Raw genomic sequence first — 115,343 nt, forward strand, 5'->3', positions numbered from 1 at the left:
CCCGCCGAACCACTGTAGAGCACGCCATACTGCTGCACCGTGCTGGCAGAAAAGAGCACCACGCCGCAGATGACGCTGACCGCCACGGGGCTGGCGGTCCATTTCGGCAGATCCATGACCTTGCCGTCCCCGAGCTCAAGAACCGGCCGTTCGCCTGCATCATATGCCGTTCGAGATCCGGCCGTGGCCTTGCCGCGCCGTCTGAACCATAACAACGGCAGCAACGAAAGGGCCCCCAGCGTGAATCGCGTGGCGTTGAAGAACAGGGGCGTCATGGAAGCCATGCCCTGCACCTGCGACACGAACGCGAATCCCCAAATCATGGCCGTCAATATCAGGCAGGCCATGCCTCCGATCTCTTTGCTCTTCATGAGGAACAACCGTAAAGCAGGCCGTTTACCAACAAAAAGGCCTGACCATATTCTGGTCAGGCCAACAAGCGACGCGAACGTCGTTACTCGATGTGCCTCAGTTACGGCTGCCGAACAGACGCAGGATGTACAGGAACATGTTCACGAAGTCGAGATAGAGATTCAACGCGCACAGAATCGAGATCTTCTTGATCATGTCCGGGCCTTCGCCCGCGTACTGGGCGAACAGGGCGCGGGTGGCCTGGGCGTCGTAGACGGTCATACCGGCGAACAGCACCAGCCCGATGGCGGAGATGAGCATCAGGGCGGTGTCGCCCGGTGCGAAGATCGCCAGCAGCACTTCGGCGATGATGAGCACGATAAGGCCTGCAAGCAGGACCGGTCCCGCCTTGAGCATGTTGAACTTGGTGGTGCGGCCGAGCATGGTCAGCGCGAAGAAGAACCCAGCGCACAAGGCCAGTGAAATGCCGATGGTGCCGAGGTCATAGACGGCGAAGATGATGCTCAGGGTAAAGCCCATGAGCGCGGCGTACACATAGAACATGACGCGCGCCGAGGAAGGCGTCATCCTGGTGATGCAGGCACCGAGATAGACGGCCAGCACGATCTGGACGATGGCCGGTGCGAATACGCCGAAGATGCCGGTGTATTGGAGGAACGTGATGTACAGGCCGGTCATCTGCGTGACGATGGCGACCACGGCGGTGACGAGCAGACCAATGGTCATCTCGCCGTAGGCCCGGGTCACGGAAACGCGCTGTGCCTCCTCATAGGCATAGGCCGCCTGGGTGTTGATGGCCGCGGTGCCGTTCTGCGCGTAGCCGTACTGCTGGTACTGGGACTGGCCATACTGCGGCTGCTGGGCATTGTATTGGTACTGATATTGCGGCTGCTGGCCGTTGAGATTGTTGTTGGGGGTGTTGCCGCCCTGGGGCTGCTGACCGAATGTCATAATTGCTCCTTACCTCGATTACGCATAACAGTACGGGATTTTTCTGACTATTTCATGAATATCCCGTACCAATATGACGGAATCGGCACAAACCCGGACTTTATTCATCAACGCACATTGCGACGCCGGTTTTTGCGAATCCCATGCCGACACGCCACGGCTTCCCCCCTTCATCACATACGGAACAACGCCCACATCTAGACTGGTAGGAAACGGTCCCGACGGGAAGGTCAGCATGTCAATCAGCGCCACGGAAAAGCCTTTGGGCAAAGTGTTCACCTCCGACTATCAGTTCACCATCCCTTCCTTCCAACGCGCCTACACATGGCAGGCGGACAACGTCTCGCAGCTGGTGAGCGACCTGCAGGACGCGTGCGCGAATCCGGACAGCCCCTACTTTCTGGGCTCCCTGATTCTCGTCAAGGACGGTTCGGCCAGATACCAGGTCATCGACGGACAACAGCGCCTCATCTCGCTGTCCATCATCATCTCCGTACTGCGCGAGTTGGAAACCGACCCGGACCTTATCGGCAGTCTCAACGAGCTTATTCTCGAGCCAGGCGACAAACTGCGCGGCATCAAGGCGCAACCGCGTCTGAAACTGCGCGAACGCGACACCGACTTCTTCCGCATGTATGTGCAGGAAGGCGATTTGGAGGGATTGTTCGACCTGCGCGACGGCGACATCGAATCCAACGCGCAACGCAACATCGCCGTCAATACACGACAGGTCTTCGATGAGCTTGCGAAGATGGAAGACCACGACCGACGCCGTTTCGCCTCGTATCTGGTCAACGAGGTCACGCTGGTGATCGTGACCACCGACGATCTGGCCGGGGCGCATCGCATCTTCGACGTGATGAACATGCGAGGCGTTCCCCTGACCGCATCTGACGTATTCAAAGCGAAATCGGTCGCCGCCATCTCGCCGGTCGCACGTACCGTCTACGCGACCCGTTGGGATGACATCATGGATCCGCTTGGCGACGATTCGCAACTTCTGGAGGAATTCTTCTCGGACCTGCACCTGATCGTCTCGCACAAGGCCGTCTGCACGCAACTGCTCGAGGAGTTCCGCAACGACGTACTCAAACCGTATGTCAGGGATCAGAACGTCATCTCGTTCATCGACGACGTGCTGGCGCCCTATGCCAACGCATGGCTTATCATCAGCAGACCGACCGACGCGAACCTGCCGGACGACGTGGTAGGCCAGCTCGTGGCACTCAACGATTATCAGACCACCGACTGGAAACCGGTCGCCATGTGGGCGCTGGTCAATTCCATCCGCAATCTCGGCAGCGACGCCGCCCGCGTGTTCTCCAAACCCGGAGCGCATACGAGGAAAACCACCACGAACGGGAAGAACGACGAAGACCTGCAACTGCACGACATGGCACGCCTGCGCGACGTTCTGTCCGCACTGGAACGCGTCACCGGCGTGGACAGCCTGAACAGACAAAGCCCGCTGTACCGACGTACGCGTTCGGCGAGCGCCATCCGCGACCTCGAACGAGGCCACACCTTGCAGCAGATCCGCGGATTCCTCATCACCGACGATGACCGCCGGAGCGCGCTGGCCCACCTGCGTGGCGAGCTACAGACCGGTCCCGCGCTGAAGCGTCTGCTGCTCATTCGCGCGAACGAGCAGCAGGCGGGATTGCGCATCACCCGACCGCGTAGTCTCAACGCCGTTGCGATCATGCCCGAACAGGTCGTGTCGGGTTCGTCGTTCGCCGATTGGCCGGAAGCCGTACGTGACCATTGGGCCAACCGTATCGGCAATCTTGCGCTTAGCCAGGCCAATGAACGCCAGCTCGCGCCGCTCGCATCCTTTGAGGAACGCCGCGACCGCATGCTCCTGTCGGCGAGCTCCAAACGATTCCCCCTGACCGCGCAGCTTGCCGATATCGCCCAATGCACTCCTCAGACCCTGCAATTCCGACAGGATGAAACCATCCGGCTTATCGCCGATCATTGGAACATTCGCTACGATGCGGAACGTACCGACCTGTCCACGTTAAGCGAGGAATTCCTCACCAGAAAAACCGAGGCCAAGACGCCGACCTCGAAACGCGTGACCATCATGCAGATTCTGGAGGCCGGGTTGCTCATTCCGGGCGAAACGCTGGTCTGGGACCGACCGCGCAAGGGCGAACGCTGGGTGGTGACCGTCACCGCCGAAGGCAAGCTACGCATGGATGACGGGCAGGAATACGCCTCCCCCACCGCTGCCGCCCGGGCCGTCGGCGGCGGCAGTGCGGGACTGACCGTATGGAAACGCACCTCGAACGGCCAAAAGCTCAGCGACATCTGGAAAGCCTACCGACTCAAGAAACGCTGACCCCCTTCAGCCGACTCCTCCGACGGCCTCAATGGCCGGCAAGCCATTCGACGGCGAGCTTCGTACGGTTCGAAATATTGGTTTTGGCGAGAATGTCGCTGATGCGGTTACGTACCGTGCCCTCGCTTAAGAACAGTTTCGCCGCGATCTCACGGTTGTCAAGGCCCTCGGCGACCAACTCCACCACGTCACGTTCACGGTCGGTGAGATGCGCGAAACGGTCGGGAGCATCCATCCACCCTGAGTCCTGCGGCTCGTTCGGTCGCGCTGCCGTTGGCGCCGCACCATTGGCGAACCGCAACTTCGCGAGGACCTCCGCGCCCATGACGATCTGCCCCGCCATGACGGCCTGCACCGCCGGGATGACGGAAGAGACGTCCTGCTTGATGAGATAGCCTTTCGTGCCGATCTCCATGGCTTTGGCGATATACGCCTCATCCGCGAACGTGGTCAGTACAAGGATGCGGGCGTCCGGATGAGCATGAAGGATGCGCTCGGACGCGGTCAATCCGTCCATGCCGGGCATCTGTACGTCGATGAGCAGCATGTCGGGAACGTTCTCGTCATATTTGGACATGGCGGCTTCGCCGCTGTTTGCGGTCCAAGGCACCTCCGCGGCACCGGTCGCCGCAAGAATCGTCGCCAGCGACGAGCAGACGATCGGATCATCATCAGCGATGGCGACTTTCATGATGAGGCCTCCTTCGACTTGGGAATCGATACGAACACCCGCCATCCTCCATGATACGGCCCGCAGACGGCGCTACCGCCCAAGGCCCGGGCGCGCTCCTCGATATCGGCCAGGCCGATGCCCCCATCGTCACGGGGTTTCGCCGGCATGGCATGGCCGTCGTCCTGCACGACCAGCTGCCACAATGCCGGCATATCACGCAACGTGATATGCACGGTTTCGGCGTCACTGTGCCTGACGGTATTGTTCAACGCCTCACGAATCGTGGTGGCGAAGCAACGCGCGATCGGGGAGGGTGCATCATCAATGGCGTTGTCGAGCATCACCTCAAGACCCACCGCCTGCGAGGCGGCATCAATCTGCGCGGTGAAATCGGCACCTTCCTCTTTCAGGTCATGCACCGATCTGCGCACCATGGTCATCGCCTCGTTCACCGTCGCATGAATATCCTCGAACCCCCGTGCGTCGGCATCCCGACCGGAGATTTGCGCCACCACTTGAGATGCTTCGGACTGCATGATGGCACGGGTCAGCAGATGCCCGACATTGTCATGAATCTCCCGGGCGATACGGGTACGTTCCGACAGGATGGCCGAACGCACCGAGGCCGCACGGTCCTCCTCGGATTCGGAGAGCCGATTGCGCAACTGGCGAATCTGGTTTCGCCGCGTGTCCTGCAGGCGCTTGGTCTGCAAGAGCAGATCGTCAAGCCGCATAAGCTGCAGTCCGACGCCGAATCCCAGCATGGTCAACATGGACAATACCGCAATCCACGCCCAATCCCATGGAAGATTCGCAATGTTCCTACGAACCGCAAGACCTGCGAGAGGTATCGTCCAGACCCATCGCGCACACAGGGCCGCGCACTTGCCCATATCCGGCCATGCTTCGCCTTGGCGGAGCGGCCCGCATCCACGAACCGCCGCCGCATCCACCGCAATCACCGGCAACAGCCAGCACATTTCCGGGCACCATACCGCATTGAGCGAGAACGCACAGACCACGGCAGACGTGACGATGCCGAATCGTGTATATTCGCCGACGGCGGCACAGCAGATGGCGAGCACCATCGCATAGATCAGTTGCAGGGAGGCATCGCCGATCACGGCGATGCCGAGAAGCACGCCCATGATCATGAGCAGACCTTGGAATGTCAGTCGCCGCATGCCTTACCTGTTTCGCCTCGCCGTCATACCACTGCTTCAAGCGTAATGCACGTGCTTCGATGTTCGGCGACGACGGCGTCCGAACGTGACAATTGTCATGATGAACCGTCATGGGCGTCATGAACGACGTGATTTCATGCACCATGTCGGAGAATTCCCGCGAACGACAATGGAACCAACGGAGCAAGGAGCATTCCATGAACGAAGACCATTCCACCGTGAGCGCGGTACAGGTGACGCATCTCGTCAAACGTTACGGCGATATGCTGGCGCTCGACTATTTTGACCTCGACGTACGTCAGGGCGAAATCTTCGGCCTGCTCGGGCCGAACGGTTCGGGCAAGACCACGGCGATCAACTGCATACTCGCGCTGCTCACGTTCGACGCGGGTACGGTACGCGTGTTCGGGGAACCGATCGGCCCGACCAGTTACGCGCTGAAACGTCGCATCGGCATCGTTCCTCAGAACATCGCCGTGTTCAATGAGCTCACCGTCGAGGAGAACATCGATTATTTCTGCTCGCTCTATGTCGGTGACAAGGCCCGCCGACGCGAGCTGGTGAACGAAGCGCTGGATTTCGTGGGATTGCAGGACTACCGCAGATTCCGACCGGCGAAACTGTCCGGCGGACTGCTGCGCCGCCTCAACATCGCATGCGGCATCGCGCATAAGCCCGACCTGATCTTCTTCGACGAACCGACCGTGGCCGTGGACCCGCAGAGCCGCAATGCGATTCTCGAAGGCATCCAGAAGCTCAGCCGCGAGGGCGCGACCGTAATCTACACCAGCCATTACATGGAAGAGGTGGAACAGATCTGCGACCGTATCCTCATCATGGATCACGGCCGGCACCTCGCGCTCGGCACCGCCGACGAGCTCAAAGCCATGATTGACGCCGGCGAACGGATCAGTGTGGAAACCGCCGACCTAGGAGGGACCGCGGACGGCTCGAACACCGCAATCATGCTCAAACGACTGCGCGCGCTCCCCTTCGTGTTGGAGGCGGCCTATGACGGCCGCGAACTGACCGTGCGCTGCCGCCGGGGCGAACACAACCTCATCGACGTATTGAACGTACTCGAGGCGAACGGCACGAACATCGGGCATCTGACCTCGCATCAGCCGACGCTCAATGACGTGTTCCTTGAGCTGACCGGCACGGCGTTGCGCGACTGAAAGGCGTGTGATCACCATGTTGCAGACGTTACTGATCACGTTGAAACTGCATTTTCGTCAGAAAATACAGTTATTCTGGCTGTTCGCCTTCCCCATCATCCTGGCCACCATGTTCAACGGGATGTTCGGCAACATCTCCGAAAACTACGCATTGCACACCTTCGACATGGCGGTGGTCGAAGACGCGGACTGGAAGGCGAATCCGGGCCTGCAGACGCTGATTGCCGGCATCTCGACCGATGGGGGCTCTTCGGACTCCGATACGACGGGCAAGGTCGTCGACGACGACGGCGATATGCCGAAACTCATCAACGCCATCCCGACGACATCGAGAGCCTCCGCCGACAGGCTACTCGCCGACGGCAAGGCGCAAGGCTACCTGTATGCCGACTCCAGCGGCCGGTTGCATATGGCGGTCAGCGAATCCACGCAGGGCAGCGTCACGGATGTGATGGCCAACAGCAGCGGTCTGGGCATCTCGCTGACCATGCTGAACAACATCGTCAACCTGTACAACCGTACCGGCATGGTCATTACCGACATTCTCGCCACCAACCCGACGGCCATGATGGACGGACGACTGACCTCAAGCATCGGCGCGATATCCGGATACACGAAGGAAGTGAAGCTCACGAACTTCAAACCGGACGGAACCGCCCGTTACTATTACGCATTGCTGGGCATGACCGCACTGATGGCGATGACCTTCGCCGTGAGCACGGTGACGATGGCGCAGGCGAATCTGTCGACGCTGGGCGTCCGCCGTTCCGTGGCACCATTGGCCAAATGGAAACAGCTCGCAGCCGGATTCCTGGCCAGCTGGTTCTGCTCGTTCCTAAGCCTGACGGTCGCGATGCTGTACATCCGCTTCGGATGCGGCATATCGCTCGGCGGGCGCGAATGGGCCGCGATCGGCTCCTGCGCGGCGGCATCCTTCTCCGCGAGTGCATTCGGCATGTTCATCGGAGCCCTGCCGAAGATGCCGACCGGCGCCAAACATGGATTGTGCACGGCAATCTCGTGCATACTGTCGCTCTTTTCCGGACTGTACGGTTCGTTCGCCATGGGCCTGAGCGATATGATCGCCCGGCATGCGCCATTGCTCAGCCTCATAAACCCGGCCCAGCAGATCACGAACCTGTTCTATGACATTCTCTACTACGACAGCTTCACACCGCTGTTCAAAACCATAGGCATACTGCTTACCATGAGTGCGATCTGCCTGGTAGCAGCGGTCGCTTTCCTGAGGAGGCAACGCTATGAATACCTGTAAAGCCGCATTGCGGATCCTCCATGCCCGCAAACTTTACGTCATCATCTATCTTGTATGGATCGGCGCGATGATGTTGGGCATCAGTTGGCAGATCATGCATGCCTCACGAAACGCGGACAGCACCACCTATCAGCCGAGCGCCGCCCAAGTGGCCATAATCGATCGCGACGCAGACGCCGACGGCCTGGCATCCTCGCTGCGTTCCTATCTGTCGACGGACAGCGAAATCGTCGACATTGCGGACGACGACGAATCGTTACAACAGGCCGTCGCCTCGAACTACGTCGATCTGATCGCCATCATCCCGAAAGGATTCGCCGAACGGTACCAGCGGTATCTGAATGAGGCCGACGGTTCCGCCGCTCAGCCCGCCATCGAGACGGTGGTGAGCTACACCTCCGGTTCCGGTTCGCTCGCACAGTTGAAGGTCAACGAGTTTCTTTCGCTGACACGCACCTCGTATCTGGGACTTCCCTCCGGCGCACGTAACGTGTCCGATGCGGCACGGACAGTATTGGACATCGCGAAGAAAGACATCAAGGAATCATCCGTCGCCGTCATCCAGGCGCCATCCAACGATACCGATACCGTCAAGCCGGCCGCCTCGGCATTCGCAAGCACCATCAAAACCGGCCTGTATCCGCTCTTGCTGGTCATGCCGATATGCACGTTCCTGGTGATCGGCACATTCAACGAAAGCGAGATCCGCCGCCGACTCTATGCCTCGCCGAAACGTTCGGTATCGCTGGAACTGCAGCAGGTGGCCACATGCTGCATGTTCGGCCTGCTGGTATGCATCGGCTACACCGCCGCGATCTTCCTGCTGATGACGATGGCGGGAGTGCCGTTCGAAGGACTGACGATTGCCAACGTCGGACTGTCGTTCGTCTCGCTGCTGGTCTATACGTTAATGGCCATCGCCTGCGGTTTCCTGCTGGGATCGGTCGTTCTTTCCGAAATGGCCGTGAATGGGTTCGTCAACGTATTCGGCCTGCTCACCATGTTCACGTCGGGCATGTCGTTCGCAGTGGACATGATGCCAGCCCCGATGATCATGATCGGCAAGCTGCTGCCGGGATGGTGGCTGTGCGTGTCCATCGACAACGTGTTCGGACTCGGCACGGCTTCGAACACCGGCGTGGACTATGGCGCATGGGCGTCGTCGATCGGTCTGGTGGCGTTGTTCGGCGTAGCGTTCGTCTGCCTCGGTCTGGCCCTGGGCCGTATCCGTCGCACCCGTCCGACCTTGGCCTCCCCTGCGACCACGCAGCTGGCGAAGTAAGGATGCCGATCGAATTCGCGATATCGGAGTACTCGACCGCAATCGGCAGCCAGTCCCACGCCGTTGGCCTATCGCAACGTCAGGAACGGAGCATGCCGTTGCGATAGGCCAACGGCGTGATGTGCATGAGCCTACGGAACGTGCGTGTGAAAAAACTGGCCGAGGAGAATCCCGTCTGGGCGGCGATCGTGGCGATCGGCAGTTGCGTGGTCGTCAGCAGTTCCGCGGCGGCGCGGACGCGCACATCATTGACGAACTCGATCGGCGTCTGACCGAGCAACTCGCGAAAGATCGCGGTACACGTGGTGCGTCCCACCAATCCGGCCGCCGCTATCTGCGCCAACGTGATCTGATGCACGTAATGCTGCTGCACGAAATCGACCATCATGGCGAGTGTGGCGACATGCGGATGCCGTCCGGCATGGTCGTGCATGCCGTCATCGCCGCGCTCGCGTGCGATCACGGTCAGTTCACGCAGTATCGCATAGAAGCAGCTGAGTACGGTCAATGGCGCAGTGTCATCCGCCAATGTCATATCGCCTACCGCCGAAGACCTCATACCATCCGGTCGTCCGAATTTCGCATCGTGCAGTTGCACGATGCGGCCGATCAACTCGCTTCCGTGCACATCATCGGGGTTCAGGACGACGTAGGGCGTCGACTCATCCGTCACCAACGGCATCACGAATCGCTCATACACTGCGGTGGGAGCGCTCATACGTGCGGGATTGAGCAGCGTACAAGAGAATTCGCAGTCGGTGCCGTCTTCGGTGAACCCATAATGCAATTGGCGTGAGTTGACGAAAATCGCCTGTCCTTCCTCAAGACGAATGACCTCGCTATTCACGAAATACCACATGTGACCGTGGATGATATGCGTGAATTCAAGGTCGATATGCCAATGGCATTCCGCACGCATGTTCGGATATTGGTGCAATAAGGAGTGTTCGGTGAATGAAAAGAACATCGGCGCGTCGTATTGCACCATTTCCGCGCCGTTGGGCAGGCGCCCCCAGCCGGTGATCGGCATGAATTCATAAGGTAGACGCTCTGCCCGTTCAGATTGGTTCATCCAACGCTCCGCCAACTCGATTCGGTAAATAGTGCAAAATCTAGGAACGATAGTACAACGAAATGCGGTGTCGCCGAACGACAAGGGCATTGAATGGTACTCAGCATCCATCAATCGATTGACGTACGACGCAGGAGGAGCATCATCATGGCGGACACCATCAGCCAGCCGGCAAAGGACGAATGGGAACGTATGCTTTCCGGTGAACTGTATGTTGCCGACAGTCCGCAGCAGCAGGACGCGAACATGCGCAAACGCCGCCTCGTGCAGGCCATCAACACGTCGAAGTACGACGCGTTCAAGGAACGCGAGGAGTTGTTCCGCGAGCTGTTCGGCTCGCTCGGCAAAGGTGGTTTCCTGGAACCGCCGTTCAATTGCGACTACGGCTGCAACACGTACATCGGAGACAACTTCTATGCCAATATGGACTGCATCTTCCTCGACGTCGCGAAGATCACCATCGGCGACCGCGTGTTCTTCGGACCAAGAGTAGGCCTATACACGCCATATCATCCGATCGACGCCGCCGTACGTTCCTCCGGTCCGGAAGGAGCCCGACCCATCACCATCGGCAGCGACGTTTGGTTCGGCGGCAACGTAGTCGTCGGTCCCGGCGTCACCATCGGCGACGATGTGGTGATTGGTGCCGGCTCCGTGGTGGTCAAGGACATCCCCTCACATTCGGTGGCCGTAGGCAATCCATGTCATGTCATTCGCAGGATCACGGATGCCGACCGTGAATACTGGGAAGGCAAAGCCGCCGAATACCGTGCGTGGAAGGATTCGCTCAAAAGCTGATGTGAGTGGACGGCGGACAGCTGCCGCCATCCCGTGAATCACGACCGCGCATGGTACGGCGCCGGAATATGGCTGACTTGCCACGGCCTCATGTTCCGGCGCCGTTTTTCGTACCCGCCGCACCCACATTCCGACTTATGGAGGCCATCTTGAGAGCCGTTGCAACTTGGCATGATTTTTTGCGTCAGACCATGACGCTGGCCCTGCCCATTGCGTTTCAGCAGCTTATGCTGGCGCTCTCGTCCTGTGCCGACACGTTGATGCTGGCGGGGGTCGGGCAGGATGAGCTGTCCGCGGTATCACTCGCCACGCAGTTCCAGTTCATCTTCAGCCTGTGCCTTGCCGCATTGACGCTCGGCATGAGCATTCTCGTCGCACAGTATTGGGGCGCCGGCAACAAGGAGGCGGTGGAAAAGGTGCTGGCGTTCATCATGCTGTACGCCGGTGGATTGTCGTTGCTGTTCTTCGCCGCGACCTTGCTGCTACCGGATTCGCTGATGTCGATCATGACGAACGACGCCACACTGGTCGCTCTCGGTGCACAGTATCTGAGGATTTCGTCGGTCTCCTACCTGTTCATCGGCCTGTCGCAGATCTACCTGTGTCTGATGAAGAACGTCGGCGCCGCGACCATTGGCATGACGGTGAGCACGGTTGGCGTGATCGTGCATGTTGCGTTGAATGCCATGCTGATTTACGGTTGGCTGGGTCTGCCGGAACTGGGGATTTTCGGAGCCGCGATCTCCACGGTGATTTCGCGCGCGATCGAGCTGATATGGTCGGCTGCGGTGGCTTCACGAAACGACAGGCCACGATTGCGGTTGCGCATGATGTTGCATCCGGACGTAATGCTTCAGCGGGATTTCTGGCATTACAGTCTGCCGGTACTCGGCAACGAGCTGGTGTGGGGCTGCGGATTCACCATGTACACCGTGATCATGGGCCATCTTGGCGCGGATGCGGTGGCGGCCAATTCCATCGCCAATATCGTCAAGGATCTGCTGGTCTGTTTAAGTCTTGGTCTCGGCAATGCCGGTGGCATCCTGGTCGGCAATCTGCTCGGTCGCAATGCGTTCGAAGAGGCGAGGATCATGGGCGATCGACTATGCAGACTGGTGGCGCTGGTCGGCGTCGGCACGGGACTGCTGATCGTCGCCGTACGTCCTCTGGCATTGCGGTGGGCTGGATTGACGCCACAAGCCACGCACTATCTGTCGGTCATGCTGCTCATCTGCGCATACTATGCGGCCTGCGGATGCCTGACCAACCTGACCATCGCAGGTATTTTTCCAGCCGGCGGCGACGCGAAATTCGGTCTTGTCTGCGACGCGATCGTCATGTGGGCCATCGTCGTGCCGATTGGTCTGCTATCCGCCTTCGTAATCAAGTTGCCGGTGCTGGCGGTCTACGCACTGCTCAATACCGATGAATGCATCAAGATGATTCCCGCCCTGATCCACTATCGCAAATACCGCTGGATCAACAACGTGACCCGCCAATAACCCAACTTTCCGCAGCAATCATGGAGCGAACCGGCCACGATTGGGCCGAGCATACGAAAAAGGGGGATGGAATCCGATGATCTCATCCCCCTGGTAGGTTCCCACCTACTTCATCAAATTACGCAGGACGTACTGGAGAATGCCTCCATTGCGGTAATAGTCCGCTTCACCCGGAGTGTCGATGCGCACGATCGCATCGAACTCGGTCTTGGAACCATCCTCATGGGTGGCGGTAACGTGAACCGTCTTCGGGGTGAAGCCGCTGTTGAGTTCCTCGACGCCGGCAATGTCATATGTTTCCGTACCGTCGAGACCGAGGCTTTCATAGGACTCACCCGCCGGGAACTGCAACGGCAGCACACCCATACCGATTAGGTTGGAACGGTGGATGCGTTCGAAGCTTTCGGTAATGACGGCCTTGACGCCCAGCATGACGGTGCCCTTCGCGGCCCAGTCACGCGAGGAACCGGTGCCGTATTCCTTGCCGGCAAGCACAACCAGCGGCACGTCGTTGCTGATGTAGTCGCGGGATGCCTCGAAGATCGTAGTCGGCTTCTTGGCCAGGAAATCATAGGTAAAACCACCGGGGGTGACTTCTTCGCCTACGGAGGCGAGCAGCTGGTTCCTCAGGCGGATGTTGCCGAAGGTGCCGCGCACCATGACCTCATGGTTGCCTCGGCGGGAACCATAGGAGTTGAAGTTCTTCGGTTCGACACCGCGGTCGGTCAGATACTTGCCGGCCGGGCTGGTGGCCTTGAACGCACCTGCCGGAGAGATGTGGTCGGTGGTCACGGAGTCGCCGAGCAACGCGAGCACGCGGGCACCATGAATGTCACTGACCGGATCCGGGGTGGCCTTCATGCCGTCGAAGAAGGTCTGCTTACGCACGTAGGTGGAATTCTCATCCCATGCAAACAGCTCGCCTTCCGGCACATCAAGGCCCTTCCAGCGATGATCGCCATCGAATACGGAAGCGTAATCCTTGAGGAACATCTCACGGCTGACGGTACCGTCGACCACGGCTGCGACCTCTTCGTTGGTCGGCCAGATGTCCTTGAGATATACGTCGTTGCCGGCTGTATCCTCGCCGAGTGGCTGGGTCTCGAAATCGAAGTCCATGGTACCGGCGAGCGCGTAGGCAATGACCAACGGAGGAGATGCCAGATAGTTCATCTTGACATCCGGGCTGATGCGGCCTTCGAAGTTACGGTTGCCCGACAGTACGGAAGTGACGGTCAGGTCGTTGGCATTGATGGCTTCGGAGATTTCCGGCAGTAGCGGACCGGAGTTGCCGATGCAGGTGGCGCAGCCGAAACCGACCAGCTGGTAGCCAAGCGCGTCGAGATCGTCCTGCAGGCCGGCGGCCTTCAGATAGTCGGCCACCACTTGGGAGCCCGGGGCGAGCGAGGTCTTGACCCACGGCTTCGGCTTGAGTCCCTTGGCATGTGCATTGCGGGCGATCAGACCGGCGGCGATCATGACGGACGGATTGGAGGTGTTGGTGCAGGAGGTGATGGATGCAATGGCCACGTCACCGTTCTTGATGTCGAAGTCGCCACGGAAGTCGGTGGAGACGGCAACCGGCTCCTGCACGGTCTTGTCGGTCTCGTAATCCGGCAGGGTCTCGGCGAACCTGGCCTTGGACTCGGTCAGCACGATGCGGTCCTGAGGTCGCTTCGGCCCGGCGATGGACGGCACGACCGTACCGAGGTCGAGTTCGAGGTATTCGGAATATTGCGGTTCCACGTAGTTCGGATCGGTGGTGTCTCCCCACAGCTTGTTGGCCTTGGCGTACGCTTCGACAAGTGCGATCTGCTCTTCGGAACGGCCGGTCAGGCGCAAATAATCAAGTGTGACGCCGTCGATCGGGAAGATGCCGCAGGTGGAGCCGAACTCCGGACCCATGTTGCCGATGGTGGCGCGGTTGGCCAACGGCACGGAAGCGATGCCTTCGCCATAGAACTCCACGAACTTGCCGACCACGCCATGCTTGCGGAGCATGTCGGTGATGGTCAGAACCACGTCGGTGGCGGTGACGCCCTCCGGAATGGAGCCGGTGAGCTTGAATCCGACGACACGCGGCACGAGCATGGAAATCGGCTGGCCGAGCATGGCCGCTTCGGCCTCGATGCCGCCAACGCCCCAGCCGAGCACGCCCAGGCCGTTGACGGTGGTGGTGTGCGAATCCGTACCCACACAGGAATCGAGATAGGCGAGTTCACGACCGTCTGCGGCGGCCGCGGTCATGATGACCTTGGCAAGGTATTCGATGTTGACCTGATGGATGATGCCGGTTCCCGGCGGTACCACGCGGAAGTTCTTGAACGCCTGCTGCCCCCAGCGCAGGAACTGGTAGCGTTCGCCGTTGCGCTGATATTCGATGTCCATGTTCTGTTCGACCGCATCGGCCACGCCGTATTTGTCGATCTGCACGGAGTGGTCGATGACCATGTCGGACTGCACCTGCGGGTTGATGACCTCCGGATCGCCTCCCAGCTCCTTGACCGCATCGCGCATGGTGGCGAGGTCGACGATGCACGGCACGCCGGTGAAGTCCTGCATGACCACACGGGACGGGGTGAATTGGATCTCATGACTCGGCTGTGCGGCCGGATCCCAATCCAACAGGGCCTTGACATGATCATCCGTAATGTTGGCGCCGTCGATGTTGCGCACGAGGTTCTCGACGAGGACCTTCAACGAATACGGCAGATGATCGATGCCCGGCAGATCCGCAATGCGGTAATAGTCGTAATCCTTGCCGTCCACCTTCAGGGTGTCCAGCTGGTCGTCGCGCACAGACATGCTACCTCCGAGCTTTCTTGGATGTATAACAACAGCTGATTATCCGTTGTCAACGATACAGGGAGGTTAATTCAGCTCTGGCGTGTCTTCTTGAAGTATGGGATAATACGCAACTTTTTTCGCTCTCGCCGCTCTCTGGCGTCATTCCGCCGTTTTCCGCATAGGGCCTCCCCTAACCCCGCCGAAAACGGAAGCAGAAAACGCCCGTTTCCACGCGAAAACAAGCATCGCGTGGCTACCGATAGGCTACCCCGCTTTCGCACGGAAACAGCAAAAGTCCACGCCTAATGCTAGGAGGCCAAGAATGGCGAAAACAAGCCAAACACGACGACCACGCGGAAGCGGCTCCGTCTATCAACTCGATGATGGCCGAACATGGATAGCGGTTGCGGAACTGCCCCCCGACCCCGCGACCGGCGCTCGCCGCCGTCTGACAGCAAAAAGCGTCCAAGGCAAAGCGGCCGCCGTCAAGAAACTCAAAGCGAAGGTCGCCCAGGCCCAACTGTGCGGACAGATGCCCGCCGCCCAGGTCCCGACCCTCGAGGCATGGCTTGGGCATTGGCTGGAAGTGAAGACAAAACGGCTCCGCCCTGCCAGCCAAATCTCCTACCGGAACGCGACGGGCCGCATCGTCCGCTCGATAGGCCAGACCCGCCTGGACAAAATCACGCCGGCGCTTCTCGCCCAATGGCAGGACCAGGCCGAAGAAAAGTACGCACATCGCACCGTGCTCAACGACTGGCAAATGCTGAAGGAGGCGCTGACGGCCGCCGTCGTGAACGGCCTGCTCGCCCACTCGCCTGCCACCGGGGTCGAACCGCCGGTCGGCGTCAGCGAACGACGCCCCGCACCGACGCCGGCGGAGGCGGCCGCCATCATCGCCGCCGAAACCGACCCCACGTGGCGCCTCCAGTGGACGCTCGCATTCCTCGGCATGAGGCAAAGCGAACGGCACGGGGTATGTCTGGACGAGCTTGAGGTACGGGACGGCGTGCCGGGCATCGCCGTAAGGCACCAGCTCGCCCACCCCGCGCCCGGCCACCAGTGGCCCGCCAAGGACCGTCCGCTGATTACGCCGGTTCCGGGACAGGCCGGCTGGGTGTACGCGCCGGCGAAAACCCGGGCGGGCGAACGATGGATACCACTGCTGGGCACGGCGCTCGAAGCATGGAACGAGGTTGCCGGCCTGCACCCGAACGCGGCGGAAGATGCCCTGCTCTGCCTTCGCCCCAACGGAGCGCCGCTGTCGCAGGGCGTGGAGCGCACCGCATGGGCGAAAGCGTGCGGACAGGCGGGCATTACGCGTCACCTCGTACCCCACTCGGCGCGGCACACCGCCGATTCCATTCTTGCCATGCTTGGCGTGCCGGACGCGACGAGAATCGGCATCATCGGCCATGCCAGCACGGCCATGGACGGCGTGTACGTGCACGCCCAGACGGAGGCGGTCGTCACCGCCGCACGGCAACTCGCCGGCCAGCTGGAAGGCGTAAAAACGGCCATCTGACGGCCTTACAGGGCGTCCCGGCCCTCTCATGCGCTTATGGCAAAAAGCCGCCCCGGAAGGCCCATAAAACGGCTTTCCGGGGCGGCTTTTTGCGTTCTAGTCGTCCACAATCCAGTCGGCCCAAAGCGGGGCCATGACCACCATCACCTGCGCGCCGGCATGAGAAAAGGCCCCGCCTTTCGGCGGAGCCTTGAATCTCAGGAGAGGATACTTTCTCCGGGCTTTGGAACCCTGATGTGGATCTCACCGTCCTCATCCACACGGACAGCGCTGCGCGGAAGGCCCAAGACGGAGGCAACATGGTCGAGGGTATTCTGGCGAAGCTGCTTCCTCATGGTGAGGGTATCCCGGTAACTCTGCCGCCGCTCTTCTTCGGTCAGTCCGTCATCTCCCGCCGTTCCGGGCTGCATGGCGTTGAGAATCATGAGCAAATACACCCGGAGGCCTTCGGCTGAGGGCTCGGAAGTGCGGCGCTTCACCATGGCTTTGGCCCGGTCGAAGCACTCCCCGAGCTCTTTCTCACTCAGCTTGCGCCCCGACTTGACGGTGTATTCATTGGCCGCCTCCGCGACGATGTTACGAATGTCATTGTTGTTCATAGGATTTTCCTTTCCTTTGTGTGGTTTCTATGCGGCCGGCCAACCTTTGACCGGCCCTATTAGCTCAGGCTCCGAGCCCGAGCGTACGGTGGACACTGTGGATGATGGAACGGGCCTCGTCCTCCGGCAGGCCGGACGCTTGGGCGCGCTGCATGGTCTCCCGGTCGATGCGCGCGCATTCGTCTGCATGGTTGACGTGCCGTCCGTAGCATTGCGCATGGATGGTGTCGTTGCGGCTGCCTTCGGCGACCGGGCTCAGGTCGGGCTGGCCGTTGCCGGTCTTCAACAGACCCATGAAGGGGTCGCGGCGCTTGGGGGCGAAGTCCGCCAGAATCGCGGCCGCGCGGTCCTCGTGCCGGACGAACCCGAGGCGGTCGAGCAGGTCGACCAGGCTTGGCGGCATCGGGTGCGGCTCGAGCGGGCTGGATGTCACGGAGTCGATGCTCCACGCGCGTCCCGCCGCTTCGGAGCCGGCCATCACGACATAACCTCTGGAGGTACGAAGGTCAATCGGCACGCCGTTCGCGTACGTCGGGCCGTCCTTGTACACTGGCCGGCCGGCCAGCGGATGGGCGCGGTTGACGAACTCGAGGCCCGCCGGGGCGTCGAAAATCAGATGCCGGCCGCCCGAGCCGGTGGTGATGACGGCGCGAGCCGCGTCGAAGGCTTCGGGCACAAGACGGGCAAGGAGGGCTTCACCTTCCGGCAGTTCGCTATCCTCACCCTTCGGGATGTCCAAGTCGACCGCAATCTGCTTGGGGCTGAGGACGATGGCGGCGACGCTCGAGGTTACGGGAGCGAACCGCTCCAACTTGTCGGGGTGCGCCTCGGCCTTGGTCTCGGCGGCCTTCCAGCTGACCAGCGGCCGCTTGGCCTCGGCGTAGTCCGCACCGCCCACGCAGGGAATGATTTGACCATGAACACCGGCGGCGCGAAGGCGCGCCTCGGCTTCGGCCAGCCTGGTCGGCGTAAGCGATTCGGCCGGCTCGGCCGGCGCGTCATCGAGAAGGCTCAGCAGTAGGTCGTCAATCGGAGCACCCTCTTCGTCGTCGGACTCTGCGGGAGCCGATGCCGGCACTTCGTCGAGAAGGCTCGACAGTAGGTCGTCAATCGGAGCGCCGAGCTCGTCGTCCGGCTCTGTCGGGGCCGGCGTCGGGGATGGCGTGACCGGCTCGGGGGATGGCATCGGCGTCAGGGGCGGCAGGGGCGGTTCCTCCTCGCCGTCGTCTGCGGTCGTGCTCTTGACCGCCGCCACAGTGGCGAGCCAAAGCGCGCGGTTAGGCTCGCCTTCGGCGGCTGGGAGCCAACAGGCTACGGGGTAGTCCTTGCTACCCTCGCCCTTCTGCCTCATCTGTTTACGGACAAGACCGAGAGCCCTGCACTGCACGCCATGCGGAATATCCGAAGCGCGCACGTAACCTTCGGGGGCGGCCTTGCGCGGCTCGGACTCGAGTATGGCCTGCACGACCGCGACGGCCTGGGCGGAAAGGCCTTCCGCGTCCACCCATACGCTTGATGCTGCGTGCTGGCCTCGGAAGAGCACCCACTCGAGTGCGCCGGCGAGGGCGAGCGCCCACAGGCGGCCGGCGTCGCGGAGCTCACGGAAGACCGGCCAGCCGCGGCCGGTCATGGCGATGATGCAAGCCCGGCGCTGGTCCGCGCTGGACTGACCCAAGGGTGGCAGTACGTTCGCAGTGAAAATCGGCGTCACGCGGCAGCCCAGATCAGCGCTCGCATCCTCGCCACGACGGCGAGGGGAAAACGGCAGGAGGCCGGTGCAGAGCGTCTTGACGGCCGGCCAGTAATCGTCGAAGTGCTTGACGCCGACCTCATCAAAGAGTCCCACGTTGGCCTTCTGCAGGTTGTACATGAGATTCTCTGCGCTCATGCTGCCGGGCTTGGCGAGCAGTTCGACGCTGGCGGTCGTCCCGCCGTACAGGCGGACAAGTGCGGCGCTCATCTGGGACTTGCCCGTGCCGCCCTGGCCGGAAAGCCAATAGAGCTTCTCAGGGTGCGAGCTCATGATCGGCGCGCCCCAGCACAGCATAAGATTGCGCATGGCGTCGGCGCTGCCGTCCGTCCAGAGCCCCGCCAGCTTGGCGGCTTCGAGCTGAACGGCTATTACCTCTTCGAGCGAAAGGCTCACGCTCTCGGTGAGAGTGAGCGGGCAGGAGAGGAACTCCAGCTCGGCGGCGTCCTCCACCTTGGTGACGGCCGCGCGGCCCGTGATTCCTTCGGCGCCGCCGTCGATGCCCTGGCCTTCGCCTTCGGTGCGATACCAGATACCATCCCGGCACTGCCAGAGGCGATACGCCCTGGCGGCGGGGTAATAGGCGGCGGCGACAACGCCGTCCGTCGCCGTGATGCGTACCCCTCGGTGGATTTCCTGGCCGGCCGCCAACAGCCCGCGAACCAGCGGCGTCTTCAAATTATGGGCGCGGGGGCCGCCAGTCGGCGCGCAATTGTAAAAAGCCTCCGGCGAGCCGAGCGGCACCCAGCTTGCCGGAATGGAGGTCGTCGTGTAGCCATCGGCGTCATAAGCGCGGCGAAAAAGGAATGCGCGGCCGTCCTCCTGGGCGGGCAGGACACGCAGGTCGCCGACGAGCGCTTCGGCGAGCGCGTCGATTTCGCCGGGCGAGAGCGTCTTTGGGTCGCCGGGCATGTCGACACCGGCCGCATCCTCGCGCTCGCCTTGCAGGACGGAGTGCAAGAAGCCAGGGTTGGCCGCGAGGTCGTTGGTCGGCCGGGCATTACGCACGGCGTTTTCGAGGGCGTTGCGATGGGCTGTGGTCTTGCAATGCGGCAGGACTGTCAGAAGTGCATCTCGGACACGCTCGAAAACGGCCGTGTCGATGGTGGTGGCTTGTAGTGGTATAGTGTTAGTAATGTTCATCGGAGTTCTTTCTATACGGTTCCGGTGGATAGCTCAGGCAGCTGGTAACTGACCTGAGCTTTTTATTTTCGTTGTGGTTCTATGCGTCGCGCACGAGCTCCATTTTCCCCCTTCCGTGAAGGGGTATCGGCACCCCTGTCTTATCGGTGATGTCATCATACCCCCGAAAACTTCGGTCAGAAGCCGGAAAAAGCGGATTTTTTGGCTCGACGGCATGGGATACAGCGGCAAAAAACGACGGCTACGCGGGGATTTAGGGGGTTTCAGGCAGAGTTCCGAAGGGCACAGACGGGACGAGAAAAAATATTTTTTTCTTTTCCCCTTCGGCGTGTCGCGTCCATAAAATGACCCCATCGGCACGCAAATGCAAGAAAAGCGATGCGAATGCACGAAAGCGATGCGACCGTATCAGAGACAGACACGGGGCAGGAAACGGCGGAAAATGACGGTTTTTTGCCCCATGTCGGCCTTGATGCGGTCACGGATGCCCGACCTGCATCACATTTTCGGGCCGATGTCAAGCGGAACTAGAAGGACGGGCACGGGCTTCATATGCGGCATCGTGTAGCCGCTACCTTATATATATACATAGCGTCCATTTAACGTCTACATACATCAAAAGTCTTTTACAAAAGCCCTTCCATAATCTTCCCGTACCAGGTGTTCGTCTTTGGCCCATGCGGCTACACGGGCTTTTACGGGTCTGCGGACGGAGTACGGCGCCCCGTCCGCAGGTGCCTAGATTCGCGCCTTTTCGCCGATTTTCCGAACACGATTACAGCCCGTCGTCACGCCTTAAAAACGACGTCTGCACGGGCTTTTACGGGGTCTCGGACGAAGTGACGCCACCCGTCGGCAGGGCTGTAAAACACCGTTTTTCGCAGATGTCGGCAACGGCGCGCAACAGCACGAATCAGTAGACGTTTTTGCAGGCGTGCGGGTCGGCGCGGCCTACCGCCATGCCGGCGGTCGGCGCCAGTAACTCAAGCCCTCTGACGTGCCCCGAGTTGATGCGGACTACGACGGCTCCCGGCTCGCCGTACTCCCCTTGTGCGCGCTCCACCCAGGCGGAACCGGCCTCGAGGCTCGGGCATCCGACGATAAGGCGACCCCTGCTCTGCTCGATGGCGAGGTGGTGGAAATGGCCGTGAAGTACGACCTGCGCCCGTTTGAAGCAGGAACCGGCACCATCGCCGTATCCGCCTGCCTGCTGTGCGAGCCATGCCGGGATGTTGCGCTCGCTCTTCGCGTAGTGCCCATGGAAGGCCGCGACGGAGACGCCTTCCACGCGGACCCCGACACCGGTCTCGAGGGCGTTCTGTGTCACGACATGCACGCGGGAGGCCCATTCGGCTCCGGCCAGTTCGAGCGCCAACCCGATGACGCGACCGACAAGGACGCCGAAGTCGCCACGACCGACCGTCTGGCCTCCTCGCCGTTCCTCGCCGTGATTACTCCGTACGCACACGAGGGTGAGGGAAGGGACGAGCGGGGCGAGCGCAACGACGGCCTCCAGCAGAAGGCGGGCGCACACCTCGAGCTGTTCGGCCAGGCTCAGGTCGTTCGCCGCCAGCTGGCTCTGGCTGGTATGGTTCGCGTTGTTCTCGCACACGTCGCCAAGCTCGAAGATGAAGACCTCGGAGGGCTTCTCGGCGGCGACCTCCTGCCGAGCCTGCTCGACGATCGAGCGGACGCGCTGGACAAGTTCAGTGGTTCCGCCACGAGCCTCCCCCGCCTTGCCGGTCTGGAAATCGGCGAGACACAGGCAGTACGCCCCACCGGACGATTGCGGAGGGCGCGTCGGCCCCCACGCTGGCATGGCGCTCGCAAGCAGACGGGCGACGGCTTGCGGTTCGGGGCTGGCCTCGCGGGCCATAAGCCCGACCCTGCGGCGCTTTCCATCCGCGTCGGTCACATACCCCGATTGGCGCGGGGCGAGAGCCCAGTGCTCGGAGTCGAAGCCGGTCTGCTCCACGAGTGTCGGCGAAGCCTCCTGGGCGGCGAGCCATTCGGACAGCGGCACGACATGCCCGCGGGACGCGGATACGCCGAAGCGATGCAGGCGCGAGGCAAGCTCTCGGGCACGGGCAGGTGAGATGTCAACACCGAGCTCTGCGAGATGGGCGAGACGGGCGGACCATGGCTCATCGTTCGAGACAAGCAGTTGGACAAGGTCGGCGGTGGCAATGGCGGGCGACGAAAGGCCCCGGAGTGAGGCTAGGGAAACCGGGCGAGGATTGGGCTTTGTCTTGCACATGCTGCCTTCTATGCGGCATTGTGAAGGAATTGTGTGCGGACAGGGAAAAAATGTAGTCAATGTAGTCATTTGTAGTTGGAAGGGGTAACTACAAAATGAGGGCCTGAAAACGGCGGAAAATAGCCATTCTTGAGACCAAAAAGAGGGATGTAGTTGATGTAGTAGCCTTTTTGAGGGGTTGCTCTCTTTTACGGCCTTCTTCTTAAAAAAAGGCTACTACATTAACTACATTTCTGAAAACGGGCCTAGAAATGGCGGTATTCCGCCATTCTGCTTGTCGGCATTTGTAGTCACCCTTCCAACTACAGATGACTACATTTTTCCACTTGCTTGTCGGCATAGTTCTCGGGCATGAGAACTGTAATCGTATCGACCTTGGCGACCGCATTCACCGTCGCCGCCATCGTCCTAGCTCCGCTCGCCATGGACAATCCCACGGCCCGCCTCCCTCTGCTCGCCCTGATGGGACTCGCCGCCGTCGCCACCTTCGCCGATGCCATCGTCTGCCATGCGCGCCACTGCCGCCGCCACCATAGGCTGTACGGAATGGAGCCCCGCCATGCTTCATGAAGAGACCTCGTGTTCCACTCCGCCCGCGCTGTACGCGGCGAGGCATCTCGGCGGTCCCGGCTTCGGCTTCAGTCTTACGCCGATTCATCGCTGTATCTGCGGCTTCGAGGCGCAGGGAGCGGAGACCATGCGCCGACATATCAAGGACGAAAACTGGCTGATGGAAGCCATGGAGGACCCAACGCTTCCGCTCATTACCCTCGAGGAGGACGAACGATGAAGACATCCGTCTGCCACGTCTGCGAATCGCCATCCACCCCCGGCTACGCACTCTGCGCGTGCTGTACGTCCCGACTCAGGGCTGCGGTCCTGTATTGCTACGAGGTGCGCTCGCCGCTGGCTGACGTCACGGCACGGAAGGCCAGCGCCACGCCGCGCGAGGCTGCCCCCCATGCCCGCGCCGCCTTTGCGCCACTGCCGCTCGACGACCGCGCCTTCGCCGCCCTGCGAACCATCGAAGACACGGCGTTCGCCTCCGCCCTCGCCCTCGGAGCCCGTCCGAGCACGCCTACCGCCGCCCTGCTCTACGTACGCGGCGAGTATATCCGACTCGCCCATATGAGCGGGGAGGACGGCGACGCCTCCTACTGGCTTGAGCTTTGGACGGCCGCGCGTCGGCAGGCCGCCGCCGTCCTCGACCCGCCGACGGAGCGTGCCGTCATCGGCGGCGTGTGCGAGGCGTGTGGGGGTGCCCTCGTCTCCGACGGCGGTTCCCATGCGCTCACCTGCCGCCGGTGTGGCCGACGCTCCACGTCGGCCAAGGTCCGCGCCCGTGCGGTCGAAGCGATGACCGCGCCGCAAGGCAAGGCGACGCCGGCCGAGGCAAGCCGCATCTTCGCCCGCGCCGGTGTACGCCTTCCTTCCGCCACGGTCCGCAGTTGGATTCATCGCGGCAAGCTCGAGCCGGACGCCGACGGACGCGTCGAACTGTCCGCCATATACTCGCTCGTCGCCGACACCGCCAAGGTGTAGAATCGACGCCCTGTCAACGCCCCTCCATTCGCCATGGACGGGGCGTTGTTTTTTTCTGCCTTTTTTCGCGGTTCACGGCGGCGCGCGGTACGGCGCGGTGCCGCGCGGTGCGCGATGCCACGCCTGAGCCGCGCGAACTGGCTTTGGGGGCGCAACGGCCGCATGATGGTATTGTGCCCCGAAAAGGGGCAAGGGAGGCGTAGAGCATGGCTCCGCCACCCATTGCCGCTCCCCGCCGCCGGTCCTTCCCTTTCCTTCCCCGCCGGCGGGTCGAAGCGGCCATTTGTCGCATATATATAAAGGAGTGCCATATGGACGAATCGCATATCGCCGAGGGAAAGCGCTACTGGACAAGGCACCTCATCGAAGCTCAGGATGGACTCGTTACGTCCATCGGTACGCTCGATTACTTCATGTATGACAGCGCCATCCGCCAGGCCCGTCGCGAACTGCGCCGACTGGAGAAAGAAGGCAAGCGATGAGCGTATACGCCCGTCCCTCCCTGCCCGATACGGCGGTGCAGGAGTATGAGTCCGCCCGGGGCTTCCGTGTAGACCGTAAAGGCCGTCTCATTATATGGGGCGACCGGAGCGAGACGCTGGCGACATGGGCTCCCGGCCATTGGGCCGCCGCCTGGCGTGGCGAATGACCAGCCCCCGCCCCAACCCACGCCGGCAGAACGGCGCGGCCCGGGCCCGTATCAAGGCCCGGCTTATAGCCGAGGCCGGCGGCCACCCCGTCTGCCATTTGTGAGGCCAGCCCATCGACATACGACTGCCCGCACGACATCCGTACGCGTTCGAGATAGACGAACTGCGCCCGGTCAGCAAGGGCGGCGACCCGCACGACTACGCCAACTGCGCGCCGTCGCACCGCCTGTGCAACGAGCGTCGCGGCAACCGCGACATGCGCTCACTCGCCGCCCGCTCGCCGTCGGCACAGCAGAGCGCCATGCCCATCAAACGTTCAAGGGCGTGGTGAGCCGACACACACGACATAAATGACAAAACCTGAGTCAAGGCGACTCAAGTCTTCGGCTTCGTCTCCGACCCAGGGGACGGGACCCAAGCCCGGATGCCAGCCCACCCCCGTGTCAAAGGGCTACGTATCCCCCCGAGTTTTTCTGGAGGTTTTCATGGAACAGCCGGAACTCCCCCACGAGGTCGCCTGGGGCGAGCAGACGCGCGCATGGTGGGCCTCTCTGGGCTCCGTCCCCGGCGTTGACGGCTGGACCGCGGCAGACTGGCAGTTCGCGCTCGATACCGCCCTTCTGCATGACGCGGTTTGGAACGGCGGCGAGCTGAAGTACCTACAGGAGCTCCGGCAGCGCGAACAGGCGCTTGGCATCACCCCTGCGGCACGGCCGGAGAAGAACACGGTCGAAGTCGCCGTCGAGAAGGTGACGGAAACGCCATTGCAAAGGATTACGGAAAGGCGGGTGGAGCGTCGTGGCATTGAAAGCAAACCAGCAGCCGACGTTCCGGCTCGTCCCTCCGGGAAACGAAACGGCAAGGCATGACGACGCCGATGACTGCGTGGCGTTGGCGGCCGCCTACGGCATGGAATGCGACCCGTGGCAGCGAATCGTCCTGAAGGACTGGCTCGCCACCGACACCCAAGGCCATCTGCTCGCCACCGATGCGGTCGTGGTCCTACCCCGACAGAATGGCAAGAACGGCCTGGTCGAAGAGGCCGAGCTGTACAAGGCGGCCGTGCAGGGGCGTAGGATTCTCCACACGGCCCACGAGGTCAAAACGGCCCGACGGCATTTCCTGCGCATGCAGGAATACTTCGACAACGCCGACTACCCCGAGCTGAAAGCTCTGGTTCGATATATCCGCCAGACGAACGGCCAGGAAGCCATCGTCCTGAAAAACGGCGGTTCGATTGAGTTCATCGCCCGAAGCAAGAGCTCCGGGCGCGGCTTCACCTGCGACGATCTCACTCTGGACGAGGCGCAGGAGTTGACCGACGAACAGCTGGAGGCGCTTCGGCCGGTGATTTCGGCCGCGCCGTCCGGCGACCCGCAGACCTTGTTCATGGGTACGCCGACGCCGCCGACGAGTCCCGGCACGGTACTTGTCCGCATGTATAAGGCCGCGCATTCCGACGCGCCGCCGGCACGTCTCGCATGGCTCGAATGGGCCGTGGATGCCGTGGGCGACCCGCTGGACCGCAGACGGTGGCGGAGGGTGAACCCGGCGTTGGGTATCCGGCTGAAAGAGGAGGTCATCGAAGCCGAGGCCGCCTCGTTCAGCCCCGAGAGTTTTGCACGCGAACGGCTCGGCTGGTGGGACGTCCACACGGACAGCGACAGCGACTATCCGATAACCGACTGGGCGGAATGCTCGACCAATACGCCACCATCCGACGGGTACGCGGCCTACGCGGTGAAATTCGGCTTCGACGGCTCGCATGTCTCGCTCGCCGCCTGCCTACGCCCCGAAGCCGAGGGTACGCCCCCGCATGTGGAGCTGGTCGACTATCGGAGTATGAAGGCCGGCGTGGGTTGGCTTGTGGACTTCCTCACCGGCGAAGACCCCGCGCATGGAGGCCCCCGCTGGAAGAGCAGTCTTGGCGTCACCGTCGACGGGCGCTCCGGTTCGGCCACGCTGACCCAGGCACTGCTGGACGCCGGCGTATATCAGCGCCTTCTCCGCACGCCGAACGCGGGAACGGTCGGCGAGAGCATCGTTGGATTCGAGCAGGCCGTCCAGCAGCATGCTCTGACGCAGTTCAGCCAGCCGATCATCGACACGGCCGCATCCTACGCGAAGCACCGCCCCATCGGCCGTTCCGGCCTGTTCGGGTATGAGCCGAGTCGGGAAAACATCGACACCGACCCTTTGGAGGCGTTGGCGTTGGCCTATGGACTGGCCCGCACCTCCAAACGGCATCCAGGAAGGAAGCAGCGGGCATGGCATTAATCACAAGGAGTCCGCATGACTCAGACCATTTTTGATACCGCACGCTCCACGCCGATCAATACGGGCAGTCTTGCCGTACCTGCGAACGTGGAGGGAGTCTACCGCGAGGACGTGGACGCCATCGCACGGCTGATTACCGTATGGAAGGACCACTACCCCAAGAATCTCATTCGAATGGGATTTTACACGGCCCACAACAGCCTGAAGGATTTCGGCATCAGCGTGCCGCGCGTCATCGCCACGAACGTCCGCAGTTGCGTGGGCTGGCCGGCGAAGGCCGTTCGTTCGCTCGCCGACCTGTCCGTCTTCGACGGCGTGGACACGGGGCTTGACGACCCGTACGACGTTGGCGGCCTGAGCCGCCAACTGGCCGACACGCTCGCCGTGGACGAGGCTATCGTGTCGGCCTACATTTACGGCTGCTCGTTCCTGACCATTACGGCCGGCAATCGACCCGGCAGCGTGCTGTTCACGCCGCGTTCGGCGGAACTCTCCGCCGCGACGTGGGACGGCGCCACCAGCCGCCTATCTGGCGCGTTGACGATTACGGACGCGACCGACAAGGGCGAAGTCACCTCCTACAATGTCTTTCTTCCCTACCGCAGCTATGAATTCGTCAAAATCGCCGGCATCTGGAAAGCAGTTCGGATGGATACGAATTGGCCGACACCGACCGTGGTGCCGTTCGTCAGCGACCCGCAGCTAAGCCGCCCGTTGGGTGTGAGCCGGATTACACCGGTCGTCATGAGCGCCACCGATATGGCGTTCCGCACGATGGTTCGCATGGAAGCCACGGCCGAGTTCTACTCGGTTCCGAAGCTGTGGTTTCTGGGTGCCAATCGTGATGCATTCGACGCCGATACATGGTCGAATCTTATCAGCGCCATCAACGGCATCGGCGTGGACGAGGAAACGGGCGAAAAGCCCACCATGCAGCAGGTGCAGCAGGCGAGCATGACACCGCATGCCGACATGCTGAAAACCATCGCCCTGCTACTCGCCTCCGACACCGATCTGCCTGTGGATTCGCTCGGCATCACGTTGACGAATCCGACGAGCGCCGAAGCCATGGCGGCCGCCGAACGGCGGCTTACGCGACGCGCCGACCGTCAGAACCGGCTGTTTGGCGCGCGTATCGAAGAGCTGCTACGTATGGCCGTCTGCCTGCGTGATGGACTAGGCGAGCCACCGGCTGACCTTACCGTCAGAGCGCAGTGGATGCCGACGCGCGAAATCAGCGACGCGGCCCGCGCCGACGCGTATGTGAAAATCGCCGGCGTCAATGCGGCCTACGCGACCAGCAACGTCGGATTGCGCCGTCTCGGACTGACCGGACCGGAAATCGAAACACTCAAGGCCGACATGAACCGGCAGCAGGGTGCCGCCCTTCTGGAAGCGCTCGTAGCGAAGGGAAACGTGGATGACGGAGCCAACGATAAACAGGGCTGACGTCAATGTCCTGGCGGAAGCCCAGCAGACGGTCATATCCGCCGCCAAGCGCGAACTAGGCAAGGCATGGGCGGAAACGGACGGCATGGAGCCCGCAATGCGCCGTGACGCGCTGATCGACCTCGTACAGGCCATCGTGCACAAGTACGGGCTCGGCGACAGCCAGGCCGCCGCCGAATGGTACAACACGGTTCGCCTGAGGTGGTTCGATGACGATTTCGAGGTCAACCCGTTCGAGCAGGACCCCAACGACGACTATCGGCTTCGGCAGGCGATTCGGGCGAAGGCGAACATGCTGTTTCCCGAAGACGAAGCCTACGACCCCGAAAACTATCTGCGGTATCTGAACGGGCTGGTCGACCGGAACGTTCACGCCCACGGCCAGCTCACCGTCGCCCGCGCCGTCAAACGCGACCACAATGGCGTCCGTTACGGCCGCGTTCCCAACGGAGGCGAAACCTGCCAGTTCTGCTTCATGCTCTGTTCCAGGGGGTTCGTCTACCGCTCCGCCGACAGCGCCTCCTTCCACGCCCACGCCAACGACCGGTGTGAGATTGTCCCCGAGTTCAAACGCGGGGGCACCGCCATCGAGGAGTATGACCCCGAAGCCATGGCCGACATGTGGGCCGAAGCGGCCAATGCGACCGGCGACTATGAGGGCGACGCCCAAGGCAAAATGCAGAAGACGTTCGCCATCCTACGCGCCCAACATCCCGAACTGTTCACGGGCACGGATGGACGCATTCATTAGATTTTTCACGCCCCACAACGCCCGAAACGGGCTACGTGAGGCGCTTTATGCCCCGCACGGGGCGAAACCCCAATATGCCCGAAACGGGCGAAGGAGGACCCATTATGGCCGAAAACGCCGATTCTCAGACCGAGCCGGACACGCCGCCGGAGACCGACTGGCAGGCGAAGTACGAGGAGGCCATCTCCCACTCCCGTACGTGGGAGGAACGCTCGAAGGCGAATTACGCCGACGTGCAGAAGCTCTCCGAAGAACTCGCCGCACTCAAGGCCGCCAAGCCCGACGCAAAGCTCGCCGCCGCGACCAAACGTGCCGACGAAGCCGAGGCCGCGCTCGCGTCCTACAGGCACGACGCGGAAATCGCAGGCTGGAAGGCGGCCACCGAGAAAGAGACCGGCATTCCCGCCGACCTGCTGACCGGCGACACCGAGGACGCCATCAAGGCGTCCGCCGTCAAACTGGCCGAGTTCCTTAAGTCCCGCCCAACCGCGCCGCATTTCGCCAATCCGGCCGGAACCCCCAACAATCACAACACCACGCCCGACCCGGCCACGGAGGCAATCTGTACGGCCCTGTTCGGACCTCGCCACTAGCCCAAGGAGGCATATCCCATGGCAACCCTTGATACCACCAAGGTCACTCTCCCCACCACCGTCACGACGGCCGTAGCGAGCCGACTGCACGACAACTCCGTCGTCGCCTCGTTCTCCCCGGCCGACGCGCTGACCGGCTACCACAACGACGCGTACAACTATTTCACCGGCGGCGCCCGGTCCGAGGTCGTGGCCGAGGGTGCGCAGAAGTCCGCGCATGACGTGGCGATCACCCCGGTTCAAGGCAAGCTGTTCAAGGTCCAGACCACGACCCGCGTTTCCAGCGAACTGTCCTGGGCTGACGCCGATGACCAGCTCGCAATCATCGAAGCCATTCAGGCCGACCAGGTGGGCGCGACCGCCGAAGCGCTCGATTACGTCATCCTGCATGCCGTCAACCCGCTCGGCGGGGCGACCCTGACGGGCTACACCGCCCTGAACAAGTCCGCGACCTCGGTCACTTCCACGGGCAAGGCCGTGGACGACATCGACGCGCTCGTCGACGCGCTGGCCGACTCCGACACGACCGGCATCGCGCTGAGCCGCACCTTCGCGGGCGACCTGCGCAAGACCCGCACCTCCGACGGTGGCCGTCTCTACCCGGAGATTCCGCTGAGCCTCAACGCCGGCACCCTCGAGGGCGTCCCGGCCGTCACGTCCAACAACGTCGCCGGCAAGCTCGCCAAGACCGACCCAAAGGTTCTGGCAATCGCGGGCGACTGGGCTACTATCAAGTGGCGTATCGCTCGCCCGCTTGAAGCGTCCATCATCCCGTTCGGCGACCCCGACGGCGCGGGCGACCTTCAGCGTTTCGGACAGGTCGCCTACCGTACGGAGTGCGTCTTCTCCTACGCAATCCTCGACCCGAAGCGCCTGGCCGTCCTGAAGCCGGCCACGGCCTGATAAGGAGGCCAATCGTGGCCGACCAGGTTTTCGCTTCGCTTGCCGACTTGGAGAACCGGTGGCATGTCGTGGACGCATCCATGACGACGAAGGCCCAAACCGCGTTGGATGACGCCTCGAGCATCATCGTCGACGAGTGCGCCTTGGCCGGGGTTGACGTCGGTTCAATCCCGGCCGGTACGCTTCGCGCCATCGTGTGCGCGATGGTCATTCGCAAGCTGACCACGGACGACGACCATCTGGGCGTCACGAACAGTTCGCAAACGGCCGGTTCGTTCTCCGAATCGTTCACCTATTCCAATCCCATGGGCGACCTGTATCTGACGTCCGCTGAACGCAAACGGCTCGGCCTTCGTCGTCAGAAGGCGTTCGCCGTCGACGCGTCCGCCAATGCCCAGCCGCGCATGTATGGAGGTTGGGGCGTATGAAAGGCGAATCCGTCACTGTTCTGCGCCGGGTTAAAAACGGCGTGGATGCGGGCAATAACCCGGTGTATGGGACGGTTGAGGAAACCGTTGAGAATGTGCTCGTATCGCCGCCCACGACGGCCGACGCGGGCGGCGAGCGCCCCGACGGAATCACCGTCGACCTGAACCTTGCCTTCCCGCGCACCTACACGGGCGAAGCCCTTCGTGGCTGTTCCGTCATGGTGCGCGGCGACAGGTACAAGGTCGTCGGCGACCCTCAGCGGGTGGATGGCGGGCTGACGCCGACCGCATGGAACATGCTTGTGGAGGTGTTTAGAAGCGATGGCTAATGGCATCAAAATCAAGGTTGACTCCAAGGCCGTCATGGCGATTCTCAATTCACCCGAGGTCCAGGCTGAAATACAGCGGAGGGTGGATCGCGTGACCAACGCCGCGAACTCCATGTATGGAGCTTCGGGCTATAAGGGCGACGTAATCAAGACCGACCGTCCTCATGGCGCCGTGTATCCCGCCGACATTTACTCCAAGCGTTCCAACGCCAAACACAACACGCTACTCAAGGCGCTCAGCGCCGGAAGGGGGTGAGTATGGCTATCCCTTTCGAGTGCGAGCTTGTCCAATGGCTCTCCGCTCAGCCTGAGCTTGCTGAGATTCCCGTGTCTACCGACGTTCCCGCCGACCGTCCCGACAGGTTCGTGTCGGTCGAGCGTACCGGTGGCGAACGGACGAAGATTCTCGACCGTCCCGAGCTGGCCATCCAATGCTGGGCGCAGTCCAGCGTCGAAGCCGCCGAACTGGCCGACATGCTCGTCGACGTGGTTCTCCCCCGCGTTTACGAACTGGCCGACTTGGGTGCGTTCTCTATTAATTCCATATATAACTACCCACTCGACGAAACCCAGCCGCGTTATCAAATAACCGCCGACGCGGTGGTTCATACGGCTGTGCGTCGAAGTAAATGAAAGAAGATAAGACATGACTGCACCTAATGCCAATAACGTCTCTGTAGGTAAACCGCATGGCGAAGACGACCGCTATGCGGGCGGCTTCTGGTATGGCATCAAATCCAAGGTCACGGTGCCGACCGATGCCGTGACCGCCCTTGACGAGAATTTCGTGGACGGCGGCTACCTGGGCGACGACGGCGTGACGAACAGCGTCGACCGCGATACGACCACCGTGACCGCGTTCGGCGGCGACACCGTGCTGAACGTGACCGCATCGAAGACCGAAACGTTCCAGTTCGGCATGCTCGAAACCTCGAGGGACGTGATGGCGTTCGTGTACGGTGCCGACAACGTGTCCGGCACCGATGACGCCTTCGTGGTCAAGCATAACGCCAAGGACAATCCGCATCTTGTCGACGTGTTCGAGTTCGCCATGACCGGCGACCGCGTGAAGCGTATCGTAATCCCGGACGGCCAGGTGTCCGACCTTGATGACGTGTCCTACGCCGACGGCGATGCCATCGTGTACACGCCGACCATCACCGCCTACCCGGATTCGGCCGGCAACACCGCCTACGAGTACATTGCGAAGGTGGCGACCGGCACGTCCGCCCAGGCCGAAGCCGCCGGGCTCGCCGTGTACGATGACGAGTCCGCGCCGTCTCTCGAAAAGGCCGCTGTATCCGACTCCTCCACCGAAGCCGCCGATTCCGGCGAGGCCTCCACCGAAGCCACCGCCTGAGTCCGCTGACCAGTCAATCTTCCCCAACCTCGCCTTTCGTGTCCGGCGTGGTTGGGGATTTTTCATATAGGGCACGAGATTCAAGGACACGATAATGACTGTTGTACTCAAAGACTTCCGACCGGCCGACGGACGCGTGGCCATCGTTTTCCCCGACGGGTTCAGAACCTCGCTTCCGAACGCTCAGGTGCTGACCCTCGGCCAACTGCGGCGTCTGGTCAACAATGACTTTCAGGTACTGTACGACCTGTTCCCCAAGAAGGCGCACCCGCATCTGGACGCCCTATATAACAAGCAGCTCGGCGACCTCGTGCAGGGATGGCTTGAAGAGTCGGGTACTGACCCAAAAGGGCAGCAGCAGTAGTCTATCTGACCGCCACATACGGCGACCAGCTCGAATATGAACTGTTGAGCCACGGCTTGCGGCTGGCGGATATGGGACATTCGCTCTCGTTTGATGACGTGTACGTCCTCGCCGTCAACTGTAAGCCGGGGTCGCCTCTTGCGGTCGCCCTCAACCCACAGGCATCCTGGACCGCTCTTGATTACTGGTTGTGCAGCATCGAGTATTCGCTCCGATGGCTTGTGTGGTCGAAGACAAAGGATGGCGAAAAGGGCCGCAAGCGCCCGAAGCCCATCAAGCCGCCCCAAGCTGAAAACAAGAACAAGAAAACGTTCGTAGGCATGGACAAGAAGGCCATCAAAGCCTTCCTGTCCGCGCCGCGTATGCCCATGCCCGGCAGTCAGCCGGTGATTCATTCACTGCCCGACGATACTGAGTCGCAGACGAACAAGGATTAAGTAATGGCTACGACTCTAGCGACCGCATGGCTGAACATCGTTCCATCCATGAAAGGCGTGTCCGCCGCCGTCAACGCGGGCTTCGGCAAGGTCAACGGCACCTCAATCGGCAACAGAATCGGCTCTCAGCTCAAGCTGGGCGTTGCGTCCGGCTCCGCCGGCACGGGCAGTAAGGTCGAAGGCGAGATTGGGGCCGTTGATGGTTCCGCCGCCGGTGCCGCCGTAGGCGGTCGGTTTGGCGCAATGTTCACCAAAGTTGCCGCCGCCGAATTCGGCGCCATCTCCGGCATCGTCCAATCCGTATTCTCCAAGGCCGGCGACGTCATCAGTTCCAACATAACCGGGGCGATCAGCCGCGCGGACCAAATGAACAACTTTCCGAAGGTCATGCAGAACCTCGGGTTCAGCGCGGACGACGCAGCCGCATCCATCAAGAAGATTTCGGGCGCCCTGGACGGGCTCCCGACTTCGACCGCCGCCATGACGGGCATGGTGCAGAAGATCGCGCCAATGTGCGACTCACTCGACGACGCGACCAACATTTCACTCGCATTCAATGACGCGTTACTCGCCGGCGGCAAAAGCACGCAGGACCAGGAGAACGCCCTCGAGCAGTACAGCCAGATGCTCGCCGCCGGAAAGGTGGACAGCCAGGCATGGCTGTCCGTACAGAACGCAATGCCAGGCCAGCTCGACCAGCTGGCGAAAGCCCTGCTCGGCCCGGAGGCCAAGGCCAACGACCTGAAGGACGCCATGCAGGACGGCAAGGTGTCCTTCGACGACTTCAACAAGGCCCTCGTCGATTTGGATAAGAACGGAAAGAACGGCTTCGCCAGTTTCGAGAAGCAGGCCCGAGATTCGACCAACGGCATCGGCACGGCCATGTCCAACATGTCCAGCCGCGTTCAGAAGGCCATCCAGAAGGTCATCGAGGCCGTCGGCGTGGACAACATCGGCTCCGCGATCAACGACTTCTCCAGCCAATTCGGCAAAGTAGGCGACGCCGCCGCCTCGGCCGTCAAGACCGTCAAGGACTGGTTCGGGAAGCTGGGAACCGACCTACAGCAACTAAACGTGTTCGGCGGACTACAGGACGCCTGGAACGACGCCGTGGGCCGAATCCAATCCATTGACTGGACGACGATTATTCCATCCGGCACCATAGACTCGCTCACCAAGAACGTCGCCGGCGTCCTTAAGGACATATCCTCTCCCGTATCCGACGTGATCAACTGGGTTGGACAGGGCGTGCAGGCCGTCGGACAGTTCGTCGGTGCCTTCGCCAACACAGGCGCGCTCAAGTCGTTCGGCGACCTCGTGCAAAGCGTGAGCGGCTTCATTGAAAGCGTCTGGAACGCATGCAAGAACGCCCTGGAGAAATTGGGTGAGCTGACCGGTTTCGACGCCTCCTCATGGGGCGAGACGGCGGGCAACGCCTTCAAAAAGGTCGCCGACTGGGCCAAGGGCATCGTGGACAACGTGACGAAAATCAGCGACTGGTGCTCCCAGCATTCCGGCGCCGTCGCCACCGCGCTCGTCACCATAGGCACGGGACTGGCCGTATTCAAAATCGGCTCCGCCATATCGGCCGTCGCGTCCGGCCTACAGGGTTTCTCCGTCGCCGCACAGGCGGCCGCCGTCGCCCAAGGCGTGCTGGATGCCGTCATGGCCCTCAACCCATTCGTATTGATAGCGGCCGCCATCGCGGCCGTTGTCGCCGGCCTGGTCTACTTCTTCACCCAAACCGAAACAGGCAAGCAGATGTGGGCGAACTTCTGTTCGGCCATGAGCTCCGCATGGTCCGCCGTGTGCTCGTTCTTCAGCTCGGCGTTGAATAACATCAAGACATGGTTCTCCAATACGGGCAATGCGATTTCCAACGTTTGGAACTCCGTCATCTCGTTCGTGTCGGGCGTGCCGGGACGTATCGTCAACTTCTTCTCCTCACTGCCCGGTCGCGTGATCGGCTTCTTCCAGAGCATCCCGTCTCGCGTGACGAGCATCGACTGGGGAGGCGTAGGACGAAACGTCGTTCACGGTATCGCCAACGGCATCAGCAAGTTCGGTAGCGTTATCGTGACGAATATTCTGGGAGCCGCGAAGAACGCGCTGAACGCCGTCAAGAACTTCTTCGGCATTCACTCACCGTCGCGTGTCATGCGAGACCAGGTGGGCAAGTATGTCGCCCTTGGCATGGCCGAGGGTATCGACGGCTACGCGTCGTCCGGCGTGGACGCCATGCGGGGCGCGGCCGGCAGTATCGTCGGTGCCGGGCAGGATGTCCTCTCCGGCTTTGACCCGTCCGCCCAGTTGCAGTCCGACCTGTCGAAGACCGGCCGGGCGAACATGACCTCCGCCATCGACTCCCAGCTGACGATTCCAAGCAAGAGCGACCCGAACGCCATGACCTACGAGCAAATGGTAGAGGCGCTGAAGACTGCGCTCGACGCCCAGGATACGACCATCGTATTGGACACCGGCGTCGTGGCGGGCAGCGTGAACCGCCGCCTCGGTACGAACATGAACAGGGGGCTGTAAATGACCTGCACCACACTGGAGCACGCGCTCGCCGCCGACAAGTCCGACCTGCGCGTCCAGCTATGGGACGGCTATGGCTGGACCGGGAGAAACGCCGGCGAAAGCAGCACGCCGCTCCACGCCCTCGGCCTTATCGTCACCTCCGACGGCTGGACGCTCGGCAAAGCCGAGCCGGCCACCACCCTGACCACCATCCCCGGCGTGGCGGGCTCAATCGACCAGACCGAGGAGGACCCGGCATTACACGCCTATCCGGGACGGCGAACCGTGGAAATCAACATCGCCGCGCTCGGCGACCCCGGGCAGGTACAGGAGGGCATGGCGAACGCGGGCGCGCTTCACGGCGCGCTCGTACGCATCCAAGGCCTCCTGCCCGACCCGTTTCTGGCCCTCGAAGGCCGCGCCTCGCTGGGCGAGTGGACGCTCAATCGGCGCGTCGATGGGCGGCTCGTCGCAGCTGTCGGCACACTGTCCATCGACGCGATGCCCTACGCCCACGGCCAAACCGAACGCGTCAGCCTCGCCGCCGGGACGAACAACGTCACCCTCAAGGGGAACGCGCCCATCCAACCGTTCGTAAGCCTCGACAGCCCCTCGGGCAGCACGGCGCCCGCCTCCCTCACCTACTACGGGACAAAACGGACGCAGGTGCTGAAAAGCTACCGGAACAGCGGCGTGGGCTGGAGCTTCTGGTGCGCCGACCGCTACAGCAAGGCGCGTGCCAAAGGCGGCGACACCACGGACCCGAAAATCGGCCTCGCCCTGTCCGCCGATTGGATGGAGCTGCCTCCGGGTGCCATCCAGCTCACCTGCTCGACCACCGGCTACCTCGAATACGAGCCCGGCTATCTCTTCTAAGGAGCGACCATGGTTCACTTCTTCCGCACGGACGGCCAGGGCAGTCCGGCCTTCTTCGAGCCGCGGCTGACCAAGGCGGAACAGACCGAGGGACTGGACGCTACGTTCACATTGGAGCTGACGGCCGTCGGAGCGGTCGACATCAGCAAAGGCGACCACCTTATATACAAGGACGACACCGGCGCTGTCCGCGACGTGGTTGTCGTCTCCCCCGCCGTCACCCATGATTCCGGCGGGCTTGTCACGAGCATCGTCTGCAAGGACCGCATCGCGGTCGACGCGGCGGACATGTTCATCGAGGACCAGCGCAACACCCAGCCGACGGCCGTGTACGCCATCCTCGACAAGCTACTCGCCAACACCCCCTACCAGCGCCTCGACAAGAGCACGCAGACCGCGACCATCAGCTTCTATCACGAAGACCTCTGGACGGCGCTGTGCGCCCTATCCACGGCTACGGGATTGGAAATCGAACGCACCTACACGGTCGACGACTCCGCCTACACCGACGGCACGCTGATAGCGACCGCCAAAATCGGGTTCGTCAAGCAGCTCGGCGACTCGTCGGCCGAACCGCGCCGCTTCGACTACGGTGCCGACCTGACCGGCGTGACGCGCACCATCAATGCCGACCCCGTATACACCTGCATGTACGGCTTCGGCAAGGGGCTTGAAACGGACAACGGCGGCTACAGCAGGAAGCTGACGTTCGGTTCCGTGAACGGCGGCAAAAACTACGTGACCATCGATGACGCGGCCTACGCGCGGAAATGGGGCATCCCCGACCAGCTCCACGGCAAGAACCTGTACCGAATCGGCACATACGAGAACCAGGACTGCGAGGACGCCCAGCAACTGCTCACCGAGACCAAGGCCGCGCTCGCTACGGCAAGCCAGCCATCCGTCACCTACGAACTCGACACGATCGTGCTGGAGGACGGCGCAGCCACAAGCACCGGCACCGCTCGCGGTCCGGTCCATCTCGGCGATTCGGTCGCCGTCGTGGACAGCGAGCTGGGCATCCGCCTTTCGGCACGGGTAAGCAAGCGCGTAACAAATCTACTGACCGGACAGACAACCATAACCCTCGGCGCGCAGGGCGAGAGCTTCACCGCGCAGACGCAAAGCGCGGCGTCCTCGGCGACCGCTTCCGCGACCGCCGCCATCGCCACGGCGCAGAGCGCGGTCGCAACGCAGGCGGACATCACGCCGACCGTGACACGCGTGGTCCAGTCCGGCGACGGATGGGACACGGCCGCCACCTTGGCAAGCGTGATTCTTCTCGAGGACGGGTTGCCGAAGATAGTTTACGGCGACAAGGAATACATATTCGACCCGGAGACGGGCATATTCAAGGAGGCCTAAATGGGCGCATCCCTATATGACAGCTACAGGCTTATCGACATCGCCATCCCGGACGCCAACGCGCCGGTTCCAACCATCCGACTGGCGGGCGGGGACATCGCCGGTCGCGTGCTCCGCGTCACCGGCTGGCCGAAGGCCTACACGCCGCGCCTCGCCTATAACCCGAACCCGGACGGGAACGTGTCCGGCGGCTACATCAACGCGGCTCAGACCGGCGTGGGCGCTGACGGCACCGGCTATGCCTGCTTCGAACTGCCGCGTGCTATCTTCAAGGTCGCCCACGCCGTGCTCGCCTTTGAATTGCTCGACGGCGACGGCACGACCGTCATCAGCTCCCGTCGTATCCCGGTAACTGTCGAGGAACCGGTGGTCAACACCGACGGCGGCGAAGCCTATGACGGGCTGAGTGACCTACATAATGCCGTTGCGATTGCGAAGGCTTCCGCAAGTGATATTGCCGATGCCGAAGCCGCATTCTCGGCTACGGCCGATAAGGTGAACAAGCTCGTAGAGGATACGACCTTCACGTTCGACTGCACGCCAATCGCACCGTCGGAACCGCCGACCGTCTCCGCTGACACCGAAGACAATAAGACCACTGACGGCACCGTGACCATCGGTAACGATATTCGAGTTCACGTCAAGACACCGCGTGCCTATCAGTTCGATTCCGACGGCGATGTCGAGTTCGTGGACCCCAACGGCGACGCTGGCGTCGAACTGACGACCAAGACCGATTCTTCGGATTCTTCGATTCAGTCGGAGCATTTCAAATTCACGCTACCGAGGTCGCCGTACATCAAGGAAGTGGTGGCTACTCGCGGCGAGAACGCTTCCGCCACTCTTTCGACCATTGACGGCGGATACCGTAGGCTTATCCTGACTCTGCCAAAGGGCGATAAAGGCGACAAGGGAGAAAAAGGAGAAAAAGGCGACGGTGGAAATGTCGCAACCGCAACTGTCGCTGGCGTAGTCAAGCCCGACGGAACCACCATTACGGTGACGTCTGACGGCACTATCACCGCGAAGGCTACGACCCCCATCGCCACCACATCAAAAGTTGGCACGGTGAAGCCCGACGGTGAAACCATCACCGTCGCTACCGATGGCACCATTACCGCGAAGCCGACGGTTGCTACGACCTCGGCTACTGGCGTGGTCAAACCTGACGGTACGACTATCGCCGTTACTTCGGACGGCTCCATCTCCGCAAAAACGGCTACGACCGGTGCCGTTGGTGTGGTGAAGCCCGACGGTGAAACCATCACTGTCGCCTCGGACGGAAGCATTTCATCCAAAACCGCCACGGCTACAACCTCAACGGCTGGCGTCGTTAAGCCCGATGGCTCTACTATCACGGTGGCTTCTGATGGCACTATCACAGCGAAGACCGACGAAGCCCTGCAAAAGTCCGTCAGTGAAAACACGACGGCCATCCTTCAGAACTCTCGTGATAATACGAGTAATGTGACGGCCATCCGGCGTCTTGGTGGCTTCTGTGAGAACGTCGTGTTCATCGGCGACAGCTGGATGGATGGCTATTATTCCTCTGCCAAACACGTTGCCAATTCTCCTGCATGGCCATGTGTGTCGGCGTTGGGCGCACCCTCGTACTCCCGCTTGGGCACTTCGGGTGGCGGCTATTACAAGAGCGGTGATGATGGCACGTTCCTAGACCGTTGGAATACCGTGTCCGATAAGTCCTCGGTTGATATGGTGATTGTCGTCGGCGGACAAAATGACGCCACCTTGCTTGCCGGCAATCGCAGTGTCCAGGGCAGTGTCCAGACGGCCATGTTCACACTGTTTGAGACCATCCATAAGGATGCGCCGAACGCGACGATCCACGTTTTCTACCCGCTGGCGGTTGGTGAGACCCTTAACAGGCGGGATAGCCGCTGGGCTGTAACCACCGACCCGCGAATGTTGGTTCAATCGCAATTGAACTGGGTTGCCGCGAACACGCCATACGTCAGATTCCATAAGGGAGCCTACAGGTTCGGCAATCTCGTCGGCACGAACGGCGACGCCGGCGACAGCGCTCACCTGAACGCAAACGGCTACGATGTCTTCGGTAAATACATGGCGAACTGCATTCTTGCGGATGACGACGGCTTCCCGTCCGTGAACGGTGCGCCCGATAAGTCCGGCATTAATGGCAATTGGAACAAGTGTACGATAGCCGAGATTAACGGCGTTATCACCATCGATTTCAACGTAAGCGCCACCGGCACCAACAATGCCGGCACCACCTTGTTCAAGGTGCCAAAAGGCTTCCGCGTGCAGAGCGGACGATTCTTCCCGACTTGGAACTCGGGATGCTTTATCGCGTGGGATGGCGACACCTTGTCCATTCAAGGCTCCAGCCAGGGCTCCGGCTCGACTATTGCCGGAACCATTACGATGCTCGCAGGATGCTAGGGGATGCCATGGCCTCGACTGCAACCATCATAGTCACCCTCGTTTCGTCCGTCGTCGGCTCAAGCGCCCTAACGTCGTTCGTCCAATGGCTGTTAGGGCGGCTGGATAGGCGCAACGGGCTTGAGAAAGCCATAGCCGACTCCCCCACCATCAAGTCCATTGAACTCGAACTGTACCGTCAGACCCTGTTCGCCAAACCGAAAAGCCGCGCCGAGCATGAGCACCAGCTTGATGTCGGCGACGCCTATCTGAAGCTGGGCGGCAACGGTGCGGGCCATGCCCGACTCGACCAACTGAAGGCCGACTACCAACGTCGGCTGACGGCTGACGACTGGGCTTACTAGTTTTCAAAGTAAACAATCGACCCCACCGGCCTTGCGCTTGGTGGGGCCTTTTCGTCTGAGAGGGTACTTTATGAAACCTCTTCTCAAAAGATTGCGAAAGGCCATCTGCGCCACAATCGCCACCCTTTGCGTCGGCGGCATGACCGCCGGTGTAGCCTTGGCTGACATGAACGGTATCGACGTGAGCGGCTGGCAAGCGCCCGACATTACTTCGGTCGTAGACGCTGACTTCGCCATCGTGAAAGTCAATCAGGGCACGTGGTTGAACAGTTCGTGGCGGACTCAGGCCGCGAACGCCGTCAACACCGGCAAGGAGCTCGGCCTGTACGACTACGCGAGCGGCATGAACGCGACCGCCGAGGCCGACGCGTTCGTTGACCGAATCGGCGGATACGTCGGCAAGGCCATGCTTGTTCTCGACTGGGAGTCCTACCAGAACTCCGCGTTCGGCAACTCGAGCTGGATTCGCGAGTGGGTGAACCGTGTTCACGAGCGCACGGGCGTTTGGCCGGTGGTCTACTGCTCGAAGTCCGTAGTCTCGCAGATTCCGTCCGACGTTCGCGCTCACTGTATGCTGTGGGCGGCTCAGTACGCCAATAACAACGCAACCGGCTATCAGTCTTCGCCTTGGAACGCTGGTAGCTCCGGCGAGGGAATGCTACAGTATTCCTCTTCCGGCTACCTGAACGGACGCGGACCGCTCGACCTGAACAAGTTCTTCGGCGACCGTACCGCATGGCGCAAAATCGCTTGCGGCGAGCGCCAAGGCTGCTCGACTTCCGGTTCTGGTTCGACCGGTACGACAAGCAAGCCGACGACCACGACCAAGACCGAGACGACCACGGACACGACCGATCTGAATGCCCTGGCGTCCGCCGTGATTCGCGGCGAGTACGGCAACGGGCAGGATAGGCGTAATCGTCTTGGCTCTAACTATGACAAGGTGATGGCGATTGTCAACAGCCGTCTCACCGGCTCTACGTATACCGGCTCGACCACGGTTACTACGACCGTGACCCGCACTTACGTGGTGCGTTCCGGCGACACCGTGTCCGCCGTGGCGAACCGTCTCGGACTACTCCCGGTGTCCGCTTGGCGTGCGCCTTCGGGCAACCTGAACCGTATCTACGTCGGCCAGACGATTACCTACACAGGCTCGACCACGACCGCTACGACCACTTCTACGTCCAGCACACATGTCGTGCGTTCCGGCGAGTCGCTGTGGTCCATCTACGGCACAGGTTGGCCTGCCGCCGCCTCTCGCAACGGCCTGCGCTACCCGTACACCATCTACCCCGGACAGCGACTGATTTAGCCAACACCCCGCCTACCGGCGACATTCCGGCAGGCGGGGTGTTTTTTGTTTTCTGCTCTCTCCAGGTAGGCTTGATGGGCATGATGATTACACACGCCCAAAAGGAAGAAATTGCGCGACAGACGATTGCCGACTACCAGGAGAAACGTGTTGAAAGCTATCGTAAAATGCGGTTGGAAAACCTTCTAGGCAAGGATGTACTGCTTTTTGCCGCGCGTGGCGTCGACACCGCCACCGGGTTTGTAAAGGAAGCGTTCAAGGCCGCTGAAAGCTCTAGCGAGGAAACCGTAATGGGTAGCTCCCGTCAAGCACTCGCTATTCGTTTGAGTAACAGCGCCGATAGCGGCGACATGACAATAGTGCGCGATGGAGTTAAGTACTATTGCGAGATGAAAAGTCAGACAAACACGACAAACTTCGGCTCACTGGCTGCCGTCCTGCAAGAGTTGAAGTTCGCAGTCGATCACGACCAGTCATCGGCCCATCGCATGGTTACTAAACAGGGAATAGGGGCCGCAATTCTCATTAGTCGGTCAACGAAAACGTTGGACGAAGAGAGAGTGTTCCACTGCGACAGCACCGCCAAACAACCTTACTCGGCGTTAGAGGGCTTCACATACCGGTACATTTCCGGTCGTGCGATGTGGCGCTGGGTTGCTGACGTGGATGATCCCATTGAACTTCTCCAGCCTTTAGTCAGATTGGACACTGGCAGAATATCGGAAGCGCGCGCACGCGCGCTTGAGCGGATTGAAAACGAACTACGGCAACAGTTAACGACAAACAACCTGCCTGACACCATCGACTCCGTGTACAAGCTGGTGCAGCTCACTTGGCGTTAATTGACCATGTTACGTCCGATGTGTTCCGGTAACGACTGTAAGGGAAATCGGTAAATTTATCATCTTCCGGTTCGTTTGCCATGTCCGCAAGAATCGTACGGCCGATGGCAGTTCCTAGCTGGACGGGGACCGCGTTCCCAATCTGCCGATACACGTCAGCCGTTTTACCCGCAATGAACCACGATTGGGGGAATCCTTGCACGGCGCGGTATTCTTCAATCGACAGCACACGATCTTCGGAAGGATGCCCTAACAGTGTTGCAGGCATGGTGGGAGCTGTAACCAGTGTTGGGCATGGTTTATCCCATGCGATACGCCTGTGAAATCCGGTCTTGCCTCCGCCGAGACGATACGCCTTCCCCATGGCCTGTTCCTGCATGTTTTTGGGTAGGCTTGTCCAGCATCCGCCTTCGGGCACCATGTGGAGCCATTTGACTCGGTCGGCTCTTAACGGCGTATAGTGATGCGGCCCGGCTTCGATAGGCGCGACAGCTTCACGGAATGTGCGCCATGCGGGTAGGGCCCATTTAGGGTCGTCTGCGTTTGTTGGCGTGAGGTAACGGCATTCCGTACCGTCACGTTTGGCGATAAGCACAACGCGTTCACGATGTTGGAACGCACCATAATTGGCCGCGTCGTAAAGCTGGAAGCTAACCCCATAGCCCATCGCCTCCAGCTTATCCAAGATAATTCGCATGGCACCGCCATGCACCGGCGCACCATCAGGTTTAAGCGGATACGCCGTGGAAAGCAGGCCACGCACATTCTCAATGATTAGATAACGTGGCCGAAGTTGAGAGGCCAAATCAAGGTATGCCAAGAAGCAGTTGCCGCGAGGGTCATCAAATGCGCGGCGGGCTCCGGCTGTGGAAAACGCTTGGCATGGAGGGCCGCCGAACATGACATCGATTTCCGTGTCTTCATCTAAGCCCGCCATGCGACGAACGGTTACGGCGTCAAGTTCTGTAATATCACCGACGAGTGCTTTATCCGGCCAGTTGACCCCGATTGACATGCGTGCCTCTCGCATATTCTCGCAGAGGAGGCGAGCGCTAATGCCGGCCTGTTCCATGCCGAGGTCGAGTCCGCCAGCTCCAGTGAAGAATGACAGTGCGACCAAGCCTGTTGTCACCCCTTTGAATGGATGGTCGGCAGGGGCAGGGGCCAGATTACTCTCTTTCATCCAAGATTCCACGACAGAGCTGTGAAAAACCCTCCGCGCCCCGCATTGCTCGCTGGGAATGGATGAGGTGCGGAGCATACGCGAGACGGTCGCGGTGGACACGTCGAGCATGGCTGCTACTTCGGATGCGGTAAGAAGTCTGGTCATGCGGACCGATTCTAGCGACGGGTCTATAAAATGCAAAATTTTCTGCGTTGCGCGTTTCGCGCATAGAGCATACGCGAACGTCCACGTAAGGAGTATGCTCATGGAAATTTCAACCGCAACGGCTCTCGCAACGGCCATCGTAGCATTGGTGGCGCCCGTCCTGACCCAAGTCTGCAAGAAATACATTCCGAGCGAATGGGTAGGCTCGTTCGCCGTCGCCGTCGCCGTACTGCTCGGTGTCATTGCCATCGGCGCGACCGGCGGCTTCGACTCCGCCGCCTGGGGCGTGGCGCTCGCCGCCGTCGTGGGCGTGAGCAACGCGGCGTATCAGGCCGTCAACCGCGCCTGTGGCGGCAAAGGGTCGAAGGATGCGATAGACGCGGCTTCCATCGCCGCCGGCGAGTGAACCCGTTCGCCTTCCAGCCCCGCCGTCCGGCGGGGCCTTTCTTTTTGCCCGCATAGAGGCATGTCGAAGCCTGTTTTAAGGAAGGATTGACGATGAAGACTACGACTACCACGACGACTTCCGGTGTCGGCCTGGCCGACCGGCTGCTGCTGACGGTGCCGGAGGCGGCCGAATTGAGCGGCATTCCGCTGAGGAACCTGAAGGCGGCAATCAGCCTGGGCGAGCTGCCGACCTGCACGACCGGCTCCTCCCGCCTGTATGTCCGCCGCACCGACCTGGACGAATACATCCTGACACTGCCCAACGCATAACGTTAACCGCGTTAAGGCTACTTTTTGGCTGCCCCTCCGCCTACACTGATTGTGGTTGGAGGGGCTTTTCATGCCCGGAAAACGGCGATATGGTAACAGTCGCGGCTTGGGCTGATAGGGCGCGTATCATGACCGTCTCTTAAAGTATGGGACAATACGCGGCAGTTTCGGCACGAGCCAGATGCATAGCGCGAACATGATGGCCGACAGCGCCAGCGCGACCATGGTGGCACGCAGCATCTCCCCCGTCGGTATGACGAGCGCAAAGAAACGCGCGGTGAAAGGCACGAACATGCCGGCCACGCCAGCCATGGCGAACGTCAGCACCAGCACGCCCCTCCACGAGTTCAAGGGGCTCGCCACCCGTGCCAGCACGAAAATGCCCATCATGAGCAGAATGATGGCATTGACGCCACGCAACATGGCCAATTGGACGCTCGAACGCTCGACATCCCATCCCATGAACATCGGCAGCAGCCATGACGTGCACAGAATCGACAGGCCCGTAGCGACGCCTCCTGGCAATGCAAAGCTCACCACACGCTTCAAAAAGCCAGGAATATACCGACGTGTGTTCGGCGCCAGCGCCAGAATGAACGCCGGCATGCCGATGGTGAGCCCTCCGATATAGGTGATGTGACGCGGTAGATACGGAAATGGGATCTGCGTCAGTACCACACCAAGTGAAATCAGCGCGGAATACACGGTTTTGACAAGAAACAGGCTGGCTACGCGTTCCATGTTGGCCATGACCTGGCGTCCTCGGGCCACCACGTCAGGCAGATGCGAGAATTTCGAATCGACGAGCACCACCTGCGCCACGGCTTTGGTGGCCGGCGCCGCATTGCCCATGGCGATGCCGAGGTCGGCCTCCTTGATGGCCAGCGCATCATTCACGCCGTCGCCGGTCATGGCCACTACGTGGTCGGTCAGGTGCAATGCCTGGACGATGGCTTTCTTCTGGTCCGGCAGCACGCGGCCGAGCACATCCACATCATCGAGCACGCGAGCCAGTTCCTCACTGTTGGCCGGCAGTTCACGCGCATCCATGAACACCGGCTCCCGTTCGCCGGTCAATCGTACTTTTCTGGCGATCGCACCGACGGTGACAGGATTGTCGCCGGAAATGATGCGACAGCGCACGCCCTGCTCACGGAACCAGGCGAGCGTCGCCTCCGCGTCGCCTCTGATGTGTTCGGAACACAGCACCAACGCAACCGGCTGCGATGTGGAATCAAGCTTCGGATCGGTCTCGTAGTCGGACGAGGCGGCCCCGTCGAAACGTACGATCAGCAACACTCGATTGCCGTCGTCGGCGAAATCATTGACCTGACACAATATGCCGGAATAATCGCCGTCGAGATGGGAGATGATGACCTCCGGCGCGCCCATCGTCCATACGGCATCGCCATCGTAGATCGAGCTCCATTTGCGGGCCGACGAAAACGGCACGCGTGCCGTAACCACACCCGGGGCAAAGCCCTGCTCCCCCAGCCCCGCAAGAACCGCCTGTCCGGTGCCGTTCGGCTGGCCTTCGTTCGACAGATCGAACAGTGCCTGCTTGATCCGATGCTCATCCGCATCATCCGCCAATGGGACGATACGGTTGAGCATGATGCCGCCGTCGGTGATGGTACCGGTCTTATCAAGGTTCAGGCAGTCCACACGGGCAAGCGTCTCCACGGACTCGAGTTCCTGCACCAGCGTGTTCCGTCGTGCCAGTCGGATTGCGGCAAGCGCGAAATTCAGCGAGGTGAGCAACACCAGGCCTTCGGGAATCATGCCCACCACACCGGCCACGGCGGAGACGACCGCGGAACGCCATTGGCCGGTCGTCACGGCAGTGTCCCAGCCTCCCACGGCGTGAATCTGCGACCAGATGAGCAGCACGCATAACGGTACGACCAGAAAGGTCATGAACTTCAGAATCGTGTTGATGCCCTTGTTCAGGTCGGAGACGGTTTTCTTGTAGACCTTCGCCTGTGCGGTCAACGTAGCGGCATAACTGTGTTCGCCGACCGCCTCGACCTTCACCAACGCCATGCCGGAGATGGCAGTGGAACCGGAATAGATTCGTTCCCCATCGCCCTTGCGTACGGTACGCGATTCACCGGTAAGCATGGATTCGTCCAACTCCAGGCCCCATGTACGCACGATCCGAGCATCGGCGGGCACCTGTTCTCCCGAACGGATCCACATGAGATCGCCAAGCACGATTTCGTTATACGGCACCTCGACGTCCACCCCGTCGCGACGCACCAGATAATCCGAAGCGACGAGAATCGACAGTCTGTCAAGCGTACGCTTCGCCTTAAGCTCGGTGATGATGCCGATGCCGGTGTTGATGATGATCACAAAACCGAAAACGGCATCCTTCCAGGACCCGGTAATGAGCACCATGAGCATGGCCGCGAGAATGATGCCGTTGAACAACGTGAACACATTCGCACGGATGATGTCGACCAAGGAGCGCGAGGTCGACGACTTGACGGCATTGGCCTGCCCGCCGTCTTTCAGGGTCTTGACTTCGGCGGCCGTCAGACCCGACTCGCCGATCGGGGGCATGGAAGGACTTGCACTCATGCTTGTCAGCCTACCGTCCCCGACTTATCCATGCCGGACTTTCCTGTGAAAGCACGGTGAAATAACCACCATATGCCGTGACGCGGCAAACGCCATGTTCGTTATTTCGTGGTGACGACCATGTCACGCTCATGCGGATCGTTGTTGCCGATGGTCATTACGGCATCGGCGATGGGAACCGCATCGGCCATGCGATCGTTGATGGTCAGCACAGCCGCATACAGCTTCCCGTCCTTGGGTGCATGCACCGGATTGAGCAGTGCCACCGCGATTCCCTCCTCGCGGGCCCCTTGCAATGCCGCATGCCAGTCGTCGCGATTGGCATCGGTCACATCCATGCCGCCGATGACGATGATGCCAACCTTGCTCTGCGTCATGTCGCGTACGCCTTGAATGGCCGTTTGCTGGGCGTCGATGGTGCCGGTGACGGGAACATACGTCGGCTTGAGTTTGCCCTGCTCCATGGCATCCAGTACCAAGCCGTCAGCGTCGATGTCCTGCGAACCGATGAACGCCACTTTGGTGTCGGCACGGTCAGGGCCGACGTGGGCGACGGCGGAATCCTGCGATTGCGTATCCCCCACGGCCCCGTTCGGCGGCGTGCAGGCGGTCAGGGAGACCGCCAATCCGATCGCCAGCATTGCCATGCCCGCACGTCGCAACGCGTTGTCACTCACCGCTTATGCTTCCTGAACAATGCGACGGTCTCCACATGATGGGTCGTCGGATAAATGTCGAAAGCGTGGATGTCGGCCAACTCATAGCCAAGACCGGCCAGAGTGGCGGTATCGCGCGCAAGACTCGCCGGATTGCAGGCGATGTAGATCACGCTGCGTGCCTCGGAGTCGGCGATCTGCCCGCACACCTTGGCGCGGGCGCCGGCACGCGGCGGATCAAGCACCACCACATCGGGTCTGGCCAGATCGTTGCGCACATTGCCCAAGGTCTTCGCCACATCACCGGCACGGACATCCACATTATCCAAATGGACATGTCGCAGATTGCGTTGCGCATTGCGTACGGCCGTCTTACCGCCTTCCACGCTCAGCATGCGCGTGCGTTCCGCAGCAAGCGAAGCCAATGGTAGGGTGAACAGGCCCGATCCGGAATACAGATCCCACACGCAGGCCGATTGGGCACCGTTCAGCTCTCTCCGGACCAGATCAATCACATGGTTGGTCAATGCGATCGGTGCCTGTCGATGCATCTGCCAGAATCCCCCGGCATCGACGCCGTACTCGAAGTCCCGGCCGGCGACGGTGACTTTTTCGGTCAGCGCACGCGTACCGGCCGTCACCTCGCCGTCCACCAACACCGCGTAGTTCTCTTCGACCGCGGCACCGTCACGGGGTTCGGGTACGGAAAGCCTGATCTGGGAACCGGGGGTGAATCCGCCATCCCATACATGCTCGCGTTCGGCCACGTCGAGCAGCGCGCGGCTAGCCAACGGCATCGTGTCGATCGGCACACGAACATGCGTGCCGCGCCGACGCATGGATGGCCGTCCGTCGGCATCGGCGATCATTTCGATACGGGTGCGCCAATGCAGTCCTCGTTCGGCTTCATCTTGCGGCATGCGATCGATCGGCACTTCCACTGCCGTATGCCCCAGCCGCAACATCTGCTCGACAATCGAGCAGGTCTTCCACTTGAGCTGCCCGGCAAGGCTCACATGCACCAGATCGGCGCCGCCAACCCCTCCGCCCATGGCAAGGGGCCCTGCCAATGGCCATATCGGTTCGGCACGGTCTTCGCTGGCCTCCAGCACTTCCACGACCTCACCAGTCCAGAAGCGCTCTTCCCTATCGTGTGGTTCATCAAGTTCCACACGGACCAATTCTCCCGGCAATGCGAAACGAACGAAAACGACCCGTCCGTCAATGTGGCCCACGCAACGCCCTTGATCGGCATATCGTTCGATGCGGATGGTCGCTTCCATCAGTGCTGTTCCTCCAAGCAATCATGTTCGCCCTGACCGGATTCTTCGGACAAGGCCTTGTGCCGGTGCATCGGCGTAGCGACGATCAGATACGAGACCCAGATCGCCAACGCCCAGAATGGAATGCCCATAAGCAGGCGTGCAGTGCCGAGCCAGCCGACATGATTGGCGGCATACAGTGGCACCTGTACGACCAGACGCAACGAGAACACGGCGATCCACAGCGCGGTGATGACCGTATAGGCCCGGTTGAGCGCCTTGTCCGATCTCCAATCGTCCAGCCACGCACGGAAATGCTCGGTGGGCAACGTGCGGATGAACTCGATGACCAGACCCAACCCTGGTACGCGTGCGATCAGCGACGTCGTAAGCAGCACGATGTAGAACGCGTTGGTCAGGAAGCCGAACATGTAATAATTACGCGCTTCATGGCTTTGCCACGCCCAAATCAGGCAGATGCCCACGGCGAGCAGGCCGCTGACGGCACCCATCACCGACTGGCGCTGCAACAACCGTACGATCACCTGAAGCACGGCCAGCGCAGCGGAAACGCCGACGGTCAGCTGCAGATTGGCGGTGATGACGAACAACACCACAAACACGACGCCCGGCAGCATCGATTCGACCACGCCACGCGGACCGCCGATGGCGTCGATTACGGAGAAGTCGTCGTCATTGCCGGCATCGGCGAGAGCGCCGAGACCGGTACGTTTTCTGGTTTCAGTCATTGGTCGAAACGAAAACCTTCGATCAGCGCACTTCGGAGAACATCGGACCACGGGACAGGGTGGTCTTGACCTCGACCTGATGATCGGAGTCGAACGGCCCCTTCGGTTTGCCCGGAATATCCGTCTTCTCGTCGTTGCCTTCCTGTTCGGCGGCCTCCTTGGCGGCCTTACGTTCGGCCGGTGCGACCGGAGGATGCATTGGGATGAGGTCACGTGGGGCAAGAGGATCGTCGCCGCGCTCCACCACGATATTCGCAAAGAATTCGTTCAATGCCTTGGTTTCGTCATGTTCCGGATCGGTGGCGGCCTTGCCCGAGAAGATGCCGCGTAGCATCCAACGCGGGCCATCGACACCTACGATGCGGGTCAGCACCTTACGGCCGCCCTTGACCACAACCGGCAACGACAGTTCGGTGCCGAACACACCGTCGACTTCGGAGGCGGCTTTATTGGCCTCGATCAGATCGGCACGCACATCATCCCATAGTCCCATGGTCTTCGGGGCTGCGAACGCCTCGATCTCCAAACTGGACGAGCCATAGGTGATGGTGGAGCCGAGCACCTGCTGCGTGGCGCGGTTCGCCTTCACACGCAGTTCGATGCCTTGCAGAAACGGCAGATAGTAGGATCCCAGATCAAGATAGTCATCGTAATCGGGCACATCCTCGTCGTCCACGTCCCAAGGACCGCGTTCATCGCCGCGTCCTTCGTATACGGCGGAAGGCTCGGGCAGCTCCATGACCTCCTGGGCCTGGGCCGCGGCCTCATCCACAGCCTGCTCTTCGGCGGCCTGCTGAGCGTCCTCGCTCTGGCGCTTCTTCTTGCCGAATCCAAACAATCCCATGATGTTCCTCATTTCATAACGGTTGCAACCGTGACCAGCCTAGCACCCACGCTTAATATGAGCTGGGAATTCGTGGCCCGTTCCTGCGAGTCGCGTCTCAGATGTCGTAGGTGATGGTCAGTGGCGCATGGTCGGACCAGCGTTTGTCGTAGGTCGGGGCCTTGTCGATGACGAATCCGCAAGCGGATTCGGCCAGCTCCGGCGTGGCGAACTGATAGTCGATTCTCCAACCCACGTTGTTGTCGAAGGCACGGCCACGTTGGCTCCACCACGTGTACGGGCCCTGGATATCGCCCGCGAGATTACGCATCACATCCACGAACTCCAGCTCACCCAGCCACTTGTCGACGTAGGCCCGTTCCTCGGGAAGGAATCCGGCATGCGTCTCGTTGGCCTTGGCGTTCTTGATGTCGAGCGGGGTATGCGCGATATTGAAATCGCCGCATAGTACGGACTGCCTGCCGCCATGCGCCGCCTCATCTCGCAGCTGGCCCATCCGTTCGAGCATGGTGTCAAGAAAACGGTATTTCTGTTCCATCTTGGCCGGATCATCGGTATTACCTGCATGCACGTACACACATACCACGGTGACGATGTAGCCCTGTGGCGTCTTCACATCGGCCTCGATCCAACGGCCGGAATCGACGTCATCGTCAAGCCCCGGCAAGCCGTACCGCTTGTCAATCACCGGCAATGCCGAGAGCAGCCCCACCCCGGCACGTCCTTTGATACGGCATACCTCGTTGAGACGGTCCAGTTCACTTTGATCGGCGATCTTACCGGCGGTGGAGTATTCGAACCCAAATTCATCGAAAATCGGATCGATTTCATGCTGTGGCGCACGCACTTCCTGCATGCACCAGATATCGGGCGTGTTTCTGCCGGCCCAAATTTCGATGCCCTTGCGTTTGGCCGCACGGATTCCGTTCACGTTCGAAGTCGTAATGCTGATCGTCATAGCGCCAGACTAACTCACATGCGAGAAAACCTCCCTCGAAAGGAGGGAGGTTTTCAGCGGTGCCGGCGGTCCGAACCGTTCACCGGCCTTCGCGTAGTAATCGTCGGAGCCCATCTTGTAGCTGACCTTCCCCCCGTCCGATCGCTGGGTTCGGGGAATCCGGATTCAGCGATCGGACGGTGCGACCCAAGGCGTGTAGGAGAAGACCGCGCCACTCCACTGTGGTCATCAGTCGAGACCGAGCTGGAGCTTACCTCCTGGAATGGCGTCCAACAAATCGCGGGTGTACTGCATCTGCGGATGGTCGAACACCTCATCGGTGGTGGCATGCTCCACAAGCTTGCCGTGCTGCATCACCACCACCTCATCGGCGATCTGGCGAACGACCGCCAGATCATGGGTGATGAACAGGTAACTCAGTCCCCTTTCGGCCTGCAGGTCGTTGAGCAGGCGCAACACCTGATCCTGCACAAGAACATCCAACGCGGACACGGCCTCATCGCAGACGATCACGTCCGGATTGAGGGCCATGGCTCGCGCAATGGCGATGCGCTGACGTTGGCCGCCGGAAAGCTCGTTCGGATAGCGGCTCATCACGGATTCCGGCAGCTCCACCATGTCGAGCAACTCGCGTACGCGGGCGGCACGGCTGGTCTTGTCGCCGATGCCATGAATGCGGAGCGGCTCCTCGATGGAACGGTAGATGGAATACATCGGATCGAGCGAACCGTACGGGTTCTGGAACACCGGTTGCACATGGCGACGGAAGTCGAGCAACTCCTTACCCTTGAAGCCCGCGATGTCCTTGCCCGCATAGGTCACGCTACCGGAGGTCGGTTCGAGCAGCTTCAGCACCATGTTGGCCACGGTGGACTTACCGGAGCCGGATTCGCCCACGATCGCCAGAGTGGTGCCCTTCTTGACGGAGAAGCTCACGTCATCGACGGCCTTGAACATCTCCTTTTTGCGTGGAAGCTTGAACTCACGGGTCAGATGGTCGACGGTGATGATGGCCTCGCCGTTTTTCAGGGAGGATTCGTTCACCGCATGCTCCATCACGGCCTTCGCGTCGCCCCCATGCTCCTTGACGGAGATGATGCGCTGCGATGCCAGCGATGGTGCGGCTGCGACCAGTCTCTTGGTGTACGGATGCTGTGGATGCTGGAGTACCTCGAGCGACGGACCGGATTCGACGACCTGCCCCTTATACATCACCACGATGTGCTGGGCTCGTTCCGCGGCCAGACCCAGATCATGGGTGATGAACAGCACTGCGGTGCCCAGTGAATCGGTCAGCGTATGCAGATGATCGAGAATCTTCTTCTGCACGGTCACGTCAAGCGCGGATGTCGGTTCATCGGCGATAAGCAGGTCGGGGCGGCAGGCAAGACCGATGGCGATCAACGCACGCTGGCGCATGCCACCGGAGAATTCGTGCGGGAACTGACGTGCACGGGTGGCGGCGTCCGGCAATCCCGCTTCGGACAGCAAACCCGCGATGCGATCGTTCATGGTGGAACCAATCACATACTTCTTGGCGAGATACCACGCATCCTCGGCTTTCACGCCGGCCTTGATGAGATCGTCGGCGACACGCCAGCGGGTTTCGGAACCCGGCACCCACTCATCAGTGAAGTACGCCATGGTCGTATCGAGATCCTCGCCGGTCTTGCCGATGTTGACTAGGGCTTCCTTGGCCATTGCCAACAGTTCCGGCAGCTCCTTGGAACCAAGGAAGGTCTCGTCATCGTCGCCTTTGAGCTCCACCCCTTCGCCGGCCAAGGCCTTGGCGAATTCAGAGCGTTTTTCATGGTCGATATCCATGTTGTTGGCGACAAGGGCCTCTTTGACCTGAGTCCCGATGCGCCATACCGGATTCAGATTGCTCATCGGATCCTGCGGTACAAGTCCCATTTTGGATCCGCGCAGCCTGTCGTAGTCCTTCTGCTTCAAGCCGGCGATCTCCTGGCCATCAAGCTTGATGGAGCCGCCGACCACATGGCCCGTGCCCGGCAAAAGCCCCAGCACTGCCATGGCGGAAGTGGATTTACCGGAACCGGATTCGCCCACGATCGCCACCCATTGGCCGGGATACACGCTGAAGGAGGAGTTACGCACCGCGTGCACGGCACGGCCTTCATCGGTGGTGAAGTCCACCTGAAGGTCTTTGACTTCGAGTAGCGGACCGTTGGCACGTTGCATGGCCTCAAGCTTGTTTTCGGTATTCATATCAGTCATCGAATATCCCTCACTTACACTCAGGCCGTACGGCTCTTCGGATCAAGGGCGTCCTTGACGGCGTCGCCCATCATGATGAAGGCCAGCACGGTGATGGCCAACGCGGCGGACGGATAGAACAACACCATCGGGTTGGTGCGCAGAATGGACTGAGCATGGGAAATGTCGCCGCCCCAGCTGACGGTGGTGGTCGGCAAGCCCACGCCAAGGAAGCTCAGCGTCGCCTCGAGCACGATGTACGTGGCCAACGATGTAGTGCCGACCACGATGATCGGAGCCAGGGAGTTCGGCAGGATGTGACGGAACAGGTTCCGTCCCGGCGTGGAGCCCAAGGCCGTGGAGGCGGTGTTGAACTCGAGGTTCTTCGCCTCCAGCACCGCACCTCTGGCGATACGCGCCACGGAGGTCCAGCCGAACAGCGTCATCACGAGGATGATCTTCCAGATGGAGTCGCTGGTCTTGAACATCTGCAGCACCACGATGGCGCCAAGCAGAATCGGCAACGCGAGGAAAATATCGGTCAGGCGGCTCAGCACGGCATCGACCCAGCCTCCGAAGAAGCCGGCCACCGCACCGATCAACGTGCCGAGCAGCACCACGAGCAGCGTAGCGAACACACCGACGCTCAAGGAAGTGCGGGTACCGTAGACCACGCGGGCGTACACATCGCAGCCCTGCAGGTCGAAGCCGAATGGATGGCCTGCGGATGACGGGTCGAGCGAATTGTCGAGATTGCAGTAGTTCGGGTTCTGCTTGGTCAGTACGCCCGGGAACAGTGCCACGAAAATGATGAAGACAATCAACAGCCCGGAGATGATGAACAGCGGATTGCGTCGCAGGGTGCGCCACGCATCCGCCCACATATTCGATGCGGGAGCCGATTCGTCGATGGAATCGACGGCTTTGAGCGGAGTCTCCTCAAGCGGGGCCACATAGCGCTCCTGTCCCGGCAGCGCGGTGGAAAGATTGGTTTCATTCATGTCAGTCATTGCTTATCCTCCACAGCTCACGCATAACGGATTCGAGGATCGAGGGCGGCGTAAAGCATATCGACCAGCAGGTTGCACACCACGAAGATCAGCATGAGCAGCGTCACGATGGACACCACCAGATTGCCTTCGCCCTTCAGAATGCTCTGATAGGTCAGATAGCCGATGCCGTGCACGTTGAAGATGGTTTCGGAGATCATGGCGCCACCCATCAACGCGCCCAGATCCTGCCCGAGATAGGTCACGACCGGAATCATGGAGTTACGCAGCACATGGCGCAGCATGACGGACTTGTTGTCCATGCCCTTCGCGCGTGCGGTACGTACGTAATCGAGCGCGATGTTGGACGAAATCTCCGCACGGCTCAATCGGATGATGTATGCCATCGATACGGAGCCGAGCACCATCGCTGGCATGAGCAAATCGATGAAACCTGGATTCGAGCCGGCGGTGACCGGAAGCAGACGCCATTTGACGCCGAGGAAGTATTGGGCCAGGAAACCGGTGACGAAAGTCGGTACGGAAATGAGCAGCAATGAGAAGATCAGGATGACGGTGTCGCACCACTTGCCCTTCTTCAAGCCGGAGATCACACCGAAAATCACGCCGAAGATGGCTTCGAACACGAAGGCCATCAGCGCGAGTTTGATGGTGATCGGGAAGGCGCGGCCGATCTGGTCGATGACCAGCTGCCCGGAGAAGGTCTTGCCGAAGTCGAGGGTCAGCGCGTTCTTCAGGAACAGCAGGTACTGGATGATGAACGGCTTGTCCAGGTTGTATTCGGCACGGATTTGGGCGGCAACCGCTTCATTGACCGGTTTATCACCGAACATGGCCTTGACTGGGTCGCCCGGCAGCGCAAACACCAGGGCGTACACCAGAAGCGTCGTGCCGAGAACCACAGGGATCATCTGCAGAATACGTCGCAGAAGATACTTGCCCATTGGTTTCTCCTTATTACTCAATTCTTAAGCCAGCCATTTGGCTATCGGTCTTTGTGAAAAAAGACCTTGCACGGGGCCGGCTGACAACTCACCCCGCTAAGTCTACTAGCCGCTAAGTCTACTAGTTTCGCACCAAGGTGCCTTTATATTGTAGGTTTATGAAAATAAGCTGGGAAAACACCACACTGACCGGCACCTTACCCCTAGGTGTCTCATTTTCCCGTTTTTTTACCCTGGTAACGAATGCGGTCGTAACGACAAGGAAGGAACGGCGTATTACCGTTCCCTCCTTGTCAGCGATGAGAACCGATTAGTGAATCAAGCTCACTTGCTCTTGGTCATGTTCTCGTAGACCGGCAGGTTCTGCCAGTTCATCTCGAAGTTGGAGACGTTGGTGGAAGCCACGCCATAGGCATTGGCATAGTACAGCGGAACGGCCGGCAGATCATTGAGCAGCACTTCCTGGGCCTGCTGATACAGCTTGTTGGCCTCGTCGGTGGTCTGGGCGGCTGCGGCCTGGTTGCACAGGTCGTCGAACTTGGAGTTCTTGTAGTCGCCATCGTTCGAACCGTTGCCGTCGGCGGCGGAGGAGGAGAAGTTCTGGACCAGATAGTTCTCGGCGGACGGGTAATCCGGCTGCCAACCGCTACGGAACGCGCCCTGGACCTTGCGGTCGGACACCGCGGTGCGGTAGTCGTTGAAGGTCGGGTACGGGTTGGTGGCGGCCACTTCGGAGCCGAGAGTGTTGTTGATGGAGTTCACCACGGCGGTGTAGATGGTCTCATGGCCACCGTCGGCATTGTAAGCGAAGGTGAGCTTGTCATCGGAGGTCCACGGGCTGATGGCGTTGGCCTTCTCCCAGAGTTCCTTGGCCTTGGAGGCGTTGTACTTCAGGTTATCGGAGCCCTTGAGGGAATCGCTGTAGCCTGGAGTCAGCGGAGAGGTGAAATCACTGGCCGGCGTACCGGTGCCGTTAAGCACCTTCTCGCAGATGTTGTTGCGGTTGATGGCCATGGAAATGGCCTGACGGCGCAGGGTGCCTTCTTCGGTGCCAGCCTCGAAATGCTTCAGACCGGACGGGATGGTGAACTGCTGGATTACGGAGCCGGCCTTGTTGTAGGCCTGCACGGTGGAATCCGTTTCGAAGGTCTTGGTGGCGGAAGCCGGCACGGATTCCATCACGTCGAGGGAGCCGGACTGGATGTCGGCGTAGGCGGCCTCGTCCTTGGTGTAGACCTTGAAGGTCACGCCGTCGTTCTTCGGGGTGCGGTTGCCCTTGTAGTCCGGATTCTTCACGAGCACGATTTCGTTGTCATGATCCCAGGACTGGAACTTGTACGGACCGTTGCCCACCGGCTTTTCGCCGAAGGCCTTCGGATCCTTGTAGAAGGATTCCGGCAGCGGAGCGAAACCGGAATAGCCGACCTTGATGGCGAACACGGAGTCGGACTGGTTGAGGTCCACGGTGAATTCGTTGTCGTTGACGACCGTCAGGCCTTCAAGCTGCTCGTCGCCCTTGAGGTTGTCGGCATCCTGCAGCTTGTCATAGCCCTTGATGGTGGAGAAGAAGGAGGCGCACTTCTGCGCGTTCTTCGCATTGGCGGTATAGCTCCACGCCTTGGTGAAGGACTCGGCCGTCACCGGAGTGCCGTCGGTGAACTTCCAACCCTTCTTGAGCTTGATGGTGTACTGGGTGGCATCCGCATTGGCTTCGATGGACTCTGCCACTTCGTTGGAAGCATTGCCCTTGGCATCGAAGGAAATCAGGCGGGAGAACAGCAGATCGATCGGCTTACCGCCGCCGGTCTCATTGGTGTTGCCCGGGATAAGCGGGTTCTGCGGCTCGGAATTGTAAGCCGTGATGATGTTGCCGCCATCGGAGGCGGCATCATTGGAAGCGCCGCAGCCGCTGAGCAGCATGCCCAACGCGCAGGCCGCGGCGGCGAAAGCCAAAGCCTTCTTCTTCATAGAATCATTCTCCTATTCGTTATGTGAGGACCGTTGCGGCCCTCGCGTAAGAACGAGGTGGACGTTGATGCATGGCGTCAGCGCACACCTCGTTTTTACCGGTAGAGAACCATTGTTCCCTACTTAACGGACAACGCAGCATAATCTCTGCAAACGACATGGAGAAACGGATTGAAAGGGTGAATGCCGCTCACGGCCGGTCTCGTGAGGCCAAGACCGGAAGCATTGCGGAAATCAGCGTTTGGTCATGTCCTGATATGCGGGAACGTTCTGCCAGTTCATGGTGAAATTCTTCACATCCTTCGATGCCACACCTGCCGCATCGCCGTAATACAACGGAATCGACGGCAACTGACTGAGCAGGATCCGCTGTGCCTGCCGGTACAGATCGTTCGCGGTATCCTCATCGCCGGTCGAAGCCGCACGCGCGCATAGCTCGTCGAACTCGGCGTTCTTGTAGTCGCCGTCGTTGGAGCCGTTGCCATCCGCGGCGGACGAATCGTACAACGGCACCAGATAATCCTGCGGAGACGGATAGTCCGGCTGCCAGCTGGTGCGGATGGCTCCGCTGAGTTTGCGGGCGGTCACATCATTGCGGAATTCCTGGAAGGTGGGAATCGGGCTGGTGGCCGCGTCGATGCCGAGCACGTTCTTCACGGAGTTGACGATGGCGTCATACACCGGGCCCGCGCCACCATCGGAATTATAGAAGAACTGCAGCTTGCCGTCATAATGGGAGATGGCTTCGGCCTGGTTCCACAACTCCTTGGCCTTCGTCGGGTTGTATTCAAGGTATTCGTGCCCTTCGATGGTGCCTGAATATCCCGGTACCTTCGGTGAGGTGAAGGAGTCGGCAGGGGTGCCCAGATTGCTGAGCACCTTCTTGCAGATGTTGCTTCGGTCGATGGCCATGGACAGCGCCCTCCGACGCAGCTGCCCCTCTTCGGTGGAGGTCTGCCAATGCTCGAGCTGTGATGGAATGGTTATGGTCTGCAGTACGGAACCGGCCTTGTTATACGCTTCGACCGACGAGTCGGTCTGGAAGATCTTGGCGTCGGCGGACGGAATGGTATCGAGCACGTCGAGATTGCCTGCCTGCACGTCGGCGTAGGCGGATGAGGGATCGGTGTAGACGCGGAAGGTCACGCCGTCGTTCTTCGCCTCACGATTGCCGTGATAGGCCGTGTTCTTTACGACGCTCAGCTCCTGGTCGTGAATCCATGAGCCGAACTTGTACGGACCGTCGCCTACCGGCTTTTCGCCGAAGGCCTTCGGATCCTTGTAGAAGGATTGCGGCAGCGGATAGAACCCGCAATACCCCACTTTGATGGGGAATACGGAATCAGGCTGGTTCAGTTCCACGGTGAATTCATGGTCGTTGATCACCTTCAGCCCTTCGAGCTGCTCATCACCATTGAGATTGGCGGTATCCTGTAGCTTGTCATAGCCCTTGATGTTGGCGAAGAAGCCCGAACACAGTTGCGCGTTCTTCGCGTTGGCGGTATAGCTCCACGCCTTGGTGAAGGACTCGGCCGTCACCGGAGTGCCGTCGGTGAACTTCCAGCCGGACTTGAGCTTGATGTCGTATTGGGAGGCATCGTCATTCGCGGTGATCGATTCGGCCACCTCGTTATGCGCCTTGCCGTCGTTGTCGAAGGAAATCAGACCGGCGAACAACAGGTCGATCGGACGACCGCCTCCTGACTCGTTGGTGTCTCCCGGAATCAACGGATTGGCCGGCTCGGCGTTGAAGGCGGTGATGACGTTCGCCGCCGATGAGGAGTCCGAACCGGAGCTGCCGCATCCAGCCAACGGTACGGCCAGCAATGCCAGTACCGACGTAAAGGCCACAAGCCTGTGTTGTTTCATTATTCCCTCGATTCATATGCATGGAAGCGGGCCGAAGGCCACAGGCTCTTTCATACATCTCGGGAATGCGAGTCATGGCCCGTTTTCGCGGCACGCGTATACCGTGCGGACCGATCGGCGGTTCAGGCTCGGGGGAACGCCTGCCCGTATCTCGCCTTGAGCTGTTCGATGGAGACATGGGTGTAGCGCTGCGTGGTTTTGAGCGAGGAATGTCCCAGCAGTTCCTGCACTTGCCTCAGATCCGCTCCCCCATCGAGCAGGTGCGTCGCCGCGCTGTGACGTAACGCATGCGGGCTGATGTCCGGCACGCCCGCCCGTTGCGCGCACTCATGCACCACCTGTCTCACCACCCGCTGGTCGATGCGATTGCCCTGCGCGCCAAGAAAGAGCGCATCCGCCGACCGTGCACGGACCAAACGGGGGCGTCCGTCCTCAAGCCAGCGTCGGATGGATTGCTCGGCCGGCACGCCGAACGGCACCACGCGCTGCTTGTTGCCTTTGCCCGTGACCTTCATCGTACGGTTGTCAAAGGCCACGTCATGCACGTCAAGTCCGACCAGTTCGGCGACACGGATGCCCGTGGCGTACAGCACTTCCAGCATTGCCGCATTACGTAGGCCGACGGCCTGTTTCCTGACGCTTTTCGTGCGCGATTTCGGCATCTGCTCGTCGACGCAGTCCATCAGCTTCTCCGCCTGTGATTCGCTGAGTACGGCAGGTAGCGTATCCGGAATCTTCGGTGTCATCAGCATGGCCGCCGGATTGGCGTTCGTCACGCCGCGTTCGTGAGTCCATGCGAAGAAGCCCCGCACCGCAACGGTTTTACGGGCCATGCTGCTTCTCGCATGCCGCTTCGAGGATTGCGACATCCACATGCGAAGATCCTCTATGGTCACTTCGTTGAGATCCTCACATCCCAATATCTCCAGCTGCGTCATGCATTCCTCAAGATCGCCACGGTACGCCTTGCGCGTATTATCACTCAATCCGCGGTTGGCCTTCAGATATGCATCAAAGGCGTCGATCGTATCCGCGAAACGCATATTCCGGCCTCTTTCCTCGAATTTTCCGCTGACTGCTCTTCCATTATGTGGCCATCTGTCGATAGACTTTACTCGGTATATTCTCCAGTGGACAGGCGGTATCATGGCACGTCACTCGGCACGGACCAGACAGCAGGGCGATTCCGGCAACGGAGTTGACGAACGAATCGTGGCAAGGGCCATCGACCTGACAAAGAGCTACGGAGACAAGGACAACCAGGTCACCGCGCTCAACCATGTGGATGTGGAATTCATGCGCGGCGAGATGACTGCGATCATGGGCCCTTCCGGCTCAGGCAAATCCACCCTGATGCATTGCATGGCAGGTCTCGACTCCCCTACTTCCGGCAGGGTCGTCGTGGAAGGTCTCGAAGTCTCGTCCATGAATCAAAAGCAACTGACCGATCTGCGCCGCGAACAGATCGGCTTCATCTTCCAATCCTTCAATCTGGTACCGACGCTGTCTGCCGAAGAGAACATCCTCCTGCCATTGCAGATCGCGAAACGGCCCATCGACCGCGATTGGTTCAACCAGGTGGTCAAGGTGGTCGGTCTTGAACAGCGACTGACCCATCGGCCGAGTCAGCTTTCGGGCGGCCAGCAGCAACGCGTCGCCTGCGCTCGCGCAATGATGGCGCGCCCTTCGGTGATCTTCGCGGACGAGCCGACCGGCAATCTGGATTCACGTTCCAGCAGGGAGGTTCTCGGGTTCCTCCGTGATTCCGTACGTGATTACGGCCAGTCCATCGTAATGGTCACGCATGATCCGCGTGCCGCCTCCTTCGCCGACCGCGTACTGGTGCTGGCGGATGGTGAGATCACCCGCGACATGAGCCACCCCACCTATGCCGATATTCTCGAAGTGTTCGCGGACGATGACGAGGCCGAAACCACGACTTCGACGGAAGGCGCCCGGTCATGATCCGTATCGGTTTGCGTGATGCGAGAAGCCATTTCAGCCGTTTCATCATGTCAATCGTGGCCATCGCGCTCGGCGTAAGCTTCGTGGTCGGCTCGTTCTGCTTCCGCGAGATGCTCAACAACCAGGTCTCGCAGATGATGGCCACCAACGCCGACCATGATGTGTACGTACGAGGCGCCAAACAGACCAAGAGCAGTTCGACACTGCTCGCATCGGGTTCGTCGATAGCAAGCTACAACGCCATCGACGTGGACCTCGCCGACGATATCGCCAAGGTGAAGGGCGTCACATCGGCGCGCGTGGCCTACTCACTCACCGGCGTGGTGCTGGTCGACAAACACGGCGACGCCGTGACCACTATGGGCTCGCCCTCGATGGCACTCGGCATCAGCGCTTCGACTCCGTGGCGCTCCGCCAAGTTCACTTCCGGCACGTACCCGAAAGGCGCAGATGAAATCGCCCTGCATTCCTTCGCAGCGGAGCGATCCGGTCTCAAAGTGGGAGACAAGACGAAGATCGTCTACTCCGATGGCCCGCATGACGTGACGGTCAGCGGTATCTTCTCGACCTCCGCAAGCCAGGCGGGCGCCATCATCATCGGCGTCGATCCAAGCGTAGCCAAGGAACAATCCGACAAACAATCGGACGATGCCGACAAAACCGCGCAGATCTGCGTCTACGGCAGTACGACCACTCCGTTGAACGCATCCGAGCAACAGCAGCTGGCGGATCGCATCAACAAGGCGCTGCCCAAGAATTCCAAGGCACACGCCGTCACCGGAGACGAATATCGCGACGATACCACCAAGGCCACGCAGGATTCACTCGGCTTCATCCAGCCGCTGATCCTCATCTTCGCCGTCATCGCGCTGTTCGTCGGTTCGTTCATCATCGCGAACACCTTCTCGATGATCGTACGTGAGTCGATGCGCGGATATGCGCTGCTACGATCCATCGGCGCCTCACCCGCACAGGTCTTCTCCACGGTGATCGTGCAGGCCGTGGTGCTCGGTCTGGTCGGTTCGGGCACAGGCATCGCGCTCGGTTGGGGCATGGTACGACTGATCGTCATGGGACTGGCGAATATGGGACTGCCATTGACCGGAGCCACCGATCCGTCCATCTCCGACATGGTAATCGGCCTGATCGTGGGTGTGCTGGTCACGTTGATCGGCGCGGCATTGCCGGCACGCAATGCCGCGCTTGCCCCGCCCATCCAAGCGATGAACGAGACGGTGAATCCGGAAAAACCGGTACGCATGCGAGGCATCGTCGGCACGATTATGGTGGTGCTCGGTTTCGCCAGCTGGGCGTTCGCCTGCGCCATGGCCGTCGCGGACGGCAACGGGCCGACGCCATGGGACGTGGTAAACCATATCGCCATCGGCTGGCCGCTCGGCGTCGGCGCGGCATTGGCCGTGGTCGGTGTCATCATGGCCGGACCGGCCTTCGTCTCCCCCGCCGGCAACCTATTGGGATGGTTGCCGTCGAAGATCTTCACCGTCACCGGCCGGCTCGCGACGCGCAACATCTCCCGTTCCAAGAGACGCACGTCGAATACCGCCGCCGCATTGTTCGTAGGCGTCGCAATCGTCAGCTGCCTCGGCGTGGTGGCCTCGTCGGCGAAGGCCTCGGTCAATTCCTTGGTGGACAACGGTTTCAAAGCGGATTTCGCCGTGATCTCCGCGTCCTTCGGACGGTTGCCAGATCAGGCCATATCCGACATCAAGAACACCGACGGCGTCAAGACGGTCACCACGAACCGTCTCATGCTCGGCGTCAAGTATGACGGCCGATCCATCGGTAGCGTGACATTCGCCACGCAAACGCACTTGTTCACCGACGTGTTCGCCGCGGAAACCACCGAGGGCGACGCCGTCAAGGCGATGAAGAAGGGTGAACTGCTGGTCGGCAAAGACGTGGCCGAAGACCGGGGCTGGCATGTGGGAGACCGGGTCAAGGTATCCGCCGAGAATACGGTGGTCGACCAAGAGGCCACCGAACAGGCCCAAGCCGATTATCAGGCCCAGGTTCAGGCACATGTGCAGGAGTTGCAGAACGAAGCGCAGCAGATGGCCGCATCCGGCGATGTGGCAGGAGCGCAGGCCAAGGCGGACGAGATCCAACGGTATACCACCGACGCGCAGAACGTCGATCCGCAAACCTTGATCAAGACGAAGAAGGAGACCACGGAAAAGACGATCAGAATCGGTGCGATCGTGTCGAACTCCGTGTATCGCGACAATGTGATGTTCAACGATGACGTCGCCGAGCAGATCGGCAACAAGCAGACCATGTTCCCCATGTCTCTGTACGTCAATGCCAAGTCCGGCACCGATACCGCTGCGGTGAAGCGGAACATCAAGAACGCCGTGAAGAAGTACTACACGATTTCGGTGTTCGATCATGACGAATACAAGTCGACGATGAGCACGATGATCGACCAGGTACTCATGATCCTGTACGCACTGCTGGCATTGTCGATTATCATCGCGATCTTCGGCATCGTGAACACGTTGGCGTTGAGCGTATCGGAACGTACCAAGGAGATCGGCCTGCTACGGGCCATCGGCACATCACGCGGACAGGTGCGCGGCATGCTCGGCATCGAAGCTGCCATCATCTCCGTATTCGGCACGGTGATGGGCTTGGTGGTCGGCGTCTCGGCCGGTGTGGTGATCCGCGCCGTCTACGCCTCCAAGGGATTGGAGACGCTTGCGGTTCCGTGGACGCAGTTGCTGATCTTCCTCGTGCTGTCGATCGTAGTCGGTCTGATATCCAGTATCTCGCCGGCCTCCCGCGCACTCAGGCAACCCGTTCTTGACGCCGTGGCCAGCGAATAGGTCTAGACTGTCGATAAACGGTGCAACGAAGGGGACCATATGCCGATTCCACATGAGATTCCTGCCGGCGCACGCATTGTGGTGCGCACGTACGAAGGCGTGGATCCGGCCGACCAACGTATGAAGTTCCGTGATTTTGTCGGCCATGTGCGCTCTTGGGACGGACGGACGCTGGAGCTGATGCGGGACGCGGCCGCCAATGGCTCACGTCCCGCACACCGTGTCAGCATTCCCGCCGACGCAATCGTCACGATCAAACCGATTCCCGAACGTTCCATGACCCGATCGCAATCGTGACGTTCGCTGTGTGCGCTTCCTCGGCGAGCCTCACACAGCGGAACGGATTTGGACGTCAACCGCGTGATCATCCGTGAACCGGATGATGTGTTCTCCCCTGCGGGCGGATTCCAGCAGCATCTGCTGCCAGCCTTCCGCAGGGATCGCAAGCGAAACCGTCTCGCATCGTTCCATGAAATCAGGCTGCCGTATGGCCGTCTTGTAATCACGGAACGGTTGACCTTGCTCGAAGAAACGTGCCATCTCCTTGGCGTCGCTCTCCTGGGTGGCGGCGGTCTGCAACGCACCGGCGCCTTGGGGCTGAACACCATGCAATACGTTGGCCATCAGCGTCAGACGATTGGCCATATTACGCAGCAATAGCTCCACATTGGCCGCATCCTCCTCCACCATGGCACGTGTGCGATCCGGATCGGTCAATGCCACGCGGGTCATGTCACGCCAGGATCCCGCAGCGAGCGCGGCCGCGACATTACGATTCGGATTGACCACGAGTTCGTTGACCATGGCCGTGGCGATGACGTGCGGCATATGCGAGATCAGCGCGGCGCAACGGTCATGCGTGGCATCGTCAAGTACGATCAGGCGATTGGCGCAGGCATCGGTGATCATCGTCGCGACGGCCAGGAACCGCCGGTATTCAGTGCGTTCGTCCACGGTGATGGCCCATAGCGCGTCATCGTATAAAGCGGGATCCGAGGATTCCCAACCGGACAGTTCATTGCCGGCCATCGGATGCGCGCCGACGTAGCAGTTCTCCAGTCCGACGGCCTTCACCTGATCGCGCACCATGCCTTTGACGCTGCCGACGTCGGTGAGCGTCGTCACGTTCTGGTCGATCAGCGGCTTCAAAGCGGAGAGAATCTGCGGCATGGCCTTGAGTGGATTGCACAGTACCAGCACATCGGGCCTGCCATCGGCCAGAGCGGCCAATGTCGGCATGCAGGTGATGCCGTCCGTTTCGGCGGTCGCATACGGACGATCATTGTGATTCCAAGCCGTCACCTCGCAACCTGCGTTGACGAGCCTGCGTGCCAGAGAGCCTCCGATCAGGCCCAATCCCACGATTGCGATACGCTGCTTCACCACATCAGCTCCCTTCTTACCATACCGTCGTTCTGCCAATCCTCAGGCAGATGCCTATCGTCAAGACGCACTCCACCCTGCGGCAACATCCAGCTGGCCACCGGCGGGCTCGGCCGTTCCCTACGAGGATAGACGGCCAAGGTCTTGGCCCAGTCTCCGTGCTCGGCGATTTCCACGAGCGCGTCACGGAACCGCCGTTCCCATGGGGCCGCGTCGAACGTGGCGATGAAGCTGTAGGTGCCATCATGTCCTTTGATCGGACGCGAGATGAAGCTGGTCATATTGAGTCCTGCATCGCGGAACACATCCAGCAGATCGGCGAGTACACCCGGGCCGGTAACCAGCGGGATGAGCGTCAATACCGATTCATAGTCCACATCGTCCTGGGTTTTCGGCTGTTCCAGCAGATCGGCGACTTCCTCACGTCGGGCCAGCACAAGAAACTCGGTGCGTGCGCCCTGATAGTCCTGTACCGCACTGCCGACGCGTTTGATGTCATACAGATCGCCACAGATGCTCGGTCCGAATGCGACCTCACCCGGCTTGAGGTCGCGACAGGCGGCTGCGTTGGATGATGCCGTCACCGCGTCAAGATGATGCTCGGCGATGAATTTTCTGCATTGCGCAAGGCCATGCGAGTGGGCCGTGGCGACGTAGGCATCCTCCAGTCCGGTGTCGGGCAGCGTATAGGCGTCAAACTCGACGTTGACGCCGACACGGGCGAAGCCGACCAGGTCCTGCGCGTCGATCAGGGCGTCAAGGTTCGGCACGACATACCCCTCGACGTTGTTCTCCCATGCGATGACGCCCCAGCCTTCGCCGTTCTGCGCGGCCTGCATGATCTGCGGCACATCATCGCAGGCAATGAGATCGAATCCTTCGGGCACGACCGGCCGCAACAATCCGGCCGCACTGACCGCCGCCTGATGCGTGAATGTGCCTTGGGGCCCGAGATAGAACAACTTCCGTGCATTCATATCTTCCCGTTCCTCCTTCATGCTTCCTTGCACCTTACCGTAGTGGTGGCCCGTAGCGCAGCCCCTATTCCATCGGCTGGGCGTCCGTATCGGTCCGAGGCTGCACGACGAACCAGCGCTTTGGCAGGAGCAACATGATGCATGGGATCAGCACGATGCCATACAGCCAGAAGTAGCCGGCATGGTCGCTGAAGAACGGCATATTCGCGTCACTGCCGAAACCGACCGGAATCAAAGCGTCGCCGCCCGGACCGTATCCCGCCATGACCGTCCATACCACCAGTGACGAGCTGATGAGATGCAGGGCAAGCCCGACGACGCCGTCGCGTGAGCGGGCGCACCAAGTGGAAAGGATTACGATGAGGAAGGCCAGTGCCAGGCCGTATGGGATGTTCATCGATGCTCCCATACGATGTGCCATCGTGCCGACGGCACCGATTGCCGCGCCGGAAAGCACGTCGATGAGAAGCCTCACCGGCATCGGTTGCCGATACGACCATGGCAGCAGCCTGCGATCGTTGTCTTGAGTCATGCTCACCACTATTCTCCTCGTTCCTTATGATTTCATCACACCGTGTGCCGCCCGCTCGCCGGAAAAGGAAAAAGGAGAGATGCACGCACATGCGCATCTCTCCTCTGCTCGATCAGCGACTACTTGCCCTGCTGATTGTTCTGACGACGCTGCTTGGCGCGCCACTTGTACCAGTCCTCACGGCTGAGGATGATCTTGCGGATTCGGATGGACTCCGGGGTGACTTCCACGCACTCATCCTCGTTGGCGAAGTCCAGGGACTCCTCAAGGCTCATCTTGATCGGCGGGGTCAGGGTCTCCAGCACGTCGGCGGTAGCGGAACGCATGTTGGTCATGTGCTTGGCCAGCGTGATGTTCACATCCAGCTCATCCGGCTTATTGTTCACGCCGACGACCTGGCCCTCGTACACCGGGGACTGCGGCTCGACGAAGAAGTTGCCGCGAGCCTGCAGGCGCTGCATGGCGTATGGGGTGGCGACGCCCTTACGGTCACAGACCATGGAACCGTTCTGACGGGTTACGATCTGGCCGGCCCACGGGGCGTAGCCTGCGGAGATGGAGGCTGCGATGCCGGTGCCGCGCGTGGCGGACAGCAGTGCGGTACGGAAACCGATCAGGCCACGGGAGGGAACGGTGAACTGCAAACGCACCCAGCCGGTGCCGTGGTTGGTCATGTTGTCCATACGGCCCTTGCGATCGGCCATGAGCTGGGTGACGGTGCCCATGTACTCTTCCGGTACGTCGATGGTGGTGTTTTCCATCGGCTCGTTGATCACGCCGTCAACGGTCTTGGTGACCACCTGCGGACGGCCGACGGTCAGCTCGTAGCCTTCGCGGCGCATCTGCTCGGCGAGCACAGCCAAGGCGAGTTCGCCACGGCCCTGGACCTCCCAGGCGTCCGGACGCTCGGTCGGCAGCACCTTGATGGACACGTTGCCGATGAGTTCACGGTCCAGGCGGTCCTTGATCATGCGGGCGGTGAGCTTGTGATCCTTGCCTTCCGTGCCGGCCAATGGCGAATCGTTGATGCCGAAGGTCATGGAGATGGCCGGATCGTCGACGTGGATGAGCGGCAGCGGACGCGGGTCGCTCGGGTCGACGATGGTCTCGCCGATCATGATGTCGTTCACGCCGGCCACTGCGACGATGTCACCGGGGCCTGCGGAATCGACGGGGGTGCGCTCCAGGCCCTGCGTGCGCAGCAGTTCGGAGACGCGGAAGTTCTCGATGGAGCCGTCCACACGGGACAGGCCGTAGGTCTTGCCCTTCTCCAGGGTGCCGTTGTAGATGCGGACCAGGCCGAGTCGTCCGAGGAAGTCGGAGGAGTCGATGTTGGCCACATGGGCCTGGAGCGGTGCACCTTCGTCGTATTCCGGGGCCGGAATGTTCTTGATGATGGCCTCGAACAGCGGCTCGAGATTGTCGTTATCCGGCAGACCGCCGTTCTCCGGCTGATTCTCGGATGCGTATCCGGCCTTGGCCGCGCAGTAGATTACCGGCAGGTCGAACAGGGAATCCTCGTCAAGATCGATGCCCTCCTCGATGACGTCCTGTGCCAGACCCAACAGCAGATCGGATGCCTCGCCGACGACCTCTTCGATACGGGCGTCCGGACGATCGGTCTTGTTCACGCACAGGATGACCGGCAGCTTGGCTTCAAGGGCCTTGCGCAGCACGAAACGGGTCTGCGGCAGCGGGCCTTCGGAAGCATCGACGAGCAGCACGACGCCGTCGACCATGGAGATGCCGCGTTCGACCTCGCCGCCGAAATCGGCGTGGCCGGGGGTGTCGATGATGTTGAGGGTGATGCCTTCCGGATGACCGTACTTGGCGGCCAGCGGACCGGTGTACTGCACGGCGGTGTTCTTGGCGAGGATGGTGATGCCCTTCTCGCGTTCCAGATCGTTGGAGTCCATCACGCGATCCGGGACTTCCTCACGCTCGTTGAACACATGGGACTGCGCCAGCATGCCGTTGACCAGGGTGGTCTTGCCATGATCGACGTGTGCCACAATCGCTACATTTCGAATATCGCCGCGAACCGCCATCGAAACCTCTCTTAGTATTGCCGTTCTCTTGCGTAACCGTTCGGTACGTGCATGGTTATCGGTACTTGAATTCCGTACTTACACACAAACGAAACCAATCCTAGCGAAGCAATGCGACAGATAAGCCGAGGGGCCCATCGGCGCAACGTGAACCGCACCCCGATTATTGGACTGAAGAAATTCGGATTCGATGATTGGAGGTGTGGTTCTTTCGTATGCGTGAGGATCGGAGGAAGCACTATGACGACGGGTTCCGGCGCGAGGCGCTGAGGCTCATTGAGGCCGGCGTGGGCAAACGCTCCCTCGCCCGTCGGTTTGCGATGCCCGTGCAGACTGCGGAAAAATGGATCATGCTGTACAGATCCAACGGCGGGGAGGCGGTCATGGGAACCACCGGCAACAGGCGTTATGACTGGGAGACGAAGGTCGCGGCGGCGCGGGACCACGTCGAGAACGGCTTGAGCGTGGCCGAGGTCATGGCCAGGTACGGGATAGCGAGCATCGCCCCGCTGCAGCGTTGGTGCCGCGAATACCGTGCCGGTGGCGCGGAGGCGTTGAGGCCGAAGCCCAAGGGCAGGCCTAAAGGCGCGAAATCCAAGCCAAGGCCGAAACCCACGCGGGAGCAGGAGCTGACCGAGGAGGTCGCCTACCTGAAGGCGAAGGTCGCGTACCTGGAAAAACTCCGGGCCCTGCGGGCGCAGAAGTCACGAAGCGCGAGCGAAGCGCCGTCGTCCGACTGCTCGCAGGGCAGGGGCACCGGCTCGACCACCTGCTGAAGATCAGCGGGTTGGCGAGATCCACGTATTTCCACCATCTGTCGCATCCGGCGCATGAGACGCGCCCCGACCTCGATCCCATGGTCGCAGAGATCTGGGAAAGGACGGCCAACGGGTGCGGCCACCGGCAGATCCATATGTGCCTGGTCCACGAGTTCGGACAGAAGGTGTCGGCCAAGAGCGTCCTGAGGGTCATGCGCCGCATGGGACTCAGATGCCCGATCCGCGCCAGGAATCCATGGAGAGGCTACAGCTCGTACAGGGGCGACGCTGGCGGAGGGGTGCCGAACCTGCTCAAACGCGACTTCACCGCCGGCAAGCCGTTCGAAAAACTCGGCACCGACGTCACCGAATTCAAGGTCGCGGGCGGCAAGGCCTACCTCGCGCCCGTGTACGACATGGCCAGCAAGGAAATCGTCGCCTGGGACGTGAGCCGGCACCCCGGCATGGGGCAGCAGCGGCGTCTGCTCGCCATGCTCGAAGCCAGGCTGCCCGGGGGCGCGAACCCGATCCTGCACTCGGACATGGGATGGCAGTACCAGCACCCGTGGTGGCGCGGGGAGCTCGAACGGCTGGGCATCCGCCAGTCCATGAGCCGCAAGGGCAACTGCCTGGACAACGCCGCCACCGAACAGGTCTTCGGACACCTCAAGGACGAGTTCTACCGGGGGCGCGAATTCGACTCGTACGAGCAATTCAAACGAGAACTTGACGCGTACGTCATCCACTGGAACACCAGACGACGCCAGATACGACTCGAGGGACACACCCCGGAGGAATTCCGAAGCGTGTCCCTCGCAGCCTAGACCTGTATCCTATTTAACAACGTCCAACAATCGGGGCGCAGTTCAAACGCCGAGGGCCCCTGACTCGATAGAGCGGAAAATCAGTCTTCCAGTTCCTTGCCGGTGCGCTCGGGCAGGCACAGGGCCGCCACGCAGGCCAGGATGAACGCCACGGCGAACACGATGAACGCCACGGCCTTGTTGCCGCCGGACAGCGTCAGGAACCATGGCACGAGCAACGGGGCGATGATGGCGGCCACTCGACCGCAGGCGGCCGCGGCTCCGGCGGCGGCACCGCGCAGGCGGGTCGGATAGATCTCCGGCGTCACCGCGTACAACACGCCCCATGCGCCGAGGTTCGAGGCCGACAACAGCATGCCGAAGCAGAGTACCGCAGCCACGGAACCGGCTTGGGAGAAGGCGAACGCCGCCACGGCGGACACGGCGAGGAACACACTCAGGGTCTTCCTGCGACCCCAGACCTCCACCAGCCATGCCGCCAGGAAATACCCCGGCAGCTGCGCGATGGCGATGGCCAACGTGTAGCCGAACGACTTGGTCAGGGAGCCGAACTGATCGGCCAGCAGCGATGGCATCCAGGTGAAGGCCCCGTAATAGGAGAAGTTCACGAAGAACCATGTGGCCCAGATCGCCGCGGTACGGGCGATATACCTCTTTCCGAACAGTTCGCGGGTATTGATCTTCGGCAACGGCTGGCCCTTCGGCGAGGCCACCGGCTCGACGCCACCGGCCTGTTCGAAATACCGCACCGCCCGTTCGGCTTCATCCTCACGCCCCTTGGATTCTAGGAATCGCACGGATTCCGGAATGTGAATGCGCGTCACGATGGCATACAGCAACGGCAGTGCGCCGATGAGCAACGCCCATCGCCAACCCCAGTCGCCGGTATTCGGAATCACGAAATATCCGATGCATGCGGCCACGATCCAGCCTATGGCCCAGAAGGACTCCAGCAGCACCGTCATACGTCCGCGCTGCTTGGTCGGCGAGAATTCGGAGACGAGCGTCGACGCGACCGGCAGCTCGGCGCCCAGACCCAGTCCGATGATCAGTCTGGCGATGAGCAATGCGGCCAGCGACCACGACAGCGCCATGCCACCGTTGGCCAGACCGAAAATCACCAACGTTGCCGAGAAGACCGTCTTGCGTCCCACTCGATCGGCAACATATCCGCCGAGCGCCGCACCGATGGCCATGCCGACGAAGCCGATGGACAGCACCCAGCTTTTCTCCGTCGGCGTCAGATTGAAATGCGGGTCGGCCGCGATGGCGGCGACCACGAACGACACCAAGCCGACATCCATGGCGTCGAATGCCCATCCGATGCCGGAGGCCACCAGCAGTTTGCGATGAGCCTTATTGAACGGCAACCTGTCAAGTCGTTCGTTTCGGGTAAGTTCGGCCGCTCCCCCGGCAGCCTGTTGCGTTGCGGACATCTGATCCCTTCCTGTGTTTTCCCTTTTTTCGAATGCGATGCGTCACGCCGTGGTCAGGGCGGAGAGCGCATCATCCTGCGGATCAATATCGGATGCGGCGAAATCGGTCCTTGACTCGGCGACGTTCCAAGGCGTTGGCTGAGCCGTGCCCTGTTTGTAGCGATAGACCGTGGCCGGTCTGTTACGGCCGACACGCAGCTTGTCGCCGGTATCCTCAAGCAGACCAGAAGCAAGCATCTTACGGCGGAAGTTCGCCAGATCGATGTCTTCCTCGGCAATCGCCTCGTAGACGTCATGCAGTTGGCTCAGGGTGAAACGGTCGCCCACCAGCCGCGCAACGATGTCGGGATATTCGATTTTGCCGCGTAGCCGCTCCATGGCGTAATCGACGATTTCGCGATGGTCGAAGGCGAGCTCCGGCAGATGGTCCACCGGGAACCATGACACGTTGTCGCCGTCGGCGAACTCGACGTTCTCGTCCATGCCACCGACCAAGGCCCAGTAAACGATGGAGACCATCGGAAGGCCCCCATGGGACCTGGACGGATCGCCGAAGGTATAGAGCTGCTCAAGATAGCGTGGATGAAGCGACGTGGTGGATTCCAGTGCCGCATAGGCTGATTGCTCAAGCGAATGATCGGCACGCAGGCCACCACCCGGCAGAGCCCACTGACCAAGGAACGGCTGGCGTACGCGTCTGACCAAAGGCATCCACAACGTACCGCGGGTCTGATCGTTCCGGTCATCCGCCCGCGCGGCAGGACCAAGTGCGAGAATCACCACGGAAACGCCGACCTGGGGAGGTTGCCTGCGCCTCTCCGAAACGTTGCCCATGATCATAACGGCCTCGATTCGTCAGTCCGAATTGTTCCGAGACCTCAGTGTATCACTTATGGTCAACATGACCATAAGTGCTGTTTCCCGCATATGAACAAGCCCCGTTGCCGGGGCCTACATGACGGAAACCAATCAGGCGATGATGCCTTTGGCAATCAGCTCACGCGCGACCTCGCGATATTCCTTCGCGGTCTTATGGTTCGGCGCATAGATGGTGATCGGCGCAGCCGCCACGGTGGAATCGGGCAGCTTGATGGACCGTGAGATCACCGAATGGAACACCTTGCCCTGAAAAGCCTCATAGATGCGTTGCAACACCTCGTCGCAGTGCAGGGTGTGCGTGAACATCGTGACCAGCACGCCATACACCTCAAGACTCGGATTGATACGCGTCTGCACCTTCTCTATGGACTGCATCAGCAGGGCCACGCCACGCAATGCGAAAAATTCCGCAGCCACCGGAATGATCACGCCGTCGGCGGCGGTCAACGCGTTCACCGTCAGCAAACCCAGCGACGGCTGGCAATCGACGATGATCACATCATATTCGTCCTTCACCTGACGCAGCACGCCGGCAAGCACCTGCTCGCGGCCGACCTCGGTGACCAACTGCACTTCGGCGGCGGAAAGGTCGATGTTGGCCGGCATGATATCAAGGTTGTCGAAATCCGTATGCTGAATCACGGCATGCACGTCCATACGTGGATTGAACAATGCGGTATACACCGTATCTTCCACCGCATTGGCGTTGATGCCCAGACCCACCGTCGCCGCACCCTGCGGATCGAAATCGACGATAAGCACACGGCGGCCATATTGGCTCAACGCTCCGGCGATGTTGATGGAACTGGTGGTCTTGCCCACGCCACCCTTCTGGTTGCACATGGCGATGACCCGCGCCGGGCCATGCTGCTGCAATGGTTCCGGGGCGGCAAACGTCTCATAATCACGTCCAAGCAAATCCGTAGGCATACTGATTACCTTACCAACATCCTTGTGTCAAAGTTCCACTGCTCCCATGCTAGCGCACACCCGTCGTGCAATCCGGCAATGACGCTGCCCGTTGATCAGCGCGCACGCGGATGCGCGGTCAGGTATGCCTCGATGAGATTCTCGGGACTCACGTGCGTGTAGATCTGCGTTGTGGTTACGCTGGCATGGCCGAGCAGCTCCTGTACGGTACGCACATCCGCACCGCCCTGAATCAGATGCGTCGCGAAGGAATGGCGCAAGGTATGCGGATGCAGCGGCTTGGTGATGTGCGCACGCTCACCGGCGGTTCGGATGATTTCCCACACCGACTGTCTGGACAGTCGTTTGCCGCGCTTGTTGAGGAACACCGCCCTGTGCTCGGCTGCTCCTTTGGACTTGGATTGCAAGACGGGCCGTCCGAATCTGAGATATCGGCGCAAAGCCTCGCACGCGAAGCTGCCTACCGGTACCAGACGCTGTTTGGAGCCCTTGCCCATCAGACGCGCCACCTTATCGTCCAAATCGATGTCGTCCAGATCGACGCCGCATGCTTCGGAGACCCGCGATCCCGTGGCATACATGAACTCGAGCAACGCCTTGTCACGTAGCATCACCGGGTCATCGGCCGCGGCATCACCATGCCCTTGTTTCCCATCGTGATGCCGCGAGAGCGGGATGGAATCCATCAATCGCATCACCTCATCGACGGAAAGCACGTCCGGCAGGGTGCTTGCGCCCTTGGGCGCCTTGACCTGTGCCGCGACATCATCGTGCACGACATGCTCGCTGAGGGCGAAACGATGAAAGGCATGAATGCTGGCCAGTCGACGAGCCTTGCTGCGGGCGCTCTCCCCCGAATCGTCGAGCGAGGCCACATATTCCTCGACATGCCGTGTGGTCACGTCATCGAGATCATGGATACCCTGTTCATGCAGCCAGGACACGTATTTATGCAGGTCGGAACCGTACGCGCAGACCGTGGCCTTGGACAGTCCCCGTTCCACGTCAATGTGCGCGAGGAACTGCCTGACCAGACGTTCGCAACCATCCATGTCGTTCCTTTCGGTCTTCGCCCTATTGTCGATCTGATATGCAAAGACCTCCGCCCAACGGAGCGGAGGTCATCATGTACGCCAATACGACGTCGGCCCGTATAGGCTCAGGCTTCCTTCGGAGCGTTCACATCAGCCGGAAGAGCGGCCTTGGCCTGCTCGACGATGGCCTTGAAGGTCTCCGGATCGGAGACGGCCAGTTCGGCCAGAGCGCGACGATCAAGCTCAATGCCGGCGAGGTGCAGGCCCTGGATGAAGCGGTTGTAGGTGATGCCTTCAGCGCGGACGGCGGCGTTGATACGCTGGATCCACAGCTTGCGGAAGTCGCCCTTGCGAGCCTTGCGGTCGCGGAAGTTGTAGGTAAAGGAGTGAAGCAGCTGCTCCTTGGCCTTGCGATACAGGCGGGAGCGCTGTCCGCGGTAACCGGAAGCCCTCTCGAGAACGACGCGACGCTTCTTGTGGGCGTTCACTGCGCGCTTGACACGTGCCATATTTGATTCCTCAGCTTTCTATTAAGTCTTGTCTTGTCAGCTCTCGCTATGCTCAGCGACCGAGCAGCTTCTTCATGCCCTTGTTCTGGGAAGAGGCCAGAACACCGTCGGCCTTCAGTTCACGGCGCTTACGAGCGGACTTATGCTCGAGGTTGTGGCGCATGGCGGAGCCGGCGTGCATCAGCTTGCCGGAACCGGTCACGCGGATGCGCTTGGAAGCGGCGGAATTAGTTTTCATCTTCGGCATTGCTGCCCTCCTTGTTTGTTACTTCGTTTCGGAAGTCTTCGGTTTGTCGGATGCCACCGCGGCCTTGGCTTCGGCTGCCGCCTGAGCCTGGGCTTCCTGCTTGGCCGCCAGACGGGCCGCCTGACGAGCCTGGCGTTCGGCACGAGACTGATCGCCACGACGACGCTGCTCGGACTGGGTGTGCACCTTTTTGCCCTTCGGCGCAAGCGTCATGATGATGTTGCGGCCTTCCTGCTTCGGAGCGAATTCGACGGTGCCGTACTCCTCCACTTCCTGGGCGAGACGCTGCAGCAGCTCGACGCCGCCAATCGGTCGGGACTGTTCACGACCGCGCAGCATGATGGTGACCTTGACCTTGTCTCCGCCATTCAGGAAGCGCACGACATGGCCCTTCTTGACTTCGAAGTCGTGATCGTCGATCTTCAGGCGGAAGCGGATCTCCTTGATTTCCGCGGTGCTCTGATTACGACGTGCCTCACGTGCCTTGATCTTCTCGTTGTACTTGAACTTGCCGTAGTCGATAAGTTTGGCGACGGGAGGCTTCGCGTTGGGCGCCACCTCGACGAGATCGAGGTTCGCTTCCTTTGCCAGGTTCAGTGCGACGGAAGTCGCGATGACTCCCACCTGCTCGCCATTCGGGCCGATCAGACGCACCTGGGAGACGCGAATCTCGTCGTTAATGCGTGGTTCGTCGCTGATGATGACTCCAATCCTCATGTTCCGTTCGGCGGAGCATCCTCGACTGGCGGTCTTTCCAAGCTTCGTGACTCAAGGCAAGCCATACCCGCACGGATAACCACACGACCATACGTCAATACACAATCCGCATGCATCGCCGGCAACCGGCGAAAAGGCTGATGCCTGAACCCGAGGCCCTGAAAGGCTTCCAGGTGGGGATGTCCCGCTTTCTTGATTTCTCAAGCCTTGTAGATAATACCACACCCCGGGACCGGCGCGTGTCGCATATGGCGCTCAGTCGATGGCGATGACTTCCGGCTTGGTGCCGTCATGCACGAAGTACACGTCGTACCAGGTCAGGAAGGAGTATACCGTCCAGATCTTGCGACGATCGTCCGTCTTGCCGGCGTAATTGTCGTCGATCATCTTCAGCAGGGCGGCCTGATCGAAGAACAGGCCGACATAGTCGCGTTCGAACACGGAACGTACGTACTTGTAGAACTTTTCTTCGCGCAACCATTTTTTGATTGGCACCGGGAAGCCGAGCTTCTCGCGGTCATACCATTCCTTGGGCAGGTGACGTCCCGCGGCCTGACGGAACGCGAACTTCGTGTTCTCGTCATTGATCAGGTACTTGGTGGGCACCTGTTCGGCCACGCTCATCAGCTCCTTGTCGAGCAGCGGCACGCGCAACTCGAGCGAATGGGCCATGGTCATCTTGTCGGCCTTGAGCAGGATGTCGCCGGGCATCCACTGATGCATGTCGAGGTACTGCTTCTTCTTGAGCTCGCTCAACCCCTTGCCCTTCACGCGGGCATAGGTCTTGTCCACGATGCTTTGCACGCTCGGAGCCTTACGGTATTCGGGCTTGAGCAGCCGTTCGGACTGCGCCTCCTCGAAGACACGCGCCTGGCCGATGAAGCTTTCCTCGGCCGGGGCGAGGTTCGCATACAGATGCCACGCACCCGGGAAGGTCTTGCCTTTGCAGAAACGCGCGATCGCATGACGCACGCCTGCCGGCATGTGAGTCAACCAGCGGGTCAGCATCTTGACGGGCTTGTATTTGGTATGCACGCCGTAATCGATGTAGCCCGCGAACAGCTCATCGGCGCCTTCGCCGCTCAATACGACCTTGACGTCCTTGGCGGCCAGAGCCGACAGGAAGTACAGCGGCACGCAGCTCGGATTGGAATCCGGCTCGTCCAGATGCCATTGGATGCGCGGGAACGCGGCGAATGCCTCTTCGTCGGTCAGCGCCTCGGCGGTGTTGTTCAGTTTGAGCAGTTCGGCCAGCTCACCGGCCTGCTGCGATTCGTTGTAGGTGCCCTTGCCGAATCCGATGGAATAGGTGTGTTCAGGGCGGGCCACGGCTGCGACATAGCTGGAGTCCACGCCGCTGGACAGGAAGGATCCCACCTCCACGTCGGCAATCTGATGGGCTTTGACGGAACCGCATACCGTATCGTCGATGGTATTCACCAGTTCGCCCAGCTTCTGGTCGCTTTCCCGGAAATTCTCGTCATAGTACCGATGAATGCTCATCTCGCCGTCGCGATAGACGAAGTAATGGCCCTCCGGCAGCTTGTACACGCCTTTGAAGAAGGTCTCGCCGATTGCCGGGTACTGGAAGGTCATGTATGGCTTCAGCGCCTCGGCGTTGAGCTCTTTGACGAAGTCCGGGTGCTGCAGGAGGCTTTTAATCTCCGAGGCATACATGAACGTGCCGTTCATCTTGGCATAGTAGAAGGGCTTGATGCCGAAGTGGTCGCGGGCGCCGAACAGTTCGCGCCTGTTCTTGTCCCAGATCACGAAGGTGAACATGCCCCGGACGCGTTGCAGCAGATCGACGCCCCACTGCTCATAGCCATGGAGCAGCACCTCGGTGTCGCTTTTGGTGGTGAAGGCGTGGCCCGCGGCGATCAGTTCGTCGCGCAACGGCTGGTAATTGTAGATTTCGCCGTTGAAGGTGATGACCAGCGAACCGTCCTCATTGTAGATCGGCTGCTGGCCTCCGCCCAGATCGATGATGCTCAGGCGACGATGGCCCAGAGCCACATGCTCGTCGATGTAGTGACCCTCACTGTCCGGACCACGATGAGCGATGATATCGGTCATCCGCTGCAGGGTCGGGCATTTGACATCGATTGGCATATCGTTGACGAATCCGGCGATTCCACACATAACTGCATAATCCCTTCGAAGACACTAGATAACAGGCTACCAAAACGTATGTGCGTAAGCTGTGTCGCACTTCTCAGGCCCTCCCGAAGGGCACGTGCGTTCCCATGATAGCCTTCCCACCGCCGTATTCGACGCAACGACTGGCTACACTGTCGGATATGACCACATATGATTCGCGCACCTGCGTCATCTTCGCCGCCGGGGAATACTATCGGGAGACCCCGCACGTTCCGGATGGCGCCTTCGTCATCGCCGCCGATGGCGGACTCGACCATACACGCGCCCTCGGCATCAATGCCGATGTGGTCGTCGGCGATTTCGATTCCCTCAAGGGCGCACGGCCCACGGATGGCGCCCGTACGGTCACCCTGCCTCCGCAAAAGGATGACCCCGACCTGCTGTCGGCCCTGAAGATCGGCTGGGCCCACGGCGCGCGGGAGTTCCATATCTTCGGCGCGCTCGGGGGGCGCATCGACCACACCATCTCGAACATTCAGCTCATGGCGTTGCTCGCCGAACGCGGGGCAAGCGGTTATCTGCACGGCGACGGTACGATCATCACCGCAATCTGCGACGGCGTGCTTTCCTTCCCCGCCAACGATGTGCGGCCGGGCCGCATGGTCTCGGTGTTCTCCCATTCCGACGTATCCACGGGAGTCAGCGAGCCGGGGCTCAAGTACGAGCTTGAGCATGCGACCATGAGCAATATCCGCGTCAATGGCGTCAGCAACGAGTTCCTGGATGGCGCGCCCGCACGCATCGAAGTGGAGCACGGCACACTGATCGTGACATTTCCGGCCGAGGCTCCACTGCCGCAGGTGACCCGGCTGCATGACTTCGACGGGGATCTAGGCACGCTCGATACGGAGGTCTCTTCCATCCTAGTCAAACGCAAATGCGCTTGAAAACTCATTGTGAGCGTTCACGGAAACGACGTCGTTTTCTGAAACACACGACCGCCATACGTTGCCCTAAGTACAGGTGACGCACTAAAGTGGGCGGTGTTGGTAAACAATGGCTTCATTGCGCCTCGCGCATGTGTGGCCTACCCTAAAGGGAGAATTACATGACAGTTAAGATTGGTATCAACGGCTTTGGTCGTATCGGTCGTCTGGCTTTCCGCCGTATCTTCGAGCTGCAGGCTCGTGGCGGCCAGGCCGGTGACATTGAGGTCGCTGCAATCAACGATCTGACCACCCCGTCCATGCTGGCCTACCTGCTGAAGTACGACAGCACCCACGGCACCTTCCGTCATGACGATGGCACCCCGGTCGAGGTCACCTCCACCGAAGACTCCATCGTGGTCGACGGCAAGGAATACAAGGTCTATGCCGAGAAGGATGCCAACAACATCCCGTGGGTCAAGAACGACGGCGTCGAGTTCGTGCTCGAGTGCACCGGCTTCTACACCTCCGCCGAGAAGTCCCAGGCCCACCTGAACGCTGGCGCCAAGAAGGTTCTGATCTCCGCTCCGGCCAAGGACGAGACCACCCCGACCGTCGTGTTCGGCGTGAACCACGAAATCCTGAAGGCCGACGACACCATCGTGTCCGCCGGTTCCTGCACCACCAACTCCATGGCCGCCATGGTCAAGCTGCTGGACGAGAACTGGGGCATCAAGGCCGGCTTCATGACCACCATCCACGCCTACACCGGCACCCAGATGATCCTCGACGGCCCGCGCTTCCCGAAGGCTCGCAACAACCGCGCCGCCGCCATCAACACCATTCCTCACTCCACCGGCGCCGCCAAGGCCATCGGCAAGGTCGTTCCGTCCGTGAACGGCAAGCTGCAGGGCCATGCCCAGCGCATCCAGGTTCCGGACGGCTCCGTCACCGAGCTGACCACCGTTCTGAACAAGGAAGTCACCGCTGACGAGATCAACGCCGCATTCAAGGCCGCCTTCTCCGCCACCGACTTCTACGGCTACAACGAAGACGGCATCGTGTCCTCCGACATCATCGGCGACACCCATGGTGGCGTGTTCGATCCGACCCAGACCGACGTCAACACCGTTGACGGCGTGACCATGGCTCGCACCGTCTCCTGGTACGACAACGAGTACGGCTTCACCTGCAACATGGTGCGTACCCTGCTGTACTTCGCCGAGATCTCCGAGTGAGCCGTCGCGGCTAGTCCGTTAGGTTCCTAGGAATCCCGCAGGGGCTTTCACCTCATGGTGGAAGCCCCTTTTCGCATGCCTCCATGTCTCCTCATACGGCCCTGCTCCAACCCACGTGGAATGTCGTCCGATTCTGCCGTTTCGGTCATCCAGAGCACGGTTTCGGGCCCGTGGATGACCGAAACGGCAGAATCGGACGTACGAACGTCCTATGATGAGACGCCATGGGCAAGAAAAAACACGAGAAAGGCACCGGTTCCACACCGGCGACCGTACAGCTGGACAAGGCCGGAGTCACATTCACGACCTATGAATACGCACATTCGAACGATCATATGGATGACGGCTACGGAGTTGAGGCCGCCACCAAGCTCGGATTCGACGAACACCAGGTGTTCAAGACGCTGATGGCCGACACCGGTACGGAACGTGTGGTCGGCGTGGTCCCGGTCAGCGGGCATATGGATCTGAAGGCGCTGGCCGCCGCCGTGGGCGCGAAGAAGGCGACCATGGCCGATCCGAAAGTCGCCATGCGAGAATCGGGCTACGTGGTGGGCGGGATTTCGCCTCTGGGACAGCGCACGCGCCACAGGACCGTGCTGGACGAAAGCGCCCTGCGGTATGACGAGATTCTGCTGTCCGGAGGCAAGCGAGGGTTCTCCATCGGCATCAACCCGAATGATCTCATCGCGGTATTGGACGCCGTAGTCGCGCCCATCGGCACCTGGTGACCCTCAGGGAAGGGTCATCGAGCCCTGCGTAGCTCGGACGGAAGCACGAAGTGCATGTTCTCCTTGATGGTTTCGATGGTGGTCACCTCGGTGTAGCCGAAGCCCTGTAAGGTTTCGACCACGCCGGAGACAAGTTCATCCGGTACGGAGGCGCCCGATGAGATGCCCACGGACTCCACGCCCTCGAACCATGACGGGTCGAGTTCGGCCGCATCATCGACACGGTGCGCCCTGCCGCGGCCATCAGTCGCATCGGCAACGGCATCCGCTGCGAAGCGCGAGTTCAGGCCTTCCTGCGCGACCTCCATCAATCGTACGGAATTCGAGGAATTCGCCGACCCGACGATCACCACGCAATCCGATTGCTCGGCCACCAACTTGACCGCGGCCTGACGATTCGACGTGGCATAGCAGATATCGGAGCTCGGCGGCATCTGCAGCCACGGGAAGCGGCACTTCAACGCGGCGATCGTACCGGCGGTCTCATCAACGCTCAGCGTGGTCTGCGTAAGCAGCACCAGCTTGGTGTCTTCAGCGAAATCAAGCGAGTCCACGTCGGCCTCATGTTCGATCAGATGCACATGCTCCGGGGCCTCCTCAACCACGCCGACCGCCTCATCGTGCCCCTTATGGCCGATATAGACGATTTCGAAGCCCTCCCTAACGAAACGCAGCACTTCGCGATGCACCTTGCTCACCAGCGGGCAGGTGGCGTCGATCACATGCATGCCGCGGGCCGCGGCCTCGGCCTTGACCGCCGGGGACACACCGTGCGCGGAAAAAACAATCGGAATGCCCGCCGAAGCGGCCTCATCCGGAATTTCGCGGAGCTCCTGCACGAACACCGCACCCTGAGCCGACAACTCCTCGACCACATGTTTGTTATGCACGATCTGACGACGCACGTACACCGGTGGCAGGCCATCCTCGCGGACGGGGACCGAAGCCTTCAGAATCGTCTGTACGGTAAGGATCGCCCGATCCACACCGGCGCAGAATCCGCGAGGGTCCGCCAATACGATGCGTTTGGTCATGGGTCGCCGCCTTTCATGTCATACAAGCCCTCACCAAATACTAGAGCACGGCCGTTCGCATAACGCGCGCGCTCATGCGAGCACACGACTATTGCACAACCATATCGCCGGCGATCCCTCATCCGGTAGACGGTCGCATGCACAACACGCCGGCGAACGGGCATGGCACCCTCCAAGAGAAGGTAGACTTGACCGTTAGCGGTAACAACCGTTATCGATACGTTTAGCGGCATTATGGAGTGATCTATGACCTGCAAGAACCTGCCTGCCCGCTCCGGACAGCAATTCTCCATCTCCCACGGCGACTATAAGGCGGTCGTCACCGAACTCGGCGCAACGCTGCGCAAACTGACCTACCGAGGCGAGGACCTTATCGTCTCCCTCGGCCCGGATGACGTGGTGAGCTGCTGCCATGGCCAGATTCTCATCCCGTTCCCGAACCGCGTCGAAGGCGGCGAATACACCTTCGAAGGCAAGACCTACACGTTGCCGATCGACGAACACGCGCGCAACAACGCCATCCACGGCTATGGATACCGCTCCTATTGGAAGCTGGAAAGCCTCACGGAGGAATCCGTCGCACTGACCTGGCGCACACCCAATATGGCCGGCTATCCGTTCGACATCGTAGCCACCGCCACCTATAGCCTCGCCGACGACGGTCTGCATCTGACCATCGACGCCTATAATAACGGCGATGCGAACGCCCCATGGGCCCTGGCCATCCATCCATGGCTGGCCAACGGTCTGAACGGATACGGCGACGAGATCGACGGCCACAACGCGCAGTGCAGCCTGACGCTGCCAGGCAACACGCATGTGACCGTGAACGAAAACCTGATCCCGACCGGCACCGAACCGGTGGACGGCACCAAGTACGACCTGCGCAAGGACACGCTGCTTACCGAACAGCCCTTCGATGATGCCTGGACGGACCTCGATCACGCCGAAGACGGTACCGTCACCGCGGTGTTCACCCGTCCCGACGGTCTGAAGGTCAAGGTCGGAGGCGACGAGACCATCACCTCCTTCCAGGTGTGCACCGGTACCAAGTTCCCTGCCTTCAAACACCCGGCAGGCGTCGCGGTGGAACCGCAGACCGCCTATGCCAACGCATTCAACACCGGCAACGATCTCATCGTCATCAAGCCGGGCGAGACCAGCAGCACCTCGCTGTTCCTCGGCGCGTTCGCTCAGTGAACGCTTGATTTGCACAACGTCGCACCGGTGTGCGATAATCCCGAAGGCTTATTAATCGCAAGTAAAGGAGTCCAATCATGGGCATGCGCGGACGTAAGCGCAAGGATCGTCGTAAGAAGGCCGCCAATCACGGCAAGCGCCCGAACGCCTGATCCCTGCCGGCGTGAATAACGCCACAGAGCATCAACAAACCCGCGGAATCGCAATCGATTCCGCGGGTTTTCCTATTCACCGCAACAATGGTCAAGCGTGGCACGAAGACGTTCCAGTAGGCGCTCCGGCGCCTGTTCGGGACGCAGATAGGCGCGCATCGCCGCAATCAACGCCCGTTCACGCTCGTCACAGCACGTTTCGGGATCGAAGTGCTCTTCCATGCTGACATGCACGCTCGTATGCGTCACATGCGTTACGGACCCGTCCGCACTCCTGCTGGTGATGGAGATGCGCCGTTCGACGGAGTCACCGTTCATGATCTTCCCCTTCCGACGGAAGCGGTCTTCGCACCGGAGCGTGTGCCGGCCGCATACCCTCGTTCCTTCGCATATGCCGCAAGTTCCTGCTTGAGCTGCGTGCGGGCACGGTTCAGACGGCTCATCACCGTACCGATTTTCACGCCCTGCTCATCGGCCACCTGCTGATATGACTTGCCGTCGATGGCCGCATCGATGAACACCTGCCTGCGTTCCGGCGAAAGCTTGTTCAACGCGGCCATGATCTCTTCGGGCGCATAGGCGTCCAGATACTCCTGTTCGGCGGACTTCAGCTGCTCCGACGAATGTTCGGAGGCGGAGTAGATATCCCAATCGTCGTATTCGCCGGTGGAGCCGTTGGCACGTTGCGGCCTGCGTTTGGCCTTGGCGTACTGATTGAAGTAGGCGTTGCGCTCGATGGTGGTCATCCACGCGGCGAAGTTCGTGCCCTGTTTGAAGGAATCGAAGGCCTTGAACCCGCGTTCGAAGGTGTCCTGCACCAGATCCTGCGCATCGTCGGGATTGTTGGTCAGCTTCATGGCCTGCCGATAGAGCACGTCGACGATGGGCATGGCGAGCCGTTCGAAGCGCGCGCGCCTGTCCGTCATGCTTTCCTGCCCATCAGTCACGGTTTCATTCTATCGGCATGCCGCATGCGACGATGTCCGCAAAACTCCCAAGCGATTCAAAGCTCGTTCCCAGAACACACGGTTTATATAATCATGTTGGTTTTTCGCTGAGAGAAAGATTTGCCCATGTCATTGTCCCTTGCCGACGGCGTGCATCTGCTGTCCTCCCATCATCTGCTCGATGAGGTCATCACACCTGAACGTTGGAGCCTGAATGCCGATGGCACCGACAATGCCGATGTGCCGTTCACGCATATCACCTATGACACCCGCACCGTGCGCGAAGGCACGCTGCTGGTGTGCAAGGGCCGCTTCCGGCCGGAATTCCTTGACGGGCTCAAGGAGCGCGGTCTCGTCGCCTATGTGTCGGAACGTGACTTCTCCGATCACACCGAGGTTCCGGGACTCATCGTCAACGACGCGCGCAAGGCCCTGAGCCTGCTGTCCGCCGCCTTCTACGGCATGCCCCAGAACGAACTCACGGTCATCGGCATCACCGGCACCAAAGGCAAGACCACCACCGCATACTTTACGCAGGCCATCCTCAACGCCTATTCCAACGGTCGTTGCGCATTGTTCTCCTCGGTCGATAACTGTCTCGACGGCCATACCTACGTGGAATCCGAACTGACCACGCCGGAGTCGTTGGACGCGTTCCGCATGATGCGCGAGGCCGCGGACAACGGCATGCGATACCTGGTGATGGAGGTCTCCTCCCAAGCCTACAAGGTCAACCGCGTCCACGGCCTGACCTTCGACGTGGGAGCCTTCCTCAACATCTCCCCCGACCACATCAGCGACATCGAACACCCCACCTTCGAAGACTATCTGTATTGCAAACGTCAGTTGGCATACCATGCACGCGCCTTCGTACTCAACGCCGACGCCGACCATGCCGATCTCATTCGCGAGGATGCGCAGGCCGCGGGCATCCCGCTTGCGGATTTCGCCCTGCGCACCGATGACGCACCTACGAATGCGACGCTGACGGCCCGTCCGTCGAACGCCGAACACAGCGCGTTCAGCATCGCCGCGAACGGTCATGATCTGGGCGAGTTCAGCCTGTCATTGGCTGGCGATTTCAACTATGCGAACGCCCTCGCCGCCGTCGCACTGGCGCATGAGGCCGGTGTGCCATTCGATTCGGCCGCCATGCATGCCATGGAATCGGTGCATGTACCGGGACGTATGGAACTGTTCACCGGCACGGATGGCGACACCGTGGCCATCGTCGATTATGCGCACAACTACACCAGCGTACGTGCGCTGATCGATTTCGTCGAACAGCGCTACGGCGAGCGCAAGCCGCGGATTACGCTCGTCGCCGGTTCCGCCGGCAACAAGGCGTTCGACCGCCGTCAGGAAATCGTCGAGGCCGCACAGGATCGCATCGCGCGTTTCGTATTCACCGCCGAAGACACCGATACCGAACCGTATATCGACATCTGCAACGAAATGCTCGGCCATGTCACCAACGACCATGTGGATGCCACGGTGATCGTCGATCGTGTGAAGGCCATCGAGAGCGCCGTCGAGCAGGCGCATTCCCACGATGGTCTCGACGTGATCCTCATCATCGGCAAGGGCCACGAGCGTTGGATCAAGGACCTCAACAGCCACGTGGCCTACGAAGGTGATGATTGTGTGGTGGAACGACTGCTGAACGTGGCGTAGGAGTAGCATCGTCTTCGAGCTCATGATTTGTTCATGGCGACCGGACGATACTATCTTCAAGGAGCACCGTGGAAATGGCGATCAAACCTGCAACGTTCACGCTTGCCTATGCAATCGACGTGCTGAAGGAGCATCATCTGCTTCGCGAAATCGTTCACGGCCGCCGATGGACGCTTGACGCTTCGGATCTGCCCGGCGCGAATGAGCCGGTCGGGTCGATTACCTACGATACCCGCAAGGTCGAGCCCGGTTCGATGCTGTTCGTCAAGGGCCGTTTCAAGCCTGAATTCCTTGACGGCATCGACGGCAAAGGCCTGGCCGCATACGTGGCGGAAACCGAATACGCCGATCGCACGAAAGCCATCGGCATCATCGTAGAGGACGTGCACAAGGCCATGAGCCTGCTGTCCGCCGCCTTCTACGGCATGCCCCAGAACGAACTCACGGTCATCGGCATCACCGGCACCAAAGGCAAGACCACCACCGCCTATCTGGCGCATGCCATCCTGAACGAATATTCGCATGGCCGTTGCGCGTTGTTCTCTTCGGTGAACCTCTGCCTTGACGGTCATACCATGCTGGCGTCGAAGCTGACCACGCCGGAGTCGTTGGACGCGTTCCGCATGATGCGCGAGGCCGCGGACAACGGCATGCGATACCTGGTGATGGAGGTCTCCTCCCAGGCCTACAAGGTCAACCGCGTCCACGGCCTGACCTTCGACGTGGGAGCCTTCCTCAACATCTCCCCCGACCACATCAGCGACATCGAACACCCCACCTTCGAAGACTACTTCCGTTGCAAGCGCCGGTTGATCGCCAACAGCCGTTCGCTGGTGCTCGGCGCCGACTGCAATCACCGTGATCTGCTCATGCAGGATGCCGCCGACGCGGGCGTCAAGGTCACCGAGTTCGCATTGCATGATGCCGCACGGGGCCTGACCTCCCCAGCACAGGTCATCGCCCGCGTCGATCCGGAAAACAAAGCCGGTTTCATCGTTTCCGTCAATGGCTCGGATCTTCGGCCGATGGAGCTGGACATGTCCGGTGAATTCAATGTCACGAACGCCGCGGCAGCCGTCGCCATCGCCATCGAGGCCGGCGTGCCGGAATCCGACCCGTCAATCGCCGCCATGTGCCGGGTACAGGTGCCCGGACGCATGGAACGCGTCAAGGCGGGAGACGGTCTGCTGGTCTACATCGATTTTGCCCACAACTATCTTTCCGTCAAATCGTTGGTCGACGAAATGGTACGGACCTATGGCGAACGCCGCCCACGCATCACGCTGGTTTCCGGTACCACCGGCGGCAAGGCCGTCGACAGACGCGAGGGCATCGTCAAGGGGGCACTTGGCCGTGTGGAATCCTTCATCTTCACATTGGACGACCCGAATTACGAGGATCCCATGGACATCGCGCGTCAGATGCAGTCGTATGTGACCGATCCGACGGCCCGGACGCAGATCGTCGTTCCGCGCGAGCTCGCCATCGAAAAGGCCATCGCCGACGCGCGTGAGCATGCGGACCGGTTCAATATCGTGCTGGTCATCGGCAAGGGCGACGAGACCCGTAATATCATCAACGGCAAGCCGGTGCCATATGAGGGCGATGGCGCCGTGGTGCGTCGCGTACTCGGCGAATAGCACGGCCGTTCGTCACACGGCACGGGGTAAGGTAGGTCACTATGACACGATTCCAACCGATTCTGCTCGGCAGCGACATTAACGTCTACGGCATGGCCAGGGTGTTCCATGAGGAGTACGGCATCATCTCCGAGGCGTACGCCTACTTCCAGCTCAGCCCTACGAAGTTCAGCAATATCGTGAACGTGCATGTCGTCGATGATTTCAACAATTTCGTGACGTTCCGCGATTTCATGCTCAACCTCGGCAGGCGTATGAAGGCCGAGGATCCGGATCGCACGCTGTTGCTCATCCCCTGCGGCGATGTGTATGCGAATCTGCTCAGCCAGTGCGGGGACGATCTGCGTCGTTATTTCGTATACAACACGCTCGACATCAATCTGTCACGCCGACTCGCCTACAAATCCACGTTCTATCAGATCTGCGAACGGTATGATCTGCCGCACCCGAAGACGAAGACCGTAACCGCCGACGGAGTGAAGGCAGGGGAATACCGCGATCTGCCGTTCCCCTATCCGGTCGCGATGAAGCCGGCCAATTCCGTCGAATGGCTGAACGTCGACTTCGAAGGGCGGCGCAAGGCCTATATCTTCAACGACCCGGCCGAACTCGACACGATCATCAGACGTGCCTACGATGCCGGCTATACCTCCGAAATGGTGATTCAGGATTTCATTCCCGGCGACGATTCACGCATGCGTGTGCTCAACGCGTACGTGGACCAGCATCATCGCGTACGCATGATGTTCCTCGGCCATCCGTTGCTGGAGGATCCGTCTCCGGTGGCGGCCGGCAACTATGCGGCGATCCTGCCCGACTACAACGAGAACGTGTTCCATCGCATCAAGGCGTTCCTCGAGGATATCGGCTATGAAGGCGTCGCCAATTTCGACATGAAGTACGATGAGCGCGACGGCGAATACAAGCTGTTCGAGATCAATCTGCGTCAGGGGCGTTCCAGCTATTTCGTGACGTTGAACGGTTTCAACCTGGCCAAATACTTCGTGGAGGATCTTGTCGAGGACACGCCGTTCGACGGCGAGACCCTGTTCGGCCGCGGTTCGAAGCTGTGGATGGAGATTCCGAAGTCGGTGTTCCTTGAGTATGTCGCCGAAGGCGATGACAAGGAAACCGGCAAACGCATGCTCGAATCCGGGGATTGGGGCACCACGCTGGAATATTCCAAGGATATGAATCCGCTACGCTGGCTGATGATCAGGCATATGTTCGCGATCTATAGGAAAAGCTACGCCAAATACTTCACCAAAAAGGGTGAGATGAAGTGAAACGACCGTTCTTCGCCGTATTGGGCGGCATGGGCACATTGGCTACCGAGAGCTACATCCGTCTGGTCAACCACGCCACGCATGCGCATGGCGATCAGGATTACCTCGACTATGTGGTGTTCAATGACGCCTCCGTGCCGGATCGCACCGCGTATATCGTGGGGGCATCCGATGAGAACCCGTTCCCGGTGATTGCCGACGATATCGAAAAGGCCACCGCGATGGGCGCGAGCTTCATCGTGCTCACCTGCAATACGGCGCACTACTTCTATGATGATTTCCAAAGGCTGACGCCGGTACCGATTCTGCACATGCCGCGCGGCGCCGTGAATCGCATGGCACAACGCTACCCAAAGGAACGGTTCCCCCGAATCGGTTTCCTCGGCACTTCCGGGTCGCGCAAATCGGGCGTCTATGCGCGTGCGGCCACCGAAGCCGGATATGCCTTCGTGGAACCGACCGATGATCTGCAGGAGCGCATCACTTCGCTGATTTACGATGATGTGAAAGGCTCGGGAGAGCTGAATCAGGAACGATACGAATCCGTGCTCCGTGACATGCTCGACCCGGCCGGCCCTTGCGCCTGCGACGCGCTGATTCTGGGATGCACCGAACTGAGCGTACTGAACGAGGCGTTCCCGATGCCTCAGCTACCGATCATCGACGCGCAGGCCGTGTTGGTGGAAGACACCGTGGCTCGCGCCAAATCCTTGCGCTGAACAGGTTGCGGCCCCTCACGACGGGCCGCAACCTTTCGATGCATAAATCCATGCCTGGCGTCTAGCTATGCTTCGGCATCATCGGCATCATCGGAACCGACATTGCCGAAATCATTGACATCGAAATCCGGATTGGCATCGGATTCGAAATCCGCTTCGGCCGCATCCTGATCCTTGCGCGGCTCCGGTTCCACGGCCTCCTGGAACACACGCTCGACCTTCGGCTTCTTCAGATCCGGATTGATCTTCTCCTCCAGCATCAGGCGCGCGTCTCCAGCCGTGGTGAAGCTACCGCAGATAAGCACGCCGTGCCCGTAGCCTACGCCGAGTTCGTCTTCGGAATCGACCATGTTGACGGCTTCCTGGATGGCATCCGGCAGTTGCGGAATGCAGGTGACGCGTTCCGGTCCGAACACCTGATCCGCGATCTTCTTCAGGTCTTCGGCCGGCATCACACGGTCGCGCCACGAGTTTTCGGTGACGATTACATGGCTCAGCAGCGGTTCAAGCACGCCGAGATACTCTTCGACCTGCTTGTCCCCCATCATGGCGATCACGCCGACGAGCTGCTGGAAGTCGTAGTTCTCCTCGATGGCGGCACGCAGCGCCTCGGCCGCGTTCACATTGTGCCCGCCGTCAAGGATGATGGTCGGCGAGGTGCGGATCTGTTCGAGGCGTCCCGGAATCTTCACCGTACTCAACGCTTCGGCCACCAGATCGCCGTCAAGCGCGCCGTTTACCGGAATCACCGCCTCGGCCGCGCACAGGGCTGCGAGCGCATTATGCGCCTGATGCTCGCCGAATTTGGCGACCGGCACTTCCTCATATGTGCCGTTGGGGGTGCGCAGGGTGACCATCTGGCCGCCGACGGCCGGTACGCGGGCGACGACTTCCGCTTCGATGCCGTCGCGTACCAGATTGGCATGGTTGCCCTTGGCGGCCTTCTCGATGATCGGCATGACGGCCTCCTCATGCGGCTGACGCCCGATGACGGCGGTGCAGCCGGGCTTGATGATGCCGACCTTTTCGGAGGCGATCTGTTCGACGGTGTCGCCCAGCCACGCCATATGGTCCATGTCGATGGGACCGATGATGGCGGCATCGGCATCGAGCACGTTGGTGGCGTCCCAGCGGCCGCCCATGCCGACCTCCACGATGGCCACATCGACCGGAGCGTCGGCGAATTTCCAGATGGCCATGGCGGTAAGTACTTCGAAGAAGCTCATTTTCGGCTTCCCGAGCTCCTCCATCTTCATGTCGACGATGGCGATCAGATCGCGTACCTGATCCCATGCGTCGACGAAGTCGTCATCGGAAAGCTGTTGTCCGTCGATGGCGATGCGTTCGTTGACATGTTCCAGATGCGGCGAGGTGTACAGTCCCGTGCGCATGCCGTAGGCGCGGCAGATCGACTCGACCATGCGCGCGGTGGATCCCTTGCCGTTGGTGCCGGTGATGTGGACCACGCGGAAGGACTCTTCCGGATGCCCCATGACGTCGAGGATCATCTTCATGCGCCTGAGGTCCAGATTGGTGGTATTGCGTTCCGATGGACGGCCCATGATGTCACGTTCGACGTCGATCATGCTTTCGTTGTTGCGATTGGGATGTTCAAACGACATGCTGTGCTGTTTCCTTACGCTGGTCGATGCTTACTCACTGAAACCGTCCCCATTCTAGGTGGGCGCATGAACGTTATGACGCCGCAAAACGTAATAGGATTGGTGGCGGTAATTCATTGGATTGTTCAGGAGATGTGATGAGCGAAGTCATTACCGATAAGGACAAGGAATACGAGGCTTTGGAGCGGGAGTCCGCACCGGGGCCGGATCAGGCCATGAGCGACCGTGTGAACAATCGTTCCCTACGCCCTCGTTCCGACGCGTTCAAGGAGTTCATGACCACCGGTTGGGATGACAATGAGCCGGCCATCGAACCGTTGGAATCCTCCAAGTACACGCCGGCACGTCTTGAGGCGCTGGGCAGGGCGTTCCCGGGCGAACGCCTCGTAATCCCGGCCGGTCAGCCGAAGGTACGCAACAACGATTGCGACTACGCGTTCCGTCCGGACACCACCTTCTCGTATTACACCGGTCTTGGCGAGGACTATGAGGCCGGCGCGGTGCTGGTGCTGAACCCGGTCGATCCGGATTCCGCGGATGCAAAGGCCGGCAGGACGCATGAGCCGGAACTGTTCGTGGCTCCGCGCGCGAACCATTACACGCAGGACTTCTTCATGAATGCCCACTATGGCGAATATTGGGTGGGTCCGCGCGCGGGTCTGCGGGAGATGACCGCCATGACGGGCATCGAGACGAACGACATCGCGCAACTGGCCGATGCACTGAGCAAGGATGTCGGCACCGAGGCCGGTGCAGTACGCGTCCGTGTGATTCGTGAGGCCGATCCGCAAATCACCGAGATGGTAGAGGATATTCGCAAGGCGAACGGTTTCGCCGATCCGGACGGCAATACCGCCGCCGACGACAGACTGCACGAATTCGCCGCCGAGGCACGCATGTGCAAGGACGAATATGAGGTGCGCGAGATGCGCAAGGCCGTGGCCGCCACCAAGCACGGCTTCGACAGCATCCTGCGCAGGCTGCCGGCGGCTCTGGGCAAACCGCGTTCGGAACGTATGCTGGAAGGTGCGTTCAACGCAATCTCCCGCGAGGAAGGCAACGAGGTCGGTTACGACACCATCATCGCATCCGGCGCGCATGCTCCGATTCTGCATTGGATGCGTAACACCGGTACCGTCGCATCCGGCGAGCTGCTGCTGATCGATGCCGGCGTGGAAGTCAACAGCCTGTATACCGCCGACATCACCCGTACGTTCCCGACCAATGGTAGGTTCACCGACTTTCAGAAGAGGCTGTATCAGGCCGTGCTGGACTCCCAGCAGGCCGGTTTCGAGGCGGCCAAGCCAGGTGCCACGTATTCCGACATCCATCATGCCTGCATGCGTGTGATCGCCGAACGCCTGCACGAATGGGGCATTCTGCCGGTCGACGTGGAGGAGTCGCTCTCCCCCGCCGGTCAGCAGCACCGTCGTTGGCTCGCCTGCGGCGTGGCGCATCATCTCGGCCTTGACGTGCATGATTGCGCGCAAGCCCGTTACGAGTCATATCAGGGTGCCGAAATCCGTCCGGGCATGATCTTCACGATTGAGCCTGGCCTGTATTTCCGTGAGGATGACTTGCTGATTCCGCCGGAGTATCGCGGCATCGGCATCCGCATCGAGGATGACGTGCTCATGACCGAGAATGGTCCCGAATGGATCTCCGCAGGCATACCGAAGCAGATCGATGACGTCGAGGCCTGGATGGCCGACATGGCGCAATAGTCTTCCACCGTACTCCCCGACGGGGAGGAAAGGAACGTGATATGGCAACCCCTGAATTCGTGTTGAAACTCCGCAGGAAGATCGGCCACGATCTGCTATGGCTGATGGGCGTGTCCGGCTACGTCGAGGACGAACGGGGCCGCGTACTGCTGGGCCGACGTTCCGACACTGGCGAATGGGCCATGGTGTACGGCATCAACGAGCCCGGCGAGGAGCCGGCCGACACCGTGGCCCGCGAAGTCAAGGAGGAGACCGGCGTGGACGTGATCGTCACCGATCTGGTGTCGGTGAAATCATCTCGCCGCATACTCACCTACGCGAATGGCGACAACACCATGTACATGGATCACCTGTTCATCTGCAGGCCCGATCCGGCCGGTAACACGGAACCGTACGTCGGTGATGAGGAGAGCCTCAACGTGGGCTGGTTCTTCCCCGATGAGCTACCCGGGCCATTGGCCGCCACCACGGTTGAACGCATGGGGTATGTGCGTGAATATCTGAGGAACAAGGCCGGTGGCGACGCCCACGCGCAGTTCTGCTTCAACGGTGAGATCCACTGAAGTTCCCGCCAACGTAAGACGGCGATGCCTGCGACGATCGGTCCGTCGCAGGCATCGCCGTCTATGCTCCTAAATCCCTCATCCCTACTGTTGGGCCGCGAGCAACTCGTGCAGATGCTCACGATGCCCGCGTTGTTCACGCGGATCCGGCACCGGCAACGAGGCCAGCAGCTTCTGCGTGTACGGATTTTGCGGATGTTGCATGATCTGGTCGGCATCGCCATGTTCGACGATCTTGCCCTTGTGCATCACCATGATGCGATCGGCAAGCATATCTACTACCGCAAGATCGTGAGTGATGAACAGGCAGGCGAAACCAATTTCGACCTGTAGTTTCTTGAACAGTTCCAACACCTTCGCCTGCACCGACACATCCAATGCGGAGGTCGGCTCGTCGGCGATGAGCAGGCTCGGCTTCAACGCGAGCGCACGCGCCAGGGAGGCGCGCTGACGCTGGCCGCCGGACAGCTCATGGGGGAAGCGGTTCATGTATGCGCGTGGCAGCTGGACCATTTCCAGCAGATCGCCCACATAATGCCGTGCGTCAGCCACGGAGGAGTATTTCCCGTGCACGATCAGCGGTTCGGCCACGTTCTCCGCGATGGTCATCAGCGGGTTGAACGAGCTGCCGGGATCCTGGAACACGAAGCCGATGTCGGCGCGCTTGGGCTTGAAGTCACGTTCCTTCACGCCGTTCATTTCGATGCCGAGCACGTTGAGCGAACCGCCGGAAACCTTCTGCAGGCCTGCGATGGCACGGCCCGTGGTGGATTTGCCGGAACCGGATTCGCCTACCAGTCCCAGCACCTCGGAACGGTGGATGGTGAAGTCGATGCCATCCACGGCCTTGAAATCGGGCTGCATGAGATGGCCCGGATACGTGATGGTCAGCCCCTTGGCCTCGACCGCGACCGGCTGTTCACGCCAATCCTTTTCACGCTCGATGACCTTGCCATTGCCGTCACGCACGATGAGCTTTTGCCCGATGCGCGGTACGGCACCCAGCAAACGCTTGGTGTAGTCGTCCTGCGGTGAATAGAAGATCTGTTCCACGCCGCCTTGCTCGACCACGTGGCCACGGTACATGACCACGACCTCGTCGGCGATGTCGGCGATGACGCCCATGTTGTGCGTGATGATGAGCACGGAGGCATCGAATTCGTCGCGTGCGAGACGTAGCAGATCGAGGATTTCGGCCTGTACGGTCACGTCAAGGGCGGTGGTCGGCTCATCGGCCAGAATCAGACCGGGATTGAGCACCAACGCCATGGCGATGACGATGCGCTGCTTCTGGCCGCCGGAGAACTGGTGCGGATAGTAATCGACCCGGGTTTCGGCGTTGGGAATGCCGACCTTCTTCAGAATGTCGATCGCCTTGGCACGCAGCTCTTTCTTGTCTTTCATGCCGTGGGCCCGCAGCCCCTCCTCGATCTGCCAGCCGATGGTATACACCGGGTTCAGCACCGAATTCGGCTCCTGGAACACCATCGCCGCCTCGGAGCCGCGCATTTCGCGTAGCTGCTCGCCGGATAGGGACAGCACGTCGAGTTCCTCGTTGCCGGCACGGTTCGACAGGTAGATCGCACCAGAGGTCGTTGCCGTTTCCGGCAGCAGTTTGATGATGGAGCGCGCGGTCACGGACTTGCCGGAACCGGATTCGCCCACCACGCCGATGACCTTCCTGCGGGGAATCTTGAAACTGATCCCGTCGATGGCCTTGATGGAGCCGGCGTCGGTCATGAAGGAGACGCTCAGATCCTTGATTTCGGCGAGATTGCCGTTGTCGATTTCGCTCATCGGTTCACTCCCCTTCCTTGGAGCCCCATGCGGAGGCCACGAATGATGGATCATGGTCGGTGACGGTCACCGGGGCGTCGATGGCACCCATCGGGTTTCTGGCCGCGGCAAGTTCCGCCATGACCTCGTTGCGGGCGCCCGGCTTTTCGTTCGGATCGACGGAGGTGTCTTCGATGGATCCGACCACTTCGCCCGCGGATTTGCGTGCACGCAGTCGCGGATCGGCGAGATCGTTGAGCGATTCGCCGACGAGGGTGATGCCCAGTACGATCAGCACGATGGCGACGCCGGGGAATACCGCGGTCCACCAGATGCCGGCGGTCACGTCGGATACGGAACGGTTGAGATCATAGCCCCATTCGGCGGCTGCGGTCGGTTCGATGCCGAAGCCAAGGAAGCCCAGACCGGCAAGGGTCAGAATGGCCTCCGATGAGTTCAGGGTCAGGATGACCGGCAGGGTTCGGGTGGAGTTCTTGAACAGGTGCTTGGTCATGATGCGCCAGGTGGAGGCACCGACCACACGTGCGGATTCCACGTATGCGGATTCCTTGATGCGGATCACTTCGGCACGGATGGTACGGAAGTACTGCGGAATATAGACCACGGTGATGGAGATGCCGGAAGCGAAGATGCCGCTCCACAGTCCGGATTGGCCGTGGGAGATCATAATGGCCATCAGAATCGCCAACAGCAGGGACGGGAAGGAGTAGACGGCGTCGGCGATCATCACGAGTACGCGGTCGACCCAGCCGCCGAAATAGCCGGAGACCAGTCCCAGCAGCACACCCGCGAAGATGGACAGCAGCACGGCGATGACGATGGCGATGACCGCAGTGCGGGAACCCCACACCACACGGCTGAACACGTCATAGCCTCCGGCGGTCGTACCCCAGATATGTTCGGATGACGGTGCCGCCTGGGCCGGGAAGGATACGCCGTTGGAGTCCTTCAGCTGAGCGTATCCGTATGGTGCGATCAAGGGTGCGAAGATGGCGACGAGCAGGAAGAAGGCGGTGAGCGCCAGACCGGTAATCAGCATGCCCTTCTGCCAGCCGACGGCTACGCGCAGTTCCTTGATAATCGGAATCTTGGTCCAGAACGGTGCCTGTTTGTTGATTTTGAGCCTGTCCAGACGGTCATCGCCGGGAACGGTGACATTGTTGACGGATGCTTCGGTCATGTCAGTACCTCACTCTCGGGTCGACCAGTGCGGCGATGACGTCGACGATGAAGTTGACGACGGCCACGATGATGGCGATCAGAATCACGATGCCCTGCACCGCCACGAAGTCACGTGCCTTCAGATATTGCGAAAGCATGAAACCGAGGCCCTTCCATTCGAAGGTGGTCTCGGTGAGTACGGCACCGGCGAGCATCAGGGCGATCTGCATGCCCATGACGGTGATGATCGGAATCAGGGCCGGCTTCCATGCATGCTTGTTGAGCAGACGCTTTTCGGAGACGCCGCGGGAGCGGGCGGCCTCGACATAGCCGGAAGTGTAGGTGGAGATCACGTTGGTACGCACCAGGCGGATGAATACGCCCGCCGTCAGCAGTCCCAATGCGAGGGCCGGAAGCACCGCGTGACGCAGTACGTCGACGAGCACGGACATATCGCCCAGCTGAAGTGCGTCGATGATGTAGAAACCGGTTGGCGAGACCAGTCGGGAGAATTCCATTTCGCTGCTCAATGACGAACGGCCGGATGCCGGCAGCACGTTCATCCAGATGGCGAAGATGAGTTTCAGAATCAGGCCCAGGAAGAACACCGGAGTGGCGTAGCACAGAATGGCGAAGGTGCGGATGCCCGCATCGGCCGCACGGTCGCGTTTGCGTGCCGCGATACGGCCCAGGCCGATGCCGACGATGAGCGCCACGATAAGCGCCAGGAACGCGAGTTCGAAGGTGGCGGCGCCGTAACGGGTAAGAATGGTGATGACCTTTTGGTTGTCGGTCAGCGTGGTGCCGAGGTCACCGTGCAGCAGGCCGTTGAGATAATCGATGTACTGTACGACCAATGGACGGTCATAGCCGGCCGCGTGGATGCGCTTTTGCAGTTCCTCCGGCGTCAGGCGGCCGCCTAGGGCGGCGGAAATCGGATCGCCGGTGGCGCGCATGACGAAGAAGACGATGGTAACAAGAATGAATACGGTAGGAATGATCAGCAGGAAGCGGGTAAGCACGAAGCGGAAGAATCCGCTCGAAAGCTTGTTTTTCTTGGCTTTCGGCTGAGCCACGGTTGCGCTTTGCGTCACGTCGGGCTCCTTTTCCTTGATGGATGATGCAGATACAAATTGAGCCCCCGCCCGACTCGAAACGGCCGGGCAGGGGCGGTCAAGTCACATTCAGGACTTGGTCACGGAGGCGTAACGGAAGCGGAAGGAGGCGTCGAGCACGACACCCTTCACGCCCGAACCGGTGACGGCGACCTGGGCACCCTGCAGCAGCGGGATGGTGGAGAGGTCATCGGTCTCGAGCTTCTGGATTTCCTTCAGCGTGTCCTCACGTTCCTTGTCGTCGGTCTGGCCGGCCTGCTTGACGATCAGGTCATTGACTTCCGTGTTGGAGTAGCCGTTGTTCACGAAGTTGCCGTCACGGAAGAACGGAGACAGGTAGTTGTCGGGATCGGAGTAGTCCGGGAACCAGCCAAGCTGGTAGGCCGGGTAGGAACCATCGGAATCCGAGGTGATTACGCGATCCTTGCTGTACTGGGTCCATTCGGTGGACTGCAGGTCGACCTTGAACAGGCCGCCTTCTTCGAGCTGGGCCTTGATGGCGGCATACTCGTCGGCGGAGGACTGGCCGTAGTGGTCCGGGTTGTACTGAAGCTTCAGATCGACCGGGGTCGTGACACCGGCATCCTCGAGAACCTTCTTGGCCTTGTCGGTGCTCGGCTTGCCTTCGCCGTCACCGTAGGCTTCCTTCAGGTTGGAGGAATCGGCGAAGTACTTGACCTGCACGGCGTCGTTCTTTGCCGGGGTCAGGCCATCATAGGAGTCGTTCTTGGCATAGGCCAAGGCTTCGTTCACCTTGTAGGAGGTGAGCTTGTACGGGCCGGCGAAGGCATTGTCCTTGACGATGGTGTCGGCGTCGGTGAGCTTGTCGGCGTCGAAGGACTCCTCATCCACGATCGGACCTGCCGGGCTGGAAAGCACCTGCTTGAGGGTCACGTCGTTCTTGACCTTGGAGTGGAACACCACGGTGGTGTCGTCCTTGGCTTCGACGGAGTCGATGTTGGCGAGCAGGGATGACGGACCGTTCTCGTCGTTGATCTTGTTGATGCGGTCGAAGGAGAACTTGACGTCGGAGGCGGTCAGATCGTGGCCGTTGGCGAACTTCAGGCCGGACTTGAGCTTGACGGTGAATTCGGTGCCGTCGTCGCTCCAGGTGCCGTCATCGGCGGCGATGTCCGGGGACAGCTCGGAGGTGTTGTAGTCCTGGGAATACAGGAACGGGAACACCTGAATCTGCACGGCGTAGGAACCGTTGTCATAGGAGCCGGCCGGATCGAGGCTGGTGATCTTATCGGTGGTACCGATGGTGATGGTGGTGCCGCTTGCCGTGGAACCGCCGTCCTTCACGCCGCCGCAGGCGGCAAGGGATGCGATGGCCGCGACGGAAGCGAGCGCGGCGATGACTTTCTTGCGATTCACTGAGGATTCCTCTCTCTAATCCTTGAATTCCAAAGGCATCTCGTGATTGAAATGGCTTGACTCCTTAGAATTGGCGCCTAATGTTAACCGCACGTTTCGTGTAGGGCAATATCGTCCCGTCTCCTGCATTGTTGGTATCGGAAAACCCTATTTTTTCCCGTTCTTTCCACGATTCATCTTTCCCACGATGCCCGGTCGATTAATGAGACTCATGCGAGCGAGCATGCGTTTCGGCCGAATACACTTGGCGACACGCGGATGATGCGCGGCTTGTACATTGACGTTAACAGCGTTAATATATCAACTAGTTAAACGAGAGAATCCGTGCATCGGCGCAAGGAGGTGTTATGAGCAGCTACAGCATGCAACAATCATCGATCTCCGAAAACAATCGGTCACGCATCCTGCAATATCTGTATCACAATGGCATCTGCTCCCGCGCCCAGATCGCCAAGGCCATTGGACTCACCCCTGCGGCAATCACCAAAATCACGGCAAAACTGCTGTCCCAGGACGTCATCGAAGAGACCGGCGACATGGAGGGTGACAAGAACCGTCGTTCCATCGGCCTGAACCTCAATTGCGCGAAATACCATGTGGTCGGCGTCAAATTCGCCCGCAGTCTGGTGCAGATCGCGGTGTTCGACCTCAAATGCAACAAGATCTCGCTGACCGACCTACCCACCGTCAGCGAAGAGCACATCCCCGACACCGTGGAGCAAATCCGTCGCACCGTCCGGCAACTCATCGCCGACGATCCGCACATCGTCGCCGTGGGTATGGCCGTCCCGGGCCCGTATCTGCGGGACGCCGGCCATACCGCTCTCGTCTCCTCCATGCAAGGCTGGAGGCAGGTCAACTTCATCCACGAATTCAGTGCGGCCTTCGACGTGCCGGTATTCGTGGAGCAGGATGCACGAGCCGGTGCATTGGCGCAATTCCTGTTCAACCCCGAGCTGTCCGAAGGCTCTCTCGCCTATTATCTGCTGGGTGAAGGCATCGGACTGGGGCTGATCGACGACGGTAGAATCTTCTACGGTGCGCACGGCACCGCAACCGAAATCGGGCACGTCTCCGTCGACGTCAACGGCAGGCCCTGCGACTGCGGCAACGTCGGATGTCTGGAGCGCTACTGCTCGGCGGTCGCCATCCACGAGGAGCTCAAGACCGAAGGCGACATCGTGCCCGGCTGCGAATCCATGACCCACGCGCAGGCATGCGCGGCGTTGTTCGCCAAAGCCGACGCGGGCGACGAAGCGGCCAGGCAGCTGGTCAACAAAGCGGCCAGGTACATCGGCTTCGGGTGCGTGACCATCATCAATGCCTTCAATCCAAGCCACATCGTTCTGGGTGACATCGTCTCCCAGGCAGGTCAGCCGCTACTTGACGAGGTCAAGGCCATCGTTTCCGAACACACCATTCCGGAAGTGAGTTCGGAGACCACCATCTCCCTGTCCGCCCTGCCCACCGACGCCACCGTCACCGGAGCCGCCGCCGTGGCCATCACCAATTTTCTGGAACATCCTTCGATGTTCTTCGACGTCGCATAGCACGCCGCCATCTAAAGAAAGGAAAACCATGTCCAAGCCAACCGTCATCTCCCTCGGCGAAATCCTTTGGGATATGCTCCCCACCGGCAAGCGTGCCGGCGGCGCCCCCGTCAACTTCGCCTATCATGCCTCGCAGAATGGCGCGGAAGGCTATGCCATCAGCGCAGTCGGCAACGACGAGCTCGGTGCAGAGCTGATCGCCGACGCCCACAAGGCCGGCATCAACACCTTGGTGCAGACCAACGAATACCCGACCGGCACCGTGGACGTGGCGCTGACCAACGGCATTCCGGAATACACCATCGTCAAGAACGTCGCTTGGGATCACATCAAGCTCACCGACGAACTCATCGACGCCGTTTCCAAGGCCGACGCCGTCTGCTTCGGCACCCTGGGTCTACGCTCCCCCGAGTCCCACGACACCATCATCGAACTGCTCAAGCACACCAAGGAAGGCGCGCTGAAGTTCTTCGACATCAATCTGCGCTCCGACTTCTACTCCAAGGAACTCATCGAAGAGCTGCTTGGCTACGCCACCGTGTTCAAGATCAACGATGACGAGCTGCTGCTCATGCGCGACATGTTCGAGCTTCCCGGAACCACCGACGAGGAAGCGTGCAACTGGTTCATCAAGAACTTCGGTCTGGAGTACATCATTCTGACCGGTGGTGCCACCTTCAGCACCATCATCGCCAAGGACGGCGAAGTCTCCACCCTGCACACCCCGCATGTCGAGGTCGCCGACACCGTCGGCGCAGGCGATTCCTTCTCCGGTTCCTTCACCGGCAAGATCCTCACCGGAGCCCCCCTCAAGGAAGCGCACCGTGCGGCCGTGAACACCTCCGCCTATGTGTGCACCAAGGAAGGCGGCTGGCCTACCTATCCGGCAGAAGGCGTTCCGGACTATCTCGCCGCGGCGGCCAAGTAATCCTTTCCCGGTCTCATCATCATCCACAGGTCCACGGTCATCGAACGATGTCGTGGACCTTGTTGTATTGCGACACCTGCTATGATGAATGCACGTCAATCGATTTACGTATTCAACGAAGAAGTTGCCATGCCACCGACCACCAATGCCATACCCCAATCCGTCTCCATCTTCATGCAACGCATCACCGAACTGTGCGGTACGGAACATGCGGACTGGGCCGAGAATTTCAACACCTGCTTCGCCAACACGCTGACCACCACCGTGCGTCGGCATGACGATGGCACCACGTTCCTTCTGACTGGCGACATCCCGGCCATGTGGCTGCGTGATTCCTCCGCACAGTTCCGCCCCTATCTCGTCATCGCCCAAGACGATCCGGACATGGCCGATCTCATCGCGGGGCTCGTCCGCCAGCAGTTCCGGTTCATCAACATCGACCCGTACGCCAACGCATTCAACGAGACGCCAAGCGGAGCCACTTGGGATCCTGACGATCGGACCGATTCGTTCGGACCTTGGCTATGGGAACGCAAATACGAAGTGGATTCGCTATGCTACCCCATCCAACTCGCATGGCTGCTGTATCGCAATACCGGACTGACCTCGCATTTCGACGAATCGTTCGTCTCCGGCGTGCGTCGCATCCTTGACACCTTCGAGACCGAACAGAATCACGCCGAGTCTCGGTACCGGTTCTTCCGCCCGAACGATGACCCGCGTGATTCCGTGCCGAACGAAGGCCTCGGCGGACCGTTTGCCGTCACTGGTATGACCTGGTCCGGATTCCGTCCCAGCGACGACGCCTGCATCTATCCGTACCTCGTGCCGTCCAACATGTTCGCGGTCGTGGCCATGGGCCATCTTCGGCAGATCTTCACCGACGTGCTCGATGATGCCGAAATCGTACGCCGCGCAGGCAAACTGCAGCACGACATCTCCGACGGCATCGCGCAACATGCCACCATACGCAACGCGGCGGGAGAACGGATCTACGCCTACGAGACGGATGGCCTGGGCAACGCCCTGCTCATGGACGACAGCAACGTACCCAATCTCATCTCGGCCCCATACCTGGGATTCTGCGATGCCGACGACCCGTTGTATCTGGCAACCCGCCGCACCTTGCTCAGCTCCGAGAATCCCTACTATTTCGAAGGACCCTTCGCCCGCGCCATCGGTTCCCCGCATACGCCAACCGGGTATGTCTGGCCAATCGCCATGGCCATGCAAGGCCTGACCAGCAACGACAGGGCTGAGAAGGAACGTCTCCTCGATCAGCTTGTCGCGGCGGACGCCGGCACGCATCTCATGCACGAAAGCTTCGACGTGAGTGATCCGACGCAGTACACCAGACCATGGTTCAGTTGGGCGAACATGATGTTCTGTGAGCTGGTCATGGACTTCTTCGGCATCCGCATCAACACATGAGCCAAGACGTCGGATATCGACGTTCAGGGCGATTGTCGGGAATCGCTCGAAGAAAACTTGCAATTCCCAGCAGACTTATGATATCTTGAAATGTCCGACTGCAAAGTCGGAATGCTTGATAACTCAAGATTGGGGCTGATCGGTTTCGACGGTGACCTGTTCGTCGCAGGGAAGCGTGCCGAGAACGTAGGGTCCGCTCGTGGATGACCCCTACACAAGAATAAGTGCTAAATCTAACCGCACTGAGTTCGCTCTCGCTGCCTGAGCTTCGCGCCAGGATTAACCAGTGAGCAGCTGCTCCGTTCACTCCTTCTCGTCTTTGGGAGGATGCTGAGCGTCGTTGAGAAGACTTGCTTCATCGGCTGAGTCACAGGGCCGGTGAGGGACTTTAACTGCGAATATGCTCGCCATCAGTTGTCTGCGATATCGATGGGGGCAGAAAAACCGCCGCATGGCCAGCAGACTACGCACGTAGAAGACTGAGGGTTCGGTTATCGGACCGGGGTTCGATTCCCCGCAGCTCCACCATTCGAAAGCCGCCGGAAATGGCGGCTTTCTTTGTATTCCCAACGGTTTCCACGTATTTGTCAGCTTGTATGATTCATCGTAAATCACTACGATTTACGGCACTTCATAGTAAAACGTGGGCAAAGCGTGGGCACAACATTCAATCACCAGCCCACGCCGACGTGCCCCATCCCGTAATCCTAGACGATGACGCGTCCGGTCATCCGTATGAGCACAAGGGCGGCTACCGCAACCACAACAGGTACCAGGAGCGATATCACTCGGTTTCCATTGTCCTTCTGGATCTGGAAGGTCATGATGAGGATGGAGGCGAAGCAGACGATGGCGCTGAGCAGATGATACGGAGGGTTTCCAAGCATCTGGATTATGTAGGTGATTCCAAGAAACGCCTGAATGGAGTTGCCCAAACCCAGGATCACACTGCCGAACACGTTTTGCCTGTTGATGTAGTAGGCGATGAATCCGCCGGGCAACGTAAGGAGCGTGGCCGGACCCCAGATGGAGCAGTAGTAGTACAACGCTTGGTCAACGGAAAGGCCGAACACCACCTCGACGATGAAGCAGAGTGGCTGGCTGATAAGAAAGAAAACGAAGATTTTGAGCGCCGACTCCCAGCTTTTCGTGCAGTTGGACGCGATGACGACCGCGAAGATGACCCACCATTCGTAGGAAATCGCGATGTCCTTGAACGATGTTCCCTCCGCGGCCGGGATGGATCCGACGATGCCGGTGTAGGCGCCCGCAACGACCGCGAACAATATCACGGCAAGCCAACCCATCTTGAGGCCTCCAAAAAGTTTCCTCATCCGGAAAAATCCTTTCTCTCCCGCACCTGTTCTCAATACCGCCATTCCTTACGAATACGGCAGTTCCGCAGGGGTGTCAATCGCCAGTGGTTGAGGGGTATATCACCCCTTCGCTACAGGCTACTCCGAACGTATCGCGACACACCATTGATCCGATTTGCATTAACCGCTTAAGTGATTAACATAGTTAATACATCAACTCAGTTATCACGTCATTGCAGACGATACCAAGGAAGGACTTGATCGATGACCTGCGCATACTCCCCCGAAGCCTATGTGTTCGGCTCGAAGGAAAACCATGACCTGCTCGAGGCGGAAACCAATGAACTCCTGCATTTCGGCCATCATTTCCCCGCACCACGGGGCGGCTCCTACTGGCTGGATGACACCGGCAAGCCGGATCTGACCCAGAGCATCCACACGTGGATCACCTGCCGTATGGCTCACGTCTATTCCCTCGGCTTCCTTCATGGCGAACCTGGCGCGGCCGAACTCGTCGACAAGGCGATCGCCGGCCTGCGTGGCCCGCTGCACGATGACGAACACGGCGGCTGGTATCCGTCCATCTCCGCCGACGGCTCCACTCACGAAGCCGGCAAGGTCTGCTACGCCCACGCCTTCGTGATCCTCGCCGCCACTTCAGCCAAGCTCATCGGCCGCCCAAGTGCCGACGAATTGCTCGACGAAGCCCTCGAAACCTACGACAGGCATTTCTGGGATGATGAAATCGGCCTTGCCGTCGACACGTGGAACACCGAATTCACCGAGCTCGACCCGTATCGCGGCATCAACGCCAACATGCATACCACCGAGGCCTTCCTCGCCGTCGCCGACGTGACCGGCAACGAGGAGTACCGTGAACGCGCAGGTCGCATCATCGACCATGTGGTCGGTTGGGCCCGCGAAAACGACTGGCGCATCCCGGAACACTTCACCGCCGACTGGCAGCCGGATCTCGAATGCAACCACGACAAGCCGGACGACCAGTTCAAGCCGTATGGCGCCACTCCGGGCCACGGCATCGAATGGGCCCGTCTGATCACCCAGTACGCGCTGAGTTCCAAGACCCGTTCCGAAGAAGGCAAGCAACAGCTCATCGAAGCCGCCGAAAACCTGTTCGCCCAGGCTCTGGCCGACGCGTGGAACGCCGAGGGCACCATCGGTCTGGCCTACACCACCGACTGGAACGGCAAGCCGGTCGTCACCGACCGCATGCATTGGACGCTCGCCGAATCCGTGAACACCTCCGCTACCCTGGCCACCGTCACCGGCAAGCAGGTGTACAAGGATTGGTACGCAACCTTCTGGCAGTACATCGACGAGTATCTGATCGACCATGAGAACGGCTCCTGGTTCCATCAGCTGAACAAGGACAATCAGGTCATCGGCACCGTGTGGCCGGGCAAGTCCGACCTGTATCATGCCACGCAGTGCACGCTGATTCCGCGTCTCGATCCCGCCGTTTCCGTAGCGCCGGCGCTCAAGGCCAATCCGAACGCCTGACATCCCGATGCTTCTCCTTCCATCCTCCTAACCGAGAGATCCCCTCGACTCCATACGGAATCGAGGGGATCTCTTGTTTGAGGACCGAGCCGGAAACTATTTGATGATGGGTCGCAAGGGCGCGGACACATCAACGTTATGCTTGTCTCCGATTACGTTGGGATCATTGATGATCTTGTCGACGACCGCCTTTTTGAGCTTGAGCTGCGAAGAGTCACCCCACACAATCACCTTGTCTCCATCATTGAGTTCGGTCGTGATGGAATCCTGCGTTTCCGCGGTGACCTTGGTGATGGAGTTGCGCATCGAATCCGGTAGAGAGCTTAGGATTTGCAACGCTTCCTTGATGGAACGATTTTGCAGGCTTTCATTGACGTCGGTCACTTCGATGACCGGAATCCCCTCGACGGACGCCCCGCTGACGGAATTGAGCACACGTCCTCGGCTATCGACGGCCGTCATGGTGCCTTCGGAGGTTTTCAGCATGGCTGCGGGCTTCTGTGCCTTGATGGTCACTTCCAGGGAATTCGGCAGATGCTTGATCGCCTTTGCCGAAGTGACGCCGGGAATGTCCTTGATCGTTGTTTCGACATCGCCGCCGGACACGAGTAGCAGAGATTTGCCGGCCTGCTGACGGGCGATCGACAGCACCTGCTCCTGACTCACCCATTCGTTGGCGCCAACGACACTGATGCCGGAGGATTCCAATCTGAATACGGATGAGAAGAACAGCAACCAGACCAGTGCGACGATAGCCGCAACCGCACCGACGAAAGCGGCCACACGCATGACGATCATTCGGGTGTTGGCCTTGCGCCGTTCCTTCAACCGCGCACTGAAATCGACGACTTTCGGTCGCGTGATCACACCCAGCGCGCCGGAGGTCTCCTCAAGCGTCTTGGCGACCAGATCCTCGCTGCGCAGCGTACGGGCGTCCACGAATCCTCCGGATTCGCAACGTGAACCATCGCTCGAGACGGAGCGCCCCTGCACGGAGCGCCCCTGATGTTGTTGGCTGGAGTCCGATTCCTTGCCCGAACTGATGACCCGGCGCGCCATCAGCGTGCGCAATCCCAACGGTGAGCTTCCAAAGCATGCAGAATCACCGGATCCATCTGCGTGATGTCTCCTGCGCCGACGGTGAAGATGACATCACCATGATGGGCACGCATCACCATCATCTGGGCTGCGGTGCGCATGTCGTCGACGCCGCGGATCCAATCATCGGCGGGCTCATGTTCAAGCTTCACGGCCTCGTTGACGATCGTGTCGGGGCTGACGGTCGGGAAATCCTCCTGCTTTTCACGAGCCGGGAAGATGCCGGTGACGATCACATCATCGGCCTTGGCCAACGCCTCGGCGAATTCACGGGCGAAAAACATGGTACGAGAGAACAGATGCGGCTGGAAGATCACATGGATTCCGGCTTCCGGATAGCGACGGCGGGCGGCATCCAACAACGCCGCGATCTCGGTAGGATGATGTGCGTAATCGTCGATGACGGTCACTTGGTTGACGCTGCCTCGAATCTGGAAACGCCGTGCGGCGCCCAGGAATGACGTCGCCGCGGCTGCGGCACGCTCCACGTCGACGCCAAGCATCACCGCAGCAAGCAGGGCCGCCGTGGCGTTCCTTGCATTATGAATGCCGGGAACGGTGAGGGTGACCGGAACGCGGCGTTCCTCGACATCGACCAGTCCGGCCGGCAGGTGCAGGATGAAATGCTCGGCACCGCTTTGCGTGCTTTCGCTCTCCGATTCGATACGTACGTGAGCGGCGCCGTTCAGATCGCCGAGATCCTCGGATGGCTGAGTGGAATACACCACGACATGCCGTGCCACCTCCGTCTTGAGCGCACGCAGTACAGCCAATGCGCCATCATCGTCGCCGCACATGATCACGGCCTTGCCCGCACACCCCGCATGTTCCACGAACGCCGCACGATACTTGGCCTCCGTGCCGTAATGGTCGAGATGATCGGCCTCCGCATTGGTGATGATGGCGATTTCAGGATGGTATTTGGCGAAGCTGCCATCGGATTCGTCGGCTTCCGCTACGAGCACGCTGCCTTTACCGGCATGGCCACCGTCGAGGGTCGCACCATCCTTGCCCTGAATGGAACCGCCGATGGCATAGCTCGGATCCGCCAACTCGCCTTCGCCTGCGTTGACGAGGATGTGGGCGAGCATGGAACTGGTGGTCGTCTTTCCGTGGGCGCCCGCAACGGTCACGGCGCGCTTCGACTGCATGAGCAACGCAAGGATGTCGCTGCGGTGCACGATGCGTTCGCCGGCCTCGTAGGCCGCCACGATCTCCGGATTATCGGGCTTGATGGCGCTGGAAAACACCACCGTGCGCGCACCCTCGACGTTTTCGGCCCGCTGCCCGAATTCCACGGCAATGCCAAGCCCTTGCAGTCGCTCGGTTTTGGCGCTCGGCTCGCGGTCGGAGCCGTCCACGTGCACGCCCTGCTCATGCAGCATCTCGGCAAGCACGCTCATACCGGCTCCGCCGATGCCGATGAAGTGGGTTTTCCCAAGATCATCCACGCCCTCTCCGGGGCCGAAGGACGCATGGGTTGGATCAAGAATAATGGTACCGGCATCACGCTGGTTGTCAGACACGACTGCTCCTCTTATGCATGTTTTCAAGCTCATTCCATTATGGTCGGACCTCAGGCCAACATGCCCTCGTCCGGTTGGCCGGTCACGCCGTTTGCCGCCCGATGAGCGCCAGCACCCGCTCGGCCATGACCTCGGCCGCATCACGAATGCCATAGTTCCAAGCGTTGCGACCATATTCGGCAAGCGTTTCGGAATCGGCGAGCAGTTGCGGCACATGACGCCTGACCCAATCCACGTTGAATTCACCATCGGCGACCATCAGTCCCCCATGCGCATCCACCACCGGCTGCGCGTTGAAGCGTTGCTCACCATTGCCAATCGGCAGCGGCACATAGATGGCAGGCAGACCCAAAGCCGTCAATTCCGAAACGGTGCCCGCACCGGAACGGCAGATAACCAGATCAGCGCAGGCAAACGCCAGATCGATCCGTTCCAGATACTCGGCGACACGATAGTCACCCTCGCCAACATGATCGGCTCCAAGCTCGCCAAGCACATGCTCCCCCGCGTTCACCGATACCAGGGAGCGCACTTCTTCGCTTTTGCCTTTTCCGGTCAGGTGAATCACCTGCGCATGCCGCAGTAGCTCCTTGGCCGAACCGGCCACCGCACGATTCACGTTCACCGCACCCAAGGAGCCGCCGGTCACCACGACCAGCGGACGTTCCGGATCGATGCCAAGCTGTGCGGCCGCCTCACGCCTGACTGCGACACGATCATGTCCAAGATCTGAAGCGAGCCGTGCGATGGCCGGACGCAACGGCAGTCCCACACGCTCGACGGACACGCCCCTGCGGGGCTTCAGACCGGTATCCGCGTAAGCGGAACCGATCATATCGGCCCACCGTGCGCCCAGTCTGTTGGCCATACCGGCACGCGCATTCTGCTCGTGCATGGCGATCGGAATGCCCATGCTGTGTGCGGCGGCATATACCGGAGCCGATGTGTAGCCGCCGAATCCCACCACGACCTGGGCTTCATGACGGGTGAGGATGTCACGCACCTTTGCGGTCTCACGCCTCCACTGGGCGGGGAATTTCAATGCGGCCATATTGGGCTTGCGCGGAAACGGCACTTTCTCGATCGTTTCCAGCTGGAAACCGGCCTGCGGCACCAGATTATGCTCAAGTCCGACTGCAGTGCCCACGACCGCGATATCCGCATCAGGTTCCAGGGAACGAATCACCTGGGCCACGGCGAGAAGTGGATTGACATGGCCGGCGGTGCCGCCGCCAGCCAGAACGATATGCTTCCGAGTGCTCATAGTGTATGAGCTTAGCCCACGGCACGGCGCTTGACAGCACGGCTCACCCATCGACATGCAGATGATTACAGTATCTACGTTTTGCCGTTCAGGCCTTGGCCGTCTCCGCCTTGATCTGCGGCTGTTCCTTCATCATGCTGACGGCAATGCCCGCGGCACCCAGACACATGATCAGCGACGAACCACCCGCCGAGACGAACGGCATGGGCACGCCCATGACGGGGAACAGACCGATCACGACACCGATGTTGACGATGGCCTGCCCTACGATCCACACGGTGATGCATGCCAGCACCATCGTCACGTACCGGTTCCGTGCCTGCAGTGCCACCACAAGCATGCACCAGCCGAGCACCACGAACAGGAGTATGACTATCGAAGCCCCGATGAACCCTGTCTCCTCACCGATGATGGCGAAAATAAAATCGTTGTGCGCCTCGGGCAGATAACCCCATTTCTCTCCGGAATTGCCGATGCCCACCCCGAGAAGACCGCCCGATGCGATGGCATATTTGCCATGCACCGCCTGATAGCACACGCCTTGCAGGTCGGAGGCCGAACACGTCTGGTATGTAGCCAGGATGCGCCCCATTCGGTTCGGACTGCTCAACACGAGTCCGCCGACGAGCAGCACGCCCGAGGCGCCGATCAAGGCCAGCCATTTGCCGGGAAAATCCCCGAGAATCAATGCGACCGCACCGATGGCAAGCAAAATCATGCAGGTGCCGAGATCCTTGCCGGACATTACCAGCCCCAAGCTCAACAGATATCCTAGGCCCAGCTTCCCATACGCCTTGAGGAAACCCTCCTTGCGAAGCCGTTTACGTGCGCGGATCAGCTCGCAGGGCATCCAGACGCATAATGCCAGCTTGACGATTTCCGCAGGCTGTATGGTGAACACGTTCTTGATGCCGATCCAACCCTTGTTGCCGTTGACCTCCACGCCGAGCGGGGTGAGCGTCAACGCCTGCAACATCATCGCCCCGCACAGCATGATGAAGCTGATCTTGCGATACACCGAGGCGGGAACCATCATCGTCAGCAGGGCGACGGCAAACCCGACCACGCAGAATCCGCCCTGCTTCAGGGCCTGAGCCCACGGTGACAAGCCGTTGGCAATCATGTTCACCGACGAACTCGAGAACACCATGATCACGCCGAACAACGTGAGGATGATCACCGACAGCCGGAATCCATGGAAACACCATAGAGGGTTGAACAGGCTCCGCACCCCGACGAATGCGTGAAAATCCTCAGGCCGTCGCGCCGTCTTATCCTCATTGCGGGATGTGGATCGTGCGGTTCGGGCAACGGCATCGGTCGCCGATGATGATACGATACGGCTCGCTTTAGGCTTCGCCATGCTCGCTCACCCATCGTCGTGCCTCGTCTGCGAACTGGTTACCGCGATCGGCATACGATACGAACTGGTCCATGGATGCGCAAGCCGGAGCCATAAGCACCACATCGCCCGATTCGGCATATGCGCCGGCCGCGTTCACGGCCCTGGCCATGACGGTGGACTTATCCGCCGGATCGATGACGGTCAATGGAATCTGCGGGGCGCTGGCCTTGAAGGCGTCAAGCATCGGCTGCTGGTCCTCGCCGATGATGACGGCCGCCTTGATGGTGTGCGCCTGATCGGCTACAAGCCGTTCGAAACGGCTTCCCTTGGCAAGACCACCGGCGATCCACACCACGGACTTGTCGGCGAAACTGTTCAGCGAGGCCTTGGCCGCATGCGCATTCGTAGCTTTGGAATCATCGACGAAACGAATGATGCCGCCATCGGACTCGTGGGCCGTGGCGACGGTCTGAATCCGATGGCCACCCGGCGTGAACCGCTGCAACGCGGCGATGGCCGTGCCTTTGTCGACGCCCAATCCCAATGCCAGCGCCAGCGCGGTCAGCGCGTCCGCAAGCAGATGCGGATATACCGTGCCATCCGGCTCGGTCAGATGCGTGAAGTCGGCGATTTTGGCCACTTTCACGGGCTGATCCGGTTCGCCGCCGGCAACGCCGCTCATATCGACGATCCAACCGTCGACGATGCCGATCTGGCCCGCCTCCGGCTTATGCAACGTAAATCCGATACGGCGGCAACCCTCCGCCGTTTCGGCCCGTTCGGCCAATTCGGTGACACGAATGTCGTCGGCATTGTAGACCAGTGCCTTGCTGGCACGATGGAACACCTTCGCCTTATCGGCCGCGTAGTTGTCAATGCCTCCATGCCAGTCAAGATGATCATCGGCGATGTTGGTGATGGCCGCACCATCCAATGCGAGCGAATCCGTGAAATGCAGTTGGAAGGAGCTCAATTCAACGCATAGCACGTCATTGGCGGGATCGACCGCGGCATGTGAGACCGCCTTGCCGATGTTACCGACGGCCGGTGCGGTGAGTCCGCAGGCGGTAAGCATCTCGGAGGTCATTTCCGTGGTGGAGGTCTTGCCATTGGTTCCGGTGATGCCGATCCAACGTGCAGGTTCGCCGGTGGAATCGGCGTTCACACGCAGTTGCCATGCCAGCTCCACCTCGCTCATCACGGGGATGCCACGGCGCTGCGCCTCAAGGATGAACGGCGTACGTGGATTGAACACCGGAGAGGTCATCACCAGATCCACGTCGTCCCAATCGATCTGGTCGAAGGAGTGCAGGTCGGCATCGGGCTGCTTTTCATCCACGCCGATGACCTTGCCAGCCCTTGGCTTCAGTACCTGCATCATGCTTCGGCCCGAAATACCCAGACCCGCCACGATCACGGTCTTACCGTTCACATCCATGTCAACCACCCTTATCCATTTTCCAACATGGCACATGCCGTATCGACGTATGCCATCTGCTATTCCCTAAAGACGTCTCAGCTCAGCCATAGACCGGAGCGCGTGACCCAGTCGCCGTAGAACAGCACCAGCGCGATGAGTACGAACAGCAACTCGATCATCCAGAAACGGACCACGACCTTGACTTCCGGCCACCCCTTCAACTCGAAATGGTGATGAATCGGCGCCATCTTGAATACACGCTTATGCGTCATCTTGAAGTATCCGACCTGAATGACGTCGGACATGGCCTCAAGCACGAACAGACCGCCCATGACGACGGCAAGGACCTCGGTATGCGTGGCGACGGACAAGGCCGCGAACAAACCGCCGAGGGCCAGGGATCCGGTATCGCCCATGAAGATGGACGCGGGATTCGAGTTGTACCACAGGAAGCCGAGACAGGCCACGGCCGCGCAGGAGGCGATGATGGTCAGGTCAAGCGGATCGGAAACCGCATAGGTGAAGCCTTCATGCCCGGAACCCTTCAGATGGTAGAACTCCCAGAAGGCCACGACCGCGTAACCGACGAAGGCGATCATCGACGAGCCGGCGGCCAGACCGTCCAGACCATCCGTCAGATTGACGGCGTTCGTCCATGCGGTCATGAGGAAGTTCACCCAAATCACGAACAGCACGATGGCCACCACACGACCGGCGAACTCAAAGCTGAAAAACGGGCTTTCGATGAAGCTGACGCCCGCCTGCGCGCTCGGGAAGCCGGACTTGGTGGGCAGAATCAGCGCAAGCACCGCGTAGACGGTGGCAAGAATGAACTGGCCGATGAACTTGCCCCGCACGGTCAGGCCCTCGCTCTGCTGCTTACTCACCTTGGCGAAGTCATCGATGAATCCGAGCATGCCCATCGACAGCATGGCGAACAGCACCAACACCGCCGACCAGGACGGCATCTCGTTCTGATGAAGGAAGCGGTACAATGCCGACGCGCCCCATCCCAACACGATGGCCAGGTTGATGACCACACCGCCCAATGTCGGCGTGCCGCGCTTGACCAGATGCGACTGCGGTCCGTCCTGACGAATGTACTGTCCGTAATTGAGCTTATGCACTAGGCGTATCAGCAGCGGGGTGCCCACAATCGTCACGACCAGTGACACCAAGATTCCAATGATGAGCGAAATCACCTGATGCTCTCCGTTCCAGTCAAGTAGCCGATGGCTAATACCAGTTTCTGCATATCGTTCTATTCCGCGGCGAATGGCTGCCAACGTTCCG

The 115,343-nt window shown here is 60.4% G+C and carries 105 protein-coding genes and 1 other RNA gene (2 of these 106 cut by a window edge); 56 read left to right on the forward strand and 50 right to left on the reverse strand.

Translation table 11 applies throughout. The features are described from left to right. Together BBDE_RS06945 and BBDE_RS06950 are read right to left on the reverse strand one after the other, a co-directional pair. On the reverse strand, nt 1-371 hold the 5' portion of the coding sequence (locus tag BBDE_RS06945) for a DMT family transporter (protein ID WP_003839617.1). 643 nt of this gene lie to the left of the window's left edge; the window shows 371 of its 1,014 coding nt (coding positions 1-371); the start codon lies at nt 369-371; its stop codon lies beyond the left edge, outside the window. 97 nt (nt 372-468) lie between these two features. Further along, complete coding sequence (locus BBDE_RS06950; RefSeq protein WP_003839614.1) at nt 469-1,323, reverse strand: Bax inhibitor-1/YccA family protein; 855 nt, start codon at nt 1,321-1,323, stop codon at nt 469-471. Between the two features lie 235 nt (nt 1,324-1,558). Between BBDE_RS06950 and BBDE_RS06955 the strand changes: the two genes are divergently transcribed. Then, nucleotides 1,559-3,667: a GmrSD restriction endonuclease domain-containing protein gene (locus BBDE_RS06955; protein ID WP_003839610.1), complete on the forward strand. Its 2,109-nt coding sequence runs from the start codon at nt 1,559-1,561 to the stop codon at nt 3,665-3,667. Nucleotides 3,668-3,695: 28 nt separating this feature from the next. Here BBDE_RS06955 and BBDE_RS06960 read toward each other — a convergent pair whose 3' ends face one another. Further along, nucleotides 3,696-4,358: a response regulator transcription factor gene (locus BBDE_RS06960; protein WP_003839608.1), complete on the reverse strand. Its 663-nt coding sequence runs from the start codon at nt 4,356-4,358 to the stop codon at nt 3,696-3,698. Next, entirely contained in the window at nt 4,355-5,524 is a 1,170-nt protein-coding gene (locus BBDE_RS06965; protein ID WP_003839603.1) for a sensor histidine kinase, read from the reverse strand. The genes BBDE_RS06960 and BBDE_RS06965 overlap by 4 nt, the downstream gene beginning before the upstream one ends. A gap of 197 nt (nt 5,525-5,721) precedes the next feature. Between BBDE_RS06965 and BBDE_RS06970 the strand changes: the two genes are divergently transcribed. The 3 genes from BBDE_RS06970 to BBDE_RS06980 are packed head-to-tail and all read left to right on the forward strand — an operon-like array spanning nt 5,722 to nt 9,257. Beyond that, nucleotides 5,722-6,702 (forward strand): ABC transporter ATP-binding protein, encoded by a 981-nt coding sequence (locus tag BBDE_RS06970; RefSeq protein WP_012902285.1) that lies wholly within the window; start codon nt 5,722-5,724, stop codon nt 6,700-6,702. 16 nt (nt 6,703-6,718) lie between these two features. Next, complete coding sequence (locus tag BBDE_RS06975) at nt 6,719-7,975, forward strand: ABC transporter permease (RefSeq protein ID WP_003839599.1); 1,257 nt, start codon at nt 6,719-6,721, stop codon at nt 7,973-7,975. Beyond that, nucleotides 7,962-9,257, forward strand: a complete 1,296-nt coding sequence (locus BBDE_RS06980; RefSeq protein WP_003839597.1) for an ABC transporter permease — start codon at nt 7,962-7,964, stop codon at nt 9,255-9,257. The genes BBDE_RS06975 and BBDE_RS06980 overlap by 14 nt, the downstream gene beginning before the upstream one ends. Nucleotides 9,258-9,336: 79 nt before the next feature. On the opposite strand, the gene BBDE_RS06985 is transcribed toward BBDE_RS06980, so the two are convergent. Beyond that, nucleotides 9,337-10,287 carry an AraC family transcriptional regulator gene (locus BBDE_RS06985; RefSeq protein WP_012902288.1) on the reverse strand — a complete coding sequence of 317 codons (951 nt, stop codon included), beginning with the start codon at nt 10,285-10,287 and terminating at the stop codon, nt 9,337-9,339. Between the two features lie 189 nt (nt 10,288-10,476). Here BBDE_RS06985 and BBDE_RS06990 point away from each other — a divergent pair, with 189 nt between their 5' ends. Both BBDE_RS06990 and BBDE_RS06995 read left to right on the forward strand, forming a co-directional pair. After that, on the forward strand, nt 10,477-11,127 hold the full coding sequence (locus BBDE_RS06990) for a sugar O-acetyltransferase (protein ID WP_012902289.1): 651 nt from the start codon (nt 10,477-10,479) through the stop codon (nt 11,125-11,127). A gap of 137 nt (nt 11,128-11,264) precedes the next feature. Further along, nucleotides 11,265-12,629, forward strand: coding sequence for an MATE family efflux transporter (locus tag BBDE_RS06995; protein ID WP_003839592.1), 1,365 nt, complete (start codon nt 11,265-11,267; stop codon nt 12,627-12,629). 105 nt (nt 12,630-12,734) lie between these two features. Here BBDE_RS06995 and acnA read toward each other — a convergent pair whose 3' ends face one another. Then, nucleotides 12,735-15,434 (reverse strand): aconitate hydratase AcnA, encoded by a 2,700-nt coding sequence (gene acnA, locus BBDE_RS07000; protein ID WP_003839590.1) that lies wholly within the window; start codon nt 15,432-15,434, stop codon nt 12,735-12,737. Nucleotides 15,435-15,738: 304 nt separating this feature from the next. On the opposite strand from acnA, the gene BBDE_RS07005 reads away from it, so the two are divergent. Then, nucleotides 15,739-16,941, forward strand: a complete 1,203-nt coding sequence (locus tag BBDE_RS07005) for a site-specific integrase (protein WP_003839589.1) — start codon at nt 15,739-15,741, stop codon at nt 16,939-16,941. 197 nt (nt 16,942-17,138) lie between these two features. On the opposite strand, the gene BBDE_RS07010 is transcribed toward BBDE_RS07005, so the two are convergent. The 3 genes from BBDE_RS07010 to BBDE_RS07020 all read right to left on the reverse strand — a co-directional run bounded on the left by BBDE_RS07010 (nt 17,139) and on the right by BBDE_RS07020 (nt 22,690). Then, entirely contained in the window at nt 17,139-17,540 is a 402-nt protein-coding gene (locus tag BBDE_RS07010) for a hypothetical protein (RefSeq protein WP_003839587.1), read from the reverse strand. 64 nt (nt 17,541-17,604) lie between these two features. After that, the gene (locus tag BBDE_RS07015) at nt 17,605-20,433 is read right to left on the reverse strand and encodes a bifunctional DNA primase/polymerase (RefSeq protein ID WP_012902292.1); all 2,829 of its coding nucleotides are present in this window, start codon (nt 20,431-20,433) and stop codon (nt 17,605-17,607) included. A 913-nt stretch (nt 20,434-21,346) separates the two neighbouring features. Continuing rightward, nucleotides 21,347-22,690, reverse strand: coding sequence for a hypothetical protein (locus BBDE_RS07020; protein ID WP_033488893.1), 1,344 nt, complete (start codon nt 22,688-22,690; stop codon nt 21,347-21,349). Between the two features lie 351 nt (nt 22,691-23,041). Between BBDE_RS07020 and BBDE_RS11355 the strand changes: the two genes are divergently transcribed. From BBDE_RS11355 to BBDE_RS07130, 26 genes are all read left to right on the forward strand, one after another. Then, a complete protein-coding gene (locus BBDE_RS11355) occupies nt 23,042-23,260 on the forward strand; it encodes a hypothetical protein (protein WP_003839579.1) in 219 nt (72 codons plus the stop codon). Then, nucleotides 23,250-23,480, forward strand: coding sequence for a hypothetical protein (locus BBDE_RS07025; RefSeq protein WP_003839577.1), 231 nt, complete (start codon nt 23,250-23,252; stop codon nt 23,478-23,480). Before BBDE_RS11355 ends, BBDE_RS07025 begins: the two co-directional genes overlap by 11 nt. Further along, complete coding sequence (locus BBDE_RS07030) at nt 23,477-24,232, forward strand: hypothetical protein (protein ID WP_003839575.1); 756 nt, start codon at nt 23,477-23,479, stop codon at nt 24,230-24,232. The genes BBDE_RS07025 and BBDE_RS07030 overlap by 4 nt, the downstream gene beginning before the upstream one ends. A 311-nt stretch (nt 24,233-24,543) precedes the next feature. Then, entirely contained in the window at nt 24,544-24,714 is a 171-nt protein-coding gene (locus BBDE_RS11425) for a hypothetical protein (protein WP_003839573.1), read from the forward strand. Next, the gene (locus BBDE_RS11430) at nt 24,711-24,881 is read left to right on the forward strand and encodes a hypothetical protein (RefSeq protein ID WP_003839571.1); all 171 of its coding nucleotides are present in this window, start codon (nt 24,711-24,713) and stop codon (nt 24,879-24,881) included. The genes BBDE_RS11425 and BBDE_RS11430 overlap by 4 nt, the downstream gene beginning before the upstream one ends. A gap of 164 nt (nt 24,882-25,045) precedes the next feature. Then, nucleotides 25,046-25,213, forward strand: a complete 168-nt coding sequence (locus tag BBDE_RS11695; RefSeq protein ID WP_407921653.1) for an HNH endonuclease family protein — start codon at nt 25,046-25,048, stop codon at nt 25,211-25,213. 154 nt (nt 25,214-25,367) lie between these two features. Further along, the gene (locus BBDE_RS07035) at nt 25,368-25,751 is read left to right on the forward strand and encodes a phage terminase small subunit (protein WP_003839569.1); all 384 of its coding nucleotides are present in this window, start codon (nt 25,368-25,370) and stop codon (nt 25,749-25,751) included. Continuing rightward, complete coding sequence (locus BBDE_RS07040) at nt 25,681-27,159, forward strand: terminase (RefSeq protein ID WP_228369685.1); 1,479 nt, start codon at nt 25,681-25,683, stop codon at nt 27,157-27,159. Before BBDE_RS07035 ends, BBDE_RS07040 begins: the two co-directional genes overlap by 71 nt. Nucleotides 27,160-27,174: 15 nt before the next feature. After that, nucleotides 27,175-28,608 (forward strand): phage portal protein, encoded by a 1,434-nt coding sequence (locus BBDE_RS07045; RefSeq protein WP_003839566.1) that lies wholly within the window; start codon nt 27,175-27,177, stop codon nt 28,606-28,608. After that, the gene (locus BBDE_RS07050; RefSeq protein WP_003839564.1) at nt 28,580-29,359 is read left to right on the forward strand and encodes a VG15 protein; all 780 of its coding nucleotides are present in this window, start codon (nt 28,580-28,582) and stop codon (nt 29,357-29,359) included. Before BBDE_RS07045 ends, BBDE_RS07050 begins: the two co-directional genes overlap by 29 nt. A gap of 104 nt (nt 29,360-29,463) precedes the next feature. Continuing rightward, a complete protein-coding gene (locus BBDE_RS07055) occupies nt 29,464-29,952 on the forward strand; it encodes a hypothetical protein (protein ID WP_012902295.1) in 489 nt (162 codons plus the stop codon). A gap of 18 nt (nt 29,953-29,970) precedes the next feature. Next, nucleotides 29,971-30,855, forward strand: coding sequence for a phage major capsid protein (locus tag BBDE_RS07060; RefSeq protein ID WP_003839561.1), 885 nt, complete (start codon nt 29,971-29,973; stop codon nt 30,853-30,855). A gap of 14 nt (nt 30,856-30,869) precedes the next feature. Next, nucleotides 30,870-31,283 (forward strand): Gp19/Gp15/Gp42 family protein, encoded by a 414-nt coding sequence (locus tag BBDE_RS07065; RefSeq protein ID WP_003839559.1) that lies wholly within the window; start codon nt 30,870-30,872, stop codon nt 31,281-31,283. Continuing rightward, the gene (locus BBDE_RS07070) at nt 31,280-31,612 is read left to right on the forward strand and encodes a hypothetical protein (RefSeq protein ID WP_003839557.1); all 333 of its coding nucleotides are present in this window, start codon (nt 31,280-31,282) and stop codon (nt 31,610-31,612) included. Before BBDE_RS07065 ends, BBDE_RS07070 begins: the two co-directional genes overlap by 4 nt. Then, complete coding sequence (locus BBDE_RS07075; RefSeq protein WP_003839555.1) at nt 31,605-31,868, forward strand: hypothetical protein; 264 nt, start codon at nt 31,605-31,607, stop codon at nt 31,866-31,868. The genes BBDE_RS07070 and BBDE_RS07075 overlap by 8 nt, the downstream gene beginning before the upstream one ends. 2 nt (nt 31,869-31,870) lie before the next feature. Then, a complete protein-coding gene (locus BBDE_RS07080) occupies nt 31,871-32,245 on the forward strand; it encodes a hypothetical protein (protein WP_003839554.1) in 375 nt (124 codons plus the stop codon). A gap of 13 nt (nt 32,246-32,258) precedes the next feature. Next, nucleotides 32,259-32,972 (forward strand): phage tail tube protein, encoded by a 714-nt coding sequence (locus BBDE_RS07085; protein WP_003839552.1) that lies wholly within the window; start codon nt 32,259-32,261, stop codon nt 32,970-32,972. A gap of 94 nt (nt 32,973-33,066) precedes the next feature. Continuing rightward, nucleotides 33,067-33,336 carry a hypothetical protein gene (locus tag BBDE_RS07090; protein WP_003839550.1) on the forward strand — a complete coding sequence of 90 codons (270 nt, stop codon included), beginning with the start codon at nt 33,067-33,069 and terminating at the stop codon, nt 33,334-33,336. A gap of 71 nt (nt 33,337-33,407) precedes the next feature. After that, entirely contained in the window at nt 33,408-33,773 is a 366-nt protein-coding gene (locus BBDE_RS07095; protein ID WP_003839549.1) for a DUF5361 domain-containing protein, read from the forward strand. A gap of 3 nt (nt 33,774-33,776) precedes the next feature. After that, nucleotides 33,777-36,311, forward strand: a complete 2,535-nt coding sequence (locus BBDE_RS07100; RefSeq protein ID WP_003839547.1) for a tape measure protein — start codon at nt 33,777-33,779, stop codon at nt 36,309-36,311. Further along, nucleotides 36,312-37,169, forward strand: a complete 858-nt coding sequence (locus BBDE_RS07105; protein ID WP_003839544.1) for a hypothetical protein — start codon at nt 36,312-36,314, stop codon at nt 37,167-37,169. Nucleotides 37,170-37,178: 9 nt separating this feature from the next. Beyond that, the gene (locus tag BBDE_RS07110) at nt 37,179-38,534 is read left to right on the forward strand and encodes a phage tail spike protein (RefSeq protein WP_003839543.1); all 1,356 of its coding nucleotides are present in this window, start codon (nt 37,179-37,181) and stop codon (nt 38,532-38,534) included. Next, nucleotides 38,535-40,955, forward strand: a complete 2,421-nt coding sequence (locus BBDE_RS07115; protein WP_003839541.1) for a GDSL-type esterase/lipase family protein — start codon at nt 38,535-38,537, stop codon at nt 40,953-40,955. 8 nt (nt 40,956-40,963) lie between these two features. Beyond that, a complete protein-coding gene (locus BBDE_RS07120; RefSeq protein ID WP_012902301.1) occupies nt 40,964-41,299 on the forward strand; it encodes a hypothetical protein in 336 nt (111 codons plus the stop codon). 70 nt (nt 41,300-41,369) lie between these two features. Next, the gene (locus BBDE_RS07125; RefSeq protein ID WP_003839536.1) at nt 41,370-42,614 is read left to right on the forward strand and encodes a GH25 family lysozyme; all 1,245 of its coding nucleotides are present in this window, start codon (nt 41,370-41,372) and stop codon (nt 42,612-42,614) included. Nucleotides 42,615-42,688: 74 nt separating this feature from the next. Next, nucleotides 42,689-43,456 (forward strand): PmeII family type II restriction endonuclease, encoded by a 768-nt coding sequence (locus BBDE_RS07130; RefSeq protein ID WP_003839534.1) that lies wholly within the window; start codon nt 42,689-42,691, stop codon nt 43,454-43,456. On the opposite strand, the gene BBDE_RS07135 is transcribed toward BBDE_RS07130, so the two are convergent. Beyond that, the gene (locus BBDE_RS07135) at nt 43,443-44,750 is read right to left on the reverse strand and encodes a DNA cytosine methyltransferase (protein WP_230454350.1); all 1,308 of its coding nucleotides are present in this window, start codon (nt 44,748-44,750) and stop codon (nt 43,443-43,445) included. The two genes, BBDE_RS07130 and BBDE_RS07135, sit on opposite strands and share 14 nt — an antisense overlap. Nucleotides 44,751-44,886: 136 nt before the next feature. Here BBDE_RS07135 and BBDE_RS07140 point away from each other — a divergent pair, with 136 nt between their 5' ends. After that, entirely contained in the window at nt 44,887-45,192 is a 306-nt protein-coding gene (locus BBDE_RS07140; RefSeq protein ID WP_033488885.1) for a hypothetical protein, read from the forward strand. 92 nt (nt 45,193-45,284) lie between these two features. Then, the gene (locus BBDE_RS07145; protein ID WP_003839529.1) at nt 45,285-45,503 is read left to right on the forward strand and encodes a helix-turn-helix domain-containing protein; all 219 of its coding nucleotides are present in this window, start codon (nt 45,285-45,287) and stop codon (nt 45,501-45,503) included. A 126-nt stretch (nt 45,504-45,629) separates the two neighbouring features. Here the strand turns inward: BBDE_RS07145 and BBDE_RS07150 are convergent, their stop codons facing one another. From BBDE_RS07150 to BBDE_RS07205, 12 genes are all read right to left on the reverse strand, one after another. Next, nucleotides 45,630-48,086, reverse strand: coding sequence for an HAD-IC family P-type ATPase (locus BBDE_RS07150; protein ID WP_012902305.1), 2,457 nt, complete (start codon nt 48,084-48,086; stop codon nt 45,630-45,632). A gap of 101 nt (nt 48,087-48,187) precedes the next feature. After that, nucleotides 48,188-48,763: a sugar ABC transporter substrate-binding protein gene (locus tag BBDE_RS07155; protein WP_012902306.1), complete on the reverse strand. Its 576-nt coding sequence runs from the start codon at nt 48,761-48,763 to the stop codon at nt 48,188-48,190. Continuing rightward, a complete protein-coding gene (locus BBDE_RS07160) occupies nt 48,760-50,025 on the reverse strand; it encodes a class I SAM-dependent RNA methyltransferase (RefSeq protein WP_003839524.1) in 1,266 nt (421 codons plus the stop codon). The genes BBDE_RS07155 and BBDE_RS07160 overlap by 4 nt, the downstream gene beginning before the upstream one ends. Beyond that, nucleotides 50,025-50,753, reverse strand: a complete 729-nt coding sequence (locus BBDE_RS07165) for a DUF3159 domain-containing protein (protein WP_003839522.1) — start codon at nt 50,751-50,753, stop codon at nt 50,025-50,027. The genes BBDE_RS07160 and BBDE_RS07165 overlap by 1 nt, the downstream gene beginning before the upstream one ends. A 22-nt stretch (nt 50,754-50,775) precedes the next feature. Continuing rightward, complete coding sequence (locus tag BBDE_RS07170; protein WP_003844002.1) at nt 50,776-51,597, reverse strand: DUF3710 domain-containing protein; 822 nt, start codon at nt 51,595-51,597, stop codon at nt 50,776-50,778. A gap of 97 nt (nt 51,598-51,694) precedes the next feature. Next, complete coding sequence (locus tag BBDE_RS07175; RefSeq protein WP_003839519.1) at nt 51,695-52,555, reverse strand: exodeoxyribonuclease III; 861 nt, start codon at nt 52,553-52,555, stop codon at nt 51,695-51,697. Nucleotides 52,556-52,783: 228 nt separating this feature from the next. Continuing rightward, entirely contained in the window at nt 52,784-54,793 is a 2,010-nt protein-coding gene (locus tag BBDE_RS07180) for a dipeptide ABC transporter ATP-binding protein (RefSeq protein ID WP_003839517.1), read from the reverse strand. 20 nt (nt 54,794-54,813) lie between these two features. Then, complete coding sequence (locus BBDE_RS07185; RefSeq protein WP_003839515.1) at nt 54,814-55,782, reverse strand: ABC transporter permease; 969 nt, start codon at nt 55,780-55,782, stop codon at nt 54,814-54,816. 17 nt (nt 55,783-55,799) lie between these two features. Further along, nucleotides 55,800-56,726, reverse strand: a complete 927-nt coding sequence (locus tag BBDE_RS07190; RefSeq protein ID WP_003839514.1) for an ABC transporter permease — start codon at nt 56,724-56,726, stop codon at nt 55,800-55,802. Nucleotides 56,727-57,050: 324 nt separating this feature from the next. Further along, a complete protein-coding gene (locus BBDE_RS07195; RefSeq protein ID WP_003839512.1) occupies nt 57,051-58,694 on the reverse strand; it encodes a peptide ABC transporter substrate-binding protein in 1,644 nt (547 codons plus the stop codon). A gap of 234 nt (nt 58,695-58,928) precedes the next feature. Next, entirely contained in the window at nt 58,929-60,563 is a 1,635-nt protein-coding gene (locus BBDE_RS07200; RefSeq protein ID WP_003839511.1) for a peptide ABC transporter substrate-binding protein, read from the reverse strand. Between the two features lie 122 nt (nt 60,564-60,685). Then, entirely contained in the window at nt 60,686-61,606 is a 921-nt protein-coding gene (locus tag BBDE_RS07205; RefSeq protein ID WP_003839509.1) for a tyrosine recombinase XerC, read from the reverse strand. A 103-nt stretch (nt 61,607-61,709) separates the two neighbouring features. Here BBDE_RS07205 and BBDE_RS07210 point away from each other — a divergent pair, with 103 nt between their 5' ends. The 3 genes from BBDE_RS07210 to BBDE_RS07220 are packed head-to-tail and all read left to right on the forward strand — an operon-like array spanning nt 61,710 to nt 65,668. Next, on the forward strand, nt 61,710-62,528 hold the full coding sequence (locus BBDE_RS07210; protein ID WP_003839507.1) for an ABC transporter ATP-binding protein: 819 nt from the start codon (nt 61,710-61,712) through the stop codon (nt 62,526-62,528). Beyond that, the gene (locus BBDE_RS07215; RefSeq protein ID WP_012902309.1) at nt 62,525-65,371 is read left to right on the forward strand and encodes an ABC transporter permease; all 2,847 of its coding nucleotides are present in this window, start codon (nt 62,525-62,527) and stop codon (nt 65,369-65,371) included. The genes BBDE_RS07210 and BBDE_RS07215 overlap by 4 nt, the downstream gene beginning before the upstream one ends. Nucleotides 65,372-65,410: 39 nt before the next feature. Then, the gene (locus tag BBDE_RS07220) at nt 65,411-65,668 is read left to right on the forward strand and encodes a DUF6725 family protein (protein WP_003839505.1); all 258 of its coding nucleotides are present in this window, start codon (nt 65,411-65,413) and stop codon (nt 65,666-65,668) included. 30 nt (nt 65,669-65,698) lie between these two features. Here BBDE_RS07220 and BBDE_RS07225 read toward each other — a convergent pair whose 3' ends face one another. The 4 genes from BBDE_RS07225 to typA all read right to left on the reverse strand — a co-directional run bounded on the left by BBDE_RS07225 (nt 65,699) and on the right by typA (nt 70,311). Further along, on the reverse strand, nt 65,699-66,754 hold the full coding sequence (locus BBDE_RS07225) for a prephenate dehydrogenase (RefSeq protein WP_187116118.1): 1,056 nt from the start codon (nt 66,752-66,754) through the stop codon (nt 65,699-65,701). After that, nucleotides 66,751-67,731, reverse strand: a complete 981-nt coding sequence (locus BBDE_RS07230) for a prephenate dehydratase (RefSeq protein ID WP_171843689.1) — start codon at nt 67,729-67,731, stop codon at nt 66,751-66,753. The genes BBDE_RS07225 and BBDE_RS07230 overlap by 4 nt, the downstream gene beginning before the upstream one ends. A gap of 64 nt (nt 67,732-67,795) precedes the next feature. Then, nucleotides 67,796-68,263, reverse strand: coding sequence for an alcohol dehydrogenase (locus BBDE_RS07235; RefSeq protein ID WP_042329993.1), 468 nt, complete (start codon nt 68,261-68,263; stop codon nt 67,796-67,798). Nucleotides 68,264-68,382: 119 nt separating this feature from the next. Then, nucleotides 68,383-70,311 carry a translational GTPase TypA gene (typA, locus tag BBDE_RS07240; protein WP_003839500.1) on the reverse strand — a complete coding sequence of 643 codons (1,929 nt, stop codon included), beginning with the start codon at nt 70,309-70,311 and terminating at the stop codon, nt 68,383-68,385. 215 nt (nt 70,312-70,526) lie between these two features. Between typA and BBDE_RS07245 the strand changes: the two genes are divergently transcribed. Both BBDE_RS07245 and BBDE_RS07250 read left to right on the forward strand, forming a co-directional pair. Next, nucleotides 70,527-71,087 (forward strand): IS3 family transposase, encoded by a 561-nt coding sequence (locus BBDE_RS07245; protein ID WP_003837948.1) that lies wholly within the window; start codon nt 70,527-70,529, stop codon nt 71,085-71,087. Continuing rightward, complete coding sequence (locus tag BBDE_RS07250; protein ID WP_080513433.1) at nt 71,048-71,893, forward strand: IS3 family transposase; 846 nt, start codon at nt 71,048-71,050, stop codon at nt 71,891-71,893. The genes BBDE_RS07245 and BBDE_RS07250 overlap by 40 nt, the downstream gene beginning before the upstream one ends. Before the next feature lie 80 nt (nt 71,894-71,973). On the opposite strand, the gene BBDE_RS07255 is transcribed toward BBDE_RS07250, so the two are convergent. From BBDE_RS07255 to asnB, 8 genes are all read right to left on the reverse strand, one after another. Then, nucleotides 71,974-73,329, reverse strand: coding sequence for an MFS transporter (locus tag BBDE_RS07255; protein WP_003839498.1), 1,356 nt, complete (start codon nt 73,327-73,329; stop codon nt 71,974-71,976). Between the two features lie 42 nt (nt 73,330-73,371). Next, nucleotides 73,372-74,169 (reverse strand): NUDIX hydrolase, encoded by a 798-nt coding sequence (locus tag BBDE_RS07260; protein WP_003839496.1) that lies wholly within the window; start codon nt 74,167-74,169, stop codon nt 73,372-73,374. 129 nt (nt 74,170-74,298) lie between these two features. Then, nucleotides 74,299-75,138 carry a ParA family protein gene (locus BBDE_RS07265; RefSeq protein ID WP_003839494.1) on the reverse strand — a complete coding sequence of 280 codons (840 nt, stop codon included), beginning with the start codon at nt 75,136-75,138 and terminating at the stop codon, nt 74,299-74,301. Nucleotides 75,139-75,233: 95 nt separating this feature from the next. Beyond that, nucleotides 75,234-76,190 carry a site-specific tyrosine recombinase XerD gene (gene xerD / locus BBDE_RS07270; RefSeq protein WP_003839492.1) on the reverse strand — a complete coding sequence of 319 codons (957 nt, stop codon included), beginning with the start codon at nt 76,188-76,190 and terminating at the stop codon, nt 75,234-75,236. 107 nt (nt 76,191-76,297) lie between these two features. Then, nucleotides 76,298-76,681: a 50S ribosomal protein L20 gene (gene rplT, locus BBDE_RS07275; RefSeq protein ID WP_003839491.1), complete on the reverse strand. Its 384-nt coding sequence runs from the start codon at nt 76,679-76,681 to the stop codon at nt 76,298-76,300. 52 nt (nt 76,682-76,733) lie between these two features. Next, complete coding sequence (rpmI, locus tag BBDE_RS07280; protein ID WP_003839490.1) at nt 76,734-76,928, reverse strand: 50S ribosomal protein L35; 195 nt, start codon at nt 76,926-76,928, stop codon at nt 76,734-76,736. 18 nt (nt 76,929-76,946) lie between these two features. After that, nucleotides 76,947-77,645, reverse strand: a complete 699-nt coding sequence (infC, locus tag BBDE_RS07285) for a translation initiation factor IF-3 (RefSeq protein WP_003839489.1) — start codon at nt 77,643-77,645, stop codon at nt 76,947-76,949. 255 nt (nt 77,646-77,900) lie between these two features. Further along, entirely contained in the window at nt 77,901-79,787 is a 1,887-nt protein-coding gene (asnB, locus tag BBDE_RS07290; protein ID WP_003839488.1) for an asparagine synthase (glutamine-hydrolyzing), read from the reverse strand. 158 nt (nt 79,788-79,945) lie between these two features. Here asnB and BBDE_RS07295 point away from each other — a divergent pair, with 158 nt between their 5' ends. The 3 genes from BBDE_RS07295 (at nt 79,946) to ybaK (ending at nt 82,640) form a co-directional block, all read left to right on the forward strand. Continuing rightward, the gene (locus BBDE_RS07295) at nt 79,946-80,692 is read left to right on the forward strand and encodes a thiamine diphosphokinase (RefSeq protein WP_003839487.1); all 747 of its coding nucleotides are present in this window, start codon (nt 79,946-79,948) and stop codon (nt 80,690-80,692) included. Between the two features lie 161 nt (nt 80,693-80,853). After that, the gene (gap, locus tag BBDE_RS07300) at nt 80,854-81,909 is read left to right on the forward strand and encodes a type I glyceraldehyde-3-phosphate dehydrogenase (RefSeq protein ID WP_003839485.1); all 1,056 of its coding nucleotides are present in this window, start codon (nt 80,854-80,856) and stop codon (nt 81,907-81,909) included. 224 nt (nt 81,910-82,133) lie between these two features. Then, entirely contained in the window at nt 82,134-82,640 is a 507-nt protein-coding gene (ybaK, locus tag BBDE_RS07305) for a Cys-tRNA(Pro) deacylase (protein ID WP_003839483.1), read from the forward strand. Nucleotides 82,641-82,654: 14 nt separating this feature from the next. Here the strand turns inward: ybaK and BBDE_RS07310 are convergent, their stop codons facing one another. Continuing rightward, nucleotides 82,655-83,674 carry a 4-hydroxy-3-methylbut-2-enyl diphosphate reductase gene (locus BBDE_RS07310; RefSeq protein WP_003839481.1) on the reverse strand — a complete coding sequence of 340 codons (1,020 nt, stop codon included), beginning with the start codon at nt 83,672-83,674 and terminating at the stop codon, nt 82,655-82,657. A 246-nt stretch (nt 83,675-83,920) separates the two neighbouring features. Here BBDE_RS07310 and BBDE_RS07315 point away from each other — a divergent pair, with 246 nt between their 5' ends. Both BBDE_RS07315 and BBDE_RS11700 read left to right on the forward strand, forming a co-directional pair. Further along, entirely contained in the window at nt 83,921-84,874 is a 954-nt protein-coding gene (locus tag BBDE_RS07315) for an aldose 1-epimerase family protein (protein ID WP_003839479.1), read from the forward strand. A gap of 77 nt (nt 84,875-84,951) precedes the next feature. Further along, a complete protein-coding gene (locus tag BBDE_RS11700) occupies nt 84,952-85,026 on the forward strand; it encodes a 50S ribosomal protein bL37 (protein WP_003817083.1) in 75 nt (24 codons plus the stop codon). Nucleotides 85,027-85,098: 72 nt separating this feature from the next. On the opposite strand, the gene BBDE_RS07320 is transcribed toward BBDE_RS11700, so the two are convergent. After that, nucleotides 85,099-85,344, reverse strand: coding sequence for a hypothetical protein (locus tag BBDE_RS07320; RefSeq protein WP_003839476.1), 246 nt, complete (start codon nt 85,342-85,344; stop codon nt 85,099-85,101). Beyond that, a complete protein-coding gene (locus tag BBDE_RS07325; protein ID WP_003839475.1) occupies nt 85,341-85,952 on the reverse strand; it encodes a sigma-70 family RNA polymerase sigma factor in 612 nt (203 codons plus the stop codon). The genes BBDE_RS07320 and BBDE_RS07325 overlap by 4 nt, the downstream gene beginning before the upstream one ends. Nucleotides 85,953-86,099: 147 nt before the next feature. On the opposite strand from BBDE_RS07325, the gene BBDE_RS07330 reads away from it, so the two are divergent. The 4 genes from BBDE_RS07330 (at nt 86,100) to BBDE_RS07345 (ending at nt 91,292) form a co-directional block, all read left to right on the forward strand. Next, nucleotides 86,100-87,647, forward strand: a complete 1,548-nt coding sequence (locus tag BBDE_RS07330; protein WP_003839473.1) for a UDP-N-acetylmuramoyl-L-alanyl-D-glutamate--2,6-diaminopimelate ligase — start codon at nt 86,100-86,102, stop codon at nt 87,645-87,647. Nucleotides 87,648-87,721: 74 nt separating this feature from the next. Then, nucleotides 87,722-89,287 carry a UDP-N-acetylmuramoyl-L-alanyl-D-glutamate--2,6-diaminopimelate ligase gene (locus tag BBDE_RS07335; protein ID WP_003839471.1) on the forward strand — a complete coding sequence of 522 codons (1,566 nt, stop codon included), beginning with the start codon at nt 87,722-87,724 and terminating at the stop codon, nt 89,285-89,287. Between the two features lie 41 nt (nt 89,288-89,328). Continuing rightward, entirely contained in the window at nt 89,329-90,573 is a 1,245-nt protein-coding gene (locus tag BBDE_RS07340; protein WP_003839469.1) for a carboxylate--amine ligase, read from the forward strand. Next, nucleotides 90,570-91,292 carry an aspartate/glutamate racemase family protein gene (locus BBDE_RS07345; protein ID WP_003839468.1) on the forward strand — a complete coding sequence of 241 codons (723 nt, stop codon included), beginning with the start codon at nt 90,570-90,572 and terminating at the stop codon, nt 91,290-91,292. The genes BBDE_RS07340 and BBDE_RS07345 overlap by 4 nt, the downstream gene beginning before the upstream one ends. A gap of 65 nt (nt 91,293-91,357) precedes the next feature. Here BBDE_RS07345 and BBDE_RS07350 read toward each other — a convergent pair whose 3' ends face one another. Next, the gene (locus BBDE_RS07350; protein ID WP_012902316.1) at nt 91,358-92,878 is read right to left on the reverse strand and encodes a bifunctional folylpolyglutamate synthase/dihydrofolate synthase; all 1,521 of its coding nucleotides are present in this window, start codon (nt 92,876-92,878) and stop codon (nt 91,358-91,360) included. 173 nt (nt 92,879-93,051) lie between these two features. Here BBDE_RS07350 and BBDE_RS07355 point away from each other — a divergent pair, with 173 nt between their 5' ends. Both BBDE_RS07355 and BBDE_RS07360 read left to right on the forward strand, forming a co-directional pair. Further along, nucleotides 93,052-94,638 carry an aminopeptidase P family protein gene (locus BBDE_RS07355; RefSeq protein ID WP_033489051.1) on the forward strand — a complete coding sequence of 529 codons (1,587 nt, stop codon included), beginning with the start codon at nt 93,052-93,054 and terminating at the stop codon, nt 94,636-94,638. A 41-nt stretch (nt 94,639-94,679) separates the two neighbouring features. Then, nucleotides 94,680-95,201, forward strand: coding sequence for an NUDIX hydrolase (locus tag BBDE_RS07360; protein ID WP_003839463.1), 522 nt, complete (start codon nt 94,680-94,682; stop codon nt 95,199-95,201). Between the two features lie 84 nt (nt 95,202-95,285). Here BBDE_RS07360 and BBDE_RS07365 read toward each other — a convergent pair whose 3' ends face one another. The 4 genes from BBDE_RS07365 to BBDE_RS07380 all read right to left on the reverse strand — a co-directional run bounded on the left by BBDE_RS07365 (nt 95,286) and on the right by BBDE_RS07380 (nt 100,651). Then, on the reverse strand, nt 95,286-96,998 hold the full coding sequence (locus BBDE_RS07365) for a dipeptide ABC transporter ATP-binding protein (protein WP_003839462.1): 1,713 nt from the start codon (nt 96,996-96,998) through the stop codon (nt 95,286-95,288). 4 nt (nt 96,999-97,002) lie between these two features. Next, the gene (locus BBDE_RS07370; protein WP_003839460.1) at nt 97,003-98,178 is read right to left on the reverse strand and encodes an ABC transporter permease; all 1,176 of its coding nucleotides are present in this window, start codon (nt 98,176-98,178) and stop codon (nt 97,003-97,005) included. A 1-nt stretch (nt 98,179) separates the two neighbouring features. Continuing rightward, a complete protein-coding gene (locus BBDE_RS07375) occupies nt 98,180-99,253 on the reverse strand; it encodes an ABC transporter permease (protein WP_003839458.1) in 1,074 nt (357 codons plus the stop codon). A 90-nt stretch (nt 99,254-99,343) separates the two neighbouring features. Continuing rightward, nucleotides 99,344-100,651 carry an ABC transporter substrate-binding protein gene (locus tag BBDE_RS07380; RefSeq protein WP_012902318.1) on the reverse strand — a complete coding sequence of 436 codons (1,308 nt, stop codon included), beginning with the start codon at nt 100,649-100,651 and terminating at the stop codon, nt 99,344-99,346. A 347-nt stretch (nt 100,652-100,998) separates the two neighbouring features. Here BBDE_RS07380 and BBDE_RS07385 point away from each other — a divergent pair, with 347 nt between their 5' ends. The 4 genes from BBDE_RS07385 to ssrA all read left to right on the forward strand — a co-directional run bounded on the left by BBDE_RS07385 (nt 100,999) and on the right by ssrA (nt 105,088). Then, nucleotides 100,999-102,201 (forward strand): ROK family transcriptional regulator, encoded by a 1,203-nt coding sequence (locus tag BBDE_RS07385; RefSeq protein WP_003839451.1) that lies wholly within the window; start codon nt 100,999-101,001, stop codon nt 102,199-102,201. A 28-nt stretch (nt 102,202-102,229) separates the two neighbouring features. Then, a complete protein-coding gene (locus tag BBDE_RS07390) occupies nt 102,230-103,129 on the forward strand; it encodes a carbohydrate kinase family protein (protein ID WP_003839450.1) in 900 nt (299 codons plus the stop codon). Nucleotides 103,130-103,258: 129 nt separating this feature from the next. After that, nucleotides 103,259-104,560 (forward strand): glycoside hydrolase family 125 protein, encoded by a 1,302-nt coding sequence (locus tag BBDE_RS07395; RefSeq protein ID WP_012902319.1) that lies wholly within the window; start codon nt 103,259-103,261, stop codon nt 104,558-104,560. Between the two features lie 131 nt (nt 104,561-104,691). After that, nucleotides 104,692-105,088, forward strand: a transfer-messenger RNA (tmRNA) gene (gene ssrA, locus BBDE_RS10920). A 179-nt stretch (nt 105,089-105,267) separates the two neighbouring features. On the opposite strand, the gene BBDE_RS07400 is transcribed toward ssrA, so the two are convergent. Beyond that, complete coding sequence (locus BBDE_RS07400) at nt 105,268-105,894, reverse strand: hypothetical protein (RefSeq protein WP_228369687.1); 627 nt, start codon at nt 105,892-105,894, stop codon at nt 105,268-105,270. A 246-nt stretch (nt 105,895-106,140) separates the two neighbouring features. Between BBDE_RS07400 and BBDE_RS07405 the strand changes: the two genes are divergently transcribed. Next, entirely contained in the window at nt 106,141-107,397 is a 1,257-nt protein-coding gene (locus BBDE_RS07405) for an AGE family epimerase/isomerase (RefSeq protein WP_003839447.1), read from the forward strand. Nucleotides 107,398-107,493: 96 nt separating this feature from the next. Here the strand turns inward: BBDE_RS07405 and BBDE_RS07410 are convergent, their stop codons facing one another. From BBDE_RS07410 to BBDE_RS07440, 7 genes are all read right to left on the reverse strand, one after another. Continuing rightward, entirely contained in the window at nt 107,494-108,456 is a 963-nt protein-coding gene (locus BBDE_RS07410) for a cell division protein FtsQ/DivIB (RefSeq protein ID WP_003839445.1), read from the reverse strand. Beyond that, nucleotides 108,456-110,021: a UDP-N-acetylmuramate--L-alanine ligase gene (gene murC / locus BBDE_RS07415; RefSeq protein WP_012902321.1), complete on the reverse strand. Its 1,566-nt coding sequence runs from the start codon at nt 110,019-110,021 to the stop codon at nt 108,456-108,458. The genes BBDE_RS07410 and murC overlap by 1 nt, the downstream gene beginning before the upstream one ends. Nucleotides 110,022-110,103: 82 nt before the next feature. Then, the gene (locus tag BBDE_RS07420) at nt 110,104-111,285 is read right to left on the reverse strand and encodes a UDP-N-acetylglucosamine--N-acetylmuramyl-(pentapeptide) pyrophosphoryl-undecaprenol N-acetylglucosamine transferase (RefSeq protein ID WP_003839441.1); all 1,182 of its coding nucleotides are present in this window, start codon (nt 111,283-111,285) and stop codon (nt 110,104-110,106) included. Nucleotides 111,286-111,373: 88 nt separating this feature from the next. Beyond that, on the reverse strand, nt 111,374-112,648 hold the full coding sequence (locus BBDE_RS07425; RefSeq protein ID WP_003839439.1) for a peptidoglycan glycosyltransferase FtsW: 1,275 nt from the start codon (nt 112,646-112,648) through the stop codon (nt 111,374-111,376). Continuing rightward, nucleotides 112,635-114,068 carry a UDP-N-acetylmuramoyl-L-alanine--D-glutamate ligase gene (gene murD / locus BBDE_RS07430; protein WP_033489049.1) on the reverse strand — a complete coding sequence of 478 codons (1,434 nt, stop codon included), beginning with the start codon at nt 114,066-114,068 and terminating at the stop codon, nt 112,635-112,637. The genes BBDE_RS07425 and murD overlap by 14 nt, the downstream gene beginning before the upstream one ends. Nucleotides 114,069-114,145: 77 nt before the next feature. Beyond that, complete coding sequence (gene mraY / locus BBDE_RS07435) at nt 114,146-115,252, reverse strand: phospho-N-acetylmuramoyl-pentapeptide-transferase (protein ID WP_003839436.1); 1,107 nt, start codon at nt 115,250-115,252, stop codon at nt 114,146-114,148. A 59-nt stretch (nt 115,253-115,311) separates the two neighbouring features. Continuing rightward, nucleotides 115,312-115,343 carry the final stretch of a UDP-N-acetylmuramoyl-tripeptide--D-alanyl-D-alanine ligase gene (locus BBDE_RS07440; RefSeq protein ID WP_003839434.1) on the reverse strand. 1,450 nt of this gene lie beyond the right edge of the window, so 32 of the gene's 1,482 nt are visible here — the last part of the coding sequence; the start codon falls outside the window, past its right edge; its stop codon occupies nt 115,312-115,314.

This window comes from Bifidobacterium dentium JCM 1195 = DSM 20436 (assembly GCF_001042595.1).
Classification (GTDB): Bacteria; Actinomycetota; Actinomycetes; order Actinomycetales; family Bifidobacteriaceae; genus Bifidobacterium; species Bifidobacterium dentium.

Coding starts and splice junctions, on each gene's coding strand:
- BBDE_RS07135 (WP_230454350.1), bottom strand. CDS start 44,750: ATGCTCGACGTGTCCACCGCGACCGTCTCGCGTATGCTCCGCACCTCA.
- BBDE_RS07235 (WP_042329993.1), bottom strand. CDS start 68,263: ATGACTCAAGACAACGATCGCAGGCTGCTGCCATGGTCGTATCGGCAA.
- BBDE_RS07160 (WP_003839524.1), bottom strand. CDS start 50,025: ATGGAAGCGACCATCCGCATCGAACGATATGCCGATCAAGGGCGTTGC.
- BBDE_RS07080 (WP_003839554.1), top strand. CDS start 31,871: ATGGCTATCCCTTTCGAGTGCGAGCTTGTCCAATGGCTCTCCGCTCAG.
- BBDE_RS07395 (WP_012902319.1), top strand. CDS start 103,259: ATGCCACCGACCACCAATGCCATACCCCAATCCGTCTCCATCTTCATG.
- BBDE_RS07420 (WP_003839441.1), bottom strand. CDS start 111,285: ATGAGCACTCGGAAGCATATCGTTCTGGCTGGCGGCGGCACCGCCGGC.
- rplT (WP_003839491.1), bottom strand. CDS start 76,681: ATGGCACGTGTCAAGCGCGCAGTGAACGCCCACAAGAAGCGTCGCGTC.
- BBDE_RS07200 (WP_003839511.1), bottom strand. CDS start 60,563: ATGAAACAACACAGGCTTGTGGCCTTTACGTCGGTACTGGCATTGCTG.
- BBDE_RS07020 (WP_033488893.1), bottom strand. CDS start 22,690: ATGTGCAAGACAAAGCCCAATCCTCGCCCGGTTTCCCTAGCCTCACTC.
- BBDE_RS06950 (WP_003839614.1), bottom strand. CDS start 1,323: ATGACATTCGGTCAGCAGCCCCAGGGCGGCAACACCCCCAACAACAAT.
- BBDE_RS07355 (WP_033489051.1), top strand. CDS start 93,052: ATGAGCGAAGTCATTACCGATAAGGACAAGGAATACGAGGCTTTGGAG.
- BBDE_RS07315 (WP_003839479.1), top strand. CDS start 83,921: ATGACCTGCAAGAACCTGCCTGCCCGCTCCGGACAGCAATTCTCCATC.
- BBDE_RS07175 (WP_003839519.1), bottom strand. CDS start 52,555: ATGACGATCAGCATTACGACTTCGAACGTGAACGGAATCCGTGCGGCC.
- ybaK (WP_003839483.1), top strand. CDS start 82,134: ATGGGCAAGAAAAAACACGAGAAAGGCACCGGTTCCACACCGGCGACC.
- BBDE_RS07085 (WP_003839552.1), top strand. CDS start 32,259: ATGACTGCACCTAATGCCAATAACGTCTCTGTAGGTAAACCGCATGGC.
- BBDE_RS07230 (WP_171843689.1), bottom strand. CDS start 67,731: ATGAATGCACGGAAGTTGTTCTATCTCGGGCCCCAAGGCACATTCACG.
- BBDE_RS07120 (WP_012902301.1), top strand. CDS start 40,964: ATGGCCTCGACTGCAACCATCATAGTCACCCTCGTTTCGTCCGTCGTC.
- BBDE_RS07050 (WP_003839564.1), top strand. CDS start 28,580: ATGACGGAGCCAACGATAAACAGGGCTGACGTCAATGTCCTGGCGGAA.
- BBDE_RS07340 (WP_003839469.1), top strand. CDS start 89,329: ATGACACGATTCCAACCGATTCTGCTCGGCAGCGACATTAACGTCTAC.
- BBDE_RS06985 (WP_012902288.1), bottom strand. CDS start 10,287: ATGCCGATCACCGGCTGGGGGCGCCTGCCCAACGGCGCGGAAATGGTG.
- BBDE_RS07325 (WP_003839475.1), bottom strand. CDS start 85,952: ATGACGGACAGGCGCGCGCGCTTCGAACGGCTCGCCATGCCCATCGTC.
- gap (WP_003839485.1), top strand. CDS start 80,854: ATGACAGTTAAGATTGGTATCAACGGCTTTGGTCGTATCGGTCGTCTG.
- BBDE_RS06965 (WP_003839603.1), bottom strand. CDS start 5,524: ATGCGGCGACTGACATTCCAAGGTCTGCTCATGATCATGGGCGTGCTT.
- BBDE_RS07110 (WP_003839543.1), top strand. CDS start 37,179: ATGGTTCACTTCTTCCGCACGGACGGCCAGGGCAGTCCGGCCTTCTTC.
- BBDE_RS07100 (WP_003839547.1), top strand. CDS start 33,777: ATGGCTACGACTCTAGCGACCGCATGGCTGAACATCGTTCCATCCATG.
- BBDE_RS07220 (WP_003839505.1), top strand. CDS start 65,411: ATGCCGATTCCACATGAGATTCCTGCCGGCGCACGCATTGTGGTGCGC.
- BBDE_RS07055 (WP_012902295.1), top strand. CDS start 29,464: ATGGCCGAAAACGCCGATTCTCAGACCGAGCCGGACACGCCGCCGGAG.
- BBDE_RS07320 (WP_003839476.1), bottom strand. CDS start 85,344: ATGAACGGTGACTCCGTCGAACGGCGCATCTCCATCACCAGCAGGAGT.
- BBDE_RS06975 (WP_003839599.1), top strand. CDS start 6,719: ATGTTGCAGACGTTACTGATCACGTTGAAACTGCATTTTCGTCAGAAA.
- xerD (WP_003839492.1), bottom strand. CDS start 76,190: ATGGATGGTTGCGAACGTCTGGTCAGGCAGTTCCTCGCGCACATTGAC.
- BBDE_RS07090 (WP_003839550.1), top strand. CDS start 33,067: ATGACTGTTGTACTCAAAGACTTCCGACCGGCCGACGGACGCGTGGCC.
- BBDE_RS06980 (WP_003839597.1), top strand. CDS start 7,962: ATGAATACCTGTAAAGCCGCATTGCGGATCCTCCATGCCCGCAAACTT.
- BBDE_RS07390 (WP_003839450.1), top strand. CDS start 102,230: ATGTCCAAGCCAACCGTCATCTCCCTCGGCGAAATCCTTTGGGATATG.
- BBDE_RS07350 (WP_012902316.1), bottom strand. CDS start 92,878: ATGATCGACGTCGAACGTGACATCATGGGCCGTCCATCGGAACGCAAT.
- BBDE_RS07095 (WP_003839549.1), top strand. CDS start 33,408: ATGGGACATTCGCTCTCGTTTGATGACGTGTACGTCCTCGCCGTCAAC.
- BBDE_RS07125 (WP_003839536.1), top strand. CDS start 41,370: ATGAAACCTCTTCTCAAAAGATTGCGAAAGGCCATCTGCGCCACAATC.
- BBDE_RS07030 (WP_003839575.1), top strand. CDS start 23,477: ATGAAGACATCCGTCTGCCACGTCTGCGAATCGCCATCCACCCCCGGC.
- BBDE_RS07205 (WP_003839509.1), bottom strand. CDS start 61,606: ATGCGTTTCGCGGATACGATCGACGCCTTTGATGCATATCTGAAGGCC.
- BBDE_RS06955 (WP_003839610.1), top strand. CDS start 1,559: ATGTCAATCAGCGCCACGGAAAAGCCTTTGGGCAAAGTGTTCACCTCC.
- BBDE_RS07365 (WP_003839462.1), bottom strand. CDS start 96,998: ATGAGCGAAATCGACAACGGCAATCTCGCCGAAATCAAGGATCTGAGC.
- BBDE_RS07310 (WP_003839481.1), bottom strand. CDS start 83,674: ATGACCAAACGCATCGTATTGGCGGACCCTCGCGGATTCTGCGCCGGT.
- BBDE_RS07295 (WP_003839487.1), top strand. CDS start 79,946: ATGACCACATATGATTCGCGCACCTGCGTCATCTTCGCCGCCGGGGAA.
- BBDE_RS07190 (WP_003839514.1), bottom strand. CDS start 56,726: ATGGGCAAGTATCTTCTGCGACGTATTCTGCAGATGATCCCTGTGGTT.
- BBDE_RS07165 (WP_003839522.1), bottom strand. CDS start 50,753: ATGACTGAAACCAGAAAACGTACCGGTCTCGGCGCTCTCGCCGATGCC.
- BBDE_RS07210 (WP_003839507.1), top strand. CDS start 61,710: ATGGCACGTCACTCGGCACGGACCAGACAGCAGGGCGATTCCGGCAAC.
- BBDE_RS11430 (WP_003839571.1), top strand. CDS start 24,711: ATGAGCGTATACGCCCGTCCCTCCCTGCCCGATACGGCGGTGCAGGAG.
- BBDE_RS07255 (WP_003839498.1), bottom strand. CDS start 73,329: ATGTCCGCAACGCAACAGGCTGCCGGGGGAGCGGCCGAACTTACCCGA.
- infC (WP_003839489.1), bottom strand. CDS start 77,645: ATGAGGATTGGAGTCATCATCAGCGACGAACCACGCATTAACGACGAG.
- acnA (WP_003839590.1), bottom strand. CDS start 15,434: ATGTCTGTGCGCGACGACCAGCTGGACACCCTGAAGGTGGACGGCAAG.
- BBDE_RS07170 (WP_003844002.1), bottom strand. CDS start 51,597: ATGGGATTGTTTGGATTCGGCAAGAAGAAGCGCCAGAGCGAGGACGCT.
- BBDE_RS07060 (WP_003839561.1), top strand. CDS start 29,971: ATGGCAACCCTTGATACCACCAAGGTCACTCTCCCCACCACCGTCACG.
- BBDE_RS07195 (WP_003839512.1), bottom strand. CDS start 58,694: ATGAAGAAGAAGGCTTTGGCTTTCGCCGCCGCGGCCTGCGCGTTGGGC.
- BBDE_RS07265 (WP_003839494.1), bottom strand. CDS start 75,138: ATGCCTACGGATTTGCTTGGACGTGATTATGAGACGTTTGCCGCCCCG.
- BBDE_RS07400 (WP_228369687.1), bottom strand. CDS start 105,894: ATGAGGAAACTTTTTGGAGGCCTCAAGATGGGTTGGCTTGCCGTGATA.
- BBDE_RS07140 (WP_033488885.1), top strand. CDS start 44,887: ATGGAAATTTCAACCGCAACGGCTCTCGCAACGGCCATCGTAGCATTG.
- BBDE_RS07405 (WP_003839447.1), top strand. CDS start 106,141: ATGACCTGCGCATACTCCCCCGAAGCCTATGTGTTCGGCTCGAAGGAA.
- BBDE_RS07105 (WP_003839544.1), top strand. CDS start 36,312: ATGACCTGCACCACACTGGAGCACGCGCTCGCCGCCGACAAGTCCGAC.
- BBDE_RS11425 (WP_003839573.1), top strand. CDS start 24,544: ATGGACGAATCGCATATCGCCGAGGGAAAGCGCTACTGGACAAGGCAC.
- BBDE_RS07015 (WP_012902292.1), bottom strand. CDS start 20,433: ATGAACATTACTAACACTATACCACTACAAGCCACCACCATCGACACG.
- BBDE_RS07180 (WP_003839517.1), bottom strand. CDS start 54,793: ATGACTGATATGAATACCGAAAACAAGCTTGAGGCCATGCAACGTGCC.
- murD (WP_033489049.1), bottom strand. CDS start 114,068: ATGGATGTGAACGGTAAGACCGTGATCGTGGCGGGTCTGGGTATTTCG.
- BBDE_RS06995 (WP_003839592.1), top strand. CDS start 11,265: ATGGAGGCCATCTTGAGAGCCGTTGCAACTTGGCATGATTTTTTGCGT.
- BBDE_RS07115 (WP_003839541.1), top strand. CDS start 38,535: ATGGGCGCATCCCTATATGACAGCTACAGGCTTATCGACATCGCCATC.
- rpmI (WP_003839490.1), bottom strand. CDS start 76,928: ATGCCGAAGATGAAAACTAATTCCGCCGCTTCCAAGCGCATCCGCGTG.
- asnB (WP_003839488.1), bottom strand. CDS start 79,787: ATGTGTGGAATCGCCGGATTCGTCAACGATATGCCAATCGATGTCAAA.
- BBDE_RS07010 (WP_003839587.1), bottom strand. CDS start 17,540: ATGAACAACAATGACATTCGTAACATCGTCGCGGAGGCGGCCAATGAA.
- BBDE_RS07005 (WP_003839589.1), top strand. CDS start 15,739: ATGGCGAAAACAAGCCAAACACGACGACCACGCGGAAGCGGCTCCGTC.
- BBDE_RS07075 (WP_003839555.1), top strand. CDS start 31,605: ATGGCTAATGGCATCAAAATCAAGGTTGACTCCAAGGCCGTCATGGCG.
- BBDE_RS07025 (WP_003839577.1), top strand. CDS start 23,250: ATGCTTCATGAAGAGACCTCGTGTTCCACTCCGCCCGCGCTGTACGCG.
- typA (WP_003839500.1), bottom strand. CDS start 70,311: ATGGCGGTTCGCGGCGATATTCGAAATGTAGCGATTGTGGCACACGTC.
- BBDE_RS07425 (WP_003839439.1), bottom strand. CDS start 112,648: ATGGCGAAGCCTAAAGCGAGCCGTATCGTATCATCATCGGCGACCGAT.
- BBDE_RS07385 (WP_003839451.1), top strand. CDS start 100,999: ATGAGCAGCTACAGCATGCAACAATCATCGATCTCCGAAAACAATCGG.
- BBDE_RS07260 (WP_003839496.1), bottom strand. CDS start 74,169: ATGATCATGGGCAACGTTTCGGAGAGGCGCAGGCAACCTCCCCAGGTC.
- BBDE_RS07045 (WP_003839566.1), top strand. CDS start 27,175: ATGACTCAGACCATTTTTGATACCGCACGCTCCACGCCGATCAATACG.
- BBDE_RS07150 (WP_012902305.1), bottom strand. CDS start 48,086: ATGAGTGCAAGTCCTTCCATGCCCCCGATCGGCGAGTCGGGTCTGACG.
- BBDE_RS06970 (WP_012902285.1), top strand. CDS start 5,722: ATGAACGAAGACCATTCCACCGTGAGCGCGGTACAGGTGACGCATCTC.
- BBDE_RS06990 (WP_012902289.1), top strand. CDS start 10,477: ATGGCGGACACCATCAGCCAGCCGGCAAAGGACGAATGGGAACGTATG.
- BBDE_RS06960 (WP_003839608.1), bottom strand. CDS start 4,358: ATGAAAGTCGCCATCGCTGATGATGATCCGATCGTCTGCTCGTCGCTG.
- BBDE_RS07215 (WP_012902309.1), top strand. CDS start 62,525: ATGATCCGTATCGGTTTGCGTGATGCGAGAAGCCATTTCAGCCGTTTC.
- BBDE_RS07370 (WP_003839460.1), bottom strand. CDS start 98,178: ATGACCGAAGCATCCGTCAACAATGTCACCGTTCCCGGCGATGACCGT.
- BBDE_RS07245 (WP_003837948.1), top strand. CDS start 70,527: ATGCGTGAGGATCGGAGGAAGCACTATGACGACGGGTTCCGGCGCGAG.
- BBDE_RS07035 (WP_003839569.1), top strand. CDS start 25,368: ATGGAACAGCCGGAACTCCCCCACGAGGTCGCCTGGGGCGAGCAGACG.
- BBDE_RS07070 (WP_003839557.1), top strand. CDS start 31,280: ATGAAAGGCGAATCCGTCACTGTTCTGCGCCGGGTTAAAAACGGCGTG.
- BBDE_RS07360 (WP_003839463.1), top strand. CDS start 94,680: ATGGCAACCCCTGAATTCGTGTTGAAACTCCGCAGGAAGATCGGCCAC.
- BBDE_RS07185 (WP_003839515.1), bottom strand. CDS start 55,782: ATGACTGACATGAATGAAACCAATCTTTCCACCGCGCTGCCGGGACAG.
- BBDE_RS07145 (WP_003839529.1), top strand. CDS start 45,285: ATGAAGACTACGACTACCACGACGACTTCCGGTGTCGGCCTGGCCGAC.
- BBDE_RS07330 (WP_003839473.1), top strand. CDS start 86,100: ATGTCATTGTCCCTTGCCGACGGCGTGCATCTGCTGTCCTCCCATCAT.
- BBDE_RS07410 (WP_003839445.1), bottom strand. CDS start 108,456: ATGGCGCGCCGGGTCATCAGTTCGGGCAAGGAATCGGACTCCAGCCAA.
- BBDE_RS11355 (WP_003839579.1), top strand. CDS start 23,042: ATGAGAACTGTAATCGTATCGACCTTGGCGACCGCATTCACCGTCGCC.
- BBDE_RS07130 (WP_003839534.1), top strand. CDS start 42,689: ATGGGCATGATGATTACACACGCCCAAAAGGAAGAAATTGCGCGACAG.
- BBDE_RS07335 (WP_003839471.1), top strand. CDS start 87,722: ATGGCGATCAAACCTGCAACGTTCACGCTTGCCTATGCAATCGACGTG.